We start from the raw sequence: 115,343 nt of genomic DNA on the forward strand, positions 1-115,343 counted from the left end.
ACCGGCGCGACCACCGGCTGCAGCGCGCCGTCCGGGCCGAGCATGCGGTTCAAGCCGGACACGCCGCTGAGCAGATCCAGATCCAGTTCCAGGCGATCGCCGTCGGCGCGGACCGGCACGATGCGCCGCACCACCGAGGCGTTCTGCAGCGCGGCGGAGGCGCGCAGGTAATCGTCGGCGCTGCGGATGCCGGTGATCACTACCCGATAGATCCCGGCCGGGCCGGCGCTGACCGCCTTGGCGTAGCGCTTGACCAGGGCATCGGCGGCGCCGTCGGCACCGCTGGCCATGGCGCGGCGCGCGTCGGCGTCGCTGGACGACCAGGTCGACAGCACCTTGCCGCTATCGACGAAGGTCCAGTCCGCGGTCCAGCCGCCGGCCTTGCCGCGGTACAGCTTGCCGATCAGCTGCATCGGCGGGCTGTAGCGCGACGAGGCGCTGGCCACCGCGGCGGTGTCCTGGCGCCAGATCGCACCGGCCAGGGCCTGCTCGGCGGCGTTGCCGGTCGGCAGGCCGAGGCGGAAGCCACGCTCGATCGCACGATCGAGCAGGCTGCGCGCGGCGTTGGACTGCTGCACGCCGACCAGGCGCGGGCCGCTGCCGTCGTCGATGGCCAGCCACACCACCGGCTTGGGCCGCGGCTGCGGCCACACCGGCAGGCCCAGCGCCGCCGCCAGGCCGTCCACGTCCTGCGGGCGGAAGCGCGCCACCAGGATGGTGCGGAAGGTGGGCGCACCGCTCGGCGAGGTGCCCTGGTCCTGGCGGTAGTCGAAGGTGTCGACCAGATTCTTGGCGTTGCGCAGCGCCTGGGTCACCCCGGGCCGCGACATCACCCCCTTGTCGCCGGAGATCTTGCCCAGCACCACGCCGAGCGCACGGGCCAGGGCACCGTTGCGGTCGGCCTCGCTCTGGCTGTTGACCGGCACCTCGGCATCGTAGGGGCCGGTGGCGCCGGCCACGTCGCCCTCGGTGCGCAGCTCGGCCTGAGCCAGGGCGGTCGCGGCGGGCAGGCACAGCGCGAAAGACAGGAGGAAGGCAAGGCTGCGGCGCATGAAGGGTCCAATACTCGGCGTATCCGGGGCGAATTGTTGCCCGAATGCGGGCCTAGCGCCAATGCGGCCTGTTAAAATCGCCGCCTTTCCGCCGACCCCGCCGCCCGTGACCACTTCCCAGCCCCCCGCCGCCGCCCCGTTGACCTACCGCGACGCCGGCGTCGACATCGATGCCGGCAATGCCGTCGTCGAACGCATCAAGCCCCTGGTCAAGCGCAGTTTCCGCCCCGAGGTGATGGGCGGGCTGGGTGGCTTCGGCGCGCTGTTCGACCTGTCCGGCAAGTACCGCGAGCCGGTCCTGGTGTCCGGCACCGACGGCGTCGGCACCAAGCTGAAGCTGGCGCAGCAGCTCGGCCGCCACGACACCATCGGCATCGACCTGGTCGGCATGTGCGTCAACGACGTGCTGGTGCAGGGCGCCGAGCCGCTGTTCTTTCTGGACTACTTCGCCACCGGCAAGCTCGACGTGGAGACCACCGTGGCGGTGGTCGGCGGCATCGCCCGCGGCTGCGAACTGGCCGGCTGCGCGCTGATCGGCGGCGAGACCGCGGAAATGCCCGACATGTACCCGCCGGGCGAGTACGACCTGGCCGGCTTCACCGTCGGCGCGGTGGAGAAGTCGCAGCTGCTCGACGGCGCCCGGGTGCGCCAGGGCGACGTGCTGATCGGCATCGCCTCCTCCGGCCCGCATTCCAACGGCTACTCGCTGATCCGCCGCATCTACGACCGCGCCGGGCGCCCGGACGCGCTGCAGGTCGGCGGCGTGGCCCTGGCCGACGCGCTGATGGCGCCGACCGCGCTGTACGTCAAGCCGATCCTGTCGCTGCTGCGCGAACAGGGCGAAGCCATCCACGCCATGGCGCACATCACCGGCGGCGGCCTGACCGAGAACATCATCCGGGTCATCCCCGACGGCCTGGGCCTGGACATCCGCGCCAGTGCCTGGACCCTGCCGCCGGTGTTCGAGTGGCTGCAGCGCGAAGGCGCGGTGGCCGACAGCGAGATGTGGCGCACCTTCAACTGCGGCATCGGCTTCGTGCTGGTCGCCGCGCCGGCGCAGGTGGCCGCGCTGGAGCGCAGCCTGGACACCCTGGGCCTGGCGCACTGGCAGATCGGCGCGGTGGTGGCCGCCGCGGACGCTGGCGAACGCGTCCACATCGGCTGAGCCGCATGGCGGCGGCCAAGCGCGCCTGGCTGACGCTGGCGCTGGCGGTGTTCGCCGCCAGCTGGCTGCGGCCGCTGTGGCCGGCGGAACAGGCCATGCACAGCTCCCTGGCAGTGCTGGGCCTGGTCTGGCTGGTCTGGCACGACCGGCGCTGGCCGCTGCGCACCGGCCATTTCGCGGCTATCTGCCTCTTCATCAGCGTGCACAACATCGCCGCGCACTGGCTCTACTCCAATGTGCCCTACGACCAGTGGCTGCGCGCGCTGACCGGTGGCTGGTCGCCGAGCGCGGCGTTCGGCTGGCAGCGCAATCACACCGATCGGCTGATCCACCTGCTGTTCGGGGTGTGCTTCGCCCCGGCGCTGCGCGACCACGCGCGCCAGCGCTGGCCGGCGCTGTCGGCGCGACAGGCCTTCGTCCTGGCGACGATGGCGATCATGTGCGCCAGCCTGGTCTACGAATGGCTGGAATGGCTGATCGCGCTGCTGCTGTCGCCGGAGCAGGCCGAGTCCTACAACGGCCAGCAGGGCGATCCCTGGGATGCGCACATGGACATGCTGCTGGCCACGCTGGGCTGCGCCAGCGCCTGGCCGTGGCGGCGCACCGCGCGCCCGCTTCCTTCCACCCCGCGCTGAGACAGACGATGTCGCTGCCACCGCCCCTCCCCGTCCCCGGCGGCCATGCCGCCGATGTGGTGCGTGCCACCTCCGACCTGAACACCCTGGCGACGCTGTATGCCGTCATGGCGGGGCTGCAGGTCGTCGTGGTGCTGCTGGTGGGCGCCGTGCTGGCCTACGGCGTGCACGAGGAGGCGCAGCTCAACGCCGTCGGCCAGAGCCCGGACCAGGCGCAGAGCGGCGTCATCGCGATCGTGATGCTGTCGATCCTGCTCGGCTTCGGTCTGCTCGCGCTGCTGCTCAAGGTGCTGGTTGCGCGCGCCTTGCGCCACCGCCGCCAGTTGGAGCTGTGCTATGCCGGCGCCGTGATCACCTGCCTGGGCTTCCCGCTGGGCACCGCACTGGGCATCGCCACCCTGCTGACATTGCAGCGCCCGGCCGTGGGCGCCCTGTTCCGGACTCCCGCCCGATGACGCTCCGCCTCGCTGTCCTCGCCTCCGGGCGCGGCTCCAACCTGCAGGCCATCCTCGCCGCGATCGCCGCCGGCACCCTCGATGCCGAGGTGGTCGGCGTGTTCGGCGATCGTCCGGAGGCGCCGGCGCTGGCGATGGTGGCGCCGGACCGGCGCTGGTCGGCGCGGCCCAAGGACTTCCCCGATCGCGTCGCCTTCGAGCAGGCGCTGGGCGACGCGGTCGCCGCGGCACGGCCGGACTGGGTGGTCTGCGCCGGCTACATGCGCATTCTCGGCGCAGGCTTCGTGCAGCGCTTCGGCGGGCGCCTGCTCAACATCCACCCCTCGCTGCTGCCCAAGTACCGCGGCCTGCACACCCATGCCCAAGCCTTGGCGGCCGGCGACGCCGAACACGGCGCCAGCGTGCATTTCGTGGTGCCGGAACTGGACGCCGGCGCGGTGATCGCGCAGGTGCGGGTGCCGGTGCAGCCCAGCGACGGTCCCGACGACCTGGCGCAGCGCCTGCTGCCGCGCGAACACCGGCTGCTGTGCGCGGTGCTGCGGCTGGCCGCGGCGGGCCGTCTGGCTGAACGGGACGGCAAGGTCTGGCTGGACGGTCAGTGCCGGTTTAGTCCGCTGCGCCTAGATTGCGACGACGTGCTGCTTCCCTGAATGCGCTGCCGCACCTTCCGCGGCTCCTCCCTCCCCCTCTTCCCTCCCGCTCACGCCAGCCGATCCCATGAAGCTCGCTCCGCGTCCGTTCGCCTTCCTCGTCGCGTCCGGCCTCGGCCTGCTGGCGCCCATCGTCGCTGCGCAGGTCGCGCCGGCGCCCGCCGCGCAGCCGGCGCCGCAGACCGCCCCCGCCCCGACCGCGCCCGCCACCGGCGCACCTGCACCTGCACCGGCCGCCGCAGCGGCGCCGGCGCTGCCGGCGGAGGCCTGGACGCCGCCGCCGCTGCAGCCCTTCGTCGCCACCTACGATGCCCTGTACAAGGGCAAGCCGGCCGGCGACGCGCGCATGGACGTGGTGCATACCGGCGGCGACCAGTGGCGGGTCGACCTGGGCGTGCATGGCCGCAGCGGCTTCGCCAGCATCCTCGGCCTCAACATCGAACAGAGCACGGTGTTCACCGTGCAGGACGGCCGCTACGTCCCGCAAAGCCAGAGCACGGTCAAGAAGGCGGTGTTCTTCGGCAAGAAGGTCACCGGCGTGTACGACTGGAAACAGGGCGTGGCGCGCTGGGACGGCGACCTGAAGAAGGACCGGCAGGCGCCGATCCCGCTGCAGCCCGGCGACCAGAGCGCGCTGCTGCTCAACCTCTCGCTGATGCGCGACGCACAGCCCGGCAAGACCATGACCTACCGCTTCGTCGACGTCGGCCGGGTGCGCGAACATGTCTACCGCGCCGCCGACCAGACCGAGACCGTGCAGGTCGGCGACATCAGCTACGACGCATTGCGGGTGTCGCGCACCAATGGCGGCCGCAATGAGACCATCCTGTGGATCGCCAACGGCGTGCCGACGCCGGTGCGCATCCTGCAGCGCGAAGATGGCGAAGACCGCATCGACCTGCGCCTGACCGAATACCAAGGAGCCTGACCATGACCCGCATCGCCCGCCCGCTGACCGCCCTCGCCGCCGCCCTGCTGGCCACGGCGAGCCTGCCCGCCCTGGCCCTGGAGCCGTTCACCGCGGACTACCAGGCCAGCTACATGGGCATGCAGGCCAACGGCGTGATGACCCTGGCCAAGCAAGGCGCCGACCGCTGGCGCTACAGCCTGGCGATCAAGAACCAGGTCGCCGACCTCAGCCAGAGCACCGTGTTCGAGGAAAAGGGCGGACAGCTGCGTCCGCTCAGCAGCGACGACCGCTCGGTGTTCCTGATCAAGAAGAAGGCGGTGACCGCCAACTACGACTGGAGCACCGGCCAGGCGACCTGGGGCGGCGATCTCAAGGCCGACCGCCGCGGCCCGGTGAAGCTGCAGCCGGGCGATATGGACGCGCTGCTGATCAACCTGGCGATCGCGCGCGACGTCAACGCCGGCAAGACCCCGAGCTACCGCATGGTCGACGAGGGCCGCGCCAAGCCGATGACCTACCGCGTCGCCGGCAAGGAAGCGGTCACCGTCAACGGCAAGACCGAGCAGGCGACCAAGGTCAGCCGCACCGACGGCTCCAAGGAAATCATCGCCTGGATCGTGCCGGACATGCCGGTGCCGGTGCGCATCCTGCAGCGCGAGAACGGCCAGGACGCGCTGGACCTGACGATCAAGGCGTTGCGCTGAGAAGCCGGGAATGGGGAATGGAGAGTGGGGAATCGTGAAAGCGGCTTCGCCGCGGGAATTGGGAATCGGGAGTGGGGAATCGTGAAAGCGGTTCCCCGTGCGTGATCGTTCCCGTGTGAGGGCTGGGATTGGGGAGCCGGGATTGGGGAATCGCAACAGCAACTCCCTGCCCGTGGTGCTTCCCATGTGGGAGGGGCTTCAGCCCCGACGCGAGTACGCGAATCGCCCTGCGGAAACCGGCGAGCGCTTGCAGGAGCTCCAAACGGCGCGAGTCGACGCCCATCCATGGAACATGCAACGGGGCGACAGGTAGCGCTCTGCCTTGGTGAACAGCCTAGGCGGGCGCCGCTCAGGCAGCGCCCTGCCCCACGCCGTTACTTCTTCTCCGCCGGGGCGGCCTTGAAGGTGGTGCGGCAATCAACGCGGATCTGCGCGCCGGTGCTGCGCCAGTAGAAGGTGCTGCATTCGCGCGGGCCGTTCTGGGTGCGGCTCACGCCGACCGCATAGAACGACTGCCAGATCTCGTCGCGGGTGACTTGGCCGTCGCCGTTCCAGTCCATGTCGCGCTCCTCGATGCCCTGGGTGATGGCGATGCCGGTGTACCAGGCATAGCCGACCCAGGCCAGCAGCACCACCACGATCGCCAGCAGCACCTTGCGCCGGCGGCTGAAGCGGCCGCTGAGGATCATGCGACGCGCCGGATGGACGCGCCCAGCGCCCCCAGCTTCTCCTCGATGTTCTCGTACCCCCGGTCCAGGTGGTAGATGCGGTCGATGGTGGTGTCGCCGTCGGCGACCAGGCCGGCCAGGATCAGCGAGGCCGAGGCGCGCAGGTCGGTGGCCATCACCGGCGCGCCGCTGAGCCGCTCGGCGCCGCGCACGATCGCCGTATGCCCTTCGATCTGGATGTCCGCGCCCAGGCGCAGCAGTTCGTTGACGTGCATGAAACGGTTCTCGAAGATCGTTTCGTTGATCACGCCGACGCCATCGGCCACGCAGTTGAGCGCCATGAACTGCGCCTGCATGTCGGTGGGGAACGCCGGATACGGCGCGGTGGTCAGGCTGACCGCGCGCGGGCGCTTGCCGTGCATGTCCAGGCGGATCCAGTCCTCGCCAGCCTCGATGCTGGCGCCGGCCTCGGTGAGCTTGTCCAGCACCGCGTCGAGGGTGTCGGCGCGGGCGCGGCGCACGGTCACGCTGCCGCCGGTCATCGCCGCGGCGACCAGGAAGGTGCCGGTCTCGATGCGGTCCGGCAGCACCGCGTGGCGGCCGCCGGACAGGCGCTCCACGCCGTGCACGACGATGCGCGAGGTACCGGCGCCTTCGATCTTCGCGCCCAGCGCGATCAGGCAGTCGGCCAGGTCGCTGACCTCCGGCTCCATCGCCGCGTTCTCCAGCACGGTGGTGCCGTCGGCCAGGGCCGCGGCCATCAGCACGTTCTCGGTGCCGGTGACGCTGACCATGTCGAACACGTAGCGGCCGCCCTTGAGCCGGCCGTTGCTGCTGGCCTTGATGTAGCCGTTCTCGACACTGATCTCCGCGCCCAGCGCCTGCAGGCCCTTGATGTGCTGGTCGACCGGCCGCGAGCCGATCGCGCAACCGCCCGGCAGCGACACTTCGGCCGCACCGAACTTGGCCAGCAGCGGGCCCAGCACCAGGATCGAGGCGCGCATGGTGCGCACGAGTTCGTACGGGGCGACGTGCTGGTGGACCTTGCGCGGGTCGACGGTGATCGCGCTGCCGCGCGACAGCGTGCCTTCGTCGATGGTGACTTCCGCGCCCAGCTCGCCGAGCAGCTTCACCGTGGTGATCACGTCGTGCAGCTGCGGCACGTTGGTGATCTCCACCGGCGCATCGGCCAGCAGGGTCGCGCAGAGGATCGGCAGCACGGCGTTCTTGGCGCCGGAAATGTTCACTTCACCGTGCAGCGCGTTGCCGCCGGTCACTACGATTTTGGCCATGGGTCTCGTGGGGGAATTGAAAGGGGAGAAACGGGCGCGCTGCGGCTCAGCCGGCGGCGCGCTCGGCCTGTTCGGGGGTCAGGGTGTTCAGCGCCAGCGCGTGGATCGCGCCGCCCATCAGCTCGCCCAGGGTGGCGTAGACCATGCGGTGGCGGGCCAGCGGCAACTTGCCGGCGAAGGCGGCGCTGACCACGGTGGCCTCGAAGTGCACGCCGTCGTCGCCCTGCACCTGCACCTGCGCGTCCGGCAGGCCAGCCTCGATGAGTTTACGGATGGTTTCGGCGTCCACCGGGCTTTCCTAATAAAATGATCGGCCATTCTACCCTCCGACCGGCACCCGCATGGATGTATCGCCCCTGTCTCCCACGATGCCCGACGACGCCGGCCTGGTCGCCAGCGGCCGTCGCGTGGTCGAGATCGAGCAGGCCGCGCTGGCGGCGGTCGGCGCGCGCATCGGTGCCGACTTCGCCGCCGCCTGCCGATTGATCCTGGGTTCGCGCGGGCGCGTGGTCGCCACCGGCATGGGCAAGTCCGGCCACGTGGCGCGCAAGATCGCCGCCACTCTCGCCTCGACCGGCACCCCGGCGTTCTTCGTGCACCCGGGCGAGGCCGGGCATGGCGACCTGGGCATGATCACCGATGCCGATGTGGTCCTGGCGCTGTCCTACTCCGGCGAGTCCGACGAGATCCTGATGCTGCTGCCGGTGCTCAAGCGCCAGGGCAACGCGGTGATCGCGATGACCGGGCGCGCGCAGTCCACGCTGGCGCGCGAGGCCGACCTGCACCTGGACGTCAGCGTGCCGGCCGAGGCCTGCCCGCTGGACCTGGCGCCGACCTCCAGCACCACCGCCTCGCTGGCGCTGGGCGATGCGCTGGCGGTGGCGCTGCTGGACGCGCGCGGCTTCACCGCCGACGACTTCGCCCGCTCGCACCCGGCCGGCAGCCTCGGCCGCCGCCTGCTGCTGCACATCACCGACGTCATGCACCGCGGCGACGAACTGCCCAAGGTGCGCGAGGACGCCAGCCTCAGCGAGGCGCTGGTGGAGATGAGCCGCAAGCGCCTGGGCATGACCGCGGTGGTGGACGCCGAAGACCGCCTGCTCGGGCTGTTCACCGACGGCGACCTGCGCCGCGCCCTGGACAGCGCGCTGGACGTGCGCCAGACCCGCATCGCCGAGGTGATGACCCGGCAGCCGCGTACCATTGGCGCCGACCAGCTCGCCGCCGAGGCCGCACGGCTGATGGAGACCCACCAGATCAACGGCCTGATCGTGGTCGACGCGGCCGGCCGCGCGGTCGGCGCGCTCAACATTCACGACCTGTTGCGCGCCAGAGTGGTTTAACAGGCTGAACCCGTTCACTGCCCGCGGTGCCCCACGCCGCTGGCCCTGGCCGCTGGAAAGCCGGCCTCCCCGCCCCGATATCCCGAACATGCCCTATTCCCCGCTGGCCGACCTTCCCGCCGACCTGATCGACCGCGCCGCCCGGATCCGCCTGGCGTGCTTCGACGTGGACGGCACGCTGACCGACGGCCGCCTGTACTACGACCGCGACGGCAACGAGAGCAAAGCCTTCAACGTGCTCGACGGCCAGGGCCTGGTGCAGTTGCGCCGGCACGGCATCGACGTGGCGCTGATCACCGCGCGGCCCAGCCTGGCCGCGGAGAAGCGCGGCCAGGAGCTGGGCCTGCTGGTGCAGATCGGGGTCAAGGACAAGCGCGCCGGGGTGCAGGCGCTGTGCGACGAGCGCGGCATCGGCCTGGAGCAGGTCTGCTTCATGGGCGACGACCTGCCCGACCTGGCGCCGCTGCGCGTGGTCGGCCTGGCGGTCGCCCCGGCCAACGCCCATCCCTGGACCGCCGAACACGTGCACTGGACCACCCGCGCCCGCGGCGGCGAAGGCGCCGCCCGCGAATTGTGCGACGTGCTGCTGGCCGCACAGGGCCATGTCCCCTCACTGCTGCAGGAGCATGGCGCATGAACTGGCGTACCACTCTCGGCGGCCTGCTGCTGGTCGGCGCCCTGATCAGCGGCTGGTCGGCCTGGAACCAGCGCAGCAAGCCCAGCCGCAATCCGTCCGACGAAGCCAGCGTGGACTACATCGCCCGCGACTTCGAGATCGTCAGCCTGGACAAGCAGGGCAAGGAAGCGATGACCCTGCGCGCGCCGCAGATGGAACGCAGCCGCGCCGACCAGACCATGTCGATCGTGACCCCGCTGTTCCTGCTGCCCGACGCCAACGGCCAGCACTGGGAAATGCGCAGCAAGACCGGCTGGGTCAGCGCCAACGGCGACGAACTGCGCCTGCGCGACGACGTCGCCGGCGACAGCCCCAAGGTGCCCAGCATCCCGCCCACCACCTTCCGTACCCAGAGCCTGGACGTCTTCCCGCAGACCAACAGCGCACGCACCGCCGACCCGGTCACCATGACCCGGCCCGGTATGATGCAGACCGGCGTCGGCTTCCAGGTCGACTTGAAATCCCGGCAGTACAAGCTCCTTTCACAGGTCAAGTCCCGTTATGAACCGAATGCTGCCCGCTAAGCTCGCCCTGCTCGCCCTGCTGCTGCCGACCCTGGCGCTGGCCAAGTCGACCGACCGCAACCAGCCGATGGACATCAATTCTGACGCCAGCGATTGCAACCTGATTGACGATAACGGCAAGTGTCACTTGTCCGGGAACGTCGTCATCACCCAAGGCACGCTGGAAGTGCACGCCGATAGCGCCGACATCTTCCGCAAGAATGGGGAGATCGACCGCGTGCTACTCAAGGGCAAGCAGGCAACACTCAAACAAGAAATGGATGATGGTTCACCAATAGACGGTGTCGCCGACAATATTGACTACACGGTCTCCAACGACACCGTGATCCTGACGGGGAACTACCGCATGACCTCACCGAAGGGAACCAACGCTGGCCAGCGCATGGTCTACAACACTAAGACCGGAAACATGCAGGGTGGCGGTGACGGTACGCGTGTACATACAGTGATCCAGCCGAAGAACCCCGTCCCAGCCAATGGCGCCAAATCCGCCGCCAAGCCAGTTCCGGCAGCAGGCAAGCCGAAGCAAGGAGGCCAGTGATGTTACTCGTCGAAGGCCTGCGCAAGCGCTACAAGCAACGCGAAGTGGTGCGTGACTTCGCACTGACCCTGGAGGCCGGCGAAGTTGTTGGCTTGCTTGGCCCCAACGGTGCCGGCAAGACCACCTGCTTCTACATGATTGTCGGCCTGGTCGACGCCGATGCCGGACGCATCGTGCTTGACGGCAACGACATCACGGCATTACCGATGTACAAGCGCGCCAAACTCGGCGTCGGCTACCTGCCGCAGGAACCGTCAGTGTTCCGCAAGCTCAGCGTCGCCGACAATATCCGCCTGGTGCTGGAACTGCGCGAGGATTTGGACGCCGCCGGCCAGGAACGCGAACTGGTGGCGCTGCTGGACGAACTTCAGATCAGCCACGTCGCCGACCAACTCGGCGCCAGCCTCTCCGGCGGCGAGCGCCGTCGTTGCGAGATCGCCCGCGCGCTGGCGGCCAAGCCGCGGCTGATGTTGCTCGACGAGCCCTTCGCCGGCGTCGACCCGATCTCGGTCGGCGAAATCCAGCGCATCGTCACCCACCTCAAGCAGCGCGGCATCGGCGTATTGATAACCGATCACAATGTTCGCGAAACCTTGGGAATCTGCGACCGGGCTTATATTCTCAATGACGGCAGCGTATTGGCGCAAGGCTCTCCAGAGACCCTACTCGCAAATTCTGAAGTGCGCCGAGTATACCTCGGAGAAACCTTTAAGCTTTAGCTTCCACGATCATTGAACTTAATACCGGCTAATTTGAAGAAATCGAATTTACCTTGGGATCCACAGAGAAGGAAAATCTTTTTTCTATGACATCCCCAACTACATCCGAAGTCTCCATAAGGCCATAGACTGGATTTGTTTTTCCAAGTGTAGATTCAACGAGATTAGGATCATCAACCCCGCCTTTCAGGCGCAGCGCCCCAATACACACCGTAGTTCCGCACTCAAAATCAACTCCACTTATATCACTACGCCCTGACAACTGACGCTTCATATCGGAGAAATACAACCTCTTCAAAGCTTGAGCCTCAGGATCGCCAGAGTATTTCCTCTCAAATCCATTCAGCAGGGACGGAAAATTTTCCCTATCGAAAAGAATCTTAGCTTTACCCAGCGACATACTATCCCCGCTCAGTAATACAGCTTCACCAGCAAAAGGTCCCGATCCAGTCTTCAGACCGCGCAAGGACGTCTTTGTTACATCCGCAACCTCTCCAGCACTCTCCCCATCATTGCCGCCTACGTTAACAGCTGTTTCGGTGGAACTCTTACCACTGGCGATGGGAGAACTCCTGAGCTGCGCACCATCTAATTTGCGCACACTAAAGTGCCCCTCCCCCACATAAAACGATGCCGCCACCACAATCAAAAGGGCTGCAATAAAGACACCAATTAACCTTAGATGACCAATCTTCATTGCAACCCCGATACAAAAATTAAATTATTGGAAGTTAAGCGCCAGGCTTGGTGCGCGGCATAATAACAGTTTCAATTCTCCCGCCACAGCAATCAGTAATCGAATAGCCGCCATTTCCAGTCAGAGTTACAACACAACTGTTCTCGCAAGTTGTGGTTGTACCGCCAATGGTTACAGAACTGCTAGCGGAAGCAGAATTACTGAAGGCCAGAAGAGCAAAAAAGGGGAGAACTTTGATGAAATTCTTGACACCGGGAACGACGAAAGCCATAGCACAAACTCCTTTTGTAATTTAGCCGTAGTTTTTGCGCCAACCTGAAAGAGCCGGCACCGGGATACTTATCACAAAAATTAACAAATCGTCAAGATGCACTATTGAGACGTCGCTTTGCCTGTTCCGCCAAGAGCAAGCAAGTAACCTCTGCCATACAGCGCTAAGATTTAGGGCCGTTTCCCTAATCACTTAAGACGGATGAAAGCACGGCTGCAGACATCGCTGGGACAGCACCTGGTCATGACGCCGCAGTTGCGGCAGGCGATCAAGCTGTTGCAGATGTCCAGCGCCGAGCTGGAGGTGGAGATCGCCGAGGCGGTGGAGAGCAATCCACTGCTGGAATGGTCCGAGGACGCTGCACCGGCGTTCGAACGCAGCGAAGGCGCCGACCACGGCCTTGACCGCGACCACGCGGCAGGCGAGACACGTAGCGACGGCGATGGCGACCGCGGCGAATCCGCGCCGGCCAGCGACGGCGCCGACTGGGCCGACGCCGAACCGGCCTGGGCCGGCGGCAGCGGCGGGTCGTTCGACGACGACGACCTGGGCAGCGCGGCCGAGCGCGTGGCCGAGCCGGACACCCTGATCGATCACCTGCTGTGGCAGTTGCACCTGTCGCCGCTGTCCGCGCGCGACCGCAGCATCGGCGCGGCGCTGATCGACGCGCTGGACGACGATGGCTACCTGCGCGAACCGCTGGCCGCGATCGCCGAGACCCTGCGCCCGGACATCGCCGCCGAGGAGGACGAGATCCTCACCGTGCTGCACCAGATCCAGCGCTTCGACCCGGCCGGCATCGCCGCGCGCAGCCTGGGCGAGTGTCTGACCCTGCAGTTGGACATCCTGCCCGAGGACACGCCGGGGCTGGCGCTGGCCCGCATCATCGCCAACGGTCCGCTGGAGCGGTTGCCGCGCAGCGGCGTGGCCGGACTGGCCCACGAACTCAAGCGGCCGACGGCGGAGGTCGACACCGCGGTCACGCTGCTGCGCTCGCTGGACCCGCGCCCGGGCAAGCAGATCGGCGAACTGGGCAGCGACACCTACGTGGTGCCCGATTGCGTGGTCTGGCGCCAGCGCGGGGTCTGGCATGCGGCGTTGTCGGCGCACGCCCAGCCCAAGGTCACTATCCACCGCGGCTACGAGCGGCTGATCCGCCAGTGCGGCGAAAGCGACGCCGGCTATCTGCGCGGGCAACTGCAGGAAGCGCGCTGGCTGCTGAAGAGCCTGGAGGCGCGCGGCGAGACCCTGCTCAAGGTGACCCGGTGCCTGCTCAAGCAGCAGGCCGGCTTCCTGGAGTTCGGCGAACAGGCGCTGCGGCCGCTGACCCTGCGCGAGATCGCTGGCGAACTGGGCCTGCACGAAAGCACCATCTCGCGCGCCATCGCCCGCAAGTACGTGCGCACCCCGCGCGGCACCATCCCGCTGCGCGCCTTCTTCGCCTCGGGCATCGACACCGACAGCGGCGGCGAGGCGTCCAGCACGGCGATCCAGGCGATGATCCGCCGGCTGATCGAGGCGGAAAATCCGCGCAAGCCGCTTTCTGACGCCAAGCTGGCCGACCTGCTGAAAAGTGCCGGCGTGCCTGTAGCGCGCCGCACCGTGGCGAAGTATCGTGAGGCCATGAACATTTCCGCCTCCCACGAACGCGTTCGAATCGGCTAGCGGCGGCGGCGATGGTTCATAGGTGTGAAACCCGAACCAAGGAGTATCCGATGCGTATCGAGACCTACGGCCAGCAGATCGAAGTCACCCCCGCCCTGCGCGAGTATGTGGAGACCAAGCTGCAACGGCTGAAGCGACACTACGAGGAAACCATCGAGGTCCGCGCCCAGCTGGCGCTGCGCAAGCCCGACCATCACGTCGAGGCCACGGTCAATGTCCCCGGCCGCACCCTGCACGCCGACGCCACCGCGCAGACCATGTACGCGGCGATCGACCTGCTCGCCGACAAGCTGGACCGGCTGATCATCAAGCACAAGGAAAAGAAGCACGACCACCATGCGGCCGAGGTGCGCGACAATCTCGCGTGATCCTCCCCACGTTGCGCCGCCATGCCCTTGACCGATCTGATGGCGGCCGTCAGCACCCAGGTGCTTCCGGCCGCCGATCGCGACACCCTGCTGCACACCGCTGCCGGTCTGCTGGCCTGCCAGCAGGCCGGCGCCGATGAACTCTTCGCCAGCCTGCGCGAGCGCGAGCAGCTCGGCAGCACCGCCATCGGCCACGGCATCGCCATCCCGCACGGCCGCGCGCCGGACCTGGACGCCCCACGTGGCGCGCTGCTGCGCCTGCAGCAGCCGATCGATTTCGACGGCCAGGGCACCCTGGTCGACCTGATCTTCGCCATGGCGGTCCCGGCGCACTACACCCACCAACACCTGATGCTGCTGTCCGAACTGGCCGAGCAGTTCTCCATCGAGGAATTCCGCGACGCCCTGCGCAATGCGCCGGACGCCGCCGCACTGTATGCGCTGCTCGGCGGCGCGCCACGGGCCGCCGCATGAACACCAGCATCGACGCACGCGAGCTGTTCGACCAGCAGCGCGACCGCCTGGGCCTGCGCTGGATCGCCGGGCACAAGGGCGAACACCGGGTGCTGGAGGCCGGCAATGCGGTCTCGCGGCGCCCGTCGCTGGCCGGCTATCTCAACACCATCTACCCCAACAAGGTGCAGATCCTCGGCACCGAGGAACTGGCCTGGCTGGACTCGCTGGACGCGCGCCAGCGCTGGGAGACCATCGAGAAGATCGTGCAGGTGCGGCCGCTGGCGCTGGTGGTCACCAAGAACCAGTCGTGCCCGGAAGACCTGCGCGCGGCCGCCGACGAATCCGACACGCCGCTGTGGGTCTCGCCCAAGCGCGGCCACGAACTGCTCAATCACCTGTCCTACCACCTGGCACGCACGCTGGCGCCGCGGGTGATCCTGCATGGCGTGTTCATGGAGATCTACTCGATCGGCGTGCTGATCACCGGCGAGGCGGGTTCGGGCAAGAGCGAACTGGCGCTGGAACTGCTCAGCCGCGGCCACCGCCTGGTCGCCGACGACGCCCCCGAATTCACCCAGATCGCCCCCGACGTGCTCGACGGCACCTGCCCGGAACTGCTGCAGGACCTGCTGGAAGTGCGCGGGCTCGGCGTGCTCAACGTTCGCGAGATGTTCGGCGACACGGCTGTAAAGAAGAACAAGTACCTTCGGCTCATCGTGCACCTGACCCGGCCCATGACCGAGCCCACGCCCCATGGCTACGAGCGCCTCACCGGCGATTCCGGGACCCGCCACGTGCTGGACCTGGACGTGCCGCTGATCACCCTGCCGGTGATGCCCGGCCGCAACCTGGCGGTGCTGACCGAGGCCGCCACGCGCCTGCACATCCTGCGCACCAAGGGCATCGATCCGGCGGCGATGTTCATCGCCCGCCACAGCAACCTGCTGGAGCGGCGCAGCCCATGACCGACGGCGCCCCCACCTCCACCCTGGTCATCGTCAGCGGCCTGTCCGGCTCCGGCAAGTCGGTGGCGCTGAAGACCTTCGAGGACCTGGACTACTACTGCGTCGACAACCTGCCGGTGGAACTGCTGCCAGCCTTCGTCAAGAGCCTGGTACGCGAGGATGCCGGCCCCAGCAAACTGGCGGTGGGCATCGACGTGCGCAGCCGCCATAGCGACCTGAGTCAGCTCTCGCGCTGGCGCGAGGCGGTGGCGCAGTTCGGCCTGGATGCGCGACTGCTGTTCTTCGACGCCAACGACGAGGCGCTGATCAAGCGCTACGCCGACACGCGCCGGCGCCATCCGCTGTCGCGTCAGGGCCTGTCGCTGCCGGAAGCGATCGAGCGCGAGCGCGCCCTGACCGAGCCACTGCGCGAGGCGGCCGATGCGGTGATCGACACCAGCACGCTCAACGTGCACCAGCTGCGCCGGCGGGTCACCACCGAGTTCGCGCTGTCCAGCGAGAACACCCTGTCGCTGCTGTTCGAGTCCTTCGCCTACAAGCGCGGGGTGCCGGCCGAGGCGGATTTCGTGTTCGACGCGCGGGTGCTGCCGAATCCGCACTGGGACCCGGAACTGCGGCCGATGACCGGCCGCGACAGCGGCGTGCGCGAGTACCTGGACGCGCAACCAGATGTGCAGCGCTACACCGCGCAACTGATCGACTTCCTCGACACCTGGCTGCCGCGGCTGCGCAACGACACCCGCAGCTACGTGACCATCGCCTTCGGCTGCACCGGCGGCAAGCACCGCTCGGTCTACCTGGCCGAACGCCTGGCCGGCCACGCCCGCGAACAGGGCTGGCCGGAAGTGGCGACCTTCCATCGCGAGCAGGATTGATCGAAAAGCCGGGATTCGGGATCGGGGATTCGGGATTGGCAAAAGCGGCATTGCTCTGGCTCTTGCGAATCCCAATCCCGAATCCCCAATCTCCGCTCCCCACAGGCATTCCCTGCGCCCTGCCTGACCTGTTAACGTTCTCCCATGGCCTGTGGCATTCTCCTCATCACCCACCCTGGGATCGGCGCCGCGCTGCTGAGCGTGGCGACCCGGCTGTTGCGGCAATTGCCGCTGAAAACCGAAGCCTTCGAGGTGCCGTTCGACGCCGACCTCGACGCGCTGCTACCGAACGCATCTGCCGCGTTGCGGCGGGTGGACGACGGCGATGGCGTGCTGGTGGTTACGGATCTGTACGGCGCCAGCCCGAGCAACCTCGCCGCACGGCTGGCGCGCCTGGGCACGCCGGTGCGGCGCGTCTCGGCGTTGAGCCTGCCGATGCTGCTGCGGATCATGAACTACCCCGAACAAGGACTGGAGCAGTTGCCCGCGACCGCCGCCGCCGGCTCGCGCAACGGCGTGGTGATCGACGATGCTTGAACGCGAACTGCTGGTCTCCAACCGCCTCGGCCTGCACGCCCGCGCCACTGCCAAGCTGGTGCAGACGCTGTCCTCGTTCCGCTGCAACGCCACGCTGGCGGCCAAGGGCCGCGAGGTCAACGCCAAGAGCATCATGGGCGTGATGCTGCTGGCCGCCGCACAGGGCACGCCGGTGACGGTGCGAGTGGACGGCGCCGACGAAGCCGAGGCGCTCAAGGCCGTGGTCGACCTGTTCGAGCGGCGCTTCGACGAGGACAGCTGAGCATGCGCCCCCGGCGGCCGCAGGCAGGGACGCGGTGCCGCCGCATGGGGCACGCGCGGTGAGCGTGCGTATCGCCGGCCATGGCGCCTCGCGCGGCAATGCCCTGGGCCGGGCGCGGGTGCGCCTGCCGCATGCGCTGGAGGTGGCCGAGCAACGCATCGGCGCCGCGCAGATCCCCGAAGAACTCGATCGCCTGCACCGCGCGGTGGACGCCGCGCGCGAGGAGATGCACGGCCTGCGCCAGCGCCTGCACGGCGCCCTGGCCAAGGAGGTCGGCGAATTCCTCGACCTGCACGCGCTGCTGCTCGACGACCCGGAATTGCTGCACGGCCTGGACGAACTGATCCGCACCGGCCGCTACAGCGCCGACTACGCGCTGCGCCTGCAGCGCGACCGCCTGGCGACCGTGTTCGACGACATGGAAGACGCCTACCTCAAGAGCCGCATGGACGATCTGGACCATGTGATCGGGCGGATCCATGCGTTCCTGCAGAAGCGCCAGCCGGACAGCGAAGGCCTGGCCGGCGAGATTCTGGTGTGCGAGAACGTGGCGCCGTCGGAACTGGCGCAACTGCAGGCGCAGGGCGTGGTCGGCATCGTCACCAGCGCCGGCAGCACCCTCTCGCACAGCGCGATCCTGGCGCGCAGCCTGCACCTGCCGCTGGTGGTCGGCGTCGCCGACGCGCTGCAGAAGATCAACGACGGCGACGTGCTGATCATCGACGGCACCCAGGGCGCGGTGCTGGTCGACCCGACCCCGGACGACCTGCGCGACTACCGCAGCCGCGTGCGCGAGCAGGCCAAGCTGCAGCGCAGCCTGGGCAAGCTGCGCTCCAAGCCCAGCCGCACCCGCGACGGCGTGGACATCACCCTGCTGGCCAATGCCGAGTCGCGCGACGACGTCACCCGCGCGCATGCGCTGGGCGCCGACGGCCTGGGCCTGTACCGCACCGAATTCCTGTTCCTGCAGCGCGACGCCCTGCCCGACGAGGAAGAACAGTTCCATACCTACCGCGACGCGGTGCTGGGCATGAGCGGACGGCCGGTCACCATCCGCACCCTGGACCTGGGCGCGGACAAGGCCGATCGCACCGGCCTGACCATGAGCAACGAAGAAAACCCGGCGCTGGGGCTGCGCGGCGTGCGCCTGTCGCTGGCCCGGCCCAAGGTCTCCGACACCCAGTTGCGCGCGCTGCTGCGCGCCTCCGCCTACGGCCCGGTGCGGGTGCTGGTGCCGATGGTCAGCACGCGCGAGGAACTACTGGCGATGCGCCGCCATCTCAAGCGCATCGCCGCGCAGTTGCGCCGCGACGGTCATGCCATCGCCGAGCAGGTGCAACTCGGCGCGATGATCGAGGTGCCGGCCGCAGCGCTGGCCCTGGATACCTTCATCGACACGATCGACTTCCTGTCGATCGGCACCAACGACCTGGTGCAGTACCTGCTCGCCGCAGACCGCAACAACGAAGCAGTGGCCGCGCTGTATTCGCCGCTGCATCCGGCGGTGCTGCGGCTGATCGCGCAGGTGATCGCCACCGGCCAGGCCCATGGCAAGCCGGTGGCGGTGTGCGGCGAGATCGCCGGCGACCCGGCACTGACGCCGATGCTGCTGGCGCTGGGGCTGCGCGAGTTCAGCCTGCACCCGGCGACGATGCTGGAAGTACGCCAGGTGATCCGCGACACCGACCTGCAGACCCTGCGCCAGCGCGGCGCCAAACTGCTGCAGGCGCGCGACCGCAAGGGCATCGAGCGCTGGCTGGGTTGCGCGATCGGGTAGTTCCCGTGCGTGTTGCGGCATTGCCTTGTGGGAGGGACTTCAGTCCCGACGCCCGAACCCTTATCGCGTCGGGACTGAAGTCCCTCCCACAAAAAAGCCGTCGCCCGCGTGCCGGCGTACATGCGTCATTCCGATCGACATCCCTCTCCCTGCCTTTCTGCCTTCCTGCCTTCTGGTCTGCTCTCTGCTTCCTTCTCGGTGCTACCCATTCTCCTGCTCCCCTGTTCCTGCCCCCTGCCATTTGCCTCTCGCCCCCTTCCCCGAGAGCAGTTTTTCGCTTGCTACCCCGTCGCTTTTCTCCCCGCGCACTGACGCTGCTTCGCTCTGCACTTGCGATTCCCGATTCCCCATTCCCCACTCCCGGCTCCACCAACACTGTGCTTCCCGCAACATGCAGGCGATAATGTTGGGATGAACATCTGACCCACCGCGTTTCTCCGGAGCGCGGCCTCACCCCAAGGGAGCAGCGCATGGCCGACGCCGTCCGCCACGACAAGACCGCGCGGCAGCTGCGCATGCTGTCCGATGCGCTGGACAGCGGGCGCCTGGGCCCGGTGCGGCGGCTGGTCAATACGCTGGCGCCGGCCGAGATCGGCAACCTGCTGGAGTCGTTGCCGCCGGGCAAGCGCGAGGTGGTGTGGGGGCTGGTCGATCCGGAGGACGACGGCGAGGTGCTGGTCCACGTCGGCGAGGAAGTGCGCGAGAGCCTGCTCGCGGACATGGACCCGGACGAAATCGTCGCCGCGGTCGAAGACCTGGACATCGACGACCTGGCGAACCTGGTCGAGGACTTGCCGGACACGGTCATCGACGAAGTGCTCAAGTCGATGGACCGCGAGAACCGCGAGCGGCTCGAGCAGGTGCTGTCGTATCCCGAGGACAGCGCCGGCCGCCTGATGAACCCGGACGTGGTCACCGTGCGCGCAGACGTCAACGTCGACGTGGTGCTGCGCTACCTGCGCCTGCGCGGCGAATTGCCGGACCACACCGACCACCTGTTCGTGGTCAGCCGCCGCCACCAGTACCTGGGGCGGGTGTCGCTGGCGGCGCTGGTGACCCACGAGGATTCCACCCCGATCAACCGGCTGATCGACGACGAGCAGCCGGCGATCGACGTCGGCGAAGGCGCCGACGAGGTCGCGCGGCAGTTCTCCGACCACGACTGGATCTCCGCGCCGGTGGTGGACGACAACAACATCCTGCTCGGCCGCATCACCATCGACGACGTGGTCGACATCATCCGCGACCAGGCCGAGCACCAGGCGATGAGCGCCGCCGGCCTGGACGAGGACGAGGACCTGTTCAGCCCGGTGCGGCGCGCGTTCCGGCGCCGCCTGCTGTGGCTGACCATCAACCTCGGCACCGCCTTCATCGCCTCCAGCGTGGTCGGCCAGTTCGAGGGCACCATCGCCAAGCTGGTGGCGCTGGCCGCGCTGATGCCGATCGTGGCCGGCATGGGCGGCAACGCCGGCACCCAGGTGCTGGCGCTGATGGTGCGCGGCCTGGCCCTGGGCCAGATCGGCGCCTCCAACGTGATCGTGCTGCTGCGCAAGGAACTGTCGGTGGCGCTGATCAACGGCCTGGCGCTGGGCATCGGCCTGGGCCTGATCGTGCTGCTGTGGTTCAAGCAGCCGCTGCTGTCGCTGGTGATCGGCTCGGCGCTGACCATCAACCTGCTCACCGCCGCGCTGGGCGGCGTGCTGGTGCCGCTGACGCTCAAGCGCCTGGGCTTCGATCCGGCGCTGGCCGGCGGGGTGATCCTGACCACGCTGACCGACGTGATGGGCTTCCTCAGCTTCCTCGGCCTGGCCACCTTGGTCCTACTGTAGGGCGTATGCGTACGGCGGGCGCGGTTCCCGCCGGCGCGCCGCACGGAGCGGCAGCAGCGCGCGTCGCCGCATCCACCGGTGCACGACGGTCACGCCACGCCAGCACGCGCCTTGGCCGCCGGCTGACTGGCGCATGTCCGCCGCCCCTGCCCGGGTTGTCGTGGAGACGTCGCGCCCACGATACTGCGGCCTTCCCATCCGAGGGCCGGCCATGTCGATGCGTTCGTTGCTGCTTCTGCTGTGCCTGTCGATGGTCGGCTGCAGCACTCTGCCCAGCGACCCGGCCACCGGCCACTTCGTCAGCCGCCAGCTCAGCCTCGACGGACGCATCTACCGCTACCAGGTGTTCGTGCCGGCGCCGGCGCATCGCCAGGGCCCGGTGCCGGTGGTGCTGTTCCTGCACGGCTCCGGCGAGCGCGGCGACGATGGCCGCGACCAGACCACGGCCGGACTGGGCCCGTACCTGCGCCGCCACCTGGCCGATTTCCCGGCCCTGGTGGTGATGCCGCAGGCACCCGACGGCGAGGAATGGAACGGCGCCAACGCGACCATGGCGCTGCAGGCGCTGGACGACAGCAGTGCCGAGTTCAACGGCGACCCGCAGCGCACCTACCTGACCGGCATGTCGATGGGCGGCTACGGCACCTGGGAGATCGCCCTGAAGCAGCCGCAGCGCTTCGCTGCGCTGGTACCGATCTGCGGCGCGATCCTCTCCCCGCACGAAGACCGCGAATACCTGGTGGTGACGCCGGTGGCCTATCTGGCCGACCCCTACAGCGCCCTGGCGCAGCGCCTGCGGCACGTGCCGGTGTGGATCTTCCACGGCGCCCAGGACGACGTGGTGCTGCCGCACGACGACCGCAAGATCGTCCGTGCATTCAAGAACCTCGACGCCGACGTGCGCTACACCGAATACCCGCAGGGCAACCACAACGCCTGGGATGCCACCTACCGCGATCCGAAGATGTGGCAGTGGCTGTTCGCGCAGAAGCGCAGCGACGCCGCCACGCAGACGACCGCGGACAACTGAGCGCGGCCCGCCCTGCGCCGCGCGCACGTGCGCGACGGCGTAACCGGCCTGTCCGCGCACTGCCGATCTTCGATCACCGTTCGATGCAGGGGGATGCATGCGACACAAGGGGATGCTGTGCGCCATCGTGTGCGCGCTGTTGGCCTGCGCCAGCCACGGCGCGACGGCACAGGCGCTGACCGAACCGGTCACCACCTACCTGCAGAGCAAGGCGGCGACCGCCCGCCCCGGCGTGGAATACCGCAAGGACATCGCCGCGCTGCAGACACGCTTGGACAGCATGGATGCGGCGGACATCGCCCTGCTGGACCGGATCATCGCCCATTGCAGCAGTTGGCAACGGCCCGGCCTGCGCGTGATCAGCGTCGCCGACGTGCACGAGTACGAGGCCTACATGGCCGCCCATGACGACGGCCAGCCGACCGAATGGATCGACCTCAGTTGCGCCAACGCACTGCAGATGCGTGGCTTTGCCGCCGCCGCACAACGGCAGTGGTCGGAGGCGCTGGCATGGCTTGATCAGGCCATCGCGCTCGGGCCGTATCTGTTCTCCGCCTACACCGAACGCGGCTATGCGTTGCGCAACCTCGGGCGCACGGACGAAGCGCTCGCCACCTATCGGCAGGCGCTGGCCCTGGCCGACGTCTCGCCGCGGGCGCGGGCAGGCCGCGCGATCGCGCTACGCGGCATCGGCTCGCTGTTGATCGACACCCCGGACAAGGCCGGCGCCCGCGCGGCCCTGCAGCAGTCGCTGGAGCTTGAACCCGGCAATGCTGTCGCCCTGCACGAACTGCAGTATCTCGACCAGATGGAAGCGGCAGCGTCGCAAGCGCATTAGGTCCTGCCCGCGCTTCCGCGCATGCCGCGCCGAGGTGATGCACGCCTCCGGCAGCGACACCGCCGCAGGCCTGTGTGCATGGGTCCACTGCCACGCCGATCGGCGCGGGCCTGGCAGGTGCGTCGCCGACACGCGCAGCGTACGTCGACGGCCGGCAACACCGACGGTGCGATCGGGCCCAACGCGGCGAACATGGCCGCTGCGCTGCAGGCAGTGCGCAGCGGCAGCGGCCCCGCGTGACGCGCCCGGTCGACGACGACAGTTCCAGCTGCGCGACGCCATCGGCTGTGCGGCGACGCGCCAAACCGCGTACAGTCCGCGCTTTCGTGCATAGGCCCGGCATGGCGACCGCCATCTCTTCATCGCAAACCGCGTTCCATGCCCGCCTGCGCGCCCTGGAGCCGAGCGCAGCGGTGGTCGCCGGCGCGGCGATTCCGCCACTGCTGGTGCCGGCACACGACGACGCCGCTGCGTTGCAACTCAGCGACAGCGGACGCTGGCTGTTGCAGGTGCTGGATGCGCTGGACGCGCTGCACCAGGCAAGCCAGGCCACCCGCCTGTCCGCCGATGCGCTGCGCCGCGACCAGAAGTTCGCACCGCCCGGACGGCCGTCGCTGCACCTGGTGCAGTTGCGCCAGCAGCAGGCGGCCGCGCAGCAGGCCGTGCGTCGTGCCAACCAGACGCTGGCGCAGGCCGCCGCCGGCTTCGTGCGCAGCGCCGGGCTGACGCCGCCGCCGCGGACCGGGCCGGTGGCGTTCGTGCAAGGATGGCTCGCACGCCATCTGGGGTAGCGGCACCGCGGTGCCGCGCGGCCCGGGCGTGCATCGATATACGGCCCGCCACGCCGCGCGTGTCTACGCAAGCTAAACCGCGGGCGCCGGAGCGCCCATGCCAGCCCGGCCTGCACCTGCCCCGCTGCTATCCTGCACGCCCCTCGCACTCCGCTGCCCGACGCCCCATGCCCGTGCCCGCTCTCGTTGCCCTCCCCTGCCCTGCCCCGGCGGCCTGCTCGCGCACGCGCCTCGGCGCCCGTGCCACGGCGGCGGCATGAGCATGCCCGGCGCGCACACGGCCAATTTCGCCACCTGGGGCATCTGCGCGCTGGCCACGGCCGGCGTGATCGCGCGGCCGTTCAAGCTGCCCGAGGCGTGCTGGGCGGTGGGCGGCGCGCTGCTGCTGATGGTGCTGGGGCTGATGCCCGGCGGCGAGGCCTGGCAGGCGGCACTCAAGGGTCTGGACGTGTACCTGTTCCTGATCGGCATGATGCTGCTGTCGGAGACCGCGCGCGCCGAAGGTCTGTTCGACTGGGTGGCGATGCATGCGGTGAACCTGGCCAAGGGCTCGACCCAGCGCCTGTTCGCGCTGGTGTTCGGCGTCGGCATCGTGGTCACCGCGTTCCTGTCCAACGACGCCACCGCGGTGGTGCTGACCCCGGCGGTGTACGCGGCCGCGCGCAAGGCCGGCGCCAAGCCGCTGCCGCTGCTGTTCGCCTGCGCGCTGATCGCCAACGCCGCCAGCTTCGTGCTGCCGATCTCCAACCCCGCCAATCTGGTGCTGTACGGCGGCAAGATGCCGACCCTTGGCGCGTGGATGGCCGCGTTCGCGCTGCCGTCGCTGCTGGCGATCGGGGTGACCTTCGTGATGCTGCGCTGGGCCGAGCGCAAGGACCTGACCGGCCATTGCGCCACGCGCGTGGACACGGTGCCGCTGACCCGCGGCGGCACCTTCGCCCTGGTCGGCATCCTCGCCACCGCCGCGCTGCTGGTCGGCGTCTCCGCGCTCGGCCTGGACCTGGGCCTGCCGACCTGTCTGGCCGGCCTGGCGACGCTGGGCGTGGTGTGCCTGGGTGGCCGCCAGTCGCCGCTGCCGATGGCCAAGGCGGTGTCGTGGTCGGTGCTGCCGCTGGTCGCCGGCCTGTTCGTGCTGGTGGAGGCGCTGTCGCGCACCGGCGTGATCGGTCTGCTCGCGCGCACCCTGGCCGACGCCGCTGCGCACTCGCCGCAGGCCACCGCCGGCATCGCCGGCACCCTGCTGGCGTTCGGCTCCAACCTGATGAACAACCTGCCCGCCGGCCTGATCGCCAGCACCACCGTGGCCCAGGCGCAGCCGCCGCAACTGGTGGTGGACGCGCTGCTGATCGGCGTGGATCTGGGCCCGAACCTGTCCATCACCGGCTCGCTGGCGACCATCCTGTGGCTGACCGCGATCCGCCGCGAAGGCGAGGACGTGGGCTTCTGGCGCTTCCTCAAGGTCGGCGCGCTGGTGATGCCGCCGGCGCTGCTGTGCGCGCTGGGTGCGCGGCTGCTGCTGGGCTGAGTCGCGCGCGCCCACTTCGCGGATTGCCCATGGCGGCCAGCCCGCGGAATGGGCACCCAGGCCCGGCCTGCAGCGACCGCGGGTCGGCCGCGGCGGCTTCTACCGCACCGCGTCGCGGCCGAAGCCGCTGCTCCGAGGGAGTCTGCGAGCTGTCGGTGCCGTCACAGGAGCGGCTTCAGCCGCGACAGGCTTACCACGGCAACTGCCGCGGTTGATCCATGAAAAGCAACGAGCGCCGCTGTACGGCAGCAGACATGACGCGCGCGGAGCCCGCGCCTGTGGGAGCGACCTCAGTCGCCACGAGCGAAGCCCGACACCGGCCGACACCCTCACGCGTCGGGACGGAAGTCCCTCCCACAACGGCATGCCGCCACCGCTGGAGCGCGCGCCCTACCCCGCGCGCAGCCGCCGCGCCACGCCGCTGACCACGGCAATGACCGCGGTCAGCGCCGCCATCGACAGGAACTGCGTGCGGGTATCCGGCGAGGCCACCAGCAGGCCGAAGATCAGCGCCAGGATCGCCAGCGCCAGCACGGTGAGCACCGGATAGCCGCGCATGCGGAACGGCAGGCGGGTGCCGGCACGGTCGGCGCGCGCACGCAGGATCAGCTGCGACAGCAGCGAGATCGTCCACACCAGCAGGCAGGTGGCGCCGACGATGTTCAGCAGCACCGGCAGCACCCGGTTCGGATACAGCAGTTCCAGCACCGCGGCGACGAAGCCGAACAGCACGCTGGCCAGCACCGCCAGCCACGGCACCTGCTGGCGGCTGGACGCGGCCAGCGCGCGCGGCGCTTCGCCGCGCTGGGCCAGCGAGAAGATCATCCGCGAGGCACCGTACAGATTGGCGTTGAGCGCCGACAGCAGCGCAATCACCGCGATCAGGGTGATGCCGGTGGCGGCGCCGGGAATCCGGGCCACCTGCAGCACCGCGGCGAACGGCGAACTCAGCGCCTCGCTCTGCCACGGCACCACCGCGATGATCACGCTCAGCGAGCCGATGTAGAACACCAGGATGCGCCAGGCGACGGTGCGGATGGCGCGGGCGATGCTGCGCTCCGGGTCGGCGGTCTCGGCCGCGGCGACCGCCACGATCTCGGTGCCGCCGAACGCGAACACCACCACCAGCAGCGCGGCACCGATGCCAGCCAGGCCCTTCGGCGCGAAGCCGCCGTTGCCGGTGACGTTGGACAGGCCCGGCGAGGCCACCCCGGGCAGCCAGCCGGCCAGCAAGGCGATGCCGACCAGGATGAAGCCGACGATCGCCGCGACCTTGAGGATGGCGAACCAGAATTCGAACTCGCCGAAATTGCGCACGCCCAGCAGGTTGATCGCGGTGAACGCGGCCATGAACGCGATCGCGGCCAACGGCACCGGCAAGCCCGGCCACACCGTCGCCAGCAGGCCGGCGGCACCCACGGCCTCGGCGGCGATCACGATCACCAACTGCAGCCACCACAGCCAGCCCACGGTGGCGCCGGCAGTCGGACCCATCGCGTCGGCGGCGTACACCGAGAACGCACCGCTGGCCGGCTTGGCCGCCGCCATCTCGCCCAGCGCGTTCATCACGATGATCACCAGCGCGCCGGCGACCAGGTAGGAAATCAGCACCGCGGGCCCTGCCGCGTGCACGCCGACGCCGGAGCCCAGGAACAGGCCGGCGCCGATCGCGCTGCCCAATCCCATCATGATCAGTTGCCGCGGTTTCAGCGCATGGCGCAAGGCGGGTGCGGCGGCAGGCGGGACAGGCGCGGACGGATGCGGCATCGGCTCGGTCGGGTGCGGAAAACGCGACACGATACAGGCTGGCGACGATGCCGTGCGGCTACGCGCGCGTTTGGCCGCCTGCGAGCGCGGATCGGCGCACAGCGGCGGCATGGCTGCTGCAACGCAGCGCGGATCCGCGCACGCGGCCGCGATCCACACCGCCGGGGCGGACGGCGAGCGCGTTGCTGGCGGCCCTCCCACGTCCGGCAAGACGACGGCACCGCTCGATGCCCGACATGTACGGATATTCCTTACCCGCAGCCATCGCGGACTTTTGCTCCATCTCGTTGATTTAGCATATTGACAGCGATACTAACGTCAGAAATACTGAACTCGACGCCCACCGAATCTCCTGTCTCCGTACCAGCCGATGAGGGCATGCACGCTGAGCCAGGAGGACGGCAGGCGACGACGGACCGGGAGACGGCCCGTTGCGGGCGCTCAGGCCGGAAAGGACCACGGCTGCCGCTCGTCCCATGGCGTACAGGTCCGTACCATCCAGACAAGGAGAGACACCATGATCAAACCGTTGCTGACCCTGACGGTGCTGGCGGCCGCGCTGGCCGTGCCCTGCCTGCAGGCCGCCGAGCGCGCACCGCTCAACGCCGCCGATGCCATCCAGGGCATGGGCGAACGCCTGCCCATCGGCAAGAAGAACGTCAGCCTGTCGCCGCTGTTCAAGGTCTACACGTTCGAGAAGGCCGGCCTGCGCTTCGTACAGATCAACTCGTTGCGGGACGAGGTCATCACCGTGCTCACCGCCACGCCGGGCACCGAGGCACGGCTGCCGATCGGCAGCGCCGCCGAGGAGCAGATGATCGCGGTCAACGACGCGAAGAACCAGCCGCTGGGCATGGTCACCGCCGCGGCGAGTTGCCCGTGCAACGCCACCGTGGTCTACCGCGACGCCAACACCACCATCGTGGTGGTCTACGGCTCCAACGGCGAGTACATCACCTCGTACGTGATCAAGAGCCCGCAGACCAAGCCGCCGCAGTAAGTGCCGACCGCGCTGCGGCCGCGCCCGGCGGCCGCAGCGTGACCCACCGCCGTCGATCGGCGGACGCGGGTGCCCTGATCGGCCCCGTCGCCCGGCGAGCGATCGGCAAACGCGTGCGGCCGCCTTCCGAGGAAGGCGGCCGCACCAACGACAGTCCGGCGACCGGACCGCAGCGACTCAGAACTCCTGCCAGTCCTTGTCCAGCGCCACCGCCGCCGCGAACGACGGCGCGCGGCGTGCCGGTGCGACCGCGGCCTGCGGGCGCGGACTGCGCGTCATCGTCTGCGTCGCGTGCCTGCCGCGCGGCAACGGAGCCGGCATCGGCGCCGCAGCCGGCGCGCCGTCCAGCTTGAACAGCGCCACGGCCTGGGTCAGCTCCACCGACTGCTGCTCCATCGAGCGCGCCGCCGCCGTGGCTTCTTCCACCAGCGCCGCGTTCTGCTGCGTGCTTTCGTCCATCTGGGTGACGGTCTGGTTGACCTGCTCGATGCCCGCCGACTGCTCCTGCGACGCCGCCGAGATCTCGCCCATGATGTCGGTCACCCGCTGCACCGACGCCACGATCTCCTGCATGGTGCTGCCTGCCCGGTCGACCAGCGCCGAGCCTTCGGCGACGCGGGTCACCGAATCGTCGATCAGCGTCTTGATCTCCTTGGCGGCATTGGCCGAACGCTGCGCCAGGGTGCGCACTTCGCTGGCAACGACCGCGAACCCGCGGCCCTGCTCGCCGGCACGTGCCGCTTCCACCGCCGCGTTGAGCGCCAGGATATTGGTCTGGAAAGCGATGCCGTCGATCACGCCGATGATGTCGGCGATCTTCTTCGACGAGGCCTCGATGCCGCTCATGGTCTCGACCACCTGACCGACCACGGCACCGCCCTGGGACGCGACCGACGCCGCGCCGCTGGCGAGCTGGTTGGCCTGGCGCGCGTGCTCGGCGTTCTGCTTGACCGTGGAGGTCAGCTCCTCCATCGACGCGGCGGTTTCTTCCAGGCTGGCGGCCTGCTGCTCGGTGCGGCGCGACAGGTCGTCGTTGCCGGTGGCGATTTCGCTGGCGGCGGCATTGATGCTGACCGCGGCGGTCTGGATGCGGCCGACGATGCCGGTCAACTGGTCGGCGGTGGCGTTGGCATCGTCGCGCATCCGCGCGAACACGCCGTGGAAGTCGCCGTGCATGCGTGCGGTGAGGTCGCCGGCGGCGATCGCCTGCAGCAGGGCGGACAGCTTGCCCAGGTTGCGGTCGCTGACCTCCATCATCGCGTTGAGGTCCTGCACCATCAGCCGGAAGTCGTGCTGGAAACTGGCCGCATCGCCGCGGGCACTGAAGTCGCCGGCCGCGGCCGACGCGGCCAGGCGCTTGATCTCGGTATTGATCGCCAGCAGGCTGGCCTTGGCCGCATCCATCGACTCGTGCAGCACCGCACGGCTGCCGGGCAGCCGGCGCGCGTCGCGGCGCAGATCGCCGTTGGCGTATTCGTTGAGGATCTCGACCGCCTCGACGATGGCGTCCAGGTGCTCGAACATCATGGTGTTGATGCCCTTGCTCAGTTCGCCGTACACGCCGGGGAAGTCCTGCGGCATGCGGTGGCTGATGTCCTTGTCGGCGTGCAGCTCGATCATCAACGCGGTTTCGCGGGAGAAGCGCTGCAACTGCGTCTGCATCCCACCCATCGCCAGCAGCAGGCGGCCGGGTTCGTCACGCGCGTCGGTGGCCACGTCGTTGTCCAGGCGGCCGGCTGCGATGGCCTCGGCGGCACGGGTGGCGCGATTCAGCGGCACGGTCAGGCTGCGGGTGATCAGCCACGCCAGCAGGCTGCTGACCAGCACCACCGCCAGTCCGCCGGCGATGAGCATGGCGCGCCCACGCGCCATCGCCGCCGTCGCTTCCGCATAGGCCTCGTTGCTGCGGGTGGCCTGCAGATCGGCATAGCGGGCGATGGCGTCCTGCCATTTCTGCGTCAGCGGCGCGGACTCCCGCATCAGCAGGGCCAGGGCCTCGTCCGGCTTGTCGTGCATGCCCAGATCCATCACCCGGTTGTTGACGTCCACGGTCATCTGCCGGGCGCGATCGACGTCCTCCAGCACGGCCTGGCTCTGCGCACCGCTGGGGATGGCGCCCGCCCGCTTGCGCGCCTCCTGGTAGCGTGCGCGCTGCTCGACGACGACCTTGGCGAAGCGGATGTTGTCTTCCTGGGAGGTCGGCAACACGATGTTGCGGACATTGATGGCCACGACCGAACTGGCGTTGAGCATGTCGCTGGACGCGCGGATGGCGGCGATGTTGCGGTTGACGATGCCGTCCAGTCGCTCGCGAGCCTGGAACAGGGTCAGCAGCCCGGCGACGACCAGCGCCGAGGACAACAGGATGAGGATGCCGAACGCGGTGGCGAGCCGGGCACCGACGTTGTAGCGCTGAAGGAATGCAATCATGGAATGGCCTTTGGGGGAATGAGAGGGGCGATGGAACGCCGCGGACCACGCACGCCGACCAGCCGCCGTTGTGCACGCCCGCATCGAACGAGATGAATGAGTCGTGAAAAAGCGTTTTGAATCAGACGCCTGATGACGCATCCCGCTCGATGTGCGGGCGATGTAACGGCGCCCCGCGCGGGGACTTGAGAGGCGATTGCACGGAATTTATTGAACACCCTCAGGCACATCACAGGGATGTGGAGAGACCATTCGCACAGCGTCCGGATCGGCGTTTTCGCGTGAATACCGCGTGCACGTCATGTTGCAACGGCCGGCACGACGCTTGCTTGCGGCGCGAGGGCGCAGCGAGGAAAAAGTTTTCCGATTGACCGCACAGCGGCGACCTCGACACGCGGTGCGAAGACCAGGAACGCGATCGCGGTCACTTCGCAGCGTCGGCCGGGAACCCGCGGCCGCAGCCACGGCGGCAACGATGCTGTCGTACAAGGGACGCGTCGCATCACGCGCACTGCGTCTGCCGCACGGCGGCGGCGCACGTGACGACGTGCTGGATGCTCACGCGGGCAACACGCGCGTAAGCCCCACGCAGGCGTGAGGACGCAGCAGGACGCCCACGCGCGCGGCGTGGGCGTCGGTCAGAAACAGCGTGCCGCGCCAAGGCAGGCACGGCATCGCGACCGCAGTGGAACATCCTCGGATCGGCGGGACGCGGCACCGGCAGCCGCAAGGCAACCGCCACGCGACAGGCGAGCGACGCGCACTGCGCCGCTCGCCGATGACAGGCGCCGTGCGGCTCAGAACTCCTGCCAATCCTTGTCCAGCGCCATCGCCGCCGCCGGCTGCGCCGCACGCCGCGCAGGTGCGGCCTTGGCCGCTGCCGGAAGGACGTTGCGCTTGCCCGCGGGCGTCGCGGTGGCCTGGTGCCGCGGTGCCTGCGCTACCGGCGTGGCCGCGGATGCGTCGAGCTTGAACAGCGCCACCGCCTGGCTCAGTTCCACCGCCTGCTGCTCCATCGAGCGCGCCGCCGCACTGGCCTCTTCCACCAAGGCCGCGTTCTGCTGGGTGCTCTCGTCCATCTGCGTCACGGTCTGGTTGACCTGTTCGATGCCGGCCGACTGCTCCTGCGAGGCGGCGGAGATTTCTCCCATGATGTCGGTGACACGCTGCACCGAGGTCACGATCTCGGTCATGGTCTTGCCGGCCTGGTCGACCAGGACCGAACCTTCGGCGACGCGGCTCACCGAATCGTCGATCAGGCTCTTGATCTCCTTGGCCGCGCTGGCCGAGCGCTGCGCCAGCGTGCGCACCTCGCTGGCGACCACGGCGAAACCGCGCCCCTGGTCGCCGGCACGCGCGGCTTCCACCGCCGCGTTGAGGGCCAGGATGTTGGTCTGGAAGGCGATGCCGTCGATCACCGAGATGATGTCGGCGATGCGCCGCGACGCATCCTCGATGCCGCTCATGGTGGTCACCACCTGGCCGACCACGTCGCCGCCCTGCGAGGCGACCGAGGCCGCACCGGCGGCGAGTTGATTGGCCTGACGCGCGTGCTCGGCGTTCTGGCGAACGGTGGAAGTCAGTTCCTCCATCGAGGCTGCGGTTTCTTCCAGGCTGGCGGCCTGCTGCTCGGTGCGGCGCGACAGATCGTCGTTGCCGGCGGCGATCTCGCTGGCCGCGGCATTGATCGAAACCGCCGAGTGCTTGATGCGGCCGACGATGCCGGCCAGCTGCTCGGCGGTGGCATTGGCGTCGTCGCGCATCTGCGCGAACACGCCGCGGAAATCGCCGTGCATGCGCGCGGTCAGATCGCCAGCGGCGATCGCCTGCAGCAGGGTCGACAGCGCCTGCAGGTTGCCATCGGCGGTGGCCATCAGCTGGTTGAGGCTGTCCACCATCACCCGGAAGTCGTACTGGAAGCGCTCGGCGTCGCCGCGCGCGCTGAAGTCGCCGTCGGCGGCGGACGTCGCCAGTTCCTTGATCTGCCCGTTCATCGCCGACAGGTTGGCCTTGACCTCGTCCATGGTCTGGCTCAGCACCGCCTCCTCGCCAGGCAGGCGGTCCATGTCCTGCGACAGGTCGCCGATCGCGTAGCGGCCCATGATCTGCGCCAGGCGCGTCTTCACCGCAAGATGCGAGGCCACCAGCGCATTGGTCTCGGCCGCCATGCGCCCGTAGTCGCCCGGGAAGGCCTGCGCTTCGATGCGATGGCTGACTTCGCCCGCGTCGTGGCGCTTGGCCATTTCCAACTGCGCGCCGATCAGGTTGCCGACCTGCTGCTGCATGCCCTGCATCGCGACCAGCAGACGTCCGGTTTCGTCGCGGGCATCGGTACGTACGTCGTTGTCGAGCTTGCCGCTGGCGATGGCCTCGGCGACACGCGTGGCGCGGGTCAGCGGCACGGTCAGGCTGCGGGTGATCAGCCAGGCCAGCAGACCGCTGACCAGCACCACGAGCACGCCACCGGCCACCAGCAGGCTGCGGCCACGGTCCATCGCGACGTTGGCGCTGGCGTAGGCCTCGGCGCCGCGCGTGCGTTGCCGGTCGGCATAGGTATTGATCGCCTCCTGCCATTGCTGCGTCGCCGGTCCGGCCTCCGCCATCAGGACTTTCAATGCCTCATCGGCCTTGTTGGCCATGCCCAGGTCCAGGACCTTCTGGTTGGCGAGACGGGTCCGATCGTAGGCGTCGTCGATGGCCTTGCGCATCTGCGCGCCGGTGGCATCGCTGACCGGGATCGCATAGAGCTTGTCGTGGACCTCGCCGTAGTAGCGGCGCTGCTGGTCGACGACCTTGGCGAACCGCTCGTTCTCTTCCTGCGTCGTCGGCAGCACGATGTTGCGCAGATTGACCGCCACCTGTGCGCTGGCATTGCGCATTTCGCCGGTGTAATCGAGGATCTGCATGCGCCGGTTGACGATGGTGTCCATCATCGCGCGCGCCTGTTTCAGCGTCAGCAGCCCGGCGACGACGAGCGCACAGGAGAGCAGGATGAGGACGCCGAAGGCGGACGCGAGCCGCGTCCCGACGTTGTAGCGTTGCAGGATTCCGATCATGAGGGGCCACCAAGTAAGAAAAGGAGAGCAGCCCGCGCCACGACCTGAATCGCGCAGGACACCCTCGGGCCAACGGCCTGGGCGCGATGCGACGGAGAAGAAGGAAAAGACACTTCCAGCACCGGCCGCATCGGGGGTGTCCCATGCGGGTACTCGTACTAGGTAACGGCGACCCGCCCGGAATCTTGATGCGCAACTGCGCACAGTTTCCTAAATCCCCTCAGCATCGTGACTACGATGTACACATTGCGCGTCTCCCTTACGCCACCGTTGCGCACCCGTAAATTCCATGTGAAACAAGGATTAGAAGGCGCCTTAGCGGCGCTGGCGCACGTGACACTTACCGCCGCAGGCGTCGCCACGCGCACACCGAAAATGCCGTAAACGGCATATATCCGCGACCGCCCGGGCGACCGGCCTCCGCGCCGTCGGGCGCGGAGGCGGCGTGCCTCACTCCGCCAGGTTGGTGCCGGCACCGGCGGTGGCGATGACCTTGGCCTTGACCTGCGCGGCAGGGATCGCCGTGTACATGTAACCCAGCGACTCGGGATAGGTCTTGGACGAGATCCAGGTGGTGGCGTTGGCGTAGGGCTTGCTGGTGCTCTCCGGCACCGTCCAGGTGATGCCGCTGCCGACGTAGTTGTTGATCAGGTCCCAGTAGCCGATCTCGCTGCTGTCGCGCGAGGTCACCGGGTTCTTGATGTTCTCGAAGTAGTTGGCTTCGATCAGCGCCACCCCGCCCATGCGCACGTTGATGCCGGAGGTGAAGACGTTGTTGAAGTAGTTGTTGTAGATGTGGCTCAACCCGCGCCGCTGCAGCGGCAGGCGCGATTCCACGTTCTCGAAGCGGTTGTGATGGTAGGTGGTGCGCGCCGCGGCGTTCTGGGTATCGCTGTCGCTGTAGCCGTTGAGCGCGACCTTCTGGTAGTCGTGGATGTAGTTGTACGACACGGTGACGTGGTTGACGCCCTTCTTCATGTCGATGCCGCCGTCGAAGGACGCGTCGCCGGCGCCGGGGCATTTGGTCAGCGAGGCGAAGATGGTGTTGTGGTCCACCCAGATGTTGGACGGCTGGCCGCTGGAATTGCCTTCCAGCGAGATCGAATCGGCGTCCTCGCCACCGGGCAGCAGGCCGATGGTCATGTTGCGGATGATGACGTTGTGCGCATTGCCGACCACGCGCACGCCGAAGTTGGCCGAGGAGCCGTTCGCCCCCTTGATGGTGATGTCGCGCTTGTTCTTGATCTGCACGGTCTTGGCCGGCAGCTTCCATTGCGTGCATACGTCGGTGATGCTGGCGTAGTTGAAGCTGCCGGTGTAGTTGAGCACCAGGCCGCCGGAGCCGGCGTAGTTGTCGATCGCCGCCTGCATCGCCTCCATCGTGGCGACGTTGACCGGAATGGCGTTGCCGCCACCGGTGGTGTTGGCGCCGTAGCCGACCGGGCCGGCGAAGGCCGGGGCGGCGCCGACGGCCAGAGCGAGCGCCAGTGCGCCCCTGCGGAACTGCTGCTGCATGATGTCTCTCCCATCTGTCGCGATGAGTGCAGGACGCATGACAGTGCATGCATGCGCCGGCACGGGGCGTGGGGGCCGGCGGCATTCTTGGAATGCACGCGGCGGCCCGCGCAATCGCCGCGACGCAGAACTGGAACCCTGCGCTCCGTTCGCCGCGCGGGACAGGACAAGCGGACACGCACGGTCCGCAGGAGACAGACAGCGACAGCCGGGGACAGGCTTCCCGCACGCACGCTGCGTTGGACGCACCTCGCCGGCAACGACGGCGAACGGCCGTGCATCGCGCGCATCGCCATCGCCGTCGGCGCACCGCGCGGGGGACAAGCGCACGCCGGCGCTGCGCGGCCGCGAATGTTGCGGCCGCAGCACGTTTGCGCGGGCCATCCGACGCCGAACAGGCGCCGGATGGCCGCAACGCGCTCAGCTCACCGTGTCCAGGCGGTTGTCGCTGCGGTCGGCGTCGGGCAGCACATGGTCCGGATCCAGGGTCACGTGCAGCACCTTCTGCGTACTCGGCACCCGGATCTGCGGCTGGGTCTGCTGCATCCAGGTCTCCACCGGCACGCGCTGATCCAGATGACTGCCGTCGGCGAAGTCGATGCGCAAGGTCGCCGGCATCACCAGCTTCTGGCGGCTACGCAGGGTCACCAGCAGGCCCTTGGCCGGATCATGATCGACGTAAGCGGCCGCGCGCACGCCCATGTCCAGCTGCCAGTTGTTGAAATACCAGCCGCGCCACCACCAGCTCAGGTCCTCGCCGGCCTCGCTCTCCATCAGCCGGAAGAAATCCGACGGCGTCGGGTGCTTGTAGGCCCAGGTGGCGATGTACTTGCGGAACGCCGGATCGAAGCGCGCCGGCCCGAGGATCTGTTCGCGCAGCAGCACCAGGCCCAGCGCGCCCTTGAAGTAGGTCATCGGATGCCGGTATTTCTCGCTGGTGGCGTCGGCGCGATCGAGCAGGGTCGGCGCCTGCGCGTCGGCCAGCAGTGGCAGAATCTCGTCCACCGGGTTGCCGCCGCCGGGCGCGTACTCGCCATCGCGCTTGGGTGCGAACTCGCCATGGTTGATCGCGTCGGAGGCGTAGACGTCGATGAAGGTATTGAAGCCCTCGTCCATGAACGCATGGCGGCGCTCGTTGGAGCCGACGATCATCGGGAACCAGCCGTGACCGAGTTCGTGCGCGGTGATCCAGAACAGTTGCTTGCCGCCGTCCTCCATGTCGTCGAAGACGATGCCCGGATATTCCATGCCGGCGCCGTGGCCGCCCAGGTTCACCGCCGCCGGCCACGGGTACGGATACCACTGCGAGAAGTGCTCGATCGAGGCTTTGACGAACTCGGTGGAGCGGCCCCACTTGTCGCTGCCGACCGCGCTGCGCGGATACACCGACATCGCCAGCGCATGCTTGCCTTCGGGCAGGTTGATCCGCGCCGCATCCCACACGAACGCTGGCGAGGCGGCGAAGGCGACGTCGCGGGTGTGGTCCATGTGGAAGCGCCAGGTCTGGGTGCCGCTGGCGCTGGGCCGGCTGGCCGGCGTGCCCACCTCATCGGCGCCGCGGATGGTCACCGTGCTGTCGCTGGCGGCGGCTTGCGCGAGGCGCTGGCGCTGGGTGGCGGTGAGCACCTGCGCCGGGTTCACCAGCTCGCCGGACCCGGCCACCAGGTAGTCCCACGGCACCGTCACCGCGTAGTCGAAATCGCCGTACTCCAGGTAGAACTCCGCGCCCAGGTAGGGCTGGGTGTCCCAGCCGCGCAGGTCGTCGTACACCGCCATGCGCGGATACCACTGCGCGATCTCGTAGATGTCGCCGTCGGCGGTGGGCGTGACCGCGGTGCGGCCGCCCCAGGTGCCGGGCACGGTGTAGGTGTAGTCGATGTGCAGCTTGAGCGCCTTGCCGCTGGCCAGCGGCTGCGGCAGATCCACGCGCATGCGTGTGTCGTCGATCAGGAAGGTCGCCGCCACGCGCTTGCCGCCCTGCTCCAGTTCCACCTTGGCGATGCGGCAGCCCTCGGTGCTCTGCGGCGCGGGCCGGTCGGCACGCGCGGCGCGCAGGGTACGGGCGCGGGCATCGACGCGATACAGGTTCTGGTCCAACTGCAGCCACAGCACGTCCAGCGTGTCCGGGCTGCGGTTGCTGTAGGTGATGGTCTCCTGGCCGCGCAGGGTGTGCGTGGCCGGTTCCAGGGTGGCGTGCAGGTCGTAGTCGGCGCGGTTCTGCCAGTACTGCGGGCCGGGCACGCCGCCGCCGCTGCGGTAGGCGTTGGCCGGCTGCGGCAACTGCAGCGGTGCGAACAGCGCCTGCGGATCATAGGTGCCGGCGCTGTCCGCGGCAGCAGTGGCGGCGTCGGCCTGGGCGGCGGCGATAAGGGAAACACAGGCCGCGGCGAACGCAGCGCGGCGCAGGACAAGGATCATGGTGGCGTCCGTGGGGAGGATCGCCGCCGATGGTAGGCCGATTGGGGATGGCGCGAATGTGCCGTTCGCCACCTTCGGCAGCGGATGCTCGGCAAGGCGGGGTAGCAGCGGCTTCAGCCGCGATGGGCGCTACCGGGAAGGCCCGTCGCGGCTGATCCCCGAAAAGGGGACAAGCGCCGCCCCGACGACGACAGGACGACGCGCGCCGGGCTCAGCCCAGCAAGGTCTCCAGCACCGCCATGCGCACCGCCACGCCGTTGGCGACCTGGCGCAGGATGCACGACTGCGCGCCGTCGGCGACTTCGTCGGTGATCTCCACGCCGCGATTGATCGGGCCCGGATGCAGCACCACTGCGTCCTTCGACGCGCGGCGCAGCCGCTCGGCGGTGAGGCCGTACTGGCCGTGGTAGTCCTCCAGCGAGGTCACCAGGCCTTCCTCCATGCGCTCGCGCTGCAGGCGCAACATCATCACCGCGTCCACGCCGTCGAGCATGGCGTCGAAATCCTCGCCGACCACGCAGCCGTCCAGGGTGTCGTCGTCGGGCAGCAGCGCGCGCGGACCGCAGACGCGCACTTCGCCGGCCCCGAGGGTGCGCAGCGCGTGCAGGTCCGAGCGCGCCACCCGCGAATGCTTGACGTCGCCGACGATGACCAGCTTGAGCTTGGAGAAATCGCCACCCTTCGCGTGGCGCAGGGTCAGCATGTCGAGCAGGCCCTGGGTGGGATGCGCGCTGCGGCCGTCGCCGGCGTTGATCAGCGCGGTGCCCTCGCCCGCCGCCTCGGCCAGACGCTCCACTGCGCCATCCTCGGGGTGGCGCACGACGAAGCCGCGCACGCCCATCGCTTCCAGGTTCTTCAGCGTGTCGCGCGCGGTCTCGCCCTTGCGCGTGGACGAGGTGGAGGCGTCGAAGTTCAGCACGTCGGCGCCGAGCCGCTGCGCGGCCAGCTGGAACGAACTGCGGGTGCGCGTGGACGGTTCGAAGAACAGCGTGCACACCGCGGTGCCGGCCAGCACGTTGCGCTTGCCGACCCGACCCACCGCCGCGTCGCGGATCTGCCCGGCGCGGTCCAGCAGTTGCAGCAGGGTCGCGCGCGGCAGCCCTTCCAGGGTCAGCAGGTGGCGCAGGCGCCCGTTCGAATCGAGTTGCGGATCAGTCATGGCGGGTCCGGGCAGTGGATCAGGGAGGGGGAATGGCGTCGTCGGGCGCGGCCAGCCAGCGCTCCACGATCACCGCGGCGGCCACCGCGTCCAGCGCGGCGGCGTCGCGGCGGCGCTTGCGGCCGGCGGCACGGTCCACCGCGAAGCGTTGCGCGGCCTCGACCGAACTGGAGCGTTCGTCGACCAGCACCACCGGCAGGCGGTAGCGCGCGCCGAGTTCGCGGGCGAAGGCGTGCGCGCGCTTGCGATTGGGCTGGTCGGCGCCGTCGAGGGTGAGCGGATCGCCGACCACCAGGCCGTGCGGCCGCCATTCGGCGTGCAGGCGGTCCAGCGCCGGCCAGTCCGGCCCCTGCGCATGCACGTCGATCACCGCCAGCGCGCGCGCGCCGTTGCCGAAACAACTGCCGACGGCCACGCCGATGCGGCGGTGACCGACGTCGAAACCGAGCACGGTGCCGTCGCGGCGGATCGTCGCGGGCGCGGCGCTGGTGGGCGCGGGTGCGCCAGGCGCAGGCAGGCCGGACTCAGGCATGCCCGCTGTAGTCGGTGAGGCGGAACAGGTCCACGCCGATGCGCCCGGCCGCGGTCTGCCAGCGCCGCTCCAGCGGCAGCTCGAACAGCAGTTCGGCATCGGCCGGTGCGGTCAGCCAGCTGTTCTCGCCCAGTTCGTATTCCAGTTGGCCGGCGCCCCAGCCGGCGCAGCCCAGCGCGACCACCGCGTTGCGCGGCCCCTCGCCGCGCGCCATCGCCTCGAGCACGTCGCGCGAGGTGGTCAGGTACAGGCCGTCGGCGAACGCCAGGCTGGAATCCCAGCCATGCGCGCCGTCGTGGATGACGAAGCCGCGCTCCGGATGCACCGGCCCGCCGCTGAGCACCACCTGCTCGCGCAGCGTGGCGTCGATGGTCTCGATGCCCATCTGCTCCAGCACTTCGCCCAGGGTGTATTCGGAGGCGCGGTTGACCACCACGCCCATCGCGCCGTTCTCGTCGTGCTGGCAGATCAGCGCCACGCTGCGGGCGAAGTTGGGATCGGACAGCGCCGGCAGCGCGATCAGCAGTTGGTTGACCAGAGGCGTGGGCAAAGCGGACATGGCCCCATTCTATCGTCCCTCCCGCGTGCGCGCTGCCCGGGCTGCGGCGGGCTGCCATAATCCGCCCGACCGCGGCCGCGACCGGTCGCCCAGGAGCACGCACGCATGGACACGCCCCCCGATCTGCCACGCCAGACCCGCGCCTTCATTGTGCTGGTGGCCCTGCTGCAGGGCGCGCTGCTGTACCTGGCGCAGCGCGGCGCCGAGCGCGGCCTGTGGCCGTTCGGCTCCCTGGGCGGCCAGGTGTGCTGGTACACCCTGGTGCTGACCGTGCCGACCATGACCCTGCTGTCGGTGCGGCACCTGGGCGCGCTGCGCCTGTGGCAGCACACCGTCGCGGTGGCGGTGCTGGTGGCGGCCCTGTCCGCCTGGGCGGTGTGGAACGCCACCGGCGCGCCCGGCCTGCGCGCCGGCCAGGTGCTGGGCCCGTTCGCTGCGACCGTGGCGCTGGCGATGTTCGTGCTGCTGCCGTGGCTGCAGTGCCGGCTGCAGCACGGGCGCTGGCAGGCGCCGTACCGCGACCTGTTCGAGCATGCCTGGCAGAACGCGCTGACCCTGGCGCTGGCGCTGCTGTTCGTGGGGATCTGCTGGCTGGTGCTGTGGCTGTGGGGTGCGCTGTTCGCGCTGGTCAAGCTGACCCTGTTCCGCGACCTGTTCCGGCAGACCGCCTTCGTCTACTTGGCCACCGGCACCATGTTCGGCCTGGGCATCCTGATCGGCCGCACCCAGCAGCGCGCGGTGCAGGTGATGCGGCAGATCCTGTTCGCGATCTGCACCGGGCTGCTGCCGCTGCTGGCGTTCGTGGCGGTGCTGTTCGCGCTGAGCCTGCCGTTCACCGGCCTGCAGCCGCTGTGGGAGACCCGGGCCGCGGCCAGCATCCTGATCGCGGTGGTGGCCACGCTGGTGGTCTTCGTCAATGCGGTGTACCAGGACGGCACCGCCGACGCGCCCTACCCGGCCTGGCTGCAACGGGTGATCGACGCCGGACTGCTGAGCCTGCCGCTGTACGCAGGGCTGGCGCTGTACGCGCTGTGGCTGCGCATCGGGCAGTACGGCTGGAGTACCGAGCGCTTTGCCGGCGTGCTGGTCGCGGTGGTCGCCTGCGGCTACGCATGCGGTTATGCCTGGGCGGTGCTGCGCCCGGGCGCGCGCTGGCTGCAGCCGCTAGCGCCGGTGAACCGGGTGTTGTCGTGGGTGGTGATCGGCCTGGCGCTGGCGGCCAGCTCGCCGCTGCTGGACCCCTACCGCCTGGTCGTCGGCGACCAACTGCAGCGCCTGGCCGATGGCCGCACCAGCGCCGCGCAACTGGACCTGGCCTACCTGCGCTTCGACAGCGGCCGCCGTGGCTATCGGGCGGTACAGGCGCTGCGCGAGGTGCCCGCGTTCGCCGACGATCCGGTGCAGCGCGAGCGCCTGCAGCAGGTGCTGCAGCGCCAGCAGCGCTGGGGCGGCGACAACGAGGATGCGCCGCGCAGCACCGATCCGCTGCAGGTGCGCCAACGCATCGTGCCGGCCGCCGGCAGCGCCGAGCCCGACGCCGCCTGGTGGCAAGCGCTGCTGGCCGGCAAGATCGAGGACGGCAATTGCCGGCGCGAGGGCGCGCAGTGCGTGGCGCTGCGCCGCGACCTGGATGGCGATGGCCACGACGACGTGCTGCTGTGCAATGCCAGCGCCGGCTACGGCGTCGAATGCCGGATCCACACCGACCCGGGCAGCGGCTGGCGCGACGTGGCGCGGACGCATTTCTTCCCGCGCCACGGCGACAACGCCGAGGCGCTGTACCAGGCACTGCGCGACGGCAAGCTGCAGGTGCTGCCGCGGCGCTGGCCCGACCTGCAACTGCCCGGCACCCAGCGGACCGAGCTGTACCCCGCCGACCCCAACGACCAGATCGACTGACGGATACCCGCCGCATGAGCAGCTACTGCGATATCGCCCCCGGGCACCCGGTGCACGGCCACTACCACGACCACGAGTACGGCGTGCCGCAACGCGCCGAAGCCGACCTGTTCGAGCGGCTGGTGCTGGAGATCAACCAGGCCGGTCTGAGCTGGGAGCTGATGCTGAAGAAGCGCGCCGGCTTCCGCGCCGCCTACGCCGGCTTCGACGTGGACACGGTGGCGGCCTTCGGCGAGGCCGACGTGCTGCGCCTGCTCGGCGATGCCGGGATCATCCGCAACCGGCTCAAGGTGCAGGCGGCAATCCACAACGCGCAGGTGATCCAGCGCCTGCGGGCCAGTCACGGCAGCTTCGCCGCCTGGCTGGACGCGCAGCATCCGCGCAGCAAGGCCGAGTGGATCAAGCTGTTTAAGCGCACCTTCCGTTTCACCGGCGGCGAGATCACCGGCGAGTTCCTGATGAGCCTGGGCTACCTGCCCGGCGCGCACCGCGAAGATTGCCCCGCGTTCGCGCGCATCGCGCAGCTGGATCCGCCGTGGATGCGCAGCGCATGAACGGCGCCGCAGCGCCTGCTGCGCCTGCGCGCTTCGCCGCCGCACCACGGTGGATGCCACGGATACGGCCGACATCGTGGGCGACGGCGGCGCTGCTCGCACTGGCCGCATGCCCGGCGCCCGCGCATGCGGGCGCCCCCGGGACGGCGACGCTGCCGCAGGTACTCGAGCAGCTGCGCCGCGAGATCGAGGCCGAACCGGCCAGCAACCCCACGCCGATCGACACGGTGCTACAGCGCCATGAGGACACCACTGGCGTGAGCTTCGACCTCGCCGCAGCGGGCGCCGCAGCCGCGCCACTCGTGCAACCGGCCGGCGTCACCGCAGACGAATGGCAAGCGGTGCGCACATACCTGGGTGACGCCGGCACCGCGCAGGACGACGTTTCCGAAAACGGCGACGACCACTACACCCTGCTCGATCTGGACGAAGACGGGCAACGCGATCTGGTGATCACATCCTATGTCGGCGGCACTGGCCTGTTCACCGAGATCACGGTGCTGCGCCGCGACCCCGTACACGGCTTCCTTGCCCTGCCCAACACCGCACCCGACACAGCGCCGGCGACAGGCACCTTCAGCATCAACGGCCGCGGCAGCGATCAGACCCTGTACTGGCTGCGCATCGACGGCCGCAGCTATGCCGCCTATCGCGACGGCGACTACTTCCAGGACACGCTGACGCTGTCGCGCCCGCTATCGCCGCTGCCACAAGAGCACAGCAGCTCCCGCGTGCTGCAGGTGCGCTACCGCTATCGGCATACGCTGGCGCCTGCGCCAGATACTGCGAACGCCACGACCGAGGAGCAGGACGCCGCACGCTGGCTGACGCAGCACCCGCAACTGCGCGCGGTCGCGGACCGGGAGTTGCAGCGCCTCGGCTTCGACGCACAGGGCCGGCAACGCCGGCCGAACCCGGACGCGCGCTGCCCGGTTCCAGCAGCGACCAGCGACCCCGAAGAACGCGCGCAATGGCCGTGGCACGGGCCCGGTCACTATACGTTCGACTACGTCGCCGACATACGCCTGCGGCAAGGATCGGATTGCTACAGCGCCAGCATCGTCGCCTTCCGCAGCAGCAACCTGACCTCCTACGCTGCCTGCTGTGCGCTGTGGCTGTACGCCGCGCCCGGCGAGCAGGCGGTGACCTTGCCGCTGCTGTCCAAGCGCGAGCGCAGCAGCGTCAGGCTGACCGCGGCGGCTCCGCCCGCGCAGTGAACGTGGGCGGATTACCGCGGCTCCGTCGCCACCTGCTCGCGCGCGATGCAACGGAAATGCGCCCCCGCTGGGTCACGCCGGAAACGGCGGCGTTGGCACGCGAGCACGGATGGTGCGGGGGGCAGCCCCATACCGCCGGCAAGTGGTTGGCGTTGAAGGAATCTGAGCGCCGGCGTCCTCTACCGCTCGCGCACGGCGTGGCGGTCGGCATCACCCCGCCAGCCGCGCCTGCCAGAACGGCGCCTGCGCCCAACGCCGCTCGCGCGCGTACAGCGCCCCGCGTTCGCGCAGGTAGGCGCGGAAGCGCGCGAACACGCCCTCCTGGTACGCTGCCAGCGGCGCCGGGCCGGCTCCCTGCAGATGCGCTGCCAGTGCGTGCGCGGCGGCCTCGCCGTCCTGCAGGGCCTTGACGATGCCGTGCGCGGTCAGCGGATCGTAGGCGCTGGCCGCGTCGCCCACTGCCAACCAGTCGGCGCCCACCACGCGGCTGAGAATCGCCGACGGCCCCAGTGCGGCGATCAGGCCATCGGCCTCCGGCGCGCGGGCCGCGCCCTGCGCCAACCATTGCGCGACGTGCCGGGTCGTTCGCGCCGCTGCCAGCCACACGTCGCGGTCCAGGTACTGCCGTTGCCGGCGCGGCTCCAGCGCCAGGGCCAGCATCAAGCGCTTATGCGGCAACTTCGCCGCATACCACCAGCCGTCGGCGCAGGCCTCCAACAAGGCCTGCGACGGAATCGCCTCGGCCTGCTCCAGCGCGAACACACCGGCGACGAAGGCCAGGCAATCCACCTCGTTGCGGGCAACGCCCAGCCGCCGCACCGCCGCGGCGGCGATGCCGCTGGCGTCCACCAGGAACCCGGCGCGCAGCCGGCGCACGCCGCCCTGCTCTTCGTGCAGTTCCAGCACGTGATCGCCATCGGCGGCGCGGCCGACCGCGCCCAGGCGCAGGCCGCGCAGCAGCGTACCGCCCTGCGCCGGCACCGCCGCGGCCAGCATCGCGTCGAAGGCGGCGCGGTCCACGTGCCAGCCCTTGCCGTGGCCGGCGACGATGAAATCGTTGTAGCCCAGCTCCGGCCGGCCCCAGCTGGCGCAACTGCCGGCCGAGGCCAGCGGCCGCTGCGCCAGGAACGCGTCCCACACGCCCAGCCGCTGCAGCGCGGCACTGGCGGTCGGCGCCAGCGCCTCGCCCAGCCGCCAGCCTGCGGCGCGGCCCATGTCGACCACGACCACGTCCCCGACCCCGCGCGCGGCCAGCGCCAGCGCCGTGGCGCAGCCGGCCGCGCCGCCGCCGACGATGGCGACGGTGCAGCGGATGTCTGCGTTCATCGCCACCGCCGCGTCGGGCAAGACCCGGCGAGCCCGCCCCGTCCGTTGGTCACGGATTCGGATCCACCGGCATGTTCGCCATCGGCCAGGGCGCCACGAACTCTTTGCCGGGATCGAACTGGCTGGCCACTTCCAGCAGCATGTCGGCGGGATAGTCGGGCTTCCCGGTGGGCGGCGCGATCTGCGAGCCGCTGACGACGAAGCCGACCTTGGCCCAGTTGGCGACGAAGTCCGCGTACGCCTGGAAGCGTCCGGCTCTGGTCGGATACGGGCTGTCGGTGCCGACGCCGCGGACCGAGTACACCTGCGGCCCCAGGTACCAGGTGTTGTCGTCCGGATCGACCTGGCACAGCGCCGCCGGGTAGACCGCGAACGGCCGCTCGGCCGGCCACGACCAGAACAGGGTGTTGTTCGGATTGACGGTCTGCTGCCCGGGATTGGGATCGGGCAGATGGGTGGCGCAGGAGTTGTAGTCGGTATGCCAGGGCACCGACATGAACTTGGACAGGTCGCCCGGCTCCACCGGATGCGTTTGCAGCGGCACATAGCCGAAGCTCAGGAACGCGCTGCCCTGATTCGCCTTGCTGTAGTCCAGCGGCGCCTGGTTGATGCGGAACGGTCCGCAATCCTTGGCCTTCCAGTCCTGCACGTAGAGGTTCACGTCGCGGATCGGGAACGACACCTCGATGCCCGGGCTGTAGCGGCCGCCGAGGCAGTTCTGCAGGGTGACGCGGTCCAGCGCTTCGCCAGGGCCCAGCACAGGTGCGCCGCCCTGCACGTAGTTCTTGCCGTGCCACTGGCTCAGCAGGAAGTATTGGGTGGAACTGACGCTGAGAAAGCTCTTCTGCGCATCGCCCAGCGACAGCGGCATCATCGGCGAGCCGGTCTCGGTGTCGGCGGCGGAGGCCGGGTCGCGGATCAGCGTCTTCAGGTTGGGAATCTTCGCGCTCGGATCGTCGGTGGGCTGGATCTGCCCGATCGTGTCGTGCCCCTTGATCGCCGCCGACGGCAGGTTGGTGTTCCAGCGTTGCAGCATCGCCGCGTGGAAGATCGGCTGAATGTCGTCGCTGAAGGACGGCGTGTAGCTGGAGAGGAATTGCCCCTTGTCGTAAAGCGATGGCACCAGTTGCAGTTCGCGCACCCACACATCGTAGACGTCGTCCCAGGTGGAGACCACGTTGCGGGCCTGCGGCGCATAGCCCGGATCGCCGGTGACGTACCACGCACCCTGCACGCTGGCGGTACTGCCGTCGGTGAAGATCAGCACGGCATTGATCGGGCCGTCGGCCGCATCGTCGTACCAGAGGCCGTTTTCGGTCGGGTCGTTCAACGTCGGATATTTGCCGTCGGTGCCTATCACCGCCGAGGTCCGGGCGAAGCCGCCGGCGACGATCAGCGCACCATCGGCTTCCACCCGCATGTCGCCCAACGAGTCGAGCTTGCCGAGCGGTTCGTGCAGCGTATGGAACATGGACGGGAAGCTGACGGGATAGGCCGGCTGCGGATGGATCGCGCCACTGGCATCGGCATAGGTGGCGGTGGTGGTCATGTCGAACGCAACGACGGCGCCGCCCGCGGCGGCGGCGCTGAGCGCACGCGGGCCCGCATCGATCACCAACTGCCGTAGGCGCGTCGGATCGTTGGGGTCGGCCGGATTGGCGGCATCCGGGTAGTTCGGATTGCGTAGCTCCAGCAGGCCCTGCGACTCGTAGGCGCCGATGCCGCGAAACTGGCCGCCCTGGCTCACCGTCGAGTAGTTGTTGAGCTTCTTGTTGGCCAGATGCACGGTCCAGACGATGTCCTTGACCGTCTTGCCGTCGATCGTGCTGCCGACGTCCACGCGCACGCCGCCGCCGTTGGGATACGTGCCGGAACTGCCGCTGGGGTAGGCATAGATGTGGAAGCGCGCGGCCTGGCGCTTGACGTTGCCGGCGGCATCGCGGAAGTCGCGCTCGGTAATCGGCGTGGACTCGGTCCCCGGTTGCACCGGCAGTCCGCCGAACAGGCCGTCGGCGTCGCGGGTCCCGGCCGCGGTGACCGGTGCCAGATAGAACTCCTGGCTGTCGCCGACGCGGCCGATGCCGATCGCCGGATGCACGCGAAACACGTTGCTGGTCATGATGACTTGCTCCTGATCCGGATGAGAGGGGCGCGCTTCAGCGCGGCGTGGCCGGCCGCGCCGCCGGCGGTGCCTTCTGCGGCAACTGCGCCTGGAAGTAGTCGTTGATCACCACGTGGCTGATGTTGACGTTCAGCCCCGGCAACGACTGCGCGCGCGGATCGGGCGAAATCACCTGGGTGGTGTTGTGGCAGGCGAAGCAGTTGTTCTGCGTGCTCTGCACCTGGGTGAAGGTCTCGATGGTGGAATTGGACAGCTTGATCGAGCCGGTGAGCAGCGGCGGCGCACCTTCGGGTGTCGGCGAGGGAATGCATTCCAGGGCCGAACCCGGCTGGAACGTGCAGTTGGGCGCCAACGCATCCTTGGCCACGAACCAGATCGCGCCGACCTCGAAGTAGTTCTTCCACACGTCGTTCAACTGGCTCTGCACCGAGGTGTTCATCGACTGGATGTTGGCGATGTTGCAGTCCTGGCCGCTCGGGCACGGCTTCTGCCCGCCGTACGGCACCATGCGGCAGACCTGGGTCACCGGACTCAGGGTCTGGGTCTGCGCGTTCAAGGTCAGCGCACCGGCACCGGCGGCGTTGACGTTGCACTGTTCGATCGGGGTACCGGCCTTGTAGAAGGTCCAGTCCTTGTCGGAGACGGGCTGGCCCGGATTGAGCGACGTGTCCACATCCGGTGCATTGTCGCGGTGCTCGAACGTGGCCCAGATCATCTCCGGATGTCCGGCGACCGTGCCGCCGATGTGGAAGCCGACCAGCGCCACGGTCTGGGTTTCGGTGTCGCCGGTGGCGATGATCTTGCCCTTGCGCATGCCCAGCTTGGCGATCTGCGCCTGGCGGGTATAGAACGTGGATACGTCCTCGCCCGGCTGCACCACTTTCCACGCCGCCTTCAGGGTCATGCTGCCGACCGGAAATGCCGCCTTCGGATCGAAGGCACGCAACGCCTTCGGATCCTGCAGGTGATTGCTGGCGATGAACTGGCCGAACACATCGTTGGAATGGATCGAGTAATAGACCGCGCGCCCATGCCGATCCACCAGCACGCCGTCCGGGCCTGCCTGATCGATCAGTTCGACGGTGCGCGCCTGCTGCGAGCGTCCGATCAACGGATCGAGGACGCCGTCGGCCACGCCGCCGATGCCATCGCTGGACATGCTCAGGAAGCGCGGCTGCCCGCCCACGTCCTGGGTCAGCCACAGGAACGTATTCCACGACCACTGATGGAACTCGCAATTGCTGCTGGACGCGAAGCCCGCCGAATCCGGCGCCGGCGTTTGCGCATGCGGGAACCACGACGGCGCCGGCGGCCCCGGCGGCGTGCAAGCCGCTGCGCCTGGCGCGGGCCCCGATCCGGATCCCGCCACGGGCGTGGGTGCCGGCGTGACCGTCCCGCCACCGCTGCCGGGCTTCGATCCCGACCCAGGATTCACGGCAGAGCACGCCGCGACCACCACACAGACCAATGCTGCGAATCCCATCGCACGTTTCATCGCACTGCCCCTCGTTCCGTGGAAAAGCTGTAAGCGCCGGCAGCCGGCGCGGCGCGCCGGACAGGCAGCGCCGCGCCGCCGCGCAGGCGCGGCGTCGAACATCGTGGTGAACGTCATGCAGGTGGGATCGCGCTCCCCGCGATCGCGTTGCGCCGTCCGTGCGCACTCATCCTTTCTTCGACAGCAGCATGCGCTGCGTCACACTTGGACAGCAAGGCTGTTTCGTAGACACCGCGGAGATTCCGTAGACAGTTACCGTCATGCACGGGCGATGCCGCACCCAGCACAGTGCAGCGGCACGCCGATGGACGGCGGGCATTGCGTGCATGTCCTGCATGGCCAAGCGCAACACGGGCGGATCGCGCGGCGTTCGCGCCCCCGCAAGGAACCCCTGCGTACTGCGACGCGCGCGTCGCCGATCGCGCGACGGCGACCGGCGGCGGACCTCACACGCCCATGTAGCGGCCGGCGCGGTGGTTGAACATCAGCACCAGGCTCAGCACCACCGCGCCGATCGCCGAGTACAGCACCTGCTGCGGCGCCAGCAGCCAGAACGCCACCGCCATCAGCGCCGCGTCGAAGCTCATCTGCACCTTGCCCGCGCTCCAGCCGCGGCTGCGTTGCAGGTAGACCGCGAGGATGCCGACGCCACCGAGGCTGGCGCGGTGGCGGATGAAGAACAGGATGCCGAGGCCGACCAGCGCGCCGCCGACCAGCGCCGAGAACAGCGGCGTCATCGTCGCCCACTGCGCCCAGCGCGGCAGCAGATCGGTCAGCAGGCCGCAGGCGGCGACCGCGACGAAGGTCTTGAGGGTGAATTCCCAGCCCATGCGCCGCACCGCCAGCCAATAGAACGGCAGGTTGACCAACACGAACATCAGCCCGAAGTTCCAGCCCAGCGCGTAGTGCAACAGGAACGCCACGCCGGCCATGCCGCCGATCATCAGGCCGCCGTGGGCGAACACCGCCAGCCCCAGCGAGGCCACCAGGGTCGCCAGCAGCATGCCCTGCACGTCCTCGGCCACGCTGTGGCGCAGCGCGCGCGCATCCTGCACGGTGCCAGCCGAATCCGGTGGCGGGGTCAGCGGTCCGGCGGTGACGACGGTGCCGTCGTCGGGCAACGGGTCCAGGTCCGGACGCAGATCGGAATCGGGAAGGCTCACGGGAGGGGGCACAGCGTGGGGGGCGGTATTAGACACCAGGCGGGTGGTGGTTGCATATGAAACTTTGAAGACTCGCAACGGATCGTCCCTGCCGCGTGTCGACGCCGGATGCCGCCCCTGTGGCCTCCCCGATTCCGCCTGGCGTTCGTGACCTATCGCTGCGGCAGATCGATGTCGATGGCGTGGCCGATGGTCACCGCCCTCATCATCGTGATCATCACCAGCAGCGCGAACGGCCCGGCAATCGCCAGCCACGCCCAGGTCCAGGCAGTGAAGCGCTCGGCCGCGCTCTGCGGCAAGCCGCGCGCCTGCTTGAACCGCGCCAGGCGCTGGTTGACCAGCAGGACCGGCGTCCAGGTCAGCAGCGTCAACAACGACAGTGCCGAGGGCCACACGCCGAGCAGGCTCAGGCAGACATAGGCCAACGCCGGCCCCAGCCAGCCGACCAGCGCGCCACGCTGCACGCCGATGATGCGTTCCAGCCCGCGAAAGCAGGCGAATACCCAAAGCAGCGAGAACACCGAGCGCCACACCGGCGAGATGCGTCGTCGCCCGGACAGCAGGCGCAAGGCGCGCCAGTTGCGGTAGAACCAGTACAGCGCATACCAGCCGAAGCTGGTCGCGCACAGCAGCGCCAGCTTGGCCGCCGAGGGCGCGAACAGCGTGGACAGCGGGTCGGCGGGTGCCGCAGCGCTCTCGGTGTCGGGCAGCGCGGCGACCGGGGCGGCGTAGGGGTTGTCGGTTTGCATGGCTCGCATTCTGGCGCACCGTCCCCTCATCCGCCCCTTCGGGGCACCTTCTCCCGAGGGGAGAAGGAACAGCTAAAGCCCCTCTCCCACCGGGGCGACAGGGTGCGGCCTGCGCGCCACTGGCGCGCGCACCCTGGAGCGCCCGCGCCGCAAGCGCGGGCCGGGGCGCGGAGCGGGGGTTGGGGTGAGGGTCCGACGCGAAGCATCTCGCGGAGTTCGAGTGCATGAGGCTGCGCCCGTACCCTCATCCGCCCCTTCGGGGCACCTTCTCCCGAGGGGAGAAGGAACAGCAAAGCCCCTCTCCCACCGGGAGAGGGGTTGGGGTGAGGGTCCGGCGCGAAGCGCCCCGCCGAAACAGAAACACGAGACTTCGCCCGTACCGTCATCCCCCTTCGGGGGGCACCTCCCCCCGAGAGGGCGCCATGGTTACGACGGGAAACGGAGAACACTTAGCGCACAGCCACCGCGCGGCGCTGCCGCTTGTCCGCGTACATCTCCGCATCGGCGCGTTCGAGAAGTTCCTCCAGCGCCTCCGCGTCCAGATGCCGGCGGTGGCACAGGGCCAGGCCGAAGCTGGCCGACAGTGCGGTCGCGAATCCGTCGTCGTCGCCGGGCTTGGCAAGCGCACCGCGCAGCGCGTCGATCAGCCCCTGCGCCCTCTCCGGCGTGGTCAGCGGCAGGTAGAGCGCGAACTCGTCCCCGCCCCGGCGCCCCAGCAACTGGCCCGGTCGCAGGCAACGCCGACAGCGCTTGACGAAGGCGCGCAGGGCCGCATCCCCGGCGGCGTGTCCGAACTGGTCGTTGATCGCCTTGAGGTTGTCCATGTCGGCGACGATCACCGCCAGCGGACGTGGGTCCTGCGCGGCCACTTGCAGATCGTTGAGCACCTGCTCCAGGAATCCGGTCCGCGACAGCGCCGCGGTCACCGGATCGCGCACCAGCGCATGGCGCAGCCGCGTGTTGTCGGCATAGAGCCCGGGGACGGCCAGGCCGAAGTAGCTGTTCGCCGCCAGGCTGATCATGGCGAACTGCAGCGCGAGCGCCTGCGCCTCGAGCCGCAGCAACGGCGTGGCCACGGCGATCAGCAGGCTGAAGGCCGCAATCGCCACCAGCGCCTGCAGCATCCCGTGGGTATGCACGATCCACAACTGGATCACCACCACCACGAACAGCGCGAACACCACGGCCGGCTGCCGCGGCAACGCCGCCGCCAGCGCCATCACCGCCAGGGTGACGCCGAGCAGCAACGCGAGCTTGACCAGGTAGGCAGAGACGCTTCCGGCCGGCGCGACCATCCCCGACAGGCGCGGGATACCCGGCTGCGGCACGATCTGCAGCCACTCGGCCAGGCGCAGCACCCCGACGATCGCCAGCGGGCCGAGCGCCAGCAGGCCGGCGTAGTCGCCGATCGCCCACGGGATCAATTGCGCCAGCATGCTCGGCAAGTCGATCGCGCCGGTGACGGCCAGCCCCGCGCCGCCCAGGCAGGCAGACAGCAGCGACGCCACGCCGCCCCCCAGGATGAAGCAGGTGACCACACGCGGCAGGCTGCTCGAGGACACCCCACGGCCGACCAGGCGCAGCAGCCAGGCCAGCCCACCCCAGACGCAGAACTGCTGGGCGGTGAACAACAGCGCGTATCCCAGCACCGCCCGACCGGGGACGACGGGATGGCCGCTGGTGCGATAGAAGCTGAGCAGCGTGGCCAGCACGCAGGCGCTGGCGATCGCCGGCGCACCGCGCCAGCCCAGCACCATGAACGTGGCCAGCGTCACCGCCACCGGCGGGAACCACAGGCTCGCATGCGGCTGGTAGTCCAGGACCCGCGCCAACTCGAAGACCGCCAGCCACGCCGCCACCAGCACCACCGACAGCACCAGCAGCGCGCCGGGACGGCGCGGCGCCGCGACGCGCGTACGCAACGGCGCCTCGGCGTCCCGGCCTGTCATCCATCCGACTCCGCGCGGCCACGGCCGATGGCCGAACCGGGGCCGGCGAAGGCGGTGACCGAGCCGTCGTCGCTGCCGCCCACCACTACCGTGGCACCGCTGTTCAGACGGATCGGCCAGCTCATGTTGTCCGTGCCATAGGACCATTGCAGCGTGCCGTCGTTCGCGTTCCAGAGGGTGAACGCGCCGGGCGTCCCGTCGGGATGGCCATCGGCCAGCCCCAGCCACTGCCCGTCCGGGTCGAACGCCAGGTCGTTGGGCGAGTGCGCGCTGTGCGCGGTCCACTGCGGCGTGGCGGCGGTACCGGCATCGGCGTACACGGCGACGACGCCACCGCCCTTGAGATTGCCGGCGATCGCGACCTTGTTTCCAGCGCGATCGCAGGCCACCCCGTAGATGGTCGTGGCGCCCTCGGGCACCGTCTCGGTCCAGGCCGGCCCAGGCGTTTTCTGGAACGCCGCCACGTCGAACGCGTACAGCGTGCCGTCGCTGGCACCGGCATAGGCGCGACGGCCATCGCCCGACAGCGCCGCGGCATGGACGCGGGCCTGCTTGGGCAACTGCCAGCGCGTCAGCGTCCCCGGCTGTCCCGCTGCGATCGAGAACAGGATGATCTCGCCCTGTGCGCTGGCCACCAGTCCGATCGTGCCATCGGCAGCGAGGCCGGTGGCGATGACGCTGTCGGCGCTGTCGCCGGTGCCACCGGCGCTCAGCGCGATGCACACGGGCTCACCGAAGGACGCGTCGCTGTCGCGGCAGAACAGATAGCCCTGCTCGGCACCGGCCAGCAACGTGCGCCCACGCGCATCCAGCGCCACCATGTTGCCGCGGACGGGGAGCGCATGGGACAGCAGCTCCTTTCCGCCCGGGACCGCCCAGGCACTGATGAAGCCCGCATACGGTTGTTGGCTCTTCCAGCCGCAACTGGCCACGGTGCTCCCGTCCGCTGCCACGTCGACCCAGTACACGCCCTGCCAACCTTGGAATTCCTGCGTCAGCAGGCGGTTGCCGGCGCGATCCCACGCATAGGTGCCGAAGCACCCCTGCTGGTCGTCGCCCACATCGCTGCGCGTGGCCGCGGGTGCGATGCGTTCGAAGATCTTGCGTTGCTCGAGCGGCACCGCATCCAGCCCAGGAACCTGCGACAGCCCGCCGTACTGGTGGAAAAAGGTGCCGGCGACGATGACATTGCCATCGTCTGAGACCGCCACGGAATTGATGTAGTAGCCGGCATGCGGCTGTGTCGACCAAAGCACCTCGGGCACGTCGTTCATGGCGGCTTCCTTCTCTTCGGCTGAACAATCCGCGATGGATCTCGGCGGACAGTTGACTGAAAACACGACACCCGTGGACGCAACTGAAGCAGCCGCTACGACGTGGCCCCCCTCACCGCATCCTGCGCCCCACCTTGCGCTCGCCTGCCAAGCCGGCTCAGCGCACCTCGGCGATCTCGACCCCGTCCAGGCCCTGCGCCAGGGTGCGCGCATCGCCGCCCTGCGCCAGCTTGATGCGCAGGCGCACCTCGTTCTGCGAATCGGCGTGGCGCAGCGCATCCTCGTAGCTGATCTCGCCGGCCTGGTACAGCTCGAACAGGCTCTGGTCGAAGGTCTTCATGCCCAGGTTGGTGGACTCCTTCATCACGTCCTTGAGCTTGTGGATCTCGCCCTCGCGGATGTAGTCCTGCACCAGCGGCGTACCGAGCATGATCTCCATGGCCACGCGGCGGCCCTTGCCGTCCGGGGTCGGGATCAGCTGCTGCGCGACCACGCCGCGCAGGTTCAGCGACAGGTCCATCAGCAGCTGGCTGCGACGGTCCTCGGGGAAGAAGTTGATGACGCGGTCCATCGCCTGGTTGGCGTTGTTGGCGTGCAGGGTGCACAGCACCAGGTGGCCGGTCTCGGCGAAGGAGATGGCATGGTCCATGCCCTCGCGGGTGCGCACCTCGCCGATCATGATCACGTCCGGCGCCTGGCGCAGGGTGTTCTTCAGTGCGTTCTCCCAGCTGTCGGTGTCGATGCCGACCTCGCGCTGGGTGATGATGCAGCCCTCGTGCTTGTGCACGAACTCGATCGGGTCCTCGATGGTGATGATGTGCCCGGTGGAGTTCTGATTGCGGTAGCCGATCATCGCCGCCAGCGAGGTCGACTTGCCGGTGCCGGTGGCGCCGACGAAGATGATGATGCCGCGCTTGGTCATCGCCAGGGTCTTGATCACCGGCGGCAGGTTCAGCTCGTCCACGCTGGGAATGCGCGTCTCGATCCGGCGCAGCACCATGCCGACCTGGTTGCGCTGGTAGAAGCAACTGACGCGGAAGCGCCCGACCCCGGCCACGCCGATGGCGAAGTTGCACTCGTGGGTCTTCTCGAACTCCTCGCGCTGCGCTGGCGTCATCACGTTCAGCACCAGGTCGCGGCTCTGCTGCGGGGTCAGCGGCGTCTGCGTGATCGGGGTGATCTTGCCGTGCACCTTGATCGCCGGCGGCATGCCCGAGGTAATGAACAGGTCCGACGCCTTCTGGTGCGCCATCAGTTTCAGGAAGGAGGTGAAGTCGATGGTGCTCATGGTCGGCTCCTTCGGAGCTGAGAATCGGGAATGGAGAATCGGGAATCGCAGCAGCGGGCATCCGGAAGCGGGAAGGATGGGGCGGTTGCTCTTCCCGTTCCCGATTCCCTATTCCCGATTCCCGGCCTCACTCGAACAACCGCTTGTCCTTGGCGTACTCGCGAGCCTGGTTGCGGGTGATCAGGCTGCGCTTGACCAGGTCCTGCAGGTGCTGGTCCAGGGTCTGCATGCCGTTCTGCTGGCCGGTCTGGATCGCCGAGTACATCTGCGCGACCTTGTCCTCGCGGATCAGGTTGCGGATGGCGGGGGTGCCGACCATGATTTCCCAGGCCGCGGTGCGGCCGCCGCCGACCTTCTTCAGCAGCGCCTGCGAGATCACCGCGCGCAGCGACTCGGACAGCATCGAACGCACCATCGGCTTCTCGCCGGCGGGGAACACGTCGATGATGCGGTCGATGGTCTTGGCCGCCGAGCTGGTATGCAGGGTGCCGAACACCAGGTGGCCGGTTTCCGCCGCGGTCAGCGCCAGGCGGATGGTTTCCAGGTCGCGCAACTCGCCGACCAGGATGATGTCCGGGTCTTCGCGCAACGCCGAGCGCAGCGCCTCGTTGAAGCCGTGGGTGTCGCGGTGCACCTCGCGCTGGTTGATCAGGCACTTCTGCGAGGTGTGCACGAATTCGATCGGATCCTCGACGGTGAGGATGTGGCCGTATTCGTTCTTGTTGATGTAGTCGATCATGCCGGCGAGCGTGGTCGACTTGCCCGAGCCGGTCGGCCCGGTGACCAGGATCAGGCCCTGCGGCTGGTCGATCAGCTGGCGGAAGATCGGCGGGCAGCCGAGGTCTTCCAGGGTCAGCACTTCCGAGGGAATGGTGCGGAACACCGCGCCGGCGCCGCGGTTCTGGTTGAACGCGTTGACGCGGAAGCGCGCCAGGCTGGGAATCTCGAAGGAAAAGTCGACCTCGAGGAATTCCTCGTAGTCGCGGCGCTGCTTGTCCGACATGATGTCGTAGACAAGCGCATGCACCTGCTTGTGGTCCAGCGCCGGAATGTTGATGCGGCGGACGTCGCCATCGACCCGGATCATCGGCGGCAGGCCCGCGGACAGGTGCAGGTCGGACGCCTTGTTCTTGACCGAGAACGCCAATAGTTCAGCGATATCCATACGCTGCTTTTCCCCTTGGGCTGCGACTGGAAGGATGATTCCCCGGCCGGCAGTATAGCGCCCTTCCCTTTGCCGGAACGCCGCCGTGCCCCTCTCTCCGCTGCAACAGATTCGCCTGGACATGGACCGCGCCGCCGACGCCGCAGGGCGCCCGCACGCGCAGTTGCTGGCGGTGTCCAAGACCCAGCCGGCCGAGGCCGTGGCGGCGCTGGCCGCGCAGGGGCAGCGCGCCTTCGGCGAGAACTATGTGCAGGAAGCGGCGGCCAAGATCGCCGCGCTGGCCGCGGCCGGACTGGAATGGCATCTGATCGGCCACCTGCAGTCGAACAAGGCCGAACAGGCGGCGACGCTGTTCGACTGGGTGCAGACCGTGGACCGGCCCAAGCTGGTCGCCGCCCTGGCCAAGGGCCGCGCGGCAGCACCCGAACGCGCGCCGCTGAACGTGCTGATCCAGGTCAACATCGACGACGAGGCCAGCAAGCATGGCTGCCAGCCCGACGCCGTGGACGTGCTGGCCGCGGCCATCGCCGCGCAGCCGGCGCTGATGCTGCGCGGGCTGATGGCCATTCCCGCGCCGTGGCCGGAGGCCGAACGCCGCATCGACGCGTTCGCGCGCATGCACGCCCTGTTCGCGCGGCTGCGCACCGCCCACCCGCAGGTCGACACCTTGTCGATGGGCATGAGCGGCGACTTCGCCGACGCCATCGCCGCCGGCGCCACCATGGTGCGGGTCGGCACCGCCCTGTTCGGGGCGCGCGGTCCGCGCGCTTCCGGCTGAACCCCCTGCTGCCGCGCCGCATTACCGCAGTGCCCGTGACACCGTGATGATTTGTCTACGGCCGCTTCAAAATCGATTCACCAACATCGGAATTCTGTCGTAGGCGATCTTGTTGAAAACCATAGAGTTTCGGGATGAATGAAAGGTTTGCGCCGACAGCGCTTCCTGAACCATGCGACACGGTTGCAAACCGTTAATTCAGTCACGTTTCAGACGCACGCGCTTCGCTTCCATGGCGGCCGACCGCGGGTACTCCGCAGTCCATTGCCGAATGCGCTCGGCTCGAACGAGGTCACAGATGCAAGCATCCACCCGATTGCTGTTCGCCTCCTGCGTCATTGGTCTGCTGCACGTCCCCGCGGCGATGGCCGCGCCGACGGCGACACCGGCCTGGACCAACGAAGAAGCGATGATGTCGCCCGCGGAAGTCCAGGCACGCACCGCCTGGCGCGAAACCATGGCGCATCAACCGACGCCGGCGGAAGGCTGCTTCCATGCCAACTTCCCCGATACGCAGTGGCAAACGGACGTCTGCAAGACCCTGACCCGCCGCGTGCATCCGATCCCGCACAAGATCCTGTTCGGCGCCACCGAGACCACCGGCAACGGCTACGACTACGCGCTGCGTTCCAGCAGCTTGATCAGCAAGGTCGTGGGCAGCTTCCCGCAGGTGACCGGCGTGACCTCGGAGAAAGGCGTGGGCGTGGCCTCCTTCGGCGGCGGCGGCATCCTCGGCCCGAACGAGTACTCGCTGCAGATCAACTCCAACTACAACGCCACCACCAGCGTCTGCGGCGGCCGCTCCGGCTGCACCGTGTGGCAGCAGTTCGTCTACGCCACCGACTACGAGACCCAGGGCCAGGCCGCAGTGTTCATGCAGTACTGGCTGATCGGCTACGGCAGCAGCTGCCCGAGCGGCTGGATGAGCGGCGGCGGTTCGGACTGCTACCGCAACAGCAATGCGGTCAGCGCGCCGGACGTGCCGGCCACGCAACTGGCCAACCTCAAGCTGACCGGTTCGGCCACCGCCAACGGCAACGACACCATCACCTTCACCAACAACGGCACCGCCTACAGCGTCAGCGCCAGGGACAGCGTGGTCAAGCTGGCCACCGTGTGGAAGGACGCCGAGTTCAACGTGGTCGGCAACGCCGGCGGTTCCAGCGCCAACTTCAACTCCGGCTCGTCGATCACGGTGAAGGTGGCCGCCACCAACGGCTCCACCGCCGCCCCGACCTGCGCGGCCAATGCCGGCAGCACCGGCGAGACCAACAACCTCAACCTGGGCAGCTGCTCGACGGCCGGCGGCAGCACGCCGTCGATCACCTTCACCGAGTCCAACTGAGTCCGTCGCGCCGGTCCGCATGGCGGCCGGCGCGTTCTTCCGCAGCGTGACCCGGACTGCGCCGCACCGCAGCAACGCAGCGCGGCGCAGCCGCTACCATGGCGCTCCCTCTTTGCGACGGTGCGCACATGGCTTCTGCTTCCCCCGATTCCCAAGCGGCCGATATCGCCTTCATCGGCGGCGGCAACATGGCGCGCAGCCTGATCGCCGGGTTGGTCCGGCAGGGCGCCGATCCGCGCCGCATCCGTGTGGCCGAGCCGGTGGCGGCACTGCGCGAAGCCCTGGTCGCCGAGTACGCCGTCCACGCCGTCGCCTCCGCGGCCGAAGCCGCCGACGGCGCGGCGCTGTGGATGTTCGCGGTCAAGCCGCAAGTGCTGCGTGGGGTCTGCACCGAACTGGCCACGCTGGCGCTGGCGCAGCGGCCGCTGCTGGTGTCCATCGCCGCCGGCATCACCACCGCGCAACTGGACCGCTGGCTAGGCGATGGTCACGCCTTGGTCCGCGCGATGCCGAACACCCCGGCCCTGCTCGGCGCCGGCGTCACCGGCCTGTTCGCCAGCGCCGGCGTCGACGCCGGACAGCGCGCCCACGCCGAGCGCGTCTTGGCCGCCGCCGGGGTCACCGTGTGGGTCGAGGACGAGGCGCTGATCGATGCGGTCACCGCGGTGTCCGGCAGTGGGCCCGCCTACGTGTTCCTGCTCGCCGAGGCGATGGAAGCGGCCGGCATCGCCCAGGGCCTGCCCGCCGACACCGCGCGTACCCTGACCCTGCAGACCGTGCTCGGCGCGGCGCGCATGCTCACCGAATCCGGCGAGGCGCCGAGCGAACTGCGCCGGCGGGTGACCTCGCCCAACGGCACCACCCAGGCCGCGATCGAGACCTTCCAGCGGGGCGGCTTCGAGGCGCTGACTGAAGCCGCGATCGCCGCGGCGGCGCAACGCGGCCGTGCCCTGTCCGCCGCCAACGACGACTGAGCGCGGCGGGCACCAGACGGGCACGGACGGTACTCGGCATCGGCATCGCCCCCCCGTACACTGCGACTCCTGCGCGCCGTCCGTATCCCCCCGGGCGACTGCGTAAGACCTGTTGTTCGCCACGCCAACCCGGAGAACGCCGATGCGTGTCCTGCCCGTTGCGCTGCTGTGCCTGGCCCTGGCCGCCTGCTCGGACCAGGACACCCCACGCCCGGCGACACTGCTCGCCGCCACCCCGGCGCAGGCCGATTTCGGCACGCTGCGCGTGCACTACAACGCCTTGCCCACCCTGGCGATGAGCGAAGACGTGGCGCGCCGCTACGGCATCGCCCGCGAGGCCGACACCGCGTTGGTGATGATCGCGCTGCGCACCCTGCATGGCGGCGAGGAAGCACCGGCGGTGGGCACGGTGGAGGCGGTGGCGACCGACCTCAGCGGCCAGCGCCAGCCGGTGGCGCTGCGCGCGGTCCGCACCGACGCCTACACCGACTACGTCGGCACGGTGCGCAGCAGCGCCCACGACCAGCTGCGCTTCGTGGTGGAGGTACGCAGTGCCGACGGCACCGGCACGGTGCGCTTCACCCGCAACTTCTAGCGCGTAGCGCGCGTCCGCGTTGCGCAGGCAACACAAACCACCGTAGGAGCGGCTCTTGTCCCCTATTTGGGATCAGCCGCGACTGGCGTTACCGGGAATCCCCGGTCGCGGCTGCAACCGCGCCTACGGAAAGATCGATAGACCGACCGGCGCAGAGCGAGCGCGGTCAATTGTGGGAGGGACTTCAGTCCCGACGCGGTCGCGGTGGACGGGGCGACATTACACGCGGCGGCTGCGCGCGCACGCAGCGCTCACTCCTCCGTCCAGCGCTGCGGCCCATCGCCGTGCGCGGCCAGGGTGTCGGCCGGGTTGCTGAGCCGGCAGCGGCGCAGCGACAGGCAGCCGCAGCCGATGCAGTCGGTGAGCTGGTGGCGCAGGCGGGTCAGCTGCAGGATGCGTGCGTCCAGTTCCTCGCGCCACACCGCCGACATCCGTGCCCACTCGGCGCGGGTCGGGGTGCGCGCGTCGGGCAACTGCGCGAAGGCGGCCCTGACGCTGTCCAGCGGCACGCCGACGCGTTGCGCCACGCGGATCACCGCCAGCCGGCGCAGCACGTCGCGCGTGTAGCGACGCTGGTTGCCGGCGGTACGCATGCTGCGGATCAGGCCCTTGCTCTCGTAGAAATGCAGCGCCGACACGGCCACACCGCTGCGCGCGGCGACCTGTCCGACGCTCAGTTCCTCCTGCATCGCTTGACCTCGAGTCCGGTTGAGGTTGCATGCTGCACGGGCTGCACGCGCCCACGCAAGTCGCCGCCGGCAGACGTCCACCCGTTTTCCCAGGTTCGCCGATGCAAGACCACGCCACCACCGCCGCTGTTCCACCCGCCCCTGCCGCTGCCGGCTCCGTGCTGGCGCCGGCCTACCGCGCCACCACCGTCGGCATGGTCGCGCTGGTGTCGCTGATCGCCTTCGAGGCGCTGGCGGTGGCCGCGGCGATGCCGACCGTGGCCCGCGAACTGGACGGCCTGCGGCTGTACGCGCTGGCCTTCGGCGGGACCCTGGCCACCAGCGTGATCGGCATGACCGTGGCCGGGCGCTGGAGCGACCTGCACGGGCCGGCGACGCCGCTATGGACCGGCCTGGCCTGCTTCGTCTGCGGGCTGCTGCTGGCCGGCTTCGCCCCGTCGATGGGATTCCTGCTGGCCGGCCGGCTGGTGCAGGGCCTGGGCGCCGGCGCGATCTCGGTCGTGCTGTACGTGCTGGTCGCGCGGCTGTATCCGCAGGCGATCCGCCCGCGCATGTTCGCCGCGTTCTCCGCCGGCTGGGTGGTGCCGTCGCTGATCGGCCCCAGCATCAGCGGGTTGATCGTCGAGCACGTCGGCTGGCGCTGGGTGTTCCTGGCGGTACCGCTGCTGGCGCTGCCGGCGGCGGCGCTGCTGTGGCCGGCGCTGCGGCGCCTGCCGCCTGCCGCGAGCGCGGACGGCGCCAGCGGCGCGGCGCGGCGGTGGTCGTTGGGCGCCGCGGCCGGCGTCTGCCTGCTGTATGTGGGCGGCCAGCAGCGCGGGCTGTGGGCGGCGCTGCTGCTGCCGTCGGCGCTGGCGCTGTTGGCGCTGTGCACCTGGCGGCTGCTGCCGGCCGGCACCCTGCGCGCCGCGCGCGGCCTGCCCAGCGTGATCGCGCTGCGCGGCATCGCCGGCTCGGCGTTCTTCGGCTGCGAGGCGTTCCTGCCGCTGCTGCTGTCGCGCGAGCGCGGGCTGTCGCCGGTGTGGGCAGGCGTGGCGCTGAGCGCCGGCGCGCTCGGCTGGTTCGCCAGTTCCTGGTACCAGGGCCACTACGGCCGCGATGCCACCCGCCTGCGGCGGCTGCGGCTGGGCTGCACACTGATGGCGCTGGGCATCGCGGCCACGGCGCTGGCGCTGCTGCCGGCAGTGCCGGCAGCGCTGGCGATCGGCGGCTGGACCGCGACCGGCCTGGGCATGGGCCTGATCTACCCGACCCTGGCGGTGCTGACCCTGACCCTGTCGCCGCCGGCGCGGCAGGGCCGCAACAGTTCGGCGCTGCAGTTGAGCGAGGCGATTGCGGTGGCGACCACGCTGGCGGTCGGCGGCTCGCTGTTCGCCGCGCTGCTGGCGTACTCGGCCAATGCGGCTTACCTGTCGACCTTCGCCGTCGCCGCGCTCATGGCCCTGCTCGGCCTGAGCATCGCCGGCCGCACCCAGCCGGCGCCGGGCTAACGGAATCGTCGCGTCCGGCGCCCGCCGCGGCGTGGTGGCGAGCGCCACAAGCAGGATCGAGGAAGAGGCGATCCGTTCGCGGGGCGATGCCGCGGCGACGCACGGACGTCGCGCCGGTTCGGCTCTTGGCCTGGAGGGCCCGCCCTAGCGCGCGCCCACGCCCCTGGCCCAGGCCTGGATGATGTCGGCGATGGCACGCACGCCGTCGGTGAGGGCCGCCGGCCCCGGCTGCAGGATCAGCGGCGACTTGATCTCGAACAGCTGCCCGTCGCGCACCGCCGGAATCGCCGACCAGCCCGGCCGCGCGGCGACGCGCTCGGGACGGAAGCGCTTGCCGCACCAGGAGCCGAGGATGATGTCCGGCGCGCGCCGCACCACCTCGTCGCCGTTGGCCAGGATCCGCGCCTTGGCCAACGGCTGCACCGACAGTTCCGGGAACACGTCCTCGCCGCCGGCGATGCCCACCAGTTCGGCCACCCAGCGGATCCCGGTGATGATGGGCTCGTCCCATTCCTCCAGGTACACCCGCGGCCGCTGCGGCAAGGTGGCGGCCTGTGCGGCGATGGCGTCGAGGCCGCGCTGCAGTTCGTCGGCATAGGCCACGGCGCGCGGCCCGGCGCCGACCAGCGCGCCGAGCCGGCGGATGTAGTCGAGGATGCCGTCGACGCTGCGATGGTTGGCGATCCACACCTCCACACCATGCCGTACCAGTTCGGCGGCGACGTCGGCCTGGATGTCGGAGAAGCCGATGGCGAGGTCCGGCTGCAGCTTGAGGATCTCGCCGATCTTGGCGCTGGTGAAGGCGCTGACCTTGGGCTTGTCGCGGCGCGCCTGCGGCGGGCGCACGGTGAAGCCGCTGATGCCGACGATGCGCTGCTGTTCGCCGAGCGCGTACAGCGTCTCGGTCGGCTCTTCGGTCAGGCAGACGATGCGCTGCGGGCCCACGCTCAGTGCGCCTCGCCCGAGCACGCGCGCACCGCGGCGGCGGTGCCGCGGCAGGCGGGGCCGGCGCCGCTCACGGGAACAGCATCCGCTTGCTCCAGTGGCCGGCGGCGTCGGCCTCGTAGCGCCAGCGCTCGTGCAGACGGTACTTGGCGCCGTACCAGAACTCGAAACTGCGCGGCACCACGCGGAACCCGCCCCAGCCGTCCGGGCGCGGCACCTCGCGGCCCTCGAAGGTGGCCTCGGCCTTGGCCACGCGTTCCTCGAATTCCTCGCGCGAGGCCAGCGTGCGCGACTGCGCCGAGGCCCAGGCGCCGATCTGGCTCATGCGCGGGCGCGAGGCGAAATAGGCATCGGCCTCGGCCGCGGCGACCAGTTGCACCTCGCCGTCGATGCGCACCTGCACCCCGTCCTCGCGCATGCGCCGCCACAGGAACAGCAGCGAGGCCTGCGGATTGGCCTGCAGCTCGCGGCCCTTCTGGCTGTCCAGATGGGTGTAGAACACGAAGCCGCGCGCGTCGTAGGCCTTCAGCAGCACCACCCGCGACGAGGGGCGCGCCTCCAGCGTGGCCGAGGACACGACCATGGCGTTGTATTCGGCCTCGTCGCTGGTGCGCGCCTCGGCGAACAGGTCGGCAAACGTGGAGAGGGCTTCGGCGTAGAGATCGGGCATGGCGACAGGCACTCGGCGGACGATGCGCCATTGTCGCGCCATGCACCGCGCGACGCACGCTTCGCCGCGCGAGGCCCCGCGCACGCGCCTGCGCGGCGCGCGGGGCGGCACCGGTGTCTGCTAGCATCGGCGGATGAATCCCGCCCCCAACCTGGTGCTGGTCGGCCCGATGGGCGCCGGCAAGAGCGTCATCGGTCGCCGCCTGGCCGAGCGCTTCGGCCTGGTCTTCGTCGACAGCGACCAGACCATCGTCGAGCGCACCAGCGCCAGCATCGCTTCGCTGTTCGAACACGCCGGCGAAGCCGGTTTCCGCGAGCACGAGCGCGCGGTGCTGGAAAGCATCCTGAGCACGCCCGGCCACCTGATCTCCACCGGCGGCGGCGCCGTGCTCAATGCCGACAGCCGCCGCGAGATGCGCGAGCACGGCTTCGTGGTGTACCTGCGGGTGGGCGTGGCCGCGCAACTGCAGCGCCTGCACCGCGACCGCAGCCGCCCGCTGCTGCAGCGTGGCGACCGCGAGCAGGTGCTGCGCGACCTGCACGCGGTGCGCGAACCGCTGTACCGCGAGGTCGCCGACCTGATCCTGGACACCGACCACTTCACCCCGGCCGAGGCCACCGCGCAGCTGGTCGTGCGCCTGGCCGCGTCGTGGAAACTTCCGGAACCCACTGCATGACCGCAGCATCGCGCACGGTCCAGGTCGCTGGCGACCCGGCCTACACCATCCACATCGGCCCCGGCCTGCTCGACGACGGTGCCGCCCTCGCCGCGCACGTGCGCGGCCGCCATGTGCTGCTGCTCAGCGACAGCCAGGTGGCGCCGCTGTATGCCGCGCAGGTTCGCAGCGCGCTGCTGGCGGCACGCCCGGAGTTGCAGATCGGCGACTTCGTGATCCCCGCCGGCGAGGCCTCCAAGACCCTGGACCACTTCGCCGCGGCGATCGCCGCGCTGGCCGCCCTGGGCGCCACCCGCGACGCCTGCGTGCTGGCGCTGGGCGGCGGCGTGGTCGGCGACCTGGCCGGCTTCGCCGCCGCCTGCTGGATGCGCGGCGTGGATTGCGTGCAACTGCCGACCACGCTGCTGGCGATGGTCGACTCCTCGGTCGGCGGCAAGACCGCGGTGGACATCCCGCAGGGCAAGAACCTGGTCGGCGCCTTCCATCCGCCGCGCGCGGTGCTGGCCGACACCGCCACGCTGCGCAGCCTGCCGCCGCGCGAACTGCGCGCGGGGCTGGCCGAGGTGATCAAGTACGGCGCCATCCGCGATCCGCTGTTCTTCGAATGGCTGCATGCCGAACGTCGCGCGCTGCTGGCCGGCGAGCCGGCGGCGCTGGCGCAGGCGATCGCGCGCAGCTGCGAGCACAAGGCCGAGATCGTCGCCCGCGATCCGCTGGAAAAGGGCGAGCGCGCCCTGCTCAACCTCGGCCACACCTTCGGCCACGCCATCGAGACCGAACAGGGCTACGGCGCCCCGGACAACGCCAACCTCAACCACGGCGAAGCGGTGGCGGTGGGCATGGTGCTGGCCGCCGAGCTGTCGGCGCGGCTGGGCATGGCCAGCGCGCAGGACACGGCGCAGCTGCGCGCGCTGCTGCACGACTTCGGCTTGCCCACCGCGCTGCCGGCCGGGCTGGCGCCCGAGGCGCTGCTGGCGCGCATGCGCCTGGACAAGAAGAACCTGGCCGGACGCCTGCGATTGGTACTGTGGCGCGGCATCGGCCACGCCGAGATCGTCCCCGACGTGGACGAGGCCGAAGTGCTGGCGGTGCTGGCCACCGGCTGAGCGCGCAGGCCGCCGAGCGCGTGTCCGCGCGCGCCCGGCCACCCGCGACTGCCCCCCGCTCAGCGTGCCTGCCGCCACGCGCGCGGGCTCTGCCCCACCTGCGCCTTGAACACACGCGACACCGCGGCCTCGCTGCCGTAGCCCACCTCGTCGGCAAGCTGCTTCAGCGGCCGTCCTTCGCGCAGGCCGCGCTGCACCAGGGCGATGCGCCAGTCCTGCAGGTACTGGCCCGGGGTGCAGCCGAGGGTTTCGCGAAAGCTGCGCGCGAACGCACTGCGCGACATGCCGGCACGCGCGGCCAGGCTCTCCAGCGTCCACGGCTGCGCCGGGGCGTCGTGGATGCCGATCAGCGCCAGCCGCAGCCGCGCATCGGCCATCCCGGCGAGCATGCCGCCGTCGGCGAGCCCCTGCTCCATCAGTTCGCGGATCACGTGCACCAGCACCACCTCGAACAAGCGATTCAACACCGCCTGGCGCCCGCAATGCAGCGCGAACGCTTCCTCGAACAGGATCTGCAGCAGCGTCTCCCCCTGGCGCAGCGCGTCCAGCGGCAGACAGATGCAGGCGGGCAAGGCGCGCACCAGCGGATTGGCGGCACCGCCGCCGAAGCGCAGGTGCGCGCAGGCGAAATCCGCGCCGCGTTGCGCATCGGTCTCGAAGCGGTGCGGCATGGCCTGCGGGTACAGCAGCAGGCTCGGCCGGTCGATCCGCAGTACATGTCCGTCGCCGTTGTGGACGACCACGCTGCCCTGGCGCAGCAGGTGCAACTGGCCACGGTCGCCGTCGTCGAGGCGGTGCAGGCCGCACAGCGTACCGGCGTGGAAGACCTCGGCACTGACAGAGAAGTGGGTCAACAAGGCGGCCAGGCGATCGGCCATTTGGCACTCCAGGTAAAGTTTTAAGGACGATTCTCCACCTATCGTATCGCCTTGGCGCGCAAAGTCACTCCTGTCGCCGGCACACCGCCCGGCATGCCCCAGGAAACCGCCATGAAGACCCTGCTTCCCTTGCTCGCCACCTCGATGCTGGCCGGCGCGATCGGCACCGCCACCGCCGCAACGCCGGCCGACCAGCCCGCGCCGTTGCGCCCGGTCGCGACGTTCCTCGATGCGCTCAACGGCAGCGGCGGCAAGCCGATCGAACAGCTCACGCCGGCGCAGGCGCGGCAGGTGCTGCGCGATGCCCAGGCCAATACGCCGTTGCCGCCGGCCGAGGTCACCCGCACCACCATTCAGGCCGACGGCAAGCCGCTGAACCTGGTGATCGTGCGGCCGCCGCACACCGAGGGCCAGGTGTTGCCGGCCTTCATGTTCTTCCATGGCGGCGGCTGGGTGCTGGGCGACTTCCCGACCCACGAACGCCTGATCCGCGACTTGGTCAACGCCTCCGGCGCGGTGGCGGTCTATGTGGACTACACGCCTTCGCCGGAAGCGCAGTATCCGGTCGCCATCCACCAGGCCTATGCCGCCACCCGCTGGGTGGCCGAGCATGGCGCGCAGATCGGCGTGGACGGCAAGCGCCTGGCGCTGGCCGGCAACAGCGTCGGCGGCAACATGGTCGCGGCCGTGGCGCTGCAGGCCAAGGCGGCCGGAACACCGGCGCTGCGCTACGACCTGATGCTGTGGCCGGTGACCGACGCCCGCTTCGACGATGGCTCGTACCAGCAGTTCCAGAGCGGCTACTTCCTCACCCGCAACATGATGACCTGGTTCTGGGACAACTACACCACCGATCCCAAGGCCCGCGCCGAGATCACCGCCTCGCCGCTGCGCGCCACCCCGGCGCAACTGGCCGGCCTGCCGCCGACGCTGATCCAGACCGCCGAGCTGGACGTGCTGCGCGACGAGGGCGAAGCCTTCGGCCGCAAGCTGGACCAGGCCGGGGTGACGGTCACGGTGACCCGCTACAACGGGCTGATCCATGACTTCGGCCTGCTCAATGCCCTGCGCGACGTGCCCGCGGTGCGGACCGCGATCCAACAGGCGGGCGACGGACTGCGCGAGCACCTGAAGTAAGCGCAGCACCGGCGGCACGTCAGGCAGCGCGTCCTGGCTGCGGCGTGCCGCCCTACCCGCCCCAACGCACTCAGGGCTGGGCGCGCTCCAGCGACGCGTCCCCGCCCAGGGTGCGATACAGCGTCACCCGATTGGTGGCCGCGGTCAGTTCCACCGCGACCAGGCTGCGCTGCGCGGTGTAGTAGCTGCGCTGCGCATCCAGGTTGGACAGCGCGCTTTCCACGCCCTCGCGGTAGCGCTGCGCGCTGGCGTCGTAGGTGTTGGCGGCATCGGCGAGGAGCGCGCGCTGCGCCTGCACCTGCGCATCGATGGTGCCGCGCCGGGCCAGGGCATCGGCCACTTCGCCGAAGGCGGTCTGCACGGTCTTCTCATAACCGGCCACCGCGGCATCGCGCTGCGCCTCGGTGTAGCGCACATTGGCGCGCGCCGCGCCGCCATCGAACACGGTGTAGGCGACGCCGGCGCCCACCGACGCGGTGCGCGCGTCGTGGGTGAACAGCTGCGACAGCGCGGTGCTGGTCAGGCCCAGCAGGCCGCTCAGGCTGATGCTGGGAATCAACGCGGCACGCGCCGCACCGATCTGGGCGTTGACCGCACGCAGTTCGTATTCGGCCTGCACCACGTCGGGCCGACGCAGCAGCACGCTGGTGTCCAGGCCGGCCGGCGGATCGCCGATGCTGGCCGCGACCTCCTCGATCGAACCCGGCAACAGTGCCGGATCGACCGGAGCGCCCACCAGCAACTGCAGCGCATTGACGTCCTGCGCCAGCGCCGTGGTCTGCGCAGCCAGGTCGGCCTGCGCGGCATGCAGCACCTGGTTGGCCTGGTCCAGGTCCGAATGCGGCACGATGCCGCCATCCACCCGCTGTGCGGTCAGCGCCACGCTGGCGCCGGCGCTGCGTTCGGTGTCCTGCGCGAGCGTCAGCAGGCTGCGGTCGCTGGCATAGGTCAGCCAGGTCATGGCGATGTCGCCGACCAGGGTCAGGCGCGTGGCCCGGGCCGCGGCTTCCTGTTCCAGATAGCGCTGCTGCGCGGCCGTGCTCAGCGCGTGCAGCCGGCCGAACAGGTCGAGTTCGAACGCGGTGACGCCCACGCCGAGGTCGTAGTTGCTGGCATAACCGGAAGCCGGCGCAGCCGCTGCGTTGCCGCCCTGGGTCGTGTCGTTGCCCGGCGCCGCGCCCTTGCCGCGATAGGAGCGCGTGTAGGTCGCGCTGGTCCCCACCTCCGGCAGCAGGGCCGCGCGCTGTATCCGGTACTGCGCTCGCGCCTGGGCGATATCGGCGAGCGCGATCCGCAGGTCGCGGTTGTGGTCCAGCGCCTGCGCGATCAGCGCCTGCAGCCGCGGGTCGGCGAACACCTGCCGGTAGCTCAGCGACGGCAGCGTGGCCTCGTGCTGCGCCAGGTAGGCGTCGCCCACCGGCCACGACGGCGGGATCGGTGCGGCGGGACGCACATAGGCCGGCGTCAGGCTGCACGCCGACAGCAGACACGCGGCGCCAAGCGCGAGCGCGCGCATCAGGCCGGCTCCGGCAGCGTCGGCGCCGATGGCGGCGCGGTGCCGTTGCGACGTGCGCGGCGGCGCGCCAGCCACTCGGCCATCGCGATGTGGAAGGCCGGGGTCAGATACAGGGTCAGCGCCTGCGAGAACAGCAGGCCGCCGACCACGGCGATGCCGAGCGGGCGCCGCGCCTCGGCACCGGCGCCGAAACCCAGCGCGATCGGCAACGAGCCCAGCACCGCCGCCAGGGTGGTCATCATGATCGGGCGGAAGCGCACCGTGGCCGCTTCCAGCATCGCCGCGCGCGGCTGCTGCCAGCGTTCCTCGCCGGAGCGCTCAAGGTCCAGCGCGTAGTCCACCATCATGATGCCGTTCTTCTTGACCAGCCCGACCAGCAGGATCAGGCCGACGAAGCTGAAGAGATTGAGCTCCTGACGGAACAGCACCAGCATGAGGATGGCGCCGAACCCGGCCAGCGGCAGCGAGGTCAGGATGGTGAGCGGGTGCAGCGCGTTCTCGTACAGGATCGCCAGCACGCCGTAGATCAGCAGCACGGTGATCAGCAGCAGCATCGGCAGCGTCTTCATCGAATTCTCGAAGGCCTGCGCCGAACCGGCGAACTGGCCGCTGATGGCGCGCGCGTCGTCCTTGCCCAGGGTCTGCGCCATCAGGTTGCCGATGCCGGCGGCGGCCTCGCCCAGCGACACGCCCGGCGCCAGGTTCATCGACAGCGTCACCGCCGGCAGGCCGGCGTAATGGTTGATCGCCACCGGCCCCACGCCCATGCGCACGTCGGCCACCGCGCGCAGCGGCACCATCGGGCCGCCGGCCGCGGTCAGCACCGCGCTGGTGCCGGAGCTGCTGTTGGAGGTCTGCGTGCCGATCGCGGTGATGCCGGGATTCTGGTTGCCGTTGAACGACAGCGCATCCAGGCCGTTGAGGTCGGCCTGCGCCGCGGGATCGACCTGCAGCAGCACTTCGTACTGATCGGTGTCGCCGTAGATGGTGCTGATCTTGCGGCCGCCGTAGGCACTGGCCAGGGTGTCCTGCAGGCCGGCGGCGGTGACGCCCAGCGCGGCGGCCTGCTCGCGGTGCAGCACCACCTCGATCTCCGGGTTCTTGAGCTGCAGGTCGCTCTGCGGATCCTGCACGTCGCGCAGTTGCCGCAGGCGCTGCAGGATGCTGTCGGACTGCGCGTACAGCGCCTTCTGGTCGGTGGATTGCAGCACGTACTGCAGCGACCCGTTCGAGGCCGTCGGCCCCATGTCGATCGCCGGCGGATTGCGCATGTTGAGGGTGATGCCCTGGATCGCGGCGACCTGCTTGCGCACGTCCTGGATCACCTCCTCGGCGCTGCCGCTGCGCTCGGACAGCGGCTTGAGCCCGATCAGCAGGCGCCCGCTGTTGCTGAGCGAATTGTCCGAGCCGATCACCGACTCCACGTTGGCCACGTTGGGATTGCGCTGGATGATCTTCACCACCGCCGCCTGCTTGGCGACGAAGTCGGCGAAGGCGGTGCCCTCGGGCACGCGGGTGTCGCCGTCGATCTTTCCCGAATCCACCTGCGGGATGAAGCCCTTCTCGACCACGGCGTAGACGCCGGCGGTGCCGACCAGGGTGGCCACGCCGATGACGCACATCAGGCCGATGCGCTCGGTCGCCCAGGCCAGCGAGCGCGCGTAGCCGCGTTCGCTGGCTTCGACCAGCCGATCGAAGCGCTCGAACACCCAGCCCGTGCTCTTCTTCGGGTCCAGCCAGCGGCTGGCGAGCATCGGCGTGAGGGTCAGCGAGACGATGCCGGACAGGATCACCGCGATCGCGATCACCATGCCGAACTCGGAGAACAACCGCCCGACCAATCCGCCCATGAACACGATCGGCAGAAACACCGCCGACAGCGACACGGTCATCGACAACACGGTGAAGCCGATCTCGCGCGAGGCGGCGATGGCCGCGTCCATCCGGCTGGCGCCCTGCTCGGCATGGCGGACGATGTTTTCGATGACCACGATGGCATCGTCCACCACGAAGCCGACCGACAGGGTCAGCGCCAGCATCGAGATGTTGTCCAGGCTGAAGTGCAGCAGGCGCATCACCGCGAAGGTGCCGATCAGCGAGGTCGGCAGCACCAGCGCCACGATCAGGGTCGCCATCCAGCTGCGCAGGAACAGCAGGATCACCACGATCACCAGCACCAGCGAGCCGACCAGGGTCCACTCCACGTCCTCCACCGAGGCGCCGATGTAGTCGCCGCGGTCGTAGAGCACGTCGAGCTGCGCGTCGCCGGGCAACTGCGCGCGAATCCCGGGCAGCGCCGCCTGGATGCCCTGGGTCACCGACAGCGTGTTGGCGCCCGGCTGGCGGTGGATGTTGATCTCGATCGCGCGCTGGCCGTTGAGCGAGGCGGCGGTCTGCAGGTTCTCGACGCTGTCCTCGGCATGGCCGACGTCGCGCAGGCGCACCGGCGCACCGTCCGCGTAGCTCAGCACCATGGCGTCGAAATCGGCCGCGCGCTTGAGCTGGCCGTCGGCGCGCACGGTGTAGGACCGCGCGCGCCCCATCAGTGTGCCGGCCGGCGCGTTGCTGTTGCCCGCCTGCACCGCCGACACCACCTGGTCGAAGCCCAGGTGGCGGGCGGCGAGCAGGTGCGGATTGACGAACAGGCGTACCGCGTACTTCTGCGCGCCGTTGACGTCGATCTGGCCGGCACCCGGCACCGAGGCCAGGCGCAGCGCCACGCGGTCCTTGGCGAACTGGTTGAGCAGCGGCAGCGCGATGGTCTTGGAGCGCAGGATCAGGTGCATGATCGGCGCGGCGCTGGGATCCTCCTTCTGGATCTGCGCCGGATTGATCTCGCGCGGCAGCAGGCCAGCCGCCTGCGAGACCGCGTTCTGCACGTCCTGCGCGGCGGCATCGACATTGCGGCTCAACGCGAACTGCAACACGATGCGCGTACTGCCGACGCTGCTGGTCGAACTCATCGTGTCCAGCCCGGGCAGGCCGCTGAACTGGCGCTCCAGCGGCGTCGCCACGGCCGCGGCCATGGTCTCGGGATTGGCGCCGGGCAGCGACATGTTGACGGTGATGGTCGGGAAGCTGACGTCGGGCAGCTCGCTGACCGGCAGCGCGAAGTAGGCCATGCCGCCGGCCAGCACCAGCGCGATCATCAGCACCGAGGTCATCACCGCGCGGCGGATGAACAGCGCCGACAGATTCACGCAGGCCGTCCGGTCGCCGCCGCGGTCGGCGTGGCGTGCGGGTTGCCGGATTGCACCGCGCTGCCGTCGCGCAGTTCGTTGGGCACGGTGAGGATGACGCGATCACCCGCGCGCAGGCCCTTGGCGATCACCGCCTGCCCGTCGACCATCCGCGCCACGGTCAGCGGCCGCGACACGGCATGGCCCTCGACCACGCAGTACACGTACGGCCCCTGCTGTCCCTGCTGCAAGGCGCTCTCGGGCACCGACAGCGCCTGCGGGTCCTCGGCCAGGATCACCCGCACGGTGACGAACTGCCCCGGCCACAGCGTGGCGCCGGCGTTGGCGAAGCGTGCGCGCAGCTCCAGCGTGCCGCTGCTGGTGTCGAAGGCATTGTCGAGAAACGCCACCTCGCCGCGCTCGAGCAGCGTGCCGCTCACCGCATCCAGCGCCAGCACCGGCAGCCCCAGGCCCTGGTGCCCCAGCGGCGCGGCGCGCACCGCATCGACCTGCACATGCGCCAGCGCGAAGCGCACCTCGATCGGCGTGCTGACGTTGAGCGTGACCAGCGCGGTACTGGACCCGCTGGACACCAGGTTGCCCGGCTTGACCGCGATGGCGCCGGCGCGGCCGTCGATGGGCGCGCGGACCTGGGTGTAGGCCAGCGACAGCTGCGTCTGCTCGACCTGCGCCTGGTCGGCGGCGACGGTGCCGCGCAGCGAGCGCAGCGTGTCGGCCGCCGTGGTGTAGGTCTTGGGATCGACCGCGCCGGTCCTGGACAGCTTGGCGTAGCGCGCCTCGGTATCGGCCGCATCCGCCGCCAGCGCCTGGTCGCGGGCAAGCGTGGCGCGCGCCTGCGCCAACGCCGCCCGCAGCGGACGCGGATCGATTGTGAACAGCAGTTGCCCGGCGTGGACCTGCTCGCCGTCATGGATCAGCACCGACTGCAGCACCCCATCGGCCTGCGCGCGCACCTCCACGGTCTGCGGCGACAGCAGCGTGCCGGAGGTCTCGATGATGTCCGGCACCCGGTGCGGCGCGACGGTCATGGTCTGCACGCGCAAGGGCTCGGGCGCCGGCGCGGGCTGCTGGCGGTGTGCGCGCCAAACCCAGCCGCCGAGGATCAGCAGGCACAGCACCGCCAATCCGGCGAAGACAGTGACCCGACCCAGGCCGCACGCCCTGCGTGGCGTTTGATAAGCGCTCGCGCGACGACGTGGCGCGCGCAACGACATGACGTCGTCGGAAATGGCAGCAGGCCGCGCGGGATCCCGTCCCGCGCCGACCTCGGGGTGCTGCCCAGGGAACCGCCCATTGCTCTGGCTTCGCATACCGGCCGCGTCCGCACTCGTGGTGAATGGCGATGCCGTGACACCAGGATCTCTGTGCGCACGCAGCGGCATAGCCTGTCCCAATGACGCCAGATCGCCAGTGATGGCTCCGTGATAGAACGCACATCAGAACGCGCAGTGTGCGTCGCCCTGTACACACGTCATCGACAGCGGCACGTCCCGGGTACCATCGCGGCGCCCGCCGGCCAGGAGCGATCCCGGCAATCACGGACTGCCGTCGCGCTCCACCACCAGCACCCGCGCCGGACCCTGCGGGTGCGCCACATGCTCGGTGCCTTCCGGCGCATGGAACACGTCGCCGGCTTGCAGCAGCGCCGCCTGCTCGGTGCCGTGCGCGCGCCAGCGCATCTGCACCTGCCCATCCAGCACCACGAATACTTCCGCCCCGTCGTTGACGTGCCAAACGTACGATTGGTCGGTCCAATGGATGCGCACGCCGATCCCGTCCAGCCGCGCCACCGGCAGCGCCTCCCAGGCGCGGCTGCCGGTGAACTCGCGCGCACGCAGCACCCGCGGCATGCCGCTCATGCCAGGTCCCGCGCGCGGCGGTTGGACTGCAGCACGTTGTCGCGCGGCAGCGGCTGCCCTGCCTGCACTGCCGCGATCCACTGCGCGGTGTCGGCGACCGCGGCGAAGTTGCTGTGGAACACCACCCCGAACACCCGGTGGATCTCCTCGGCGCTGGCCTGGCCGGCGGCGTTGGCATACGGCAGTGCGCCGCTGGCGTCGCCCAGCACTTCCACGGCCAACCCGCGGTGGAAGGCCTCGTACACGGTGGAGGCGTTGCAGTTGTGGGTCATGTAGCCGGCCACGGTCAGGGTGTCGATCGCCTGCGCGTGCAGCCAGGCGGCCAGGTCGGTGTCGGCGAACACGCTCGGCCGGGTCTTGCGCAGCAGCCGCGCATGCGGCCGCGCGGCGACCTGCGGGTGCAACGCCCAGCCGGCGCTGCCGTCGGCAAACACCGGCGCCTGCGCCGGCGCGGTGTGCTGCACCACCAGCACCGGCACGCCGTGCGCCTGCGCCGCATCCATCGCCTGCAGGATGTTGGGCAGCGACTGCGCCACCGGCGGATGGGCGATGGGCAGCGCGCCATCGAAATACTCGTTCTGGACATCGATGACCAGCAGGGCGCGGCGGGGAGAGGACATGCGGTGGCTCCAGGGCGAAGAGGCGGCCAGTGTCGGCGGCCGGAGGCGCGGCGACGAGTGGCCCGAAACACCGTTTTCGCTAAAATCGGGCCATGTCGCCGCATCGCCTCGCCGTGGTCGCCTTCGATCGCATCAGTCCCTTCCACCTGGCGGTGCCTTGTCAGGTGTTCGAGGCGCGGCCGGACACCGACCTGCCGGCCTTCGACCTGCGCGTGTGCGCCGCCGAGCCGGGACTGCTGCGCACCGACGCCGGCTTCGCCATCCAGGTGCAGCACGGCCTGGAGGCGCTGGACGGCGCCGACACGGTGATCGTGCCGTCCTGGCGCGACGCCGCCGAGCCGGCGCCGGCGGCGCTGTGCCAGGCGCTGCGCCGCGCCCACGCCGCCGGCGCGCAGGTGGTCGGGCTGTGCCTGGGCACCTTCGTGCTGGCCGACGCCGGCCTGCTCGACGGCCGCCCCGCCACCACCCACTGGGCGGCGCTGGCGCGCTTCGCGCAGCGCCATCCGCAGGTACGGCTGCAGCCGGACGTGCTGTACGTGGACGACGGCGACGTGCTGACCTCGGCCGGCACCGTGGCCGGCATCGATTGCTGCCTGCACCTGGTGCGGCGCCGCCACGGCGCCGCCGTCGCCAACCGCATCGCTCGGCGCCTGGTGGTGGCGCCGCACCGCCAGGGCGGGCAGGCGCAGTACGTCGAACAGCCGCTGCCGGCCAGCCGCCGCGACGCCCTGCTCGGTCCGACCCTGGACTGGATGCTGCAGCGGCTGGAGCAGCCGCTGCGCCTGGACGCGCTGGCCGCGCACGCGCGGATGAGCCGGCGCAGCTTCACCCGGCAGTTCCGCCAGGTGACCGGGACCACCGTGGTGCAGTGGCTGGCGCACCAGCGCCTGGTCCGCGCCCAGCAATTGCTGGAAAGCACCGACCTGGCGCTGGAGCGCATCGCCGCCGACTGCGGCTTCGGCAGCGCCGGCGCGCTGCGCCTGCAGTTCACGCGCGACCTGGGGTTGCCGCCGTCGGCGTATCGCCGCGGCTTCCGTGCCGGCTGAGCGGCCGCTGCGTTCCGCCGACCGGGCCACGTCGCCTGCACCGGCACCCGCTACAATCGGCGCATGCGCGTCTTCCTCCAGCAACGCCCCGACGGCAACGAGCCGCCACGCTACCTGCAGCTGACCCTGCAGCCGGACCTGCTCGGCGGCTGGGAACTGTTGCGCGAGAGCGGCCAGATCGGCGGCCGCGCGCAGCTGCGGCGCGAGCTCTACCTGCAGCAGGAAGACGCCAACGCCGCCTTCGAGAAAGCCCGCGACGCCCAGCTCAAGCGCGGCTTCCAGGTCATGTTCACCCGTGGCGCCGACGCGCCGCGCTAAGGAATCCCCCATGCTCAAGAACGACCGCCTGCTGCGCGCGCTGCGCCGCGAGCCCGTGGACCAGACCCCCGTGTGGCTGATGCGCCAGGCCGGGCGCTACCTGCCCGAGTACCGCGCCACCCGTGCCCGCGCCGGCAGCTTCCTGGCCATGGCCAAGACCCCGGAGCTGGCCTGCGAAGTGACCCTGCAGCCGCTGGCGCGGTTCCCGCTGGACGCGGCGATCCTGTTCTCGGACATCCTCACCATTCCCGATGCGATGGGCCTGGAGCTGTACTTCGTCGAAGGCGAAGGCCCCAAGTTCCGCCATCCGGTGCGCGACGCTGCGGCGATCGCCCGGCTCGGCGTGCCGGACATGGAAACCGAGCTGCGCTACGTGATGGACGCGGTGCGGGTGATCCGCCGCGAACTGGACGGCAGCGTCCCGCTGATCGGCTTCTCCGGCAGCCCCTGGACCCTGGCCTGCTACATGGTCGAGGGCGGCGGCAGCGACAACTACGCGCGGATCAAGGCGCTGGCGCTGAACGACCCCGCGGCGCTGCACCAGCTGCTGTCGGTCAACACCGACGCGGTGATCGCCTACTTGGCGGCGCAGCGCGCGGCCGGTGCGCAGGCGCTGCAGGTGTTCGACACCTGGGGCGGCGTGCTGAGCCCGGCGATGTACCGCGAGTTCTCCCTGCCCTACCTGCAGCGCATCGCCCGCGAACTGGCGCGCGGCGACGGCGCCGAGCGCACCCCGCTGATCCTGTTCGGCAAGGGCAATGCGCCCTACCTGGAAGAGCTGGCCGGCTCCGGTGCGGAAGGTGTGGGCGTGGACTGGACCATCGACCTGGCCGACGCCGCGCGCCGCACCGGCGGCCGCGTCGCCCTGCAGGGCAACCTGGACCCGGCGATGCTGTACGGCGCGCCGGAGGCGATCGACCGCGAAGTGCAACGCGTGCTGCGCAGCTATGCCGACGGCAACGGCGGCTCGCTGGATGGCCACGTGTTCAACCTGGGCCACGGGCTGTCGCCGGACATGCAGCCGGAGCATGTCGGGGCATTGGTGGCGGCGGTGCAGCGGCATAGTCGGCGCGCTTAAAAGCCGGGATTGGGGATTGGGGATTGGGGATTGGGGATTCGGGATTCGGGATTCGGGATTCGGGATTCGGGATTCGGGATTCGGGATTCCAGTCTCGCGCACGGTCGGCGATCTGACCGTGCGCTCGATCTCTTGCGCTTTCGCGTAGGAGCGGCTTCAGGGCGCCGTCCATACCTGCGTCGACAGCGCTGATCGCTGAGCGCGCGCTGCATCGCAAGCGCGCAACGCGCGCAACTGCACGACATGGCGACGCGATCTGCGCGATCCTATCGCCCCCCTCGCGTCGCCCCTGCGTGCCGATGTCCGCGCCCTCCTCCGATCCGATCGCCGTTCCCGACGCGCGTAGTTTCCGTCCGCTGCTGTGGCTGGTGTCGCTGGCCATCTTCATGCAGATGCTGGATGCGACCATCGTCAACACCGCGTTGCCGGCGATGGCGCGCAGCCTGGGCGAGAGCCCCTTGCAGATGCAGTCGGTGGTGTTCAGCTACGCGCTGGCGGTGGCGATGTTCATTCCCGCCTCCGGCTGGATCGCCGACCGCTACGGCACCCGCCGCACCTTCCTGGCCGCGATCGTGCTGTTCACCCTCGGCTCGCTGCTGTGCGCGGCGGCGCCGCGGCTGCCGTATCTGGTGGCCGCGCGGGTGCTGCAGGGGATCGGCGGCGCGATGCTGCTGCCGGTGGGCCGGCTGGCGGTGATGCGCTCGGTGTCGCGGGCGCAGTTCCTCAGCGCGATGAGCTTCATCGCCATCCCCGCGCTGATCGGGCCGCTCGTTGGCCCGACCCTGGGCGGCTGGCTGGTGCAGGTGGCGTCCTGGCACTGGGTATTCCTGATCAACCTGCCGATCGGCGCGATCGGCTTCGCCGCGGCGCTGAAGATCATGCCGGACTTCTACGGCGAGCAGCGCACCCGCTTCGACCTGATCGGCTACGCGATGCTGGCCTTCGGCATGGTCGCGCTGTCGCTGGCGCTGGACGGCATCTCCGAGCTGGGCCTGCGCCACGCCTTCGTGATGCTGCTGGCGATCGCCGGGCTGGCGGCGCTGATCGGCTACTGGCTACACGCGGCCAACGCGGCGGCGCCGCTGTTCCCGCTGCATCTGTTCAAGGTCGCCAGCTTCCGCATCGGCATCCTCGGCAACCTGTTCTCGCGCGTGGGCAGCGGCAGCATGCCGTTCCTGATCCCGCTGCTGTTGCAGGTGGGCCTGGGCATGAGCCCGATGAACGCCGGGCTGATGATGATCCCGGTGGCGCTGGCCGGCATGGCCTCCAAGCGCGCGGCGGTGAAGCTGGTGGAGCGCTTCGGCTACCGCCGCGTGCTGATGACCAACACCGTGCTGGTCGGCACCGCGATGGCCAGCTTCCTGCTGTTCGACGCCGGCCAGCCGCTGGGCTGGCGGTTGCTGCAGCTGGCGCTGTTCGGCGCGGTCAACTCGCTGCAGTTCACCGTCATGAACACGGTGACCCTGCGCGACCTGGACCGCGACCAAGCCAGCGCCGGCAACAGCCTGCTGTCGATGGTGATGATGCTGGCCACCGGCTTCGGCGCCGCGGCGGCCGGCAGCCTGCTGGCGGCATTCAATACCCACCTCGGCGATACCCACGGCGCCACCGCGGCGCTGCATGCGACCTTCGTCTGCGTCGGCGCGATCACCCTGACCTCGACGCTGATCTTCTGGCAGCTGCCGGATACGCGGCCGTTGCCGAAGCAGGTGGAGGAAGTGGCGGAGTAGCCGAAAAGCGGGGATTGGGGAGTCGGGGTTGGGGAGTCGCAGGAGCGGGATGCGCAACCTGCTCCATGTGGGAGGGACTTCAGTCCCGACTGCATACAGCCTGGAAGGCACCTGCCCTCTGCTGGTCACACCTGCTGCGGATACCGGACGGGTGTGACTTACCTGCCCTCCTCGCTCCTGCTGCCTTCTCCATCTTCTGGCGCCTCCACCGCCTTCGCCAGCATCTCGCCCGTCACCGGCTTGCGCAGGAACCCGCTGAAACCGGCGGCACGCGCCTGCGGCTCGGCGTCGGCGTCGGCACGGGCGGTGACGGCGATCAACGGCATGCCGTAGCCGAAGGCGCGCAACTGCCGCGCCAGCGCCAGGCCGTCCAGGCCGGGCAGGTCCAGATCGAGCAGGGCGATGTCGAACGTGCTGGCCGCCGCTTCGGTCAGCGCGGCCAGCGCGTGCGCGGCGTGGGTGACGTGGTGGCCGCGTGCGCGCAGCAGGCCGCCGACCACTTCGGCCACGGTCGGATCGTCTTCGACCAGCAGGATCCGCCGCGGCGCCGCGGCACTGGCGCACGCGCGGGCGTCGCGTGGCGCCTGCGGCAGCGGCTCGGGCAGCCACGGCAACGGCAGGTCGACCACGAAGCGCGTGCCGGCGCCGAGGCGGCTGCGCAGTTCGATGCGCCCGCCCATCGCCACCGCCAGTTCCTGGCTGATCGCCAGGCCCAGGCCGCTGCCGCCGTAGCGTGCGGCGGTGCGCGGCCCGTCGGCCTGCTCGAAGCGCTGGAACAATCGCGCCTGCTGTTCGGCGTTGATGCCCGGCCCGGTGTCGGCGACCTCGAAGCGCACGCCCTGCTGCAGCTGCAGCGGCGCCACCCGCAACTGCACACTGCCGTGCTCGGTGAACTTGATGGCGTTGTTGAGCAGGTTCAGCAGGATCTGCCGCACCCGCGTGGCGTCGCCGCGCGCGGTGACCTGCGGCGGCATGGCGTTGTCCAGGGCGAAGACCAGCCCGCGGCTGCGCGCCATCGGCCCCATCATGGCCTCCAGTTCGGCGATCAGCCGGCCCAGGTCGAACGGCTGCTGTTCCAGTTCCAGGCGCCCGGCCTCGATCCGCGCCAGGTCCAGCGCATCGTTGACCAGGCGCAGCAGGTGCGAGCCCGCGTCACGGATCGATTCGGTGTAGCGGCGCTGCCTGGTGTCCAGCGGCGTGGACAGCAGCAGTTCGCTCATGCCCAGCACCCCGGTCATCGGCGTGCGCACCTCGTGGCCGAGCGTGGCCAGGAAGCGGGTCTTGGCCAGCGAGGCCTGCTCGGCCACCTCCTGCTTGTGCACCGCCAGCTGCCAGGCGGCGCGCCGGCGCAGCCGCCGCCGGTACAGGTACGCGAGCAACCACAGCGCCAGCACCGCCAGCACCGCCAGCCCGGCGATGCCCCAGGGGCTGCGCCACCACGGCGGCAGGACGCGGAAGTGCAGGCTGACCACGTTCGACCAGACCTTGTCGGCGGTACGCGCCTGCATCTCCAGGGTGTAGTGGCCCGACGGCAGCCGCGAGAACAGACGCTCGCCGCTGGCGCCCACATCGACCCAATCCGGGTCGTAGCCGCTGAGGCGGAAGCGGTAGGTGTTGGCGTCGGTGTCGGAGAACGACAGCAGGCGCGCGACCACGTGCAGATCGCGGTCGCCTTCCTGCAGCACGATGCGGTCGGCGTGCAGCAGGTCCAGGCCGCGCTCGCCGCGGCGCACGCCGATGCGCTCGATCACCAGCGGCGGCTGCCGCCGCGACGGCACCACCTGTGACGGCTCGAACAGCACCACGCCGTCCGGGGTGCCGCCGAGGATCTGCCCGCTGCGCGCCTGCACCAGGGTACGGATCTGGAACTCCTGGTTGGGCAGGCCATCGTGCACGCCGTAGGAGCGGATCGCCTTGCTCGCCGGATCGACCCGGATCAGCCCGCGCACGCTGCTCAGCCAGGCCACGCCGCTGGCATCGACCACCAGGCCGTTCGGCGCCAGCGCCGGGAACTCCTGCTCGGCGTCGATGCGGTCGAGCAGGCTCAGCCGGCTGCCGTCCCACAGATAGCGCTCCAGGCAGCCGACGCTGGCCAGCCAGACCACGTTGCCGTCGCTGATCGCCAGGGCGCTCAGCGGGCGCTGCGGTGCGCCGGGCACCGCTTCGAACCGCGCGCGCTCCGGGCTCCAGGCAAGCAGCCCGTGCTGCCCCAGCAACCAGGGCTGGCCCTGCGGCCCGAGGCTGGCCTCCTGCACGGTCAGATCCGCAGGCAGGCCGGCGCTTCCCGGCGCCATGGTGCGCAGCACGTGGCCATCGAGGTCGCGCACCTGCACGCCGGTGATGTCGCTGAAGATCCAGACGTGGCGGTCGCTGCTGAAGACGATCCGATCCACCTGGTCCATCATCGGCGCATCGGCCCCGGCGTCCTTGCCCCAGCGCCGGACCTCGCCGCTGGCCGGGTCGTAGCGCAGCACCGCCCCCGCGGCCGCCGCCCACAGCCGGCCCTGCGGGTCTTCGGCGATCGCCCGCGCCCAGTCCAGACCGAACATCGCGCGCATGTGCCGATGCACGGCGCCGGTGGCCGGATCGAGCTTGTCCAGCACGCCACGCGTACCGGCCAGCCACACGCCGCCGTCGCGGGAAGCGGCGGTGGCCAGCACGTAGGGGTTGCCCATCGACTCCGGGTCGTCCACGCGATAGGACAGCACCGAGAACTGCTGCCAGTTGGCCGGCAGGTGCCACAGCCCGGCATTGCCGCTGGCGAACCACAGGCCGCCCTCGCGATCCTCGAAGGCCAGCGACCAGTTCGGCTTGACCAGTCCGTGCGCGGAATTGCTGTACAGCGGCACGTTGCGGATCACCCCGGACTCGCTCTCGCGGCCCAGCCCGTCCATGGTGTCGAACCAGCGCGTGCCGTGGCGGTCGTGGACCAGCATGCCCAGCACACTGTCGCCGGGCATGTTGCGCCAGTACGGCTCCACCACGCTGGCGTCGGCGCGCAGCAGGCGCACCCCGCCCAGGGTGGAGACCCACAGCGTATCGTCGCGCTCGGGCGTCAGCCCCTGCACTTCCGGCCGCGGCAGCGCGTCGGCGGCGACGCGCTGGAAATCGTGGCCGGTCCAGCGCGCCAGGCCGCCGCGGGTGCCCACCCACAGGGTGCCGTCCGGCGTGGTCGCCAGATGGGTGACGCTGGCCGAAGGCAGGCTGCGCGCGTCGCCGGGGATCGGCATGAAGCGGCGCAGGCGGCCGTCCGGCTGCAACTGATGCAGGCCGCCGGCGGAGGTCCCGAACCAGACGCTGCCGTCCGGCGTGGACGCGATGGACCACACGGTGGTGGAGCCGATCTGCGGGTAGGTGCTGCGATCGTAGTAGCGGAACTGCCGGCGATCGGCCGAGAGCATGCCCAGGCCGGCGCCGTCGGTCCCGAACCAGACCCGGTTCTGCGCATCGACGTGCACCGACCAGATCTTGTTGTGGTGCAGGCCGTCCTCGATCCGCCAGATGCGGTAGCCGCGTCCGTCGAAGCGCGCCAGGCCATCGCTGCTGGCCAGCCACAGGTAGCCGAGCTTGTCCTCGGCGAAGCCATTGATGCTGTTGGACGGCAAGCCGTCGGCCACGGTCAGTTGGCGCGGCTGCGGCGTCGGCGGCACTGCCGCGCCGGCGACCGCGGACCACGCCAGCAGCAGCCATCCCAAGATCCGTCTCGACCGCATCGCCTCTGTCTCCCCGACGGGCATCCGTCCCGCGCCACCGGCGCCATCGTCGGCGATAAGCGCCGGCGCTGGCAACCGCGTCCCGCATCGACTCAGAGCGGCGGTGGCGCCCCGTCCAGCACCGCGTCGATGGCCCCTTCCAGCATCTGCCCGGTGACCGGCTTGCGCACGAACCCGGCGAATCCGGCGGCGCGCGCGGCGGCCTCGGCCTCGCCGTCGGAGCGCGCGGTCACCGCCAGCAGCGGAAAGCCATGGCCCAGCGCACGCAACTGCCGCGCCAGCGCCAGGCCGTCGAGCGCCGGCAGGTCCAGGTCGAGCAGGCCGATGTCGAAGCTGCCCTGGCTGGCTTCGGTCAGCGCCTCCAGGCCGTGCGCGGCCCAGGTCACCTGATGGCCGCGGCCGCGCAGCAGCTCGACCATCACCTGGGCCACGGTCGGTTCGTCCTCGACCAGCAGGATGCGCAGCGCGGTGCGCGCGCGCGGTGCCGGCACCGGGACCGCCGCCGGTTCCTGCGCCGGACGCCAGCGCAGCGGCAGGCCCACGCGAAAGCGCGCGCCATGCCCCAGCCGGCTCTCGACCTGGATACGCCCGCCCATCGCCATCGCCAGTTCCTGGCTGATCGCCAGGCCCAGGCCGCTGCCGCCCTGGCGCACCGCGGTGCGCGGGCCGTCGCCCTGTTCGAAGCGCTGGAACAGCCGCGCCTGCTGCTCGCTGCCGATGCCCGGGCCGGTATCGGCCACCTCGATGCACAACCCCTGGCCGTCCTGCCCCGGCGCCACCTTCAGCGCCACCGAGCCGCTGCTGGTGAACTTGATCGCGTTGCCGAGCAGGTTCAGCAGGATCTGCCGCACCCGCAGCGCATCGCCTTCCACCGTGGTCGCGCCGGGCATGCCGTCGTGCAGATCGAAGCGCAGCCCGCGCGCCTGCGCCAGCGGTGCCATCAGGTTGACCACTTCGGCGATCAGCGCCTGCAGCGCGAACGGCTGCGACTCCAGGCGCAGGCGCCCGGCCTCGATCCGCGCCAGGTCCAGCGCATCGTTGACCAGGTGCAGCAGGTGGGTGCCGGCGCGGCGGATCGACTCGGTATACCCGCGCTGCTTCGGATCCAGCGGCGTGGCCAGCAGCAGTTCGCTCATGCCCAGCACCCCGGTCAGCGGCGTGCGCACCTCGTGGCCGAGCATGGCCAGGAAGCGGGTCTTGGCCAGCGAGGCCTGCTCGGCCAGTTCCTGCTTGTGCAGGGCCAGTTCCCAGGCGTGCTGGCGGCCCAGGCGGCGCCGGTAGGCGCGCAGCGACATCAGCAGCAGCAGGCCGGCCGCGGCGAGCAACCCGACGATGCCCCAGACGCTGCGCCACCACGGCGGCTGCACCCGGAACGGCAGGCGCAGCGTCGGCGACCAGACGCCGTTGCGGGTGCGCGCCTGGATCTCCAGCACCTGCGCGCCGTCGGGCAGCTGCGGCAGGGTGCGTTCGCCGCTGGCGCCGGTGCTGACCCAGTCGCGGTCGTAACCCGGCAGGCGGAACCGGTAGACGATGTGTTCCGGATCGATGTAGGACAGCAACCGCACCGCCACGCGCAGGTCGCGGTCGTCCGAGCGCAGGGTGAAGTCGCCGCGCGTCGGCAGCGTCAGCAGCTGCGGACCGCGCCGCACCTGCACGCTCTCCATGCTCAGCGCCAGCGGCACCGGCACCGGATCCGGCTGCTGCGTGTCCAGCAGCGCCACGCTGCCGTCCGCGGCGGCCGCCACCAGCACGCCGTCGGCGGTCATCAGCAGGCCGCGCCGCACCAGTTCCTGACTGCCGAGCCCGTCGCGGGTGCCGAACGCGCGCACCGCCGGCGTGCGCCGCGGATCGACCCGGAACAGGCCACGGCGCATGCCCAGCCAGGCGCGCCCCTGCGAATCGGCGACCAGCGCGCTGGACTCGGTGGCCGGCAGCCCGTCGGCCACCGCATAGCGCTGGCTGCGCTGCCAGTGCGCGCCGGTGCGCCGCCACAGTTCCAGCCCGGACAGCCGATGCACCCACAGCGTGCGCGCGTCGGCGAAGGCGAACGACTGCACCTTCTCGCCGGCCAGCTCCGGCGGCGTGCGGAACTGCCCGGCCGCGCCGTCCCAGTGCTGGAACTGTTCGGCGGCGACCCACGGCGTGCCGTCCGGCGCCATCGCGAACGCCGCGATGTCGGTGCCGGCCAGGCCATGCTGGCCGCCGGGGAGGTTCTGCAGCACGTGGCCGTCGCCATCGCGCACCTGCACGCCGTAGCCCGGCGCGGCGATCCACAGCCGCTGGCGTGCGTCCAGTTGCAGCCAGGCCAGCGTGCCGTCCGGGATCGGATCGGCCTCGCCGGCGGCGCGGGTCCAGCGCTGCAGGGTGCCCCCGTCCAGCGGGCCGCGCAGCAGCGTGCTGCTGCCCCCCATCCACAATGCCCCGCGCGGGTCGTCCAGCACCGACAGCAAGCGCCCGCTGGGCGCACCGTTGGCCCAATGCGGCGCGCTCAGCGCACCGCTGGTGGTGTCGAGGCGGAACACGCTGGCGCCGGAGCCGAGCAGCCACACGCCGCCGGCGCGGGCCGGCGCCAAGCCGACGTACTGATCGGCGGGCAGGCCCTGCGCGGTGCCCAGCACTGCCAGGCGGCGCCAGTCCGGACGCAGGTAGCCCAGGCCGCGCGTCGGCAGCGGCACCCACAGGCCGCCCTCGCGGTCGCGCAGCACGGTCTCCACCACGCTGGCGCCGGACACCGCCGCGCCGCCGGTGTCCACCCGCCGCGCCGGCCCGTCGGCCGGCTTGTGCCACAGGCCTTCGCCGTTGCCGAGCCAGTAGCCGCCGGCGCCGTCCTCGGCGATCGCGTTGGCGGCGCGATGCAGCGCGCCGATCCAGTCCGCACGCAACCAGCGCCCGGCGCGGTCGCGGCGGAACAGGCCGGTGTTGCCGCTGAACCACAGGCCATCGCTGAGCCGGGTGATCGACATGATCACCTGCTCCTCCTGCGGCATGCCGTCGTCGATGCGGTAGGCGCTGGCGTGGCGGCCGTCGTAGCGCACCAGGCCCTTGAAGGTGCCCACCCACAGCACTCCGGCATCGTCGAAGGCCAGGGTCAGCACGGCGCTGTCGAGCAGCGCATCCACCGCCGGATCGCCGGCGCGGATGCGCTGCACGCGGCCGTCGCCGCCCAGCCGGTACAGGCCGCCGCGGTAGGTGCCGAAGTACACCGCGTCGCCGCGGCTGGCGATGGCGAACACGTCGTCGCTGCGCATCGCCGGCTGCGTGGCCATGTTGAAGTGGCGGAAGCCGCGCCGGTCCGCGCCGAGCATGCTCAGGCCGCCGCCCTCGCAGGCCACCCAGATGCGGTCGCGCGCGTCGATGTGCAGGTCCTGCACGTAGTTGCAGCGCAACGAGGCGGGATCGGCCGGATCGTGGCGCCAGACCCGGAACTCGCGCCCGTCGTAGCGGGCCAGGCCATCGCCGCTGGCGATCCACAGATAGCCGTCGCGGTCCAATTGCAACCGGGAGATATCGCTGGACGGCAGCCCCTGCTCGCCGGAGAACACCCGGAAGCGCGGCAGTTCCGGCACCGCGGCACTGGCATCGGCGCACACGGCGGCCAGCGCCAACAGGCAGGCCAGCCCCCAGCAGCGCCACCGGCGTGGGGGATGCGGGATGGGCATGGACATCGGCTCCGGCAAAGGACGTCGGCGGATGAACACCGGCGCACTGCCGGGGCCGGACGCGCGGCGCGCCCGCTCCGTATGCCGCTCGCCGCGGCAGCGTTCTTATACCCCGCGGCCGCGGAAAAATCACACCTGCCACCGCGCGCAACGAACCGTTACGCGCCGCAGGTACGCAGCCGGCCCGGACTGTGACTAGAATCCGGCGACCTCCCAGCGCGGCCCCGCTCCATGTTCAGACCCTCTCTCGTGGCCCTTCTGCTGGCCTTGCCGGGCGCCGCCCTGGCCGCGCCGGCGCAGTACGCGCTGGACCCGGTGCATACCCGGGTGCTGTTCGCGATCGAGCACGCCGGATTCTCCAAGGCGCTGGGCACCGTGTCCGGCAGCACCGGCACCCTGGTGTTCGACCCGGACGACTGGCGCAGCGCACGGCTGCAGGCGCGGGTGCCGTTGCAGCGGCTGGACCTGGGCGACGAGAAGTGGAACCGCGCCGCGCTGGCGCACAACCTGCTCGACGGCGAGCACTACCCGGAAGCGCAGTTCGTCTCCACCCGTGTCGAGCCGATCGACGCACAGCACGCCAAGGTGATCGGGCAGCTGACGCTGCACGGCGTCACCCGCGAGGTGACCCTGGACGTGACCCTGAACGCAGTGAAGCGTCATCCGCTGCCGCCGTTCCGTCGCACCGCCGGCTTCTCCGCCACCACCACGCTGCAGCGCGCCGACTTCGGCATCAGTTCCTGGCCGTCGGTGATCGGCGGCACGGTGGAACTGCGCATCGAGGCCGAGGCCACCCGCGAGGGCGGCGCCAAGGCCGAACCGGATCCGGCGCCGGGCACCCCGCCTGCCGCTCCCACCAACACCCCCACCGCGCCGGCGGCGCAGGACGGCACGCCATGAGCGCCCGCAACACGCCCGACCGCTGGGGCAGCGTCAGCCAGACCCTGCACTGGCTGATCGCCGCCCTGATCCTGCTGCTCGGCGTGGTCGGCCTGACCATGGGCGAACTGCCGAAGACGCCCAAGTATTTCTGGGTCTACACCGCGCACAAGTCGCTGGGCCTGACCGTGCTGGCGCTGGTGATCGTGCGGCTCGGCTGGCGGCTGTACGCCGGCGCGCCCAAGCCGGTGCCGGGCACCCCCGGTTGGCAGGAACGCATCGCCGACGCCACCCACGCCTTGCTGTACGTGATGATCTTCGCCATCCCGCTGTCCGGCTGGCTGTACGACTCCGCCAGCGGCCTGCGCCCGTTCCGCTGGTTCGGCCTGGTCGCGGTGCCCAAGCTCAGCGCCCCGAACGAGCACCTGCGCGACCTCTCGCATACGGTGCACGAATGGGGCTTCTGGCTGCTGATCGCGGTGGTCCTGGCGCATGCCGGCGCCGCCTTCTACCACCACCTGTTCCAACGCGATGCCACCCTGGCGCGGATGTTGCCGCGCGGCTGGCTCACCCCCAAGTCCTGAGGAGCTGTTTCGATGTCCACCCGTTTCGCCTCCCCCGCCGCCGTCGCCGCCAGCCTGGTGGCCCTGCTCGCCGCCACCCCCGCGGTGCAGGCCGCGGACTATGTGCAGGCCCCCGGCTCCACCCTGGTGTTCGCCAGCAAGTACGACGGCGAAGTGTTCACCGGCCAGTTCCCCGGCTTCGACACCAAGCTCAGCTTCGACCCGGCCAACCTGGCCGGCGCCAAGCTCGACGTGACCATCCCGCTGGCCGGCGCCAAGAGCGGCAACAACGACCGCGACTCCACCCTGCAGGGCGCGGACTTCTTCGACGTGGCCAAGTTCGCCACCGCGCACTACCGCGCCGACAAGTTCCGCGCGCTGGGCAACAACCAGTTCGCCGCCGACGGCACCCTGGAACTGCGCGGCGTGTCCAAGCCGGTGACCCTGACCTTCACCTGGACCCCGGGCGCGCAGCCGGTGCTGGCCGGCAAGGCCACGGTCAAGCGCCTGGACTTCGGCGTGGGCGGCGGCGACTGGGCCGACACCAAGACCATTCCCAACGAAACCGCGATCAGCACCAAGGTGGTGTTCAAGGCGAAGTGATTCGCCACAGGCCGCGGGCGCGCGGCCGCTGAGCGGCGGATTTCCTCGTCGGGTCCGCCGCTTTTTTTATGCGCGGCTCACGCGCATTCGGCCGACGCCGCCAGCCAGGCGCGCACGCCGGCAACATCGAACGGCCAGTCCAGCTCGCGCCCGTCCGCAGCGCGCAGCACCGGCACGCGCACCCCGTAGCGCGCCTCCAGCGTCGCGTCGTCGTCGATGAACACGCTGTCCGGCTCGGCCACGCGCGCCTGCGCCAGCACCTGCAGAGCCTGGTCGCACAGATGGCAGTCGTCGCGCTGGTACAGGGTCAGGGACATGCTCGCGTCCTATGCTGCGCTGCGGACCTGGGCCGCGCGCCGGAAGCATAGAATAGACGGTCTTTCGCCCACCCCTCGGCACGCGCATGGCTGTCAGCACCTTCGACCTGTTCAAGATCGGCATCGGGCCGAGTTCCTCGCATACTGTGGGGCCGATGCGCGCCGCCGAGCGCTTCGTGCACCGCTGGCTGTTCGACCAGGGCCGCCTGCAGGACGTGGTGCGCCTGCGCGCCGAAGTGTTCGGCTCGCTGGCCCTGACCGGACGCGGCCACGGCACCGACAAGGCGGTGCTGCTGGGCCTGGAAGGCCAGCGCCCGAACCTGATCGATCCGGACATCATCCCCGGTGCGCTGGAGCGCATTCGCAGCAGCAAGCGCATCAACCTGCTCGGCCGGCACGAGATCGCCTTCGACGAGAAGCGCGACCTGGCGATGAACAAGCGGCAGAAGCTGCCGTACCACACCAACGGCATGCGCTTCACCGCCTATGCCGCCAACGACGAAGTCATCGCCACGCGCGACTACTACTCGGTCGGCGGCGGGTTCGTGGTCAACCAGGACGACGCCGCCGACGACCGCATCGTCGCCGACGAGACGCCGCTGCCCTACCCGTTCAAGAGCGGCGACGAGCTGTTGGCGCAGGCCGCGCGCAGCGGCCTGAGCATCGCCGCGCTGATGTTCGAGAACGAGAAGTGCTGGCGCAGCGAGGACGAGATCCGCGCCGGCCTGCGCGAGATCTGGGGCGCGATGCAGGCCTGCGTGACCCGCGGCATCCGCGAGGAAGGCACCCTGCCCGGCGGCCTGCACGTGTCGCGGCGCGCGCCGGCGCTGTACCGCGAGCTGTCGTCCAAGCCGGAAGCGGCGATGCGCGATCCGCTGACCACGCTGGACTGGGTCAACCTGTACGCGCTGGCGGTCAACGAAGAGAACGCCGCCGGCGGTCGCGTGGTCACCGCGCCCACCAACGGCGCGGCAGGGATCATCCCGGCGGTGCTGCACTACTTCGACCGCTTCTGCCCCGGCGCCGACGAACAGCGCGTGTTCGACTTCCTGCTCACCGCCGCGGCGATCGGCATCCTGTACAAGGAAAACGCCTCCATTTCCGGCGCCGAGGTCGGCTGCCAGGGCGAGGTCGGCGTGGCCTGTTCGATGGCCGCCGGCGGCCTGGTCGCCGCGCTCGGCGGCAAGCCGGGACAGATCGAGAACGCCGCCGAGATCGGCATGGAGCACAACCTCGGCCTGACCTGCGACCCGATCGGCGGCCTGGTGCAGATCCCGTGCATCGAGCGCAACGCGATGGGCGCGGTCAAGGCGATCAACGCCAGCCGCATGGCGATGCGCGGCGACGGCAAGCACAAGGTGTCGCTGGACAAGGTGATCCGCACCATGCGCGACACCGGCCGCGACATGCAGGACAAGTACAAGGAAACCAGCCGCGGCGGGCTGGCGGTGAACGTCATCGAGTGCTGAGCCAGCCCGATGGACGCTGGCCCGGGTGATCACCAGCGTCCTCGCTGCCGCGCGCATCAAGATCCGCGTGGCGTTGCCGCTAACGACAGAGACGTCGGCCGATCCGGCATGGGCATGCGATTGCGGTTTCCACACGCCTCCTGGCGCCTGCTGGCGCTACAGCTGGCCATGCTCTCGACAGCGTGGAGCGCATGTGTGCCGCAGGCGCGGGCACTGCAGCCGGACAAGCAGTTCCATCACTACGAGCGCGAAGGCTGGGGGCTGGACCAGGGCCTGCCGCAGCTGAGCGTGCAGGCGTTCGCCCAGGACCGCCAGGGCTATCTGTGGATCGGCACGATGGGCGGGCTGACCCGCTTCGACGGCGTGCGCATGACCTCGTTCAACGAGGGCGCGCCGGCGCACCTGCCCGGCAACCTGATCAAGGCGCTGCACGCGGACGCCGCCGGCACGCTGTGGATCGGCACCTACCGCGGCCTGTCGCGCTACCGCGACGGACGCTTCTCCACGCTGCTGCCGCAGGACCCGCAGGCGCCGTTGCTCAATATCGAAGCGATCGCGACCGACGCACACGGCAGCGTGCTGGTCGCGGCGCAGGATGGCGTCTACGCGGTGCAAGGCGATCGCCTGCAGCTGCGCCACCGCATCGCCGGCGGCGCCTACACGCTGCTGCCGCGCGCCGACGCGCTGTGGGTGGGCACGCGTGGCGCGGTGCTGCGCTTCGTCGCCGGCCAGGACGCGCCGGTGTCGCTGGCACTGCCGCAGGAGGCCGGCGCGACGCCGGTGCAGCACCTGCTGGAGGCGCAAGGCACGCTATGGGCCGGCACCCGCGACGGACTGCTGTTGCGCCGCGACGGGCGCTGGCAATGGCTGCCCGACCCGATCGGGACCAGCCGGCGCGCGGTGCAGGCCCTGTTCGAGGACAGCGACCGCAACCTGTGGGTGGGACAGCCCGGCGCGCTGCTGCGCGTGCGCGATGGCGCCATCGTCGAACGCACCCCGGAAAACAAGCCGAACGTCGGCGTCAACGCGATCTTCGAGGACCGCGAGCGCAACCTGTGGCTGGGCAGCAGCTGGAACGGCGCAACCCGGCTGTGGAACGGCTGGACCCGGCGCTACAGCACCCACGAAGGGCTGGACGACGCGCTGGTGTGGACCCTGGCGCGCGATCCGGACGGATCGCTGTGGGTCGGCACCGACAGCGGCCTGTCGCAGCTGCGCGATGGCCGCTACCAGCCGCGCCTGAATCTGGCGCAGTTGCACAACCAGGCGCCCTACACCTTGCTGGCCGAACCCGGTCAGCTGTGGATCGGCACCCGCCATGGCGCCGCCCTGTACCGTGACGGCCGGCTCAGCCAGCCGGACTGGCTGGCGCCGCTGCACGACCTGCAGATCAGCGGCATCGCCCGCGACCGCGCGCAGCGACTGTGGTTCGCCAGCGACGACGGCCTGTTCCGCGCCGACGGCACGCGGCTGCGCCGCTACGGCACGGCCGAGGGTCTGCGCGATCCGCGCATCCGCCTGATCCACGAGACCCGCGACGGGCGCCTGCTGGTCGGCGCGCAGTCGGGCCTGTACGAGCTGCACGACGAGCGTCTGGTCGCGCTGGCGCCGGCGGGCTCGGCGCTGGCCAGCGCCGATGTCACCGCGATCCACGAGCTGCCCGGCGGGCAATGGCTGGTCGGCACCCTCAACGAGCAGTTGTGGCTGTTCGACGGCGCGCACTGGTACGCGTTCGGGGAACAGGACGGGCTGCCGGCGAACGCCGCGTTCTTCATCGCCGACGACGGCCGCGGCGCGATCTGGGTGGCCGGCCTGCGCGGGGTCTACCGCGTGCGCCTGGCCGACCTGCTGCGCCATGCGGCGTCGCCACAGGCGCCGCTGAACGCCGAACTGATGCTCACCGAGCGCGCGCAGCGCCATGGCGGCGTGCAGGGCATGTGCTGCAACGGCGCCGGCAACGGCAAGGGCTTCATCGAGCACGGCGCGCTGTGGCTGCCCAGCCGCGACGGCGTGGTCGCGCTCGACACCGCCGGCATCGTCAAGAATCCGGTGGCTCCGCAGCCGGTGGTGGAGCGGGTGCGTGCGCTGGGCCAGTGGCTGACACCGCAGGCGCTGCCCGCACCGCTGCCGGAAGGCGCGCGCGACCTCGACTTCGAGTTCACCGCCGCCTCGTTCCAGGCGCCGCAGAACGTCGAGCTGCGCTACCGCCTGCTCGGCTACGACCGCGGCTGGCGCACCCTCGACGACATCCGCCAGCGCGCGGTCAGCTACACCAACCTGCCCGGCGGCGACTACGTCTTCGAAGTCACCGGCAGCAACAACGCCGGCGTGTGGGCGGCCGCGCCGGCGCGGCTGCCGTTGCGGATCGCGCTGCGCTTCCAGGAAACCCCGTTCTACAGGCTGCTGCTGACGCTGGGCGCGTTCGCCCTGCTGCTGTGCGCGGTGGCCCTGGCGCGGCTGCACAACCGGCGCCAGCGCGACATCCTCGAACGCCAGGTGCGCGAGCGCACCCAGGCGCTGCAGGCGGCCAACCAGCGCCTGCAGGAGGCCAGCTTCACCGACGAACTGACCCAGTTGCGCAACCGCCGCTACCTGTCGCTGCACATCCCCAGCGACATCGCGCTGTACCGGCGCATGGCCGCCAACGACGAGGACATGCTGTCCTCGGGCATGCTGTTCGCGCTGATCGACATCGACCACTTCAAGTCGATCAACGACAGCGGCGGCCACCACACCGGCGACGCGGTGCTGCAGCAGATGGCGCAGTTGCTGGTGCGGCTGACCCGCGAAAGCGACTACGTGGTGCGCTGGGGCGGCGAGGAGTTCCTGCTGGTGCTGCGTTCGGCGCCGCGCGAGAACCTCACCATGGCCGCCGAACGGCTGTGCCGCTCGGTCGCCGCGCACCCCTTCGTGCTCGACCACGGCCGCCAGGGCCGGGTCACCTGCTCGATCGGACTGGCGGAATTCCCGTTCGTGCACGACCCCGACAACCTGCTCGGCTGGGAACAACTGCTGGTACTGGCGGACCGTGCGCTGTACCAGGCCAAGGCCAAGGGCCGCAACGGCTGGGCGGCGTACCGGCCGGTGCTCGGTGCGCAGGCCGAACAGGTGTTGGCGGCGCTGCAGGAGCCGCTCGCGCGGATGCAGCACCACGCCTGCCTGACCCTGGTGCACAACGGCGGCAGCCTGCCGCCCGTGTAACGCGTTGACGCCTGGCAAGCGCAGGCCGGGCTAAGGTCGTGGTCCATCACGCCTGTCGCCCTGCTCCCATGCGCCACTGCCTGCTGCTCGCCGCCCTCGCCCTGTCGCCGCTCGCCTCCGCCTCGGCCACCGATGCGGCTCCACGCTACGGCGCGCAACTGGAAGGCTTCGCCTATCCCTATCCGGTGCACTGGTACCGCTTCGACTCGCAGCGCCAGCCGCTGCAGATGGCGTACATGGATGTGGCCCCGACCGGCACGCCGAACGGCCGCACCGTGGTGCTGCTGCACGGCAAGAACTTCTGCGCGGCGACCTGGGAATCGACCATCGCCGCGCTGGTGGCACAGGGCTACCGGGTGCTGGCGCCGGACCAGATCGGCTTCTGCAAGTCGAGCAAGCCGCAGGCCTACCAGTTCAGCTTCGCGCAACTGGCGGCCAATACCCATGCGTTGCTGCAACAGGCCGGCGTGACCCGCGCCGCGATCGTCGGCCATTCGATGGGCGGCATGCTCGCCGCGCACTACGCACTGCAGTACCCGCAGGACGTGAGCCAGCTGCTGCTGGTCAACCCGATCGGGCTGGAGGACTGGAAGGCCGCCGGCGTGCCGTGGCGCAGCGTCGACGACTGGTACGCCAAGGAGCGCAAGACCGACGCGGCTTCGATCACGCAGTACCAGCAGACCGTCTACTACGGCGGACAGTGGAAGCCCGAGTACGACCGCTGGGTGAGCATGCAGGCCGGCCTGTACGCCGGCCCCGGCGGCGACCGCGTGGCCTGGAACCAGGCGCTGACCTCGGACATGGTGTTCAACCAGCCGGTGGTGCAGCGCTTCCCGCAACTGCGCGTGCCGACCACCCTGTTCATCGGCCAGCGCGACCGGACCGCGATCGGCAAGGACCTGGCGCCACCGGCGCTGGCGGCCACCCTGGGCGACTACCCGGCCTTGGGCAAGCGCGCGGCTGCGGCGATTCCCGGCGCGCGCCTGGTCGCCTTCGACGACCTCGGCCATTCGCCGCAGGTGGAAGCGCCGCAACGGTTCAATACGGCCTTGCTCGAGGCGCTGGGCACGGCGCCCTGAGCGCACGCGCCCGCAACAGGTCCGGTCACCGATCCTGCACGGCGGCGCGAACGCGTCTTGCCGCGGAATCTCTCGGGTCGTCGCGGCAGCATTGACAAGCAGCGCGCGCTGCACGTATCCGCTCGGCGGTGTGCCTCCCGCCCTGCACCACGCACGCTTCGGTGCACTCGACACACCCGCACTGCACCGCAGCATCGAACAATCATGAAAACGTTGTCATCGCAGCAATCCTGGATCTGTCTCGCATTCGTCGGATTTGTCGGTTGACAACGTTGTCTTCTCGTTCGGACCCTGCGCGTGCCCGGTCCGCGTGCGAGTCAAAACGACGTCGGCGCCACGCGTCTCCAAGCCCCCGGGTGATCGGACTCAAGGAACCAGATAGCGGCTCACCGCCGCTCCTCAGTCGCGCTACCTACCGCATCGGAGGCGTCACCATGAACACGAAATCCGCCGGATCGTGGTTGCTGTTCTGTTGTCTCGTCCTGGCCGGCCTCGTGCCCGGCCAGACCTGGGCCGCCGCGTGCAGCGGCGTCGCCGCCTGGAACCCTGCCACCATCTACGCCGCCGGCGACACCCTGACCTACGCCGGCCACCTGTACCGCGCCAACGGTCCGATCTGGAACACCGCGCCGACGTACTGCACCAGTTGCGGCTGGTACCAGGACCTGGGCACCTGCGATGGCAGTTCGAGCAACCAGCCACCGAGCGTGACCATGACCGCGCCCACGACCGGCACCCGCTTCGTGGTCGGCACCACCATCACCTTGCAGGCGTCGGCCAGCGATCCGGACGGCAGCGTGGCGCGGGTCGAATTCTTCCGCGGCAGCACCTCGCTGGGCAGCGTCGGCGGCGCGCCGTACACACTGGCCTGGAGCGGCGCGGCGGCCGGCGACTACAGCCTGACCGCGGTGGCCACCGACAACGCCGGCGCCCGCACCACCTCGGCCGCGGTCGCGATCAGCATCGCGGCACCGTCGACCGACACGACCGCCCCAAGCGTGCCGACCGGCCTGGCCGCCGCCACGCGCGCCAGCAACGCCATCACCCTGACCTGGAATGCCGCCTCCGACAACGCCGGCGGCAGCGGCCTGGCCGGCTACGACATCCTCCGCGACGGCAATCGCGTGGGCACCTCCAGCACCACCGGCTACACCGACTCGGCGCTGATCGCCGACACTGCGTACGCCTACGCGGTCCGTGCCCGCGACAACGCCGGCAACGTCTCGGCCAGCAGCGCCACGCTGAGCGTGCGCACCCTGCCCGCCAGCGCCGGCGGCGGCAAGCGCGTGATCGGCTACTTCACCCAGTGGGGCATCTACGGCCGCAACTACCAGGTGCGCGACATTCAGACCAGCGGCGCCGCCGGCTACCTGACCCACATCAACTACGCCTTCGGCAATGTCCGCAACAACCGCTGCGAAGTCGGCGTCACCCAACCCTCCGACAGCAGCACCGGCGCCGGCGGCGATGCCTTCGCCGACTACACCAAAGCGTTCTCCGCCGCGCAAAGCGTGGACGGCGTGGGCGATACCTGGGACCAACCGCTGCGCGGCAACTGGAACCAGTTGAAGAAGCTCAAGGCCGCACACCCGGGGCTGAAGGTGCTGATTTCGCTGGGCGGCTGGACCTGGTCGCGCGGCTTCTCCAGCGCCGCGCGCGCCGAGAACCGCCAGGCCTTCGTCGCCTCGTGCATCGACGCCTACATCCGCGGCAACCTGCCGGTCACCGACGGCGCCGGCGGCGCAGCGGCCGCGGCCGGCGTGTTCGACGGCATCGACATCGACTGGGAATACCCGGTGGCGTGCGGCATCGCCTGCGGCAGCACCGAGGACCGGCAGAACTTCACCGCGTTGCTGGCCGAGTTCCGCCGCCAGCTCGACCAGGTGCGGCCGGGGCTGCTGCTGACTGTGGCGGTCGGCGCCGGCATCGACAAGATCCGGGTCACCGACCCGAACCTGTACGCGCAGTACCTGGACTACCTCAACGTGATGACCTACGACTTCCACGGCGCCTGGGATCCGCAGACCAATCACCACTCCGCGCTGTTCGAGTCGTCGGCCGATCCGTCCAGCGGCGACCAGCGTTACTACAACAGCAACGACGCCATCCAGGCCTTCCTCGATCGTGGCGTGCCCGCCACCAAGCTCAACCTCGGCATCGGCTTCTACGGGCGCGGCTGGACCAACGTGCCCAACGTCAACCACGGCCTGTACCAGAGCGGCAGCGCCGCACCAGGTACCTACGAGGCGGGCATCGAGGACTACAAGGTGCTGCGCGGCCGCGCCGGCACCAGCTATGTCGACGCGCAGGCGCATGCGCACTGGAAGTACGACGGCAGCACCTTCTGGAGCTACGACAACCCGGCGCTGGTCACCGAGAAGATGAACTACGTCAAGACCCAGGGCCTGGGCGGCGCGTTCTTCTGGGAATTCAGCGGCGACTACCAGGGCGAGTTGCTGAAGACCATGGGCCAGGGTCTGCAATGAGTTGCGGCGCCGGCCGTCGTGCAACGCGCGACGGACGCGCCGCGTGACCCGCAGGCATCGGCGTGCCGGCAGCGTTGCCCACACGCCGACTGCCCGTCGGTATCGCCCCAGTCCGAACCGCGATGCCCGCACATGATGGCGGGCGTCGTTCGCTTCGCTCAGCGCACCGCGATCCGCAGCACGTCGTCGAGCAAGGCCGCCGCTGTGACATCGGCGCCCGCGCCCGGCCCCTGGATCAGCAGCGGCTGCTGCAGATAGCGGTCGCTGTGGATGGCGACGCGGTTATCGGTGCCGGCACCGCTGGCCAATGGATGCGTCAGCGGCAGCACGCGCAGGCCCACCGAGGCGCCGTGCGCATCGAAGCGACCGACGAAGCGCAGGCAGGCGCCGGCGGCCTGTGCCTGCGCCAGGCGCGCCGCCAGCGGCGCGTCCAATTGTTCGAGTGCGGCATCCAGTTGCGCCAGCGGCACCGTGGCCAGCGCGGCCGGCACCAGCGACTCCACCTGCACCTGCTCGGCGCGCAACGGCAGGCCGGCGGCGCGAGCCAGGATCAGCAGCTTGCGCCGCACGTCCTCGCCGGACAGGTCCTCGCGCGGATCGGGTTCGGTGTAGCCGGCGGCCGCGGCCTCGCGCACGCACGCGGAGAAGCTACGGCAGCCGTCGTAGCGATGCAGCAGCCAGGCCAGGGAGCCGGACAGCACGCCTTCCACCGCGTGGATGTGGTCGCCGCCGGCGACCAGCGCACGCAGGCTGCTCAGCAACGGCAGCCCGGCGCCGACCGTGGCGCTGTCGCCGTAATGGGTGCTGGCGGCATGGCGGGCGGCCTGGATCTGTTCGGCCCGCGCCAGCGCGGCGCCCTGACCGAGCTTGTTGGCGGTGACCACGTGCACGCCGCGCCGCAGCCACTCGGCATGGCGCTGCGCCACCGCCTCGCTGGCGGTGGCGTCGACCACGATGTCGCCACGGCCCAGATCCTCCGGCAACGTCACCGCCTGCGACGTGCGCGCGGCGGCATTGGCCGCGGCCAGCGCCTGCGCCGGCGTCACCGCGCAATCGGCAACGGTGCGCGAATTGGCCAGCCAGGCGAAGGTCGGCAGGCCAGGCCGGCGCTGCTGCAACGCCTGGTAGCGCGCGACGAAGGCGCGGCCGACGGTGCCGGTGCCGAGCAGGCCCAACCGCGCGGTGGCCGCGACGGGCGCCGCACGCAGCGGCGCCGATGGCGCCTCGGCCAGGCCGCTGCTCACGCGTCCACCCGTTTGCGGGCCAGCGCCTCGCCGGCGCGCTGCGCGCGCTGCAGGCCGGCCTGCAGATCGGCGACCAGGTCCGCACTGGATTCGATACCCACCGACAAGCGCAGCAGGCCGTCGGAAATGCCGGCCTTGGCGCGCGCCTCGGCGGTCATCGCCGCATGGGTCATGGTCGCCGGATGCGCGATCAGGCTCTCCACGCCGCCCAGCGATTCGGCCAGGGTGAAGTAGCGCAGGCCGTCGACGAAGGCGCGCACCTCGGCCTCGCCGCCGGCCAGTTCGAAACTGATCATCGCGCCGAAGCCGCGCTGCTGCCGCGCCGCCACCGCGTGGCCCGGATGCGAGGCCAGGCCGGGGTAGTACACCTGGCGCACCGCGGCGTGCGTGGTCAGCAATTCCACCACCGCCTGCGCGTTCTCCTGGTGCGCGCGCAGGCGCGCGTCCAGCGTGCGCAGACCGCGCAGGGTCAGGAACGCATCGAACGGCGAGCCGGTCAGGCCCAGCGCATTGGCCCACCACACCAATTGCTGGTGCAGTTCGGCATCGGCCGCGATCACCGCGCCACCGACCACGTCGCTATGGCCGTTGACGTACTTGGTGGTGGAGTGGATTATCAGGTCGGCGCCGAAGGCGATCGGGGTCTGCAGCGCCGGCGACAGGAAGGTGTTGTCGACCACCGCCAGCGCGCCGGCCTTGTGCGCGGCGTCGATGACGAAGCGCAGGTCGGTGATGCGCAGCAGCGGGTTGGACGGGGTCTCGATCAGCACCAGCTTCGGCGCCTGCGCCAACGCATCGGCCAGCGAGCGCGGATCGGTCAGGTCGGCGGTGATCAGCTCGAAGTGGCCCTTCTTGGCCAGCGCGTTGAACAGGCGCCAGCTGCCGCCGTACGCATCGTGTGGCACCACCAGCTTGTCGCCTGGCTGCAGCAGCGCATTGAGCACCAGGTTGATCGCGCCCATGCCGGTGGCGGTGATTACCCCGCCGGCGCCGCCTTCCAGTTCCGCCAGCGCTTCGCCGAGCAAGTCGCGGGTGGGGTTGCCGCTGCGGGTGTAGTCGTACTGCCGCTTGTTGCCGAAGCCGTCGAAGCTGAAGTTCGACGACAGCACGATCGGCGGGGTCACCGCACCGTAGGCGGTATCGCGGTCGATGCCGGCGCGGACCGCGGCGGTGGCGGCACTACAGGGCAGATCGGTGTCGTGGGCAGTGCTCATGCGGCAACTCCGGTGGGGCGAAGGGCGGTGGCGAGAATCGCGTCGATGCGATCGGTTTCTTTCAGGAAGGCGTCGTGGCCGTAGGGCGAACGCAGCACGCGCAGGCTGCCGCGCGGGCCCAGGCCTTCGACCAGGGTGACCAGGTCCGACAGCGGCACCAGGCGGTCGCCCTCGACCGCCACCACCACGGTGGGCACGGCGACGGCAGCCGGTTCGATGCGATGCAGGTCGATGGATTCGGACAGGCGCAGGTAGGCGTTGACCTGGGTGCGCGCCACGTACTGCGCGCCGGCGGCGTCCAGGTAGTCTTCGGCGGCGACGCGGACGCGGCCGTTGATCACTTCCGGCGCCGCGTCGAAGCGTTCGCCGAATTCCTCCGGAGTGCGGTAGCTGAGCATCGCGAACTGCCGCGCCAGCGACAGCCCGTGGCTCTCGGCGCATTGCAGTTGGCCCAGCGCCACCGCGCGGCGCTGCAGCGCGCGCCAGGCGGCGGCATACGGATGCGCGCGGTGCGCGCCGCTGACCGCAATCAGCTTCTGCAGGCGCTGCGGATGCCGCACCGCCAGTTGCAGGCCGACCAGCGCACCGTAGGAGTAGCCGACGAACCCGTGCAGTTGCGCGATGTCCAGCGCGTCCAGCAGCGCGGCGATGGCATCGGCCTGGTCGGCGCTATCGATCGGCGCGTCCAGGCTGCCGTCGGCGCCGACGAAATCGAACGCCAGCAGCCGCCGCTGGGTGGGATCCAGCGCCCGCCCCGGCCCGACCAGGCCTTCGGCCCAGCCCTTCTCGGGAAAACTGGCGTTGGCGGCGAGATGGCGGTGCGCGGAGATGCCGCCAGCGACGAACACCACCGGCGCGGCAGCCGGGCCGCTCAGTTCGTAGCGCAGGCGCAGCAGTTGCACACCGGCGTGGCGCAGCGGCAGCGCGACGGCGATCTCGCCACGCATCGCGTGCACGCCGTCGGCCGGCGCGGCAACGCGGTCGTGGGACGGAGTGGCGGAGGTGGGGCGATCAGGCGAGTTCACGAGGCGCATGGCGGTATCCGGAGAGGAACGGCCATCGAGCTTCGCGGAGCTCGCGTTCGCCATGCAGAGGGCATGGATCGAACCATCTTTCGGCGGACGCGTGGGTCCCCGCAGGATTTGGCACCTACACGGGCGCTTGCGCGTCCGCTGGCTGCCCCGGCATCAAAGGGCCTGTCCCTCCGCCGGTCTCGATGGTGGAGCCACGATGCCAGCGATTTTCGGCCATGTCAATCTCTTTATTCGGATGAAGCGATATGATTTTTCGATCCCTGGCCTCGGCCATACTCCGCTTTCCCCATCGCTGCCCCTGCCCGTGCGCCGACGCCGCCCCCGCCGCTGGCTTGCCGTGGTCCTGTCGCTGGCGGCAGTGACCGGCGCACCCGCGCAGCCGCTGCTGCGATGGAATGCCCCGCGACCCGAACCACAACCACCGCCAGCGTGGCTGCAGGTGACCGCCCGCGACAGCGGCCTGCGCGAGGTCGCACTGGGCAATCCGCTCGGCGGCCCGGTGCAGATCCGCCTGCTCGGCGACAGCGCCGGCTTCACCGCCGTCCCCGCGCTGCCGCTGACCGTGGAGCTGGCCGCCGGCGAGCGCCGCGTGGTCGCGCGCCTGTATCCCCCCGGCGACCTCGCCGAGGCCGGCGGCGACGGCGCCCGACTGCGCATCGAGGCCGTCCCCGGTTCGCCGCGCGCCCATGCCGACGCGGTGCTGTATGCCCTGCCCTTCGCCGATCGCCCGGTACGCATCGACCAGGGCTTCGGCGGCGCCTTCAGCCATCGCGACCCGGCCAACGCCTATGCCCTGGATTTCGCCCTGCCCGACGGCACGCCGGTGCTGGCCGCGCGCGCGGGCGTGGTGATGGAGGTGCGCGACGACTTCCGCGAATCCGGCACCGACCCGCGCCTGGGTCAGGCCGCCAATCTGGTGCGGGTGGTGCACGCCGACGGCAGCATGGCGATCTACGCGCACCTGGCCCCCGGCGGCGTGCAGGTGCGGGTGGGCCAGGCGGTGCAGCGTGGCGACCGCCTCGGCCTGTCCGGCAACACCGGCCTGAGCAGCGGCCCGCACCTGCATTTCGCCGTCCAGCTCAACCGCGGCCTGCGCCTGGAATCGGTGCCGTTCCGGATGGCCGGCCCGCTGGGCGAATTGCGCTTCGCCCACCCCGCCCCACCCTGAGCGCGCCGCCTGCCGTTCGTCGGCAAACGCATTGACATCCGCCAAGTGTATTGATGTATTAATACACATGGATGCAACCCACCTCCACGTGCAACCCAGCGCCCCCGAGCCGATCTACCGGCAGATCGCCGAGCAGATCCGCCGCTTGGTCGCCGCCGGGCAACTGCGCCCGGGCGACGGCCTGCCCTCGGTGCGCGAGGTCGCCGCGGTCCACGCGGTGAACCCGATGACGGTCTCGCGCGCCTACAGCCAGCTCGAAGCCGAGGGCGTGCTGGAACGCCTGCGCGGCCGCGGCATGGCGGTGGCCGCGACCGCCGCCGCACCGCAACGGCAGCGCCTGGAGTTGATCGAACCCCGGCTACAGGAACTGGTCCGGCATTGCCGCGAACTGGGCCTGCCGGCGCCTCCCGTGATCGAACGTCTTGAACAGTTGTTTGGAGAACCTGGCGATGAATAGCGTGGCGATGCAAAGCGCAATCCAGACCGATCTGGACATGGACCTGCCGCTGGCGGCGCACGACCTGCACCTGGCGTTCGGTGCCAGCGACGTGCTGCGGGGCGTGGGCCTGCAGATCGGGCGCGGCGAGGTGGTCGGGCTGATCGGCCGCAACGGCGCCGGCAAGAGCACCCTGCTCGCCTGCCTGCTCGGCCTGCTGCAGCCGCAGCGCGGCCAGGCGCGGGTATTCGGCGGTCCGGCGCTGCGCCTGGACGACGCGCGCAAGGCGCGCATCGGCTTCGTGCCCCAGCAGCCCCAGGCCTTCGGCTGGATGCGCGTGGCGGAACTGCTCGCCTTCGCCGCGCAGCTCTATCCGCACTGGGACCCGCAGCGCGCCGACACGCTGCTGCAGCGCTGGGAACTGGACCGCCGCCAGCGCATCGACACGCTTTCGCCCGGCCAGGCCCAGCGCCTGGCCCTGGTGCGGGCGCTGGCGGCGCGGCCGGCGCTACTGGTGCTGGACGAACCGGCCTCGGCGCTGGATCCGGTGGCGCGCCGCGACCTGATGCGCGAGATCGTCACCGAAACCTGCGATGCCGGCACCACCGTGCTGTTCTCCAGCCACATCGTCAGCGACCTGGAACGGGTGGCATCGCGCGTGGCTTTCCTGCACCAGGGCCGGCTGCTGCTCGACCAGCCGCTGGACGAACTCAAGGACAGCGTGTTGCGACTCACGCTGCCGCCGGCCGCCGCCGCGCTGCTCGGCGACGCCGTGCTGCGCGGCGAACTCGCACGGCGCCGCAGCGCCGACGGCGGCACCGCCGTACTGCTGCACGCCAGCGAACCGCCTTCCGCCCTGCTCGGCGTGCCCGGTCTGCGCATCGACCGGCTCGGCCTGGAGGACCTGTTCATCGAGGTGGCGGGATGAAGCGCCTGCTCGCCGATCTGCGCCTGCTGTACGCGGCATCGGGCAGGACCCGATGGGTCTACCCCTGTGTGATCGCCGCGGCATTGGCCCTGACGTGGGTCGACAATCCACCATCGCCGCTGGTGCTGACCTGCCCCATCGTGCTGCTGCTCTGGGCACGACTCGGCGCACGCTTGCTGAGCCTGCTCGAGCAGGCGCATCGTCTGCGCCTTCCGGGGCTGCGCAAGCGCTTCGCGCGCCTGTTCGCACTGGCGGTGGCCGGCACCGTGCTGTTGCCGGTCCTGCTTTACACGCCGCGCGGCAGCGATCCCAGTCTGACGGCACCGACACTGCTGCTGTGCGCGTCCGGCGGGCTGCTGCTGGCGACAGCGCCAGCGTGGTCCAGTACCGCACTGCTGTGTCTGCCGCCCCTCGGCTTCATGCTGCACTACTGGGTCGGCGTGCCATTGGACGCGTACCCGCGCAGCACCATGCTGGTCATCGCTGCGGCGTGTGTGGCGGGCGCGACGTGGGCGTACCGCCGCGCCAGCACGCCTCGGCCCGTCGCGCTCGCGCCGTGGCTGCGTCCGCTGTGGATGAACCTGCAGCCGCGCCTGCCCAGCGATGGCGCGATCAGGCAGGTGGTCGCATCGCAAACCGGGCGCCGTGGGTGGATGCAGGGCATCGCGCGCCCCAGCGTTCCCTCGGACCTGCACGGCGCACCGGAACGCGCCATGCGCTTCGCACTCGGTCCAGGTTTCGCTCCCGGCAGCGCGGCCGGCACCGCGCTGGCCGTCCTCGTCATGCCGTCGCTGGTGTTGCTGTGGACGCTGCTGCTGGTGGGCACGCAATCGCCGACGCTGCCGCTGATCCTGGCCAACGTCATGGCCAACCTGTCCAGCGCGAAGTTCCTGCAACGACTGTGGCTGTGGCGCAAGCACGGCAACCTCGGCCTGATGGAAAGCGCCCTGCTGCCCGGCCTGGGCGCACCCGGGCAGATCGGCACGCTGTTCAACCAGGTGGTGCTGAAATGCGCGATCGCGGCGATGCTGCCGTGGCTGGGCCTGTCCTGGCTGCTCGGGCTGCTCAGACACGCCCCGACCGCCTACTACCCACTGACGGTGTCGATCACCCTGACCGGGACCCTGCTTGCCAGCACCATCCTGCTGGCCTGCCTGCGCTGGCCGCGCAGCGTGTTGGCGCTGGTCGTGGCGCACTGCGCACTGACGCTGCTGGGCGCCATCAGCATCGGCCAGGTCGGCCTGCCCCGCGCGGTGGCGCCGCACTGGCTGGCGCCGGCCTGGAGCCTGCTGCTGCTCGGCATGGTCATCGTCTACAACCTGGTGGCACGCCAATCCAGCAAGCGCCCGCACCCCTGGCTGCTCAACTGAACGGCCGCCGCGGGAAGCCCGCTATAATCGCGGGCTTCCTCCGTTGCCGATGACGCCCTTCCGGGCGTGCCGCCCATGTCCGAAGTCGCCACCGAAGCTGCGCGCCGCCGCACCTTCGCCATCATTTCCCACCCCGACGCCGGCAAGACCACGCTGACCGAAAAGCTGCTGCTGTTCGGCGGGGCGATCCAGATGGCCGGCTCGGTGAAGGGCCGCAAGGCCGCGCGCCACGCCACCTCGGACTGGATGGCGCTGGAAAAGGAGCGCGGCATCTCGGTGACCTCGTCGGTGATGCAGTTCCCGTACGAAGGCAAGATCATCAACCTGCTCGACACCCCCGGCCACGCCGACTTCGGCGAGGACACCTACCGCGTGCTCACCGCGGTGGACTCGGCGCTGATGGTGATCGACGTGGCCAAGGGCGTGGAAGAGCGCACCATCAAGCTGATGGAGGTGTGCCGGCTGCGCGACACGCCGATCATGACCTTCATCAACAAGCTCGACCGCGAGGGCAAGGATCCGATCGACCTGCTCGACGAGGTCGAGACCGTGCTCGGCATCGAGTGCGCGCCGGTGACCTGGCCGATCGGCATGGGCCAGCGCCTGAAGGGCGTGGTGCACCTGGTGACCGGCGAAGTGCACCTGTACGAACCCGGCCGCAACTTCACCCGCCAGGATTCGACCATCTTCCCGTCGCTGGACGCGCCCGGCCTGGCCGAGAAGATCGGCGAACAGATGCTGGCTGACCTGCGCGAGGAACTGGAACTGGTGCAGGGCGCCAGCCACGCCTTCGACCTGGACGCCTACCGCGCCGGCAAGCAGACCCCGGTGTTCTTCGGCTCCGGCGTCAACAACTTCGGCGTGCAGCCGCTGCTGGACTTCTTCGCCGAGCACGCGCCGCCGCCGCAGCCGCGCGCCACCACCGGCCGCCAGGTGCAGGCCGGCGAGGACAAGCTGACCGGCTTCGTGTTCAAGATCCAGGCCAACATGGATCCGCAGCATCGCGACCGCGTCGCGTTCATGCGCATCTGTTCGGGCCGCTTCGCCGCCGGCATGAAGACCCTGCACGTGCGCGCCGGCAAGGAGGTCAAGCTGGCCAACGCGCTGACCTTCATGGCCAGCGACCGCGAGATCGCCGCCGAGGCCTATCCCGGCGACGTCATCGGCATCCACAACCACGGCACCATCTCCATCGGCGACACCTTCACCGAAGGCGAGTCGCTGTCGTTCACCGGCATTCCCAACTTCGCCCCGGAACTGTTCCGCCGCGCGCGCCTGCGCGACCCGCTCAAGCTCAAGCAGTTGCAGAAGGGCCTGGCGCAGCTGTCCGAGGAAGGCGCCACCCAGTTCTTCCGCCCGCTGATGAGCAACGACCTGATCCTCGGTGCGGTCGGCACGCTGCAGTTCGACGTGGTCGCCTACCGGCTCAAAGACGAGTACGGCGTGGACGCCAGCTTCGAACCGGTGGGCGTGGTCACCGCGCGCTGGGTGCACTGCGACAACCCCAAGAAGCTGGAAGAGTTCCGCGAGAAGAACGCGATGAACCTCGGCATCGACGCCGCCGGCGAACTGGTCTACCTGGCGCCGACCCGGGTCAACCTGCAACTGGCGCAGGAACGCGCGCCGGACGTGCGCTTCGCCGCCACGCGCGAACACGCGCACAGCGTGGCGGTGGAATGACCGCCATGTGACCGCGGGCGTGCGCCGGCTGAGCGCACGCCCAACCGGCGGCGCGGTGTTGCGCCGCAGCGGATGCGAACCGCTCGCAATTGCGGTACCGTGCGGGCCCATGGATGCAGACCGGTCGCCCGCCTACTCGAACGCCGACGCGCAGCCTTCCACGGACTGGCGCGACGAACTGGCCAGCGCCCTGACCCACGGCCTCGGCGCCATCGCCGCGCTGGCCGGCGGCTCGGTGCTGATCACCCTGGCCGCCATCTACGGCGACGGCTGGCAGCTCGCCACCGCTATCGTGTTCAGCGTCACCTTGCTGCTGCTGTATGTGGCCTCGACGCTGTACCACGCCATCCCGCATCCCGGCGCCAAGGCGCGCCTGCAGATCTTCGACCACTGCGCGATCTACCTGCTGATCGCCGGCACCTACACGCCGTTCACCTTGATCGGCCTGCGCGGCCCGTGGGGCTGGGGCCTGTTCGCAGCGATCTGGACCATCGCCGTGGCCGGGGTGATCTTCAAGCTGTTCTTCACTGGTCGCTTCCGCCTGCTGTCGACCATCCTCTACATCGCGATGGGCTGGCTGATCGTGGTGGCGATCGAACCGCTGCTACGCTCCGTCGACGCCTGGACCCTGGGCTGGCTGCTGGCCGGCGGTCTGTTCTACACCCTCGGCACGTATTTCTACCAGCGCGACACCGTGCGCTACTTCCACGCCATCTGGCATCTGTTCGTCCTCGCCGGCAGCGTCTGCCACTTCGTGGCGGTGACCGGCCAGGTGCTCTGAGACGGCCGATCGCTTTCGCACCCCGTGCACGGCGGCTGCCTAGGATGGCCGCATGGCTCGCGACCCCGCTTCCGCATCCCGCTCCTGGCCCTGGCGGCGCAACGACGGCCGCCTGCGGCGCTGGCCGTTCGTGCTCGGCGCGCTGGTGCTGCTCCTGCTGGTCATCATCCTGATCTTCGACTGGAACTGGTTCAAGGCGCCGGTCGAACGCGCGGTGCAGGCACGCACCGGCCGCGCCTTCCATATCGACGGCAACCTGGACGTGGACCTGGGCCGCATCGTCACCGTGCGCGGCGATCGCCTGCGCTTCGCCAACGCCGATTGGTCGAAGCAGCCGCAGATGGCCAGCGCCGACCGCGCCGAACTGGACATCGCGCTGTGGCCACTGCTGCGCGGCCGCCTGCGCATCCCCGAGATCCGCCTGACCAAGCCCGATCTGCTGCTGGAAACCGGACCGAACGGACAGCCCGGCAACTGGGTGCTCGGCCAGTCCGAGGGCGGCCATCCGGTCGTGCTCGGCGCCCTGCTGGTACAGCAGGGACATCTGCGCTTCCAGGATCCGGCCGGGCGCACCGAGATCGACATCGCCGTCGACAGCCAGGTCGGGCAGCGCCGCCGTGGCGATGCCGCCCCGCCGATCGCGGTCAGCGGCGACGGCCGCTGGCGCGGCAATCCCTTCACCCTGAAAGGCAGTACCGCCTCGCCGCTGGAACTGAGCGAGAGCGACCATCCGTTCCGCGTCGACCTGCGCGGCAGCGCCGGCAGCACCCGCGCGCACATGCGCGGCACCCTGACCAATCCGTTCCAGTTGCGCGTGTTCGACCTGCAACTGCAACTGGCCGGCACCGACATGGCCCACCTGTATCCGCTGCTGGGCATCGCCATCCCCTCCACCCCGCCCTACCAGTTGGACGGACGCCTGCAGCGCGACGGCGATCGCTGGCGCTACCAGGACTTCCGCGGCCGCGCCGGCGACAGCGACCTGGCCGGCACCGTGCAGATCGATACCGCTGGGCAACGCCCGTTCCTGCGCGCCGACCTGCGTTCGCAGCGGCTGGATTTCGACGACCTGGCCGGCTTCGTCGGCGCACCGCCGCGCACCGGCGCCGGCGAGACCGCCAATGCCGAGCAGAAGGCGCAGGCAGCCAAGCTCGCCGCCACCGACAAGGTGCTGCCGTCCACCCCATACGACCTCGGCAAGCTGCGCGCGATGGATGCCGACGTGCGCTGGAAGGCGCAGCGCATCAATGCACCGTCGCTGCCGCTGGACGACATGGACGCGCACCTGAAGCTCGACGACGGCGTGCTGCTCCTGCAACCGCTGAACTTCGGCGTGGCCGGCGGCGATCTGCGCTCGGACATCCGCATGGATGCGCGCAAGCCCACCCTGTTCACTCGCGCGCAGGTGTCGATCCGCGGCGTGCAACTGGGCAAGCTGTTCCCCGACGGCAAACTGGCCAAGGAAGCGGCGGGCGCGATCGGCGGCGAGATCGCGTTGGCTGGCAGCGGCAACTCGATCGCGCAGATGCTGGGCAGCGCCGACGGCAGCGTCGCCGTCGGCATGGGCAAGGGCCGCATCAGCAACCTGGTGATGGAGCTGGCCGGGCTGGATATCGCCGAATCGCTGAAGTACCTGGTGACCAAGGACCGCGAGATCCCGGTGCGCTGCGCGTTCGGCGACTTCGGCGTGCAGCACGGAGTGATGACCTCGCGCGGCCTGGCCTTCGACAGCACCGACACCCTGCTGGTCGGCAGCGGCACCATCGACCTGGGCCAGGAACGCCTGGACCTGCTGCTGAAGGCGCAACCCAAGGATCGCAGCATCCTCGCCCTGCGCTCGCCGCTGCGCGTCGGCGGCACCTTCAAGGACCCGAGCTTCCGCCCCGACTTCAAGGCCCTGGGCCTGCGCGGCGCGATCGCTGTCGCCCTGGGCAGCATCGCCCCGCCAGCGGCGCTGCTGGCCACCATCGAGACCGGGCCGGGCAAGGATATTCAGTGCGGCCGTTGAAGCCGGGAGTGGGGAATAGGGAATAGGGAATCGCGAGAGCAAAAGCGCGTTCCGCGTATCGATCTTGTCAGGCGACGATGCACGGATGGCTGCAGGGGATCGTTGCTTTTGACTTCCTATTCCCGATTCCCCACTCCCGATTCCCAGCCCCTCAGCTCCTGATGTACTCCTGCAACTGATCCAGCTCCTCGCGCTGCTCTTCGATCACCGCCTTGACCAGGTCGCCGATCGAGATCACGCCGATCACGGTGCCGGCGTCCACCACGGGCAGGTGGCGGATGCGTTGCCCGGTCATCAGTTCCATGCACTGCTGCACGCTCTGCGACGGGTCCACGGTGTGCACCCTGCTGCTCATGATGTCGCGCACCGGCGTGGTCGCCGAGGAGCGGTCCTGCAGGACCACCTTGCGTGCGTAATCGCGCTCGGACAGGATCCCGGACAACTGTCCGTCCTGCAGCACCAGCACCGCGCCGATGCCCTTGGCGGCCATCAGCCGCAGCGCCTCGATCACCGCCGTGTCCGGCGCGACCGCGTGGATCTCATTGCCCTTTTCGCTCAAGACCTGCCGTACCGTCCGCATCGCTGCCTCCCGGTTCGCTGGATCGCACGGCCGAGCATACTCCTTCGCCCGGTGCGCGCCAGGTCTCCACCAGGTACAGCGGTCGCTGTTTGGATTCCTCGTACAGCCGGCCCAGGTATTCGCCGATCAGGCCCAGCGCGATCAGTTGCACGCCGCCCAGGAACAGGATGACCGCCATCATCGTCGGCCAGCCGGCCACCGGGTCGCCCCACAGCGCCGCTTTGACCACCACCCAGATCGCGAACAGGAAGGCGCCCACCGCTGTCGCCAGGCCCAGGTAGGTGGCCACCCGCAACGGCGCGGTGGAGAAGCCGGTGATGCCGTCCAGGGCGAAGTTCCACAACCGCCACAGGCTGAACTTGCTGCGCCCAGCCAGCCGCGGCGCACGCCGGTACGGCACCGCCAGGCGGCGGAAACCGATCCAGCCGAACAATCCCTTCATGAAGCGGTGGCGCTCGCGCAATTGCCGCAGCGCGGCCAGCGCGCGTGGCGACAGCAGGCGAAAATCGCCGGTATCGGCGGGGATCGGCGTCTTCGACAGGCGCCCGATCACCCGGTAGAACAGCGCCGCGGTGCCGCGCTTGAGCCAGCCCTCGCCTTCGCGCACCAGGCGCGTACCGTAGATATCGTCGTAGCCGGCGCGCCAATGCGCGACGAACTGTCCGATCAGTTCCGGCGGATCCTGCCCATCGGCGTCCAGCAGCATCGCCGCGCCGCGATCGACGCAGTCCAGACCGGCGGTCAACGCCAGTTCCTTGCCGAAATTGCGCGACAGGCGCAGCGCGCCGACCCGCGGATCGGACGCGGCCAGCGTCTGGATCGTCTCCCAGGTCGCATCGCGGCTGCCGTCGTCGACGTACAGCACCCGCCCCTCCAATCCCGGCACGGCGTCGAGCGCAGCGACGATGCGCGGGTGCAACAGCGGCAGGGTCTGCGCCTCGTTGAACGCAGTGACGACGACGGTAAGACGTTCGGATTCCATCGGCGGATGGTACGGAGCGGCCTGCACGTTCACCAGCGGCGCGCGGCGCCCGACGAACTCCTCCCTTCTCCCACTGGGAGAAGGTGCCCCGCAGGGGCGGATGAGGGTACGGGTACCGCCGAGCCCAATTCGCGCGCGCCGCCGTACCCTCACCCCAACCCCTCTCCCGGTGGGAGAGGGGCTTCAAGCCTATGGTGCCTGCAGGTAGGCGGGCCCGCCGAGTTGCCGGGTCTGGCGCTGGATCCAGTTGGCGCGTGCCTGCACGTACGGGCCGGGACGCGCGGCGTTGTAGCGCTGCGGCGCCGGCAGCACCGCCGCCAGCAGCGCGCTCTGCGCCGGCGTCAGCTGCGCCGCGTCCTTGTTCCAGAAGCTGCGCGCCGCCGCCTGTGCGCCATACACGCCGTCGCCGAACTCGGCGACGTTGGCGTACACCTCCAGAATGCGCTGCTTCGACCACAGCGCCTCGATCAGCACCGTGTACCAGGCCTCCAGGCCCTTGCGCAACCAACTGCGGCCTTGCCACAGGAACAGGTTCTTGGCGACCTGCTGGCTGATGGTGCTGGCGCCGCGCAGACGGCCGCCGCGCGCGTTGTGGTCGCGCGCCTTCTCGATCGCATCCAGATCGAAACCGTGATGGCTTGGGAAGCGCTGGTCCTCCGCGGCGACCAGGGAGATCGGCAGGCTCGGCGCGATCTGCGCGGTATCGCGCCAGTCGTACGCGATGCGGTACGACCAGTCGCCACTGGCCCAGGCACCAAGCTGGCGCTCCAGCATCATCGCCGAGAACGGCGGGTCGACGAAGCGCAGCAGCAACACCTGCGACACGCTCGCCAGCACGAACAGCAACGGCGCCAGCAGCAGCCAGCGCCGCCAGCGCCTGGCCCGTGGACGCGCCGGAAGGGCGCCACTTGCATCGCGGCGCCCCGCCCCCATTCCTATGCTTTCTTCGATCTGGTCCACCGTGACGATCCACTCTCGTGCGGTCGCCATCTTCCCATGCGCAGCGAGGCCGCAATGCATTCTTCCGACGATCGTCTGACCCGCTTCCTGCTCCCCGGCGCCGGCGTGCGCGGCGTGCACGTGCGCCTGCACGACACCTGGCGCGAGATCCTGGCGCCGGCCAGCTATCCCGCCGCGGCCACCGAACTGCTGGGCGAGGCCTGCGTCGCCGCGGCCCTGTTCACCGGCCATACCAAGGTCGACGGGCGCCTGTCGGTGCAGTTGCGCAGCCAGGGCGCGCTGCGCACCCTGTTCGCCGAGTGCACCGCCGCCGGCACGCTGCGCGGCATCGTCCAGTTGGGCGAAGGCCAGGACGCGCCGCGCGACCTGCGCGTGCTCGGCGACGATGCCCTGCTGGCGATCACCATCGAGAACCCCGGCCTGGACCCCCGCGAACCGCAGCGCTACCAGAGTCTGGTGGCAATGTCCTCGGCCGAGCTGGACGAAGCCTTCGAGGACTACTTCCGCCAGTCCGAGCAGTTGCCGACGCGGCTGATCCTGGCCGCCGACGGTACGCACGCCGCCGGCCTGCTGCTGCAGAAGCTGCCGGGCGACGCCGGCGACGAGGACGGCTGGAACCGCGCCGGCGCGCTGTTCGAGACCGTCGGCGAGGCCGAACTGCTGGCCACGCCGGCCGAAACCCTGCTGCACCGGCTGTTCCACGAGGAGACCCCGGAACTGCTGGGCGACCGCCCGCTGCGCTTCGGTTGCTCGTGCTCGCGCGAGCGGGTCGCGGCGATGCTGCGCTCGCTCGGCGAGGAGGAAGCGCGGGCGGCGGCCGAGGCGACCGGCCAAGTTGAGATCCGCTGCGAGTTCTGCGGCCGCCACTATGACTTCCCCTTGACGGAATTCGGAGTATTGTTTGCCGTAACGCAGGCTGAACCGACGTCCTCGGAGCGCTTGCACTAGCTGAAACGCGCGTCGCGACCGGGGAGTCCGACTTGTTAAAGAAACATAAACCCTCTAGCATCGACCACCCTGTCCGGCGGGAACTTTCATGCCCGCCCCAAGTCTCAGATTGCTGATGCGACCCTTCCTGCGCCTACCGCTCGCCCTGCTGATCGCCCTCGCGGCGAGCACGGGTGCGCACGCGCAGAGCAAGCCCGCCACTGGTCACGACCGCACCGTGTTGCCGGTCTGGAACAAGGGCAGCGGCAAGGTCGAGGCGCTGCTGTACCTGGAGCCCACCGGCGAACAGGCGGTCGGCGCGCGCTGGCATTTCGGCCGCAACTCCCTGGATGCCGCGTTCGGCCTGTCCTCCGGCGACTCGCTGGGCCTGCTGTGCAACAGCGCCAGCGGCGGCAGCATCAGCGGCTTGGCCAGCCATTGCATGCTGGCCAGCCTGGGCGACGACGACGGCACCACCGGCCACCATGTCGCCGCCACCACCACCTTCAACCGCCCCGGCGGGCGCCTGTCGCTGTCGGCGGGCACCGGCCGCGAGAACCTCCCCGCCTGGCTGGCCGGCGCCAACAAGACGCCGTCGATGCGGATGGAGCAGAACGACCTGACCGTCTTCGCGCAGCAGAACATCGGCCGCGAGGGCTTCGTCTCGATCGGCGGCACTTACGCCAAGGCCCGCCTGGTGCCGATCGCCGACGCCACCCCGGCCATGCTCGACCGCTGGGACAGCAAGAGCCTCAGCATCGGCGGCGGCTACGGCTCGTTCAGCGCCAACGTGATCGGCCGTGTCGTCGACGCCCCCGGCCAACCCGGCAAGTGGACCGGCCTGGGCGTGGGCCTGACCTGGCGTACCCCGTGGAGCGGCCAGCTGACCGTGGGGGCCGAGAACGTCATCACCCGCGGCAAGAACCCGTTCTCGCCGAACAACATCAGCACCGAAGAGGGGACCATCCCCTACGTGCGCTACGAGCAGGATCTGTAGCGACCACTTGCGGCAAGCGCCGCCTCATCACACCGCATTTTGTGATGGATACGTGATTTTTACTCCAATTCACGTCAAAACACCGCTTTGTTAACGGGACTTTAATTCTTCCTCCGACCGGGATAACATCCAGGCACCCTGAAGGGATTTGGAATCGCATTTTCGATTCCGCCCACAGGCAAACCTTGGGCTTTACCCAATCTTTCGGAGAGAGAGCTAATGAATTGCAAGACCAACACCCTGCGTGATGCAGTGGTGCTCGCGCTTGTCGTGGGCGCCGGTGGCACCGCGGGCGCAGCCGTCGCTCAGGACGCGAGCGGCAGCGGCGCCACCAACCTGGATCGCATCGAAGTCACCGGTTCGCGCATCCGCCAGGTCGACACCGAGACCGCGCAGCCGGTCCTGCTGATTAGCCGCGACCAGATCGAGAAGCAGGGCTTCAAGTCGGTCGCCGACATCCTGCAGAACATCCCCACCGCCGGCTCCCCGGCCGTCAGCCGCACTTCTCCGCTGTCCTCCGGCGAAGCCGTCGGCGGCTACTACATCGATCTGCGCAACCTGGGCGCATCGCGCACGCTGGTGCTGGTCGACGGCAAGCGCCTCGGCAGCACCAACGGCGGCCTGCAGGACGTGTCCTCGATCCCCGCAGTGGCGGTCGAGCGCATCGAAGTGCTGAAGGACGGCGCCTCGAGCATCTACGGTTCCGACGCCATCGCCGGCGTGATCAACATCATCACCCGCAAGAACTTCGACGGCGCCGAAGCCAACGCCTACGTCGGCCAGTGGGGCCAGGGCGACGGCCAGCGTCAGGTCTACGACTTCATGATCGGCAGCACCGGCGAGCGCGGCTCGCTGACCGCCGGCGTCGAGTACACCAAGGAAGATCCGGTGTGGGCGCGCGACCGCTGGTTCAGCCGCACCCGCTTCCCGACCGGCGAAGATTCCGAGTCGCGGCCGGGCGGCCTGTCCGGCACCAGCCAGTACGGCCGTTTCGCCTACCGCAACGGCGCGGGCCAGACCGTCACCCGTACCCTGCGTCGCGATGTCCCGGGCCTGGATCCGGCGAACATCAACAGCTACCGCGCGCTGGACAGTTCCGACGTGTCCAACCCGGCGCTGGCCTCGACCGTGTACAGCGGCATCGAGCGCAAGTCCGCGTTCCTGAACGGCACCTTCAACTTCACCGACAACATCCGCTTCGACACCAGCGTCCTGTACACCGATCGCGAGTCGTTCGCGCAGAACTCCGGCTATCCGTTCAACAGCGCCAACTTCGTGCTGTCGCAGAACGGCCTGTCGGCCGACAGCGTGTTCAATCCGGTCGGCAACAAGGCCACCGGCGGCCTGCCTCCGGGCACCGCGCCGCAGGCGGTGCAGTACGTGCGTCGCGGCTGGGAAGTGCCGCGCGAAGTGCGCAACAACCTCACCACCTACCGCTTCACCGGCGCCTTCAGCGGCAGCTTCGAGCTGGGCGAAGGCAAGTTCTGGGATTGGGACGCGGGCTATCTGTACAACCAGAACAAGGGTGTGCAGGTCAGCACCGGCAACCTGAACACCTACGCCGTCGGCCTGGCCACCGGCCCGTCCTTCATCAACGGCAGCGGCGTGGCGCAGTGCGGCTCGGCCGCCAATCCGATCGCGCTGGGCACTTCGGGCGGCAACTGCACCCCGTGGAATCCCCTGCTGCCGGAAGGCTACAAGGGCGCCAATGGCCTGAGCGATCCGAACGTGCGCGCGTTCCTGTACCAGGACGGCCAGGCGATCTCGAAGACCGAGACCAAGAACTTCTTCGCCAACATCTCCGGCAGCATCGTGACCCTGCCGGCAGGCGACTTGGGCGTGGCGGTCGGCGTCGAGCACCGCCAGGAAAGCGGCAGCTTCTCTCCGGATGCGATGGCGCAAACCGGCATCTCCACCGACCTGGCTGCCGGCCCGACCCGCGGCAAGTACAGCCTGGACGAAGTCTATGCCGAGTTCCAGGTGCCGCTGCTGGCCAACGTGGCCTTCGCCAAGGAACTGAGTCTGTCGCTGGCCAGCCGCTACTCCGACTACGACAACTTCGGCGACACCGTGAACAGCAAGTTCGGCTTCAAGTGGAAGCCGATCGATTCGCTGCTGGTCCGCGGCACCTGGGCACAGGGCTTCCGCGCGCCGACCATCGCCGACCTGTACGGCGGCCTGTCGCAGAGCTTCGAGTACTACACCGATCCGTGCGATACCAAGTTCGGCACGGCGGCGGGCAATGCGCGCTGCGCGGCAGTGGTGCCGGCGGGCTTCCGCCAGCTCAATGCCTCGGGCACCGCGCCGGCCAACGGCCCGGGCGAGCAGAGCAACGTCCCGTTCGCCTCCGGCTCGACTCCGACCCTGACCCCGGAAACCTCCACCTCCAAGACCCTGGGTCTGGTGTGGAGCCCGGAGTTCGTCACCGGCCTGAACGCGTCGCTGGACTGGTGGAAGGTGCGCATCGAGAACACCATCGTCTCCGATGACCCGACCACGCTGCTGGAAGACTGCTACCTGCGCGGCATCGCCTCGCGTTGCACCGGCTTCACCCGCAACGC

General features: G+C 69.9%; 98 protein-coding genes, 1 pseudogene and 1 riboswitch (2 of these 100 cut by a window edge). Of the genes and pseudogenes, 58 read left to right on the plus strand and 41 right to left on the minus strand.

The window, feature by feature from the left end:
• On the minus strand, nt 1-1,064 hold the 5' portion of the coding sequence (locus tag SLW56_RS06295) for a DUF2066 domain-containing protein (protein ID WP_267103788.1). The gene continues 52 nt to the left of window position 1, outside the view; only the first 1,064 of its 1,116 coding nucleotides appear in the window; the start codon lies at nt 1,062-1,064; its stop codon lies off the left edge, out of view.
• A gap of 94 nt (nt 1,065-1,158) precedes the next feature.
• Between SLW56_RS06295 and purM the strand changes: the two genes are divergently transcribed.
• The 6 genes from purM to SLW56_RS06325 all read left to right on the plus strand — a co-directional run bounded on the left by purM (nt 1,159) and on the right by SLW56_RS06325 (nt 5,571).
• Nucleotides 1,159-2,217, plus strand: coding sequence for a phosphoribosylformylglycinamidine cyclo-ligase (purM, locus tag SLW56_RS06300; protein WP_320694514.1), 1,059 nt, complete (start codon nt 1,159-1,161; stop codon nt 2,215-2,217).
• Between the two features lie 5 nt (nt 2,218-2,222).
• Entirely contained in the window at nt 2,223-2,852 is a 630-nt protein-coding gene (locus tag SLW56_RS06305; protein ID WP_320694515.1) for a DUF2238 domain-containing protein, read from the plus strand.
• 8 nt (nt 2,853-2,860) lie between these two features.
• On the plus strand, nt 2,861-3,307 hold the full coding sequence (locus SLW56_RS06310; protein WP_320694516.1) for a hypothetical protein: 447 nt from the start codon (nt 2,861-2,863) through the stop codon (nt 3,305-3,307).
• Entirely contained in the window at nt 3,304-3,957 is a 654-nt protein-coding gene (purN, locus tag SLW56_RS06315; RefSeq protein WP_043095728.1) for a phosphoribosylglycinamide formyltransferase, read from the plus strand. The genes SLW56_RS06310 and purN overlap by 4 nt, the downstream gene beginning before the upstream one ends.
• A gap of 130 nt (nt 3,958-4,087) precedes the next feature.
• Nucleotides 4,088-4,885, plus strand: coding sequence for a DUF3108 domain-containing protein (locus tag SLW56_RS06320; RefSeq protein ID WP_320694587.1), 798 nt, complete (start codon nt 4,088-4,090; stop codon nt 4,883-4,885).
• Between the two features lie 2 nt (nt 4,886-4,887).
• Nucleotides 4,888-5,571: a DUF3108 domain-containing protein gene (locus SLW56_RS06325; RefSeq protein ID WP_017910671.1), complete on the plus strand. Its 684-nt coding sequence runs from the start codon at nt 4,888-4,890 to the stop codon at nt 5,569-5,571.
• Between the two features lie 374 nt (nt 5,572-5,945).
• Here SLW56_RS06325 and SLW56_RS06330 read toward each other — a convergent pair whose 3' ends face one another.
• Genes SLW56_RS06330 through SLW56_RS06340 form a run of 3 tightly spaced genes read right to left on the minus strand, consistent with a single transcriptional unit; the run spans nt 5,946 to nt 7,820 of the window.
• Complete coding sequence (locus SLW56_RS06330) at nt 5,946-6,260, minus strand: hypothetical protein (protein ID WP_010344096.1); 315 nt, start codon at nt 6,258-6,260, stop codon at nt 5,946-5,948.
• Nucleotides 6,257-7,531 carry a UDP-N-acetylglucosamine 1-carboxyvinyltransferase gene (gene murA, locus SLW56_RS06335; protein WP_320694517.1) on the minus strand — a complete coding sequence of 425 codons (1,275 nt, stop codon included), beginning with the start codon at nt 7,529-7,531 and terminating at the stop codon, nt 6,257-6,259. Before murA ends, SLW56_RS06330 begins: the two co-directional genes overlap by 4 nt.
• Nucleotides 7,532-7,577: 46 nt before the next feature.
• A complete protein-coding gene (locus SLW56_RS06340) occupies nt 7,578-7,820 on the minus strand; it encodes a BolA/IbaG family iron-sulfur metabolism protein (RefSeq protein ID WP_010344098.1) in 243 nt (80 codons plus the stop codon).
• Nucleotides 7,821-7,872: 52 nt separating this feature from the next.
• Between SLW56_RS06340 and SLW56_RS06345 the strand changes: the two genes are divergently transcribed.
• From SLW56_RS06345 to lptB, 5 genes are all read left to right on the plus strand, one after another.
• On the plus strand, nt 7,873-8,874 hold the full coding sequence (locus tag SLW56_RS06345; protein WP_209244238.1) for a KpsF/GutQ family sugar-phosphate isomerase: 1,002 nt from the start codon (nt 7,873-7,875) through the stop codon (nt 8,872-8,874).
• Between the two features lie 88 nt (nt 8,875-8,962).
• Nucleotides 8,963-9,511, plus strand: coding sequence for an HAD hydrolase family protein (locus SLW56_RS06350; protein WP_017910666.1), 549 nt, complete (start codon nt 8,963-8,965; stop codon nt 9,509-9,511).
• On the plus strand, nt 9,508-10,074 hold the full coding sequence (gene lptC, locus SLW56_RS06355) for an LPS export ABC transporter periplasmic protein LptC (RefSeq protein ID WP_152182017.1): 567 nt from the start codon (nt 9,508-9,510) through the stop codon (nt 10,072-10,074). Before SLW56_RS06350 ends, lptC begins: the two co-directional genes overlap by 4 nt.
• Entirely contained in the window at nt 10,052-10,615 is a 564-nt protein-coding gene (gene lptA, locus SLW56_RS06360) for a lipopolysaccharide transport periplasmic protein LptA (protein ID WP_150410486.1), read from the plus strand. Before lptC ends, lptA begins: the two co-directional genes overlap by 23 nt.
• Entirely contained in the window at nt 10,615-11,334 is a 720-nt protein-coding gene (gene lptB / locus SLW56_RS06365) for an LPS export ABC transporter ATP-binding protein (protein WP_150410487.1), read from the plus strand. Before lptA ends, lptB begins: the two co-directional genes overlap by 1 nt.
• 28 nt (nt 11,335-11,362) lie before the next feature.
• On the opposite strand, the gene SLW56_RS06370 is transcribed toward lptB, so the two are convergent.
• Together SLW56_RS06370 and SLW56_RS06375 are read right to left on the minus strand one after the other, a co-directional pair.
• Complete coding sequence (locus SLW56_RS06370; RefSeq protein WP_295938645.1) at nt 11,363-12,031, minus strand: hypothetical protein; 669 nt, start codon at nt 12,029-12,031, stop codon at nt 11,363-11,365.
• A 34-nt stretch (nt 12,032-12,065) separates the two neighbouring features.
• Nucleotides 12,066-12,302 (minus strand): hypothetical protein, encoded by a 237-nt coding sequence (locus SLW56_RS06375; RefSeq protein WP_191091431.1) that lies wholly within the window; start codon nt 12,300-12,302, stop codon nt 12,066-12,068.
• 201 nt (nt 12,303-12,503) lie between these two features.
• Between SLW56_RS06375 and SLW56_RS06380 the strand changes: the two genes are divergently transcribed.
• The 13 genes from SLW56_RS06380 to SLW56_RS06440 all read left to right on the plus strand — a co-directional run bounded on the left by SLW56_RS06380 (nt 12,504) and on the right by SLW56_RS06440 (nt 25,220).
• A complete protein-coding gene (locus SLW56_RS06380) occupies nt 12,504-13,967 on the plus strand; it encodes an RNA polymerase factor sigma-54 (protein WP_320694518.1) in 1,464 nt (487 codons plus the stop codon).
• A 50-nt stretch (nt 13,968-14,017) separates the two neighbouring features.
• The gene (gene raiA / locus SLW56_RS06385; protein WP_152236581.1) at nt 14,018-14,335 is read left to right on the plus strand and encodes a ribosome-associated translation inhibitor RaiA; all 318 of its coding nucleotides are present in this window, start codon (nt 14,018-14,020) and stop codon (nt 14,333-14,335) included.
• A 21-nt stretch (nt 14,336-14,356) separates the two neighbouring features.
• Entirely contained in the window at nt 14,357-14,809 is a 453-nt protein-coding gene (locus SLW56_RS06390) for a PTS sugar transporter subunit IIA (protein ID WP_017913815.1), read from the plus strand.
• Nucleotides 14,806-15,756: an HPr(Ser) kinase/phosphatase gene (gene hprK / locus SLW56_RS06395; RefSeq protein WP_017910661.1), complete on the plus strand. Its 951-nt coding sequence runs from the start codon at nt 14,806-14,808 to the stop codon at nt 15,754-15,756. The genes SLW56_RS06390 and hprK overlap by 4 nt, the downstream gene beginning before the upstream one ends.
• Nucleotides 15,753-16,631 carry an RNase adapter RapZ gene (gene rapZ, locus SLW56_RS06400; protein WP_295910447.1) on the plus strand — a complete coding sequence of 293 codons (879 nt, stop codon included), beginning with the start codon at nt 15,753-15,755 and terminating at the stop codon, nt 16,629-16,631. Before hprK ends, rapZ begins: the two co-directional genes overlap by 4 nt.
• Nucleotides 16,632-16,775: 144 nt before the next feature.
• Nucleotides 16,776-17,168, plus strand: a complete 393-nt coding sequence (locus SLW56_RS06405) for a PTS sugar transporter subunit IIA (RefSeq protein ID WP_017910659.1) — start codon at nt 16,776-16,778, stop codon at nt 17,166-17,168.
• Nucleotides 17,161-17,430 carry an HPr family phosphocarrier protein gene (locus SLW56_RS06410; protein ID WP_010344110.1) on the plus strand — a complete coding sequence of 90 codons (270 nt, stop codon included), beginning with the start codon at nt 17,161-17,163 and terminating at the stop codon, nt 17,428-17,430. Before SLW56_RS06405 ends, SLW56_RS06410 begins: the two co-directional genes overlap by 8 nt.
• A gap of 58 nt (nt 17,431-17,488) precedes the next feature.
• Nucleotides 17,489-19,207, plus strand: a complete 1,719-nt coding sequence (gene ptsP, locus SLW56_RS06415; RefSeq protein WP_026143486.1) for a phosphoenolpyruvate--protein phosphotransferase — start codon at nt 17,489-17,491, stop codon at nt 19,205-19,207.
• A gap of 470 nt (nt 19,208-19,677) precedes the next feature.
• Nucleotides 19,678-21,036: a magnesium transporter gene (gene mgtE / locus SLW56_RS06420; protein ID WP_010344112.1), complete on the plus strand. Its 1,359-nt coding sequence runs from the start codon at nt 19,678-19,680 to the stop codon at nt 21,034-21,036.
• 211 nt (nt 21,037-21,247) lie between these two features.
• Nucleotides 21,248-22,066 (plus strand): prolyl oligopeptidase family serine peptidase, encoded by an 819-nt coding sequence (locus tag SLW56_RS06425; RefSeq protein ID WP_017910657.1) that lies wholly within the window; start codon nt 21,248-21,250, stop codon nt 22,064-22,066.
• A 97-nt stretch (nt 22,067-22,163) separates the two neighbouring features.
• Entirely contained in the window at nt 22,164-22,904 is a 741-nt protein-coding gene (locus SLW56_RS06430) for a tetratricopeptide repeat protein (RefSeq protein ID WP_226980575.1), read from the plus strand.
• A 341-nt stretch (nt 22,905-23,245) separates the two neighbouring features.
• Nucleotides 23,246-23,695, plus strand: coding sequence for a hypothetical protein (locus SLW56_RS06435; RefSeq protein ID WP_152182012.1), 450 nt, complete (start codon nt 23,246-23,248; stop codon nt 23,693-23,695).
• Nucleotides 23,696-23,951: 256 nt separating this feature from the next.
• Nucleotides 23,952-25,220, plus strand: a complete 1,269-nt coding sequence (locus SLW56_RS06440) for an arsenic transporter (RefSeq protein ID WP_320694519.1) — start codon at nt 23,952-23,954, stop codon at nt 25,218-25,220.
• Between the two features lie 390 nt (nt 25,221-25,610).
• Here SLW56_RS06440 and SLW56_RS06445 read toward each other — a convergent pair whose 3' ends face one another.
• Nucleotides 25,611-26,987 carry an amino acid permease gene (locus tag SLW56_RS06445; protein WP_026143485.1) on the minus strand — a complete coding sequence of 459 codons (1,377 nt, stop codon included), beginning with the start codon at nt 26,985-26,987 and terminating at the stop codon, nt 25,611-25,613.
• 517 nt (nt 26,988-27,504) lie between these two features.
• Here SLW56_RS06445 and SLW56_RS06450 point away from each other — a divergent pair.
• Nucleotides 27,505-27,987 carry a hypothetical protein gene (locus SLW56_RS06450; RefSeq protein WP_043095737.1) on the plus strand — a complete coding sequence of 161 codons (483 nt, stop codon included), beginning with the start codon at nt 27,505-27,507 and terminating at the stop codon, nt 27,985-27,987.
• 177 nt (nt 27,988-28,164) lie between these two features.
• Here SLW56_RS06450 and SLW56_RS06455 read toward each other — a convergent pair whose 3' ends face one another.
• The 7 genes from SLW56_RS06455 to SLW56_RS06485 form a co-directional block, all read right to left on the minus strand.
• Nucleotides 28,165-30,417 carry a methyl-accepting chemotaxis protein gene (locus tag SLW56_RS06455; RefSeq protein ID WP_267085754.1) on the minus strand — a complete coding sequence of 751 codons (2,253 nt, stop codon included), beginning with the start codon at nt 30,415-30,417 and terminating at the stop codon, nt 28,165-28,167.
• A 797-nt stretch (nt 30,418-31,214) separates the two neighbouring features.
• Nucleotides 31,215-33,473 (minus strand): methyl-accepting chemotaxis protein, encoded by a 2,259-nt coding sequence (locus tag SLW56_RS06460; protein WP_320694520.1) that lies wholly within the window; start codon nt 33,471-33,473, stop codon nt 31,215-31,217.
• 450 nt (nt 33,474-33,923) lie between these two features.
• Nucleotides 33,924-34,988 (minus strand): polysaccharide lyase family 1 protein, encoded by a 1,065-nt coding sequence (locus tag SLW56_RS06465; protein WP_017910646.1) that lies wholly within the window; start codon nt 34,986-34,988, stop codon nt 33,924-33,926.
• A gap of 420 nt (nt 34,989-35,408) precedes the next feature.
• Nucleotides 35,409-37,406 (minus strand): M1 family metallopeptidase, encoded by a 1,998-nt coding sequence (locus SLW56_RS06470; RefSeq protein ID WP_320694521.1) that lies wholly within the window; start codon nt 37,404-37,406, stop codon nt 35,409-35,411.
• A gap of 211 nt (nt 37,407-37,617) precedes the next feature.
• Entirely contained in the window at nt 37,618-38,565 is a 948-nt protein-coding gene (locus SLW56_RS06475; RefSeq protein ID WP_152236595.1) for an aspartate carbamoyltransferase catalytic subunit, read from the minus strand.
• A 19-nt stretch (nt 38,566-38,584) separates the two neighbouring features.
• A complete protein-coding gene (gene ruvX, locus SLW56_RS06480; protein WP_152236613.1) occupies nt 38,585-39,082 on the minus strand; it encodes a Holliday junction resolvase RuvX in 498 nt (165 codons plus the stop codon).
• 7 nt (nt 39,083-39,089) lie between these two features.
• Nucleotides 39,090-39,656 (minus strand): YqgE/AlgH family protein, encoded by a 567-nt coding sequence (locus tag SLW56_RS06485; RefSeq protein WP_320694522.1) that lies wholly within the window; start codon nt 39,654-39,656, stop codon nt 39,090-39,092.
• A gap of 105 nt (nt 39,657-39,761) precedes the next feature.
• On the opposite strand from SLW56_RS06485, the gene SLW56_RS06490 reads away from it, so the two are divergent.
• The 3 genes from SLW56_RS06490 to SLW56_RS06500 are packed head-to-tail and all read left to right on the plus strand — an operon-like array spanning nt 39,762 to nt 43,326.
• Complete coding sequence (locus SLW56_RS06490; RefSeq protein ID WP_152236597.1) at nt 39,762-41,555, plus strand: DUF4153 domain-containing protein; 1,794 nt, start codon at nt 39,762-39,764, stop codon at nt 41,553-41,555.
• 14 nt (nt 41,556-41,569) lie between these two features.
• A complete protein-coding gene (locus SLW56_RS06495; protein WP_043095742.1) occupies nt 41,570-42,109 on the plus strand; it encodes a DNA-3-methyladenine glycosylase I in 540 nt (179 codons plus the stop codon).
• On the plus strand, nt 42,106-43,326 hold the full coding sequence (locus SLW56_RS06500) for a hypothetical protein (protein WP_320694523.1): 1,221 nt from the start codon (nt 42,106-42,108) through the stop codon (nt 43,324-43,326). Before SLW56_RS06495 ends, SLW56_RS06500 begins: the two co-directional genes overlap by 4 nt.
• 210 nt (nt 43,327-43,536) lie before the next feature.
• Here the strand turns inward: SLW56_RS06500 and SLW56_RS06505 are convergent, their stop codons facing one another.
• The 9 genes from SLW56_RS06505 to SLW56_RS06545 all read right to left on the minus strand — a co-directional run bounded on the left by SLW56_RS06505 (nt 43,537) and on the right by SLW56_RS06545 (nt 55,857).
• Nucleotides 43,537-44,652, minus strand: coding sequence for an FAD-dependent monooxygenase (locus SLW56_RS06505; protein WP_320694524.1), 1,116 nt, complete (start codon nt 44,650-44,652; stop codon nt 43,537-43,539).
• 49 nt (nt 44,653-44,701) lie between these two features.
• The gene (locus SLW56_RS06510; RefSeq protein WP_320694525.1) at nt 44,702-46,771 is read right to left on the minus strand and encodes a LodA/GoxA family CTQ-dependent oxidase; all 2,070 of its coding nucleotides are present in this window, start codon (nt 46,769-46,771) and stop codon (nt 44,702-44,704) included.
• A 37-nt stretch (nt 46,772-46,808) separates the two neighbouring features.
• Complete coding sequence (locus SLW56_RS06515; RefSeq protein WP_295938934.1) at nt 46,809-48,143, minus strand: hypothetical protein; 1,335 nt, start codon at nt 48,141-48,143, stop codon at nt 46,809-46,811.
• Between the two features lie 572 nt (nt 48,144-48,715).
• Nucleotides 48,716-49,432, minus strand: a complete 717-nt coding sequence (locus tag SLW56_RS06520) for a YitT family protein (RefSeq protein WP_053069717.1) — start codon at nt 49,430-49,432, stop codon at nt 48,716-48,718.
• 152 nt (nt 49,433-49,584) lie between these two features.
• A complete protein-coding gene (locus SLW56_RS06525; protein ID WP_267092565.1) occupies nt 49,585-50,181 on the minus strand; it encodes an MFS transporter permease in 597 nt (198 codons plus the stop codon).
• A 449-nt stretch (nt 50,182-50,630) separates the two neighbouring features.
• Nucleotides 50,631-52,130 carry a diguanylate cyclase gene (locus SLW56_RS06530; protein ID WP_320694526.1) on the minus strand — a complete coding sequence of 500 codons (1,500 nt, stop codon included), beginning with the start codon at nt 52,128-52,130 and terminating at the stop codon, nt 50,631-50,633.
• A complete protein-coding gene (locus SLW56_RS06535; RefSeq protein WP_320694527.1) occupies nt 52,127-53,404 on the minus strand; it encodes a WD40 repeat domain-containing protein in 1,278 nt (425 codons plus the stop codon). Before SLW56_RS06535 ends, SLW56_RS06530 begins: the two co-directional genes overlap by 4 nt.
• Nucleotides 53,405-53,561: 157 nt before the next feature.
• Nucleotides 53,562-54,692 carry a PilT/PilU family type 4a pilus ATPase gene (locus SLW56_RS06540; protein WP_010344137.1) on the minus strand — a complete coding sequence of 377 codons (1,131 nt, stop codon included), beginning with the start codon at nt 54,690-54,692 and terminating at the stop codon, nt 53,562-53,564.
• A 127-nt stretch (nt 54,693-54,819) separates the two neighbouring features.
• The gene (locus SLW56_RS06545) at nt 54,820-55,857 is read right to left on the minus strand and encodes a type IV pilus twitching motility protein PilT (RefSeq protein ID WP_010344138.1); all 1,038 of its coding nucleotides are present in this window, start codon (nt 55,855-55,857) and stop codon (nt 54,820-54,822) included.
• 100 nt (nt 55,858-55,957) lie between these two features.
• Between SLW56_RS06545 and SLW56_RS06550 the strand changes: the two genes are divergently transcribed.
• The 4 genes from SLW56_RS06550 to SLW56_RS06565 all read left to right on the plus strand — a co-directional run bounded on the left by SLW56_RS06550 (nt 55,958) and on the right by SLW56_RS06565 (nt 59,549).
• Entirely contained in the window at nt 55,958-56,635 is a 678-nt protein-coding gene (locus SLW56_RS06550; RefSeq protein WP_295920467.1) for a YggS family pyridoxal phosphate-dependent enzyme, read from the plus strand.
• A gap of 316 nt (nt 56,636-56,951) precedes the next feature.
• Nucleotides 56,952-57,980, plus strand: a complete 1,029-nt coding sequence (locus tag SLW56_RS06555; protein ID WP_017913913.1) for a hypothetical protein — start codon at nt 56,952-56,954, stop codon at nt 57,978-57,980.
• 128 nt (nt 57,981-58,108) lie between these two features.
• Nucleotides 58,109-58,954, plus strand: a complete 846-nt coding sequence (proC, locus tag SLW56_RS06560; RefSeq protein ID WP_152237481.1) for a pyrroline-5-carboxylate reductase — start codon at nt 58,109-58,111, stop codon at nt 58,952-58,954.
• A gap of 142 nt (nt 58,955-59,096) precedes the next feature.
• Nucleotides 59,097-59,549: a DUF4426 domain-containing protein gene (locus SLW56_RS06565; protein ID WP_153753005.1), complete on the plus strand. Its 453-nt coding sequence runs from the start codon at nt 59,097-59,099 to the stop codon at nt 59,547-59,549.
• A 251-nt stretch (nt 59,550-59,800) separates the two neighbouring features.
• On the opposite strand, the gene soxR is transcribed toward SLW56_RS06565, so the two are convergent.
• Complete coding sequence (soxR, locus tag SLW56_RS06570) at nt 59,801-60,238, minus strand: redox-sensitive transcriptional activator SoxR (RefSeq protein WP_295923543.1); 438 nt, start codon at nt 60,236-60,238, stop codon at nt 59,801-59,803.
• A 101-nt stretch (nt 60,239-60,339) separates the two neighbouring features.
• On the opposite strand from soxR, the gene SLW56_RS06575 reads away from it, so the two are divergent.
• Nucleotides 60,340-61,725, plus strand: coding sequence for an MFS transporter (locus SLW56_RS06575; protein ID WP_320694528.1), 1,386 nt, complete (start codon nt 60,340-60,342; stop codon nt 61,723-61,725).
• A 144-nt stretch (nt 61,726-61,869) separates the two neighbouring features.
• On the opposite strand, the gene SLW56_RS06580 is transcribed toward SLW56_RS06575, so the two are convergent.
• On the minus strand, nt 61,870-62,670 hold the full coding sequence (locus SLW56_RS06580) for a cobalamin-binding protein (protein ID WP_320694588.1): 801 nt from the start codon (nt 62,668-62,670) through the stop codon (nt 61,870-61,872).
• Nucleotides 62,671-62,740: 70 nt separating this feature from the next.
• Nucleotides 62,741-63,340 carry a pyridoxamine 5'-phosphate oxidase gene (pdxH, locus tag SLW56_RS06585; RefSeq protein WP_017910874.1) on the minus strand — a complete coding sequence of 200 codons (600 nt, stop codon included), beginning with the start codon at nt 63,338-63,340 and terminating at the stop codon, nt 62,741-62,743.
• A gap of 133 nt (nt 63,341-63,473) precedes the next feature.
• On the opposite strand from pdxH, the gene SLW56_RS06590 reads away from it, so the two are divergent.
• Together SLW56_RS06590 and aroB are read left to right on the plus strand one after the other, a co-directional pair.
• Complete coding sequence (locus tag SLW56_RS06590; protein ID WP_320694529.1) at nt 63,474-64,016, plus strand: shikimate kinase; 543 nt, start codon at nt 63,474-63,476, stop codon at nt 64,014-64,016.
• On the plus strand, nt 64,013-65,122 hold the full coding sequence (aroB, locus tag SLW56_RS06595) for a 3-dehydroquinate synthase (RefSeq protein ID WP_267094472.1): 1,110 nt from the start codon (nt 64,013-64,015) through the stop codon (nt 65,120-65,122). The genes SLW56_RS06590 and aroB overlap by 4 nt, the downstream gene beginning before the upstream one ends.
• A 59-nt stretch (nt 65,123-65,181) precedes the next feature.
• Here the strand turns inward: aroB and SLW56_RS06600 are convergent, their stop codons facing one another.
• Nucleotides 65,182-66,000 carry an AraC family transcriptional regulator gene (locus SLW56_RS06600; protein WP_320694530.1) on the minus strand — a complete coding sequence of 273 codons (819 nt, stop codon included), beginning with the start codon at nt 65,998-66,000 and terminating at the stop codon, nt 65,182-65,184.
• A gap of 111 nt (nt 66,001-66,111) precedes the next feature.
• Here SLW56_RS06600 and SLW56_RS06605 point away from each other — a divergent pair, with 111 nt between their 5' ends.
• Entirely contained in the window at nt 66,112-67,137 is a 1,026-nt protein-coding gene (locus SLW56_RS06605) for an alpha/beta hydrolase (RefSeq protein ID WP_320694531.1), read from the plus strand.
• 70 nt (nt 67,138-67,207) lie between these two features.
• On the opposite strand, the gene SLW56_RS06610 is transcribed toward SLW56_RS06605, so the two are convergent.
• From SLW56_RS06610 to SLW56_RS06630, 5 genes are all read right to left on the minus strand, one after another.
• The gene (locus SLW56_RS06610; RefSeq protein WP_320694532.1) at nt 67,208-68,653 is read right to left on the minus strand and encodes an efflux transporter outer membrane subunit; all 1,446 of its coding nucleotides are present in this window, start codon (nt 68,651-68,653) and stop codon (nt 67,208-67,210) included.
• Nucleotides 68,653-71,853 carry an efflux RND transporter permease subunit gene (locus SLW56_RS06615; protein ID WP_320694533.1) on the minus strand — a complete coding sequence of 1,067 codons (3,201 nt, stop codon included), beginning with the start codon at nt 71,851-71,853 and terminating at the stop codon, nt 68,653-68,655. Before SLW56_RS06615 ends, SLW56_RS06610 begins: the two co-directional genes overlap by 1 nt.
• Entirely contained in the window at nt 71,850-72,971 is a 1,122-nt protein-coding gene (locus SLW56_RS06620) for an efflux RND transporter periplasmic adaptor subunit (protein WP_320694534.1), read from the minus strand. The genes SLW56_RS06615 and SLW56_RS06620 overlap by 4 nt, the downstream gene beginning before the upstream one ends.
• A 417-nt stretch (nt 72,972-73,388) precedes the next feature.
• The gene (locus tag SLW56_RS06625) at nt 73,389-73,712 is read right to left on the minus strand and encodes a cupin domain-containing protein (protein ID WP_017908957.1); all 324 of its coding nucleotides are present in this window, start codon (nt 73,710-73,712) and stop codon (nt 73,389-73,391) included.
• Nucleotides 73,709-74,332, minus strand: a complete 624-nt coding sequence (locus tag SLW56_RS06630) for a cysteine hydrolase family protein (RefSeq protein WP_295923563.1) — start codon at nt 74,330-74,332, stop codon at nt 73,709-73,711. The genes SLW56_RS06625 and SLW56_RS06630 overlap by 4 nt, the downstream gene beginning before the upstream one ends.
• Before the next feature lie 92 nt (nt 74,333-74,424).
• On the opposite strand from SLW56_RS06630, the gene SLW56_RS06635 reads away from it, so the two are divergent.
• The 4 genes from SLW56_RS06635 (at nt 74,425) to mdtD (ending at nt 78,504) form a co-directional block, all read left to right on the plus strand.
• Nucleotides 74,425-75,378 (plus strand): helix-turn-helix domain-containing protein, encoded by a 954-nt coding sequence (locus SLW56_RS06635; protein ID WP_295923566.1) that lies wholly within the window; start codon nt 74,425-74,427, stop codon nt 75,376-75,378.
• A 63-nt stretch (nt 75,379-75,441) separates the two neighbouring features.
• Nucleotides 75,442-75,696 carry a WGR domain-containing protein gene (locus tag SLW56_RS06640; protein WP_010344159.1) on the plus strand — a complete coding sequence of 85 codons (255 nt, stop codon included), beginning with the start codon at nt 75,442-75,444 and terminating at the stop codon, nt 75,694-75,696.
• Nucleotides 75,697-75,706: 10 nt separating this feature from the next.
• The gene (gene hemE, locus SLW56_RS06645) at nt 75,707-76,774 is read left to right on the plus strand and encodes a uroporphyrinogen decarboxylase (protein ID WP_267092579.1); all 1,068 of its coding nucleotides are present in this window, start codon (nt 75,707-75,709) and stop codon (nt 76,772-76,774) included.
• 299 nt (nt 76,775-77,073) lie between these two features.
• A complete protein-coding gene (gene mdtD, locus SLW56_RS06650; protein WP_267092580.1) occupies nt 77,074-78,504 on the plus strand; it encodes a multidrug transporter subunit MdtD in 1,431 nt (476 codons plus the stop codon).
• A 158-nt stretch (nt 78,505-78,662) separates the two neighbouring features.
• On the opposite strand, the gene SLW56_RS06655 is transcribed toward mdtD, so the two are convergent.
• Together SLW56_RS06655 and SLW56_RS06660 are read right to left on the minus strand one after the other, a co-directional pair.
• Complete coding sequence (locus tag SLW56_RS06655; protein WP_320694535.1) at nt 78,663-82,241, minus strand: ATP-binding protein; 3,579 nt, start codon at nt 82,239-82,241, stop codon at nt 78,663-78,665.
• Nucleotides 82,242-82,309: 68 nt separating this feature from the next.
• Complete coding sequence (locus tag SLW56_RS06660; RefSeq protein ID WP_320694536.1) at nt 82,310-85,876, minus strand: ATP-binding protein; 3,567 nt, start codon at nt 85,874-85,876, stop codon at nt 82,310-82,312.
• A 231-nt stretch (nt 85,877-86,107) separates the two neighbouring features.
• Between SLW56_RS06660 and SLW56_RS06665 the strand changes: the two genes are divergently transcribed.
• The 3 genes from SLW56_RS06665 to SLW56_RS06675 are packed head-to-tail and all read left to right on the plus strand — an operon-like array spanning nt 86,108 to nt 87,921.
• Complete coding sequence (locus SLW56_RS06665; RefSeq protein WP_267122200.1) at nt 86,108-86,776, plus strand: YceI family protein; 669 nt, start codon at nt 86,108-86,110, stop codon at nt 86,774-86,776.
• Nucleotides 86,773-87,339, plus strand: a complete 567-nt coding sequence (locus tag SLW56_RS06670; protein ID WP_017907780.1) for a cytochrome b — start codon at nt 86,773-86,775, stop codon at nt 87,337-87,339. The genes SLW56_RS06665 and SLW56_RS06670 overlap by 4 nt, the downstream gene beginning before the upstream one ends.
• Before the next feature lie 12 nt (nt 87,340-87,351).
• A complete protein-coding gene (locus tag SLW56_RS06675; RefSeq protein WP_267083626.1) occupies nt 87,352-87,921 on the plus strand; it encodes a YceI family protein in 570 nt (189 codons plus the stop codon).
• 77 nt (nt 87,922-87,998) lie between these two features.
• Here the strand turns inward: SLW56_RS06675 and SLW56_RS06680 are convergent, their stop codons facing one another.
• Entirely contained in the window at nt 87,999-88,238 is a 240-nt protein-coding gene (locus SLW56_RS06680) for a glutaredoxin family protein (RefSeq protein WP_017913647.1), read from the minus strand.
• An 86-nt stretch (nt 88,239-88,324) separates the two neighbouring features.
• Between SLW56_RS06680 and SLW56_RS06685 the strand changes: the two genes are divergently transcribed.
• The 5 genes and pseudogenes from SLW56_RS06685 to SLW56_RS06705 all read left to right on the plus strand — a co-directional run bounded on the left by SLW56_RS06685 (nt 88,325) and on the right by SLW56_RS06705 (nt 96,473).
• Nucleotides 88,325-89,707, plus strand: a complete 1,383-nt coding sequence (locus SLW56_RS06685; protein WP_017913648.1) for an L-serine ammonia-lyase — start codon at nt 88,325-88,327, stop codon at nt 89,705-89,707.
• A 168-nt stretch (nt 89,708-89,875) separates the two neighbouring features.
• A complete protein-coding gene (locus tag SLW56_RS06690) occupies nt 89,876-92,908 on the plus strand; it encodes a two-component regulator propeller domain-containing protein (RefSeq protein ID WP_320694537.1) in 3,033 nt (1,010 codons plus the stop codon).
• Nucleotides 92,909-92,976: 68 nt separating this feature from the next.
• Nucleotides 92,977-93,987 carry an alpha/beta hydrolase gene (locus tag SLW56_RS06695; RefSeq protein ID WP_320694538.1) on the plus strand — a complete coding sequence of 337 codons (1,011 nt, stop codon included), beginning with the start codon at nt 92,977-92,979 and terminating at the stop codon, nt 93,985-93,987.
• Between the two features lie 713 nt (nt 93,988-94,700).
• A pseudogene (locus tag SLW56_RS06700) lies at nt 94,701-94,883 on the plus strand (Ig-like domain-containing protein); the annotation flags it as partial.
• 270 nt (nt 94,884-95,153) lie between these two features.
• Complete coding sequence (locus SLW56_RS06705) at nt 95,154-96,473, plus strand: glycoside hydrolase family 18 protein (protein WP_320694589.1); 1,320 nt, start codon at nt 95,154-95,156, stop codon at nt 96,471-96,473.
• Between the two features lie 158 nt (nt 96,474-96,631).
• On the opposite strand, the gene SLW56_RS06710 is transcribed toward SLW56_RS06705, so the two are convergent.
• Genes SLW56_RS06710 through SLW56_RS06720 form a run of 3 tightly spaced genes read right to left on the minus strand, consistent with a single transcriptional unit; the run spans nt 96,632 to nt 99,965 of the window.
• Entirely contained in the window at nt 96,632-97,717 is a 1,086-nt protein-coding gene (locus SLW56_RS06710) for a homoserine dehydrogenase (RefSeq protein WP_320694539.1), read from the minus strand.
• Complete coding sequence (locus tag SLW56_RS06715) at nt 97,714-98,931, minus strand: O-succinylhomoserine (thiol)-lyase (protein WP_320694540.1); 1,218 nt, start codon at nt 98,929-98,931, stop codon at nt 97,714-97,716. The genes SLW56_RS06710 and SLW56_RS06715 overlap by 4 nt, the downstream gene beginning before the upstream one ends.
• Nucleotides 98,928-99,965, minus strand: coding sequence for a homoserine O-succinyltransferase (locus SLW56_RS06720; RefSeq protein WP_026144514.1), 1,038 nt, complete (start codon nt 99,963-99,965; stop codon nt 98,928-98,930). Before SLW56_RS06720 ends, SLW56_RS06715 begins: the two co-directional genes overlap by 4 nt.
• Nucleotides 99,966-100,035: 70 nt before the next feature.
• Nucleotides 100,036-100,154: riboswitch (SAM riboswitch) on the minus strand.
• Between the two features lie 244 nt (nt 100,155-100,398).
• Between SLW56_RS06720 and SLW56_RS06725 the strand changes: the two genes are divergently transcribed.
• The 7 genes from SLW56_RS06725 to SLW56_RS06755 all read left to right on the plus strand — a co-directional run bounded on the left by SLW56_RS06725 (nt 100,399) and on the right by SLW56_RS06755 (nt 108,336).
• Nucleotides 100,399-101,133, plus strand: a complete 735-nt coding sequence (locus tag SLW56_RS06725; RefSeq protein WP_267122527.1) for a M23 family metallopeptidase — start codon at nt 100,399-100,401, stop codon at nt 101,131-101,133.
• A 67-nt stretch (nt 101,134-101,200) separates the two neighbouring features.
• Nucleotides 101,201-101,590 carry a GntR family transcriptional regulator gene (locus SLW56_RS06730; RefSeq protein WP_017910488.1) on the plus strand — a complete coding sequence of 130 codons (390 nt, stop codon included), beginning with the start codon at nt 101,201-101,203 and terminating at the stop codon, nt 101,588-101,590.
• Nucleotides 101,591-101,597: 7 nt separating this feature from the next.
• The gene (locus tag SLW56_RS06735; protein ID WP_267098230.1) at nt 101,598-102,497 is read left to right on the plus strand and encodes an ABC transporter ATP-binding protein; all 900 of its coding nucleotides are present in this window, start codon (nt 101,598-101,600) and stop codon (nt 102,495-102,497) included.
• On the plus strand, nt 102,494-103,867 hold the full coding sequence (locus SLW56_RS06740; protein ID WP_267083630.1) for a hypothetical protein: 1,374 nt from the start codon (nt 102,494-102,496) through the stop codon (nt 103,865-103,867). The genes SLW56_RS06735 and SLW56_RS06740 overlap by 4 nt, the downstream gene beginning before the upstream one ends.
• 75 nt (nt 103,868-103,942) lie before the next feature.
• Nucleotides 103,943-105,547 (plus strand): peptide chain release factor 3, encoded by a 1,605-nt coding sequence (locus SLW56_RS06745; RefSeq protein ID WP_295910404.1) that lies wholly within the window; start codon nt 103,943-103,945, stop codon nt 105,545-105,547.
• 109 nt (nt 105,548-105,656) lie between these two features.
• Nucleotides 105,657-106,328, plus strand: a complete 672-nt coding sequence (locus tag SLW56_RS06750) for a hemolysin III family protein (RefSeq protein WP_017912941.1) — start codon at nt 105,657-105,659, stop codon at nt 106,326-106,328.
• Nucleotides 106,329-106,380: 52 nt separating this feature from the next.
• A complete protein-coding gene (locus tag SLW56_RS06755) occupies nt 106,381-108,336 on the plus strand; it encodes an AsmA family protein (RefSeq protein WP_320694541.1) in 1,956 nt (651 codons plus the stop codon).
• Between the two features lie 151 nt (nt 108,337-108,487).
• Here SLW56_RS06755 and SLW56_RS06760 read toward each other — a convergent pair whose 3' ends face one another.
• The 3 genes from SLW56_RS06760 to mtgA all read right to left on the minus strand — a co-directional run bounded on the left by SLW56_RS06760 (nt 108,488) and on the right by mtgA (nt 110,831).
• Nucleotides 108,488-108,916, minus strand: a complete 429-nt coding sequence (locus tag SLW56_RS06760) for a CBS domain-containing protein (protein WP_043090869.1) — start codon at nt 108,914-108,916, stop codon at nt 108,488-108,490.
• Nucleotides 108,876-109,898, minus strand: a complete 1,023-nt coding sequence (locus tag SLW56_RS06765) for a glycosyltransferase family 2 protein (protein WP_148827664.1) — start codon at nt 109,896-109,898, stop codon at nt 108,876-108,878. The genes SLW56_RS06760 and SLW56_RS06765 overlap by 41 nt, the downstream gene beginning before the upstream one ends.
• A gap of 189 nt (nt 109,899-110,087) precedes the next feature.
• Entirely contained in the window at nt 110,088-110,831 is a 744-nt protein-coding gene (gene mtgA / locus SLW56_RS06770) for a monofunctional biosynthetic peptidoglycan transglycosylase (RefSeq protein WP_320694590.1), read from the minus strand.
• A gap of 81 nt (nt 110,832-110,912) precedes the next feature.
• On the opposite strand from mtgA, the gene SLW56_RS06775 reads away from it, so the two are divergent.
• The 3 genes from SLW56_RS06775 to SLW56_RS06785 all read left to right on the plus strand — a co-directional run.
• Nucleotides 110,913-111,806: an Hsp33 family molecular chaperone HslO gene (locus tag SLW56_RS06775; protein WP_026143742.1), complete on the plus strand. Its 894-nt coding sequence runs from the start codon at nt 110,913-110,915 to the stop codon at nt 111,804-111,806.
• Between the two features lie 115 nt (nt 111,807-111,921).
• Entirely contained in the window at nt 111,922-112,782 is an 861-nt protein-coding gene (locus SLW56_RS06780) for a hypothetical protein (RefSeq protein WP_148827644.1), read from the plus strand.
• Between the two features lie 219 nt (nt 112,783-113,001).
• Nucleotides 113,002-115,343: the 5' portion of a TonB-dependent receptor gene (locus SLW56_RS06785; RefSeq protein WP_267092591.1), read on the plus strand. It continues 586 nt past the right edge of the window; the window shows 2,342 of its 2,928 coding nt (coding positions 1-2,342); it begins with the start codon at nt 113,002-113,004; the stop codon falls past the right edge of the window.

Source organism: Xanthomonas sp. LF07-6, from assembly GCF_034105445.1.
Lineage (GTDB): Bacteria > Pseudomonadota > Gammaproteobacteria > Xanthomonadales > Xanthomonadaceae > Xanthomonas_A > Xanthomonas_A sontii.

Coding starts and splice junctions, on each gene's coding strand:
- SLW56_RS06305 (WP_320694515.1), top strand. CDS start 2,223: ATGGCGGCGGCCAAGCGCGCCTGGCTGACGCTGGCGCTGGCGGTGTTC.
- SLW56_RS06310 (WP_320694516.1), top strand. CDS start 2,861: ATGTCGCTGCCACCGCCCCTCCCCGTCCCCGGCGGCCATGCCGCCGAT.
- purN (WP_043095728.1), top strand. CDS start 3,304: ATGACGCTCCGCCTCGCTGTCCTCGCCTCCGGGCGCGGCTCCAACCTG.
- SLW56_RS06325 (WP_017910671.1), top strand. CDS start 4,888: ATGACCCGCATCGCCCGCCCGCTGACCGCCCTCGCCGCCGCCCTGCTG.
- SLW56_RS06330 (WP_010344096.1), bottom strand. CDS start 6,260: ATGATCCTCAGCGGCCGCTTCAGCCGCCGGCGCAAGGTGCTGCTGGCG.
- murA (WP_320694517.1), bottom strand. CDS start 7,531: ATGGCCAAAATCGTAGTGACCGGCGGCAACGCGCTGCACGGTGAAGTG.
- SLW56_RS06345 (WP_209244238.1), top strand. CDS start 7,873: ATGGATGTATCGCCCCTGTCTCCCACGATGCCCGACGACGCCGGCCTG.
- SLW56_RS06350 (WP_017910666.1), top strand. CDS start 8,963: ATGCCCTATTCCCCGCTGGCCGACCTTCCCGCCGACCTGATCGACCGC.
- lptC (WP_152182017.1), top strand. CDS start 9,508: ATGAACTGGCGTACCACTCTCGGCGGCCTGCTGCTGGTCGGCGCCCTG.
- lptA (WP_150410486.1), top strand. CDS start 10,052: ATGAACCGAATGCTGCCCGCTAAGCTCGCCCTGCTCGCCCTGCTGCTG.
- lptB (WP_150410487.1), top strand. CDS start 10,615: ATGTTACTCGTCGAAGGCCTGCGCAAGCGCTACAAGCAACGCGAAGTG.
- SLW56_RS06370 (WP_295938645.1), bottom strand. CDS start 12,031: ATGAAGATTGGTCATCTAAGGTTAATTGGTGTCTTTATTGCAGCCCTT.
- SLW56_RS06375 (WP_191091431.1), bottom strand. CDS start 12,302: ATGGCTTTCGTCGTTCCCGGTGTCAAGAATTTCATCAAAGTTCTCCCC.
- SLW56_RS06380 (WP_320694518.1), top strand. CDS start 12,504: ATGAAAGCACGGCTGCAGACATCGCTGGGACAGCACCTGGTCATGACG.
- raiA (WP_152236581.1), top strand. CDS start 14,018: ATGCGTATCGAGACCTACGGCCAGCAGATCGAAGTCACCCCCGCCCTG.
- SLW56_RS06390 (WP_017913815.1), top strand. CDS start 14,357: ATGCCCTTGACCGATCTGATGGCGGCCGTCAGCACCCAGGTGCTTCCG.
- hprK (WP_017910661.1), top strand. CDS start 14,806: ATGAACACCAGCATCGACGCACGCGAGCTGTTCGACCAGCAGCGCGAC.
- rapZ (WP_295910447.1), top strand. CDS start 15,753: ATGACCGACGGCGCCCCCACCTCCACCCTGGTCATCGTCAGCGGCCTG.
- SLW56_RS06405 (WP_017910659.1), top strand. CDS start 16,776: ATGGCCTGTGGCATTCTCCTCATCACCCACCCTGGGATCGGCGCCGCG.
- SLW56_RS06410 (WP_010344110.1), top strand. CDS start 17,161: ATGCTTGAACGCGAACTGCTGGTCTCCAACCGCCTCGGCCTGCACGCC.
- mgtE (WP_010344112.1), top strand. CDS start 19,678: ATGGCCGACGCCGTCCGCCACGACAAGACCGCGCGGCAGCTGCGCATG.
- SLW56_RS06425 (WP_017910657.1), top strand. CDS start 21,248: ATGTCGATGCGTTCGTTGCTGCTTCTGCTGTGCCTGTCGATGGTCGGC.
- SLW56_RS06430 (WP_226980575.1), top strand. CDS start 22,164: ATGCGACACAAGGGGATGCTGTGCGCCATCGTGTGCGCGCTGTTGGCC.
- SLW56_RS06435 (WP_152182012.1), top strand. CDS start 23,246: ATGGCGACCGCCATCTCTTCATCGCAAACCGCGTTCCATGCCCGCCTG.
- SLW56_RS06440 (WP_320694519.1), top strand. CDS start 23,952: ATGAGCATGCCCGGCGCGCACACGGCCAATTTCGCCACCTGGGGCATC.
- SLW56_RS06445 (WP_026143485.1), bottom strand. CDS start 26,987: ATGCCGCATCCGTCCGCGCCTGTCCCGCCTGCCGCCGCACCCGCCTTG.
- SLW56_RS06450 (WP_043095737.1), top strand. CDS start 27,505: ATGATCAAACCGTTGCTGACCCTGACGGTGCTGGCGGCCGCGCTGGCC.
- SLW56_RS06455 (WP_267085754.1), bottom strand. CDS start 30,417: ATGATTGCATTCCTTCAGCGCTACAACGTCGGTGCCCGGCTCGCCACC.
- SLW56_RS06460 (WP_320694520.1), bottom strand. CDS start 33,473: ATGATCGGAATCCTGCAACGCTACAACGTCGGGACGCGGCTCGCGTCC.
- SLW56_RS06465 (WP_017910646.1), bottom strand. CDS start 34,988: ATGCAGCAGCAGTTCCGCAGGGGCGCACTGGCGCTCGCTCTGGCCGTC.
- SLW56_RS06470 (WP_320694521.1), bottom strand. CDS start 37,406: ATGATCCTTGTCCTGCGCCGCGCTGCGTTCGCCGCGGCCTGTGTTTCC.
- SLW56_RS06475 (WP_152236595.1), bottom strand. CDS start 38,565: ATGACTGATCCGCAACTCGATTCGAACGGGCGCCTGCGCCACCTGCTG.
- SLW56_RS06485 (WP_320694522.1), bottom strand. CDS start 39,656: ATGTCCGCTTTGCCCACGCCTCTGGTCAACCAACTGCTGATCGCGCTG.
- SLW56_RS06490 (WP_152236597.1), top strand. CDS start 39,762: ATGGACACGCCCCCCGATCTGCCACGCCAGACCCGCGCCTTCATTGTG.
- SLW56_RS06495 (WP_043095742.1), top strand. CDS start 41,570: ATGAGCAGCTACTGCGATATCGCCCCCGGGCACCCGGTGCACGGCCAC.
- SLW56_RS06500 (WP_320694523.1), top strand. CDS start 42,106: ATGAACGGCGCCGCAGCGCCTGCTGCGCCTGCGCGCTTCGCCGCCGCA.
- SLW56_RS06505 (WP_320694524.1), bottom strand. CDS start 44,652: ATGAACGCAGACATCCGCTGCACCGTCGCCATCGTCGGCGGCGGCGCG.
- SLW56_RS06510 (WP_320694525.1), bottom strand. CDS start 46,771: ATGACCAGCAACGTGTTTCGCGTGCATCCGGCGATCGGCATCGGCCGC.
- SLW56_RS06525 (WP_267092565.1), bottom strand. CDS start 50,181: ATGCAAACCGACAACCCCTACGCCGCCCCGGTCGCCGCGCTGCCCGAC.
- SLW56_RS06530 (WP_320694526.1), bottom strand. CDS start 52,130: ATGACAGGCCGGGACGCCGAGGCGCCGTTGCGTACGCGCGTCGCGGCG.
- SLW56_RS06535 (WP_320694527.1), bottom strand. CDS start 53,404: ATGAACGACGTGCCCGAGGTGCTTTGGTCGACACAGCCGCATGCCGGC.
- SLW56_RS06540 (WP_010344137.1), bottom strand. CDS start 54,692: ATGAGCACCATCGACTTCACCTCCTTCCTGAAACTGATGGCGCACCAG.
- SLW56_RS06545 (WP_010344138.1), bottom strand. CDS start 55,857: ATGGATATCGCTGAACTATTGGCGTTCTCGGTCAAGAACAAGGCGTCC.
- proC (WP_152237481.1), top strand. CDS start 58,109: ATGGCTTCTGCTTCCCCCGATTCCCAAGCGGCCGATATCGCCTTCATC.
- SLW56_RS06565 (WP_153753005.1), top strand. CDS start 59,097: ATGCGTGTCCTGCCCGTTGCGCTGCTGTGCCTGGCCCTGGCCGCCTGC.
- soxR (WP_295923543.1), bottom strand. CDS start 60,238: ATGCAGGAGGAACTGAGCGTCGGACAGGTCGCCGCGCGCAGCGGTGTG.
- SLW56_RS06575 (WP_320694528.1), top strand. CDS start 60,340: ATGCAAGACCACGCCACCACCGCCGCTGTTCCACCCGCCCCTGCCGCT.
- pdxH (WP_017910874.1), bottom strand. CDS start 63,340: ATGCCCGATCTCTACGCCGAAGCCCTCTCCACGTTTGCCGACCTGTTC.
- SLW56_RS06590 (WP_320694529.1), top strand. CDS start 63,474: ATGAATCCCGCCCCCAACCTGGTGCTGGTCGGCCCGATGGGCGCCGGC.
- aroB (WP_267094472.1), top strand. CDS start 64,013: ATGACCGCAGCATCGCGCACGGTCCAGGTCGCTGGCGACCCGGCCTAC.
- SLW56_RS06600 (WP_320694530.1), bottom strand. CDS start 66,000: ATGGCCGATCGCCTGGCCGCCTTGTTGACCCACTTCTCTGTCAGTGCC.
- SLW56_RS06605 (WP_320694531.1), top strand. CDS start 66,112: ATGAAGACCCTGCTTCCCTTGCTCGCCACCTCGATGCTGGCCGGCGCG.
- SLW56_RS06610 (WP_320694532.1), bottom strand. CDS start 68,653: ATGCGCGCGCTCGCGCTTGGCGCCGCGTGTCTGCTGTCGGCGTGCAGC.
- SLW56_RS06625 (WP_017908957.1), bottom strand. CDS start 73,712: ATGAGCGGCATGCCGCGGGTGCTGCGTGCGCGCGAGTTCACCGGCAGC.
- SLW56_RS06630 (WP_295923563.1), bottom strand. CDS start 74,332: ATGTCCTCTCCCCGCCGCGCCCTGCTGGTCATCGATGTCCAGAACGAG.
- SLW56_RS06635 (WP_295923566.1), top strand. CDS start 74,425: ATGTCGCCGCATCGCCTCGCCGTGGTCGCCTTCGATCGCATCAGTCCC.
- SLW56_RS06640 (WP_010344159.1), top strand. CDS start 75,442: ATGCGCGTCTTCCTCCAGCAACGCCCCGACGGCAACGAGCCGCCACGC.
- hemE (WP_267092579.1), top strand. CDS start 75,707: ATGCTCAAGAACGACCGCCTGCTGCGCGCGCTGCGCCGCGAGCCCGTG.
- mdtD (WP_267092580.1), top strand. CDS start 77,074: ATGTCCGCGCCCTCCTCCGATCCGATCGCCGTTCCCGACGCGCGTAGT.
- SLW56_RS06655 (WP_320694535.1), bottom strand. CDS start 82,241: ATGCCCGTCGGGGAGACAGAGGCGATGCGGTCGAGACGGATCTTGGGA.
- SLW56_RS06660 (WP_320694536.1), bottom strand. CDS start 85,876: ATGCCCATCCCGCATCCCCCACGCCGGTGGCGCTGCTGGGGGCTGGCC.
- SLW56_RS06665 (WP_267122200.1), top strand. CDS start 86,108: ATGTTCAGACCCTCTCTCGTGGCCCTTCTGCTGGCCTTGCCGGGCGCC.
- SLW56_RS06670 (WP_017907780.1), top strand. CDS start 86,773: ATGAGCGCCCGCAACACGCCCGACCGCTGGGGCAGCGTCAGCCAGACC.
- SLW56_RS06675 (WP_267083626.1), top strand. CDS start 87,352: ATGTCCACCCGTTTCGCCTCCCCCGCCGCCGTCGCCGCCAGCCTGGTG.
- SLW56_RS06680 (WP_017913647.1), bottom strand. CDS start 88,238: ATGTCCCTGACCCTGTACCAGCGCGACGACTGCCATCTGTGCGACCAG.
- SLW56_RS06685 (WP_017913648.1), top strand. CDS start 88,325: ATGGCTGTCAGCACCTTCGACCTGTTCAAGATCGGCATCGGGCCGAGT.
- SLW56_RS06690 (WP_320694537.1), top strand. CDS start 89,876: ATGCTCTCGACAGCGTGGAGCGCATGTGTGCCGCAGGCGCGGGCACTG.
- SLW56_RS06695 (WP_320694538.1), top strand. CDS start 92,977: ATGCGCCACTGCCTGCTGCTCGCCGCCCTCGCCCTGTCGCCGCTCGCC.
- SLW56_RS06715 (WP_320694540.1), bottom strand. CDS start 98,931: ATGAGCACTGCCCACGACACCGATCTGCCCTGTAGTGCCGCCACCGCC.
- SLW56_RS06720 (WP_026144514.1), bottom strand. CDS start 99,965: ATGCGCCTCGTGAACTCGCCTGATCGCCCCACCTCCGCCACTCCGTCC.
- SLW56_RS06730 (WP_017910488.1), top strand. CDS start 101,201: ATGGATGCAACCCACCTCCACGTGCAACCCAGCGCCCCCGAGCCGATC.
- SLW56_RS06735 (WP_267098230.1), top strand. CDS start 101,598: ATGCAAAGCGCAATCCAGACCGATCTGGACATGGACCTGCCGCTGGCG.
- SLW56_RS06740 (WP_267083630.1), top strand. CDS start 102,494: ATGAAGCGCCTGCTCGCCGATCTGCGCCTGCTGTACGCGGCATCGGGC.
- SLW56_RS06745 (WP_295910404.1), top strand. CDS start 103,943: ATGTCCGAAGTCGCCACCGAAGCTGCGCGCCGCCGCACCTTCGCCATC.
- SLW56_RS06750 (WP_017912941.1), top strand. CDS start 105,657: ATGGATGCAGACCGGTCGCCCGCCTACTCGAACGCCGACGCGCAGCCT.
- SLW56_RS06755 (WP_320694541.1), top strand. CDS start 106,381: ATGGCTCGCGACCCCGCTTCCGCATCCCGCTCCTGGCCCTGGCGGCGC.
- SLW56_RS06760 (WP_043090869.1), bottom strand. CDS start 108,916: ATGCGGACGGTACGGCAGGTCTTGAGCGAAAAGGGCAATGAGATCCAC.
- SLW56_RS06765 (WP_148827664.1), bottom strand. CDS start 109,898: ATGGAATCCGAACGTCTTACCGTCGTCGTCACTGCGTTCAACGAGGCG.
- mtgA (WP_320694590.1), bottom strand. CDS start 110,831: ATGGGGGCGGGGCGCCGCGATGCAAGTGGCGCCCTTCCGGCGCGTCCA.
- SLW56_RS06775 (WP_026143742.1), top strand. CDS start 110,913: ATGCATTCTTCCGACGATCGTCTGACCCGCTTCCTGCTCCCCGGCGCC.
- SLW56_RS06780 (WP_148827644.1), top strand. CDS start 111,922: ATGCGACCCTTCCTGCGCCTACCGCTCGCCCTGCTGATCGCCCTCGCG.